At 69.4% G+C, this 114,409-nt stretch carries 101 protein-coding genes and 11 pseudogenes (2 of these 112 only partly in view); 58 read left to right on the forward strand and 54 right to left on the reverse strand.

What is annotated here, in order from left to right; all coding sequences use genetic code 11:
- Both SKC42_RS15800 and ngg read left to right on the forward strand, forming a co-directional pair.
- A protein-coding gene (locus SKC42_RS15800) for an N-acetylglutaminylglutamine amidotransferase (RefSeq protein WP_330965235.1) crosses the window boundary here: on the forward strand, window positions 1-1,287 show its 3' portion. It extends 519 nt beyond the left edge of the window; only the last 1,287 of its 1,806 coding nucleotides appear in the window; the start codon falls outside the window, past its left edge; its stop codon occupies window positions 1,285-1,287.
- Window positions 1,284-3,068, forward strand: a complete 1,785-nt coding sequence (gene ngg / locus SKC42_RS15805) for an N-acetylglutaminylglutamine synthetase (RefSeq protein WP_330965236.1) — start codon at window positions 1,284-1,286, stop codon at window positions 3,066-3,068. Before SKC42_RS15800 ends, ngg begins: the two co-directional genes overlap by 4 nt.
- 7 nt (window positions 3,069-3,075) lie before the next feature.
- Here ngg and SKC42_RS15810 read toward each other — a convergent pair whose 3' ends face one another.
- Together SKC42_RS15810 and SKC42_RS15815 are read right to left on the reverse strand one after the other, a co-directional pair.
- Entirely contained in the window at window positions 3,076-3,738 is a 663-nt protein-coding gene (locus SKC42_RS15810; RefSeq protein WP_330965237.1) for a nitroreductase family protein, read from the reverse strand.
- Window positions 3,739-3,768: 30 nt separating this feature from the next.
- On the reverse strand, window positions 3,769-5,139 hold the full coding sequence (locus SKC42_RS15815; RefSeq protein WP_330965238.1) for an amidase: 1,371 nt from the start codon (window positions 5,137-5,139) through the stop codon (window positions 3,769-3,771).
- 292 nt (window positions 5,140-5,431) lie between these two features.
- Here SKC42_RS15815 and SKC42_RS15820 point away from each other — a divergent pair, with 292 nt between their 5' ends.
- The 3 genes from SKC42_RS15820 (at window position 5,432) to SKC42_RS15830 (ending at window position 11,344) form a co-directional block, all read left to right on the forward strand.
- Window positions 5,432-6,916, forward strand: a complete 1,485-nt coding sequence (locus SKC42_RS15820) for an MFS transporter (protein WP_330965239.1) — start codon at window positions 5,432-5,434, stop codon at window positions 6,914-6,916.
- A gap of 137 nt (window positions 6,917-7,053) precedes the next feature.
- On the forward strand, window positions 7,054-9,231 hold the full coding sequence (locus SKC42_RS15825; protein WP_330965240.1) for a glutamine synthetase III family protein: 2,178 nt from the start codon (window positions 7,054-7,056) through the stop codon (window positions 9,229-9,231).
- A 178-nt stretch (window positions 9,232-9,409) separates the two neighbouring features.
- Window positions 9,410-11,344 (forward strand): serine/threonine-protein kinase, encoded by a 1,935-nt coding sequence (locus SKC42_RS15830; RefSeq protein ID WP_330965241.1) that lies wholly within the window; start codon window positions 9,410-9,412, stop codon window positions 11,342-11,344.
- 108 nt (window positions 11,345-11,452) lie between these two features.
- On the opposite strand, the gene SKC42_RS15835 is transcribed toward SKC42_RS15830, so the two are convergent.
- The 8 genes from SKC42_RS15835 to SKC42_RS15870 all read right to left on the reverse strand — a co-directional run bounded on the left by SKC42_RS15835 (window position 11,453) and on the right by SKC42_RS15870 (window position 20,283).
- Entirely contained in the window at window positions 11,453-13,255 is a 1,803-nt protein-coding gene (locus tag SKC42_RS15835; protein WP_330965242.1) for a serine/threonine protein kinase PknE, read from the reverse strand.
- A 197-nt stretch (window positions 13,256-13,452) separates the two neighbouring features.
- Complete coding sequence (locus SKC42_RS15840; protein ID WP_442932169.1) at window positions 13,453-13,752, reverse strand: hypothetical protein; 300 nt, start codon at window positions 13,750-13,752, stop codon at window positions 13,453-13,455.
- 184 nt (window positions 13,753-13,936) lie between these two features.
- A complete protein-coding gene (locus SKC42_RS15845) occupies window positions 13,937-14,647 on the reverse strand; it encodes a pyrimidine reductase family protein (RefSeq protein WP_330965244.1) in 711 nt (236 codons plus the stop codon).
- 3 nt (window positions 14,648-14,650) lie between these two features.
- The gene (locus SKC42_RS15850) at window positions 14,651-15,091 is read right to left on the reverse strand and encodes a flavin reductase family protein (RefSeq protein WP_442932170.1); all 441 of its coding nucleotides are present in this window, start codon (window positions 15,089-15,091) and stop codon (window positions 14,651-14,653) included.
- Window positions 15,092-15,210: 119 nt separating this feature from the next.
- Complete coding sequence (locus tag SKC42_RS15855) at window positions 15,211-17,379, reverse strand: xanthine dehydrogenase family protein molybdopterin-binding subunit (RefSeq protein WP_330965246.1); 2,169 nt, start codon at window positions 17,377-17,379, stop codon at window positions 15,211-15,213.
- Complete coding sequence (locus SKC42_RS15860; protein ID WP_330965247.1) at window positions 17,376-18,353, reverse strand: FAD binding domain-containing protein; 978 nt, start codon at window positions 18,351-18,353, stop codon at window positions 17,376-17,378. Before SKC42_RS15860 ends, SKC42_RS15855 begins: the two co-directional genes overlap by 4 nt.
- Before the next feature lie 3 nt (window positions 18,354-18,356).
- The gene (locus SKC42_RS15865) at window positions 18,357-18,950 is read right to left on the reverse strand and encodes a (2Fe-2S)-binding protein (protein ID WP_330965248.1); all 594 of its coding nucleotides are present in this window, start codon (window positions 18,948-18,950) and stop codon (window positions 18,357-18,359) included.
- Window positions 18,951-19,023: 73 nt separating this feature from the next.
- On the reverse strand, window positions 19,024-20,283 hold the full coding sequence (locus tag SKC42_RS15870; protein WP_330965249.1) for an APC family permease: 1,260 nt from the start codon (window positions 20,281-20,283) through the stop codon (window positions 19,024-19,026).
- 87 nt (window positions 20,284-20,370) lie between these two features.
- Between SKC42_RS15870 and SKC42_RS15875 the strand changes: the two genes are divergently transcribed.
- The 4 genes from SKC42_RS15875 to SKC42_RS15890 all read left to right on the forward strand — a co-directional run bounded on the left by SKC42_RS15875 (window position 20,371) and on the right by SKC42_RS15890 (window position 26,364).
- The gene (locus SKC42_RS15875) at window positions 20,371-21,120 is read left to right on the forward strand and encodes an arsenate reductase/protein-tyrosine-phosphatase family protein (RefSeq protein ID WP_330965250.1); all 750 of its coding nucleotides are present in this window, start codon (window positions 20,371-20,373) and stop codon (window positions 21,118-21,120) included.
- Window positions 21,117-22,601, forward strand: a complete 1,485-nt coding sequence (locus SKC42_RS15880; RefSeq protein ID WP_442932171.1) for a multicopper oxidase family protein — start codon at window positions 21,117-21,119, stop codon at window positions 22,599-22,601. The genes SKC42_RS15875 and SKC42_RS15880 overlap by 4 nt, the downstream gene beginning before the upstream one ends.
- Before the next feature lie 22 nt (window positions 22,602-22,623).
- A complete protein-coding gene (locus SKC42_RS15885) occupies window positions 22,624-24,429 on the forward strand; it encodes a serine/threonine-protein kinase (RefSeq protein WP_330965251.1) in 1,806 nt (601 codons plus the stop codon).
- Window positions 24,430-24,498: 69 nt separating this feature from the next.
- The gene (locus SKC42_RS15890; protein WP_330965252.1) at window positions 24,499-26,364 is read left to right on the forward strand and encodes a serine/threonine-protein kinase; all 1,866 of its coding nucleotides are present in this window, start codon (window positions 24,499-24,501) and stop codon (window positions 26,362-26,364) included.
- Window positions 26,365-26,369: 5 nt separating this feature from the next.
- On the opposite strand, the gene SKC42_RS15895 is transcribed toward SKC42_RS15890, so the two are convergent.
- On the reverse strand, window positions 26,370-27,350 hold the full coding sequence (locus SKC42_RS15895) for an LLM class F420-dependent oxidoreductase (RefSeq protein ID WP_330965253.1): 981 nt from the start codon (window positions 27,348-27,350) through the stop codon (window positions 26,370-26,372).
- 109 nt (window positions 27,351-27,459) lie between these two features.
- Between SKC42_RS15895 and SKC42_RS15900 the strand changes: the two genes are divergently transcribed.
- Window positions 27,460-28,212 carry a DUF4190 domain-containing protein gene (locus SKC42_RS15900; protein WP_330965254.1) on the forward strand — a complete coding sequence of 251 codons (753 nt, stop codon included), beginning with the start codon at window positions 27,460-27,462 and terminating at the stop codon, window positions 28,210-28,212.
- 53 nt (window positions 28,213-28,265) lie between these two features.
- Here SKC42_RS15900 and SKC42_RS15905 read toward each other — a convergent pair whose 3' ends face one another.
- A complete protein-coding gene (locus SKC42_RS15905) occupies window positions 28,266-29,429 on the reverse strand; it encodes an FAD-dependent oxidoreductase (protein ID WP_330965255.1) in 1,164 nt (387 codons plus the stop codon).
- A gap of 96 nt (window positions 29,430-29,525) precedes the next feature.
- On the opposite strand from SKC42_RS15905, the gene SKC42_RS15910 reads away from it, so the two are divergent.
- Complete coding sequence (locus SKC42_RS15910) at window positions 29,526-30,383, forward strand: hypothetical protein (RefSeq protein WP_330965256.1); 858 nt, start codon at window positions 29,526-29,528, stop codon at window positions 30,381-30,383.
- Here the strand turns inward: SKC42_RS15910 and SKC42_RS15915 are convergent.
- The 6 genes and pseudogenes from SKC42_RS15915 to SKC42_RS15940 form a co-directional block, all read right to left on the reverse strand.
- A pseudogene (locus SKC42_RS15915) lies at window positions 30,382-30,750 on the reverse strand (3-ketosteroid-delta-1-dehydrogenase); the annotation flags it as partial. The gene SKC42_RS15910 and the pseudogene SKC42_RS15915 sit on opposite strands and share 2 nt — an antisense overlap.
- 73 nt (window positions 30,751-30,823) lie before the next feature.
- Window positions 30,824-35,224, reverse strand: coding sequence for a cation-translocating P-type ATPase (locus tag SKC42_RS15920; RefSeq protein ID WP_330965356.1), 4,401 nt, complete (start codon window positions 35,222-35,224; stop codon window positions 30,824-30,826).
- Between the two features lie 299 nt (window positions 35,225-35,523).
- Window positions 35,524-35,841 (reverse strand): annotated as a pseudogene (locus SKC42_RS15925) (flavoprotein); the annotation flags it as partial.
- Window positions 35,842-35,985: 144 nt separating this feature from the next.
- Window positions 35,986-36,811: pseudogene (locus tag SKC42_RS15930) on the reverse strand (alpha/beta fold hydrolase).
- Window positions 36,812-36,915: 104 nt separating this feature from the next.
- Entirely contained in the window at window positions 36,916-38,301 is a 1,386-nt protein-coding gene (locus SKC42_RS15935) for a WS/DGAT/MGAT family O-acyltransferase (RefSeq protein ID WP_330965257.1), read from the reverse strand.
- 182 nt (window positions 38,302-38,483) lie between these two features.
- Window positions 38,484-38,933, reverse strand: a complete 450-nt coding sequence (locus SKC42_RS15940) for a DoxX family membrane protein (protein ID WP_330965258.1) — start codon at window positions 38,931-38,933, stop codon at window positions 38,484-38,486.
- A 161-nt stretch (window positions 38,934-39,094) separates the two neighbouring features.
- Here SKC42_RS15940 and SKC42_RS15945 point away from each other — a divergent pair, with 161 nt between their 5' ends.
- Window positions 39,095-39,913 (forward strand): transglutaminase-like domain-containing protein, encoded by an 819-nt coding sequence (locus SKC42_RS15945; protein ID WP_330965357.1) that lies wholly within the window; start codon window positions 39,095-39,097, stop codon window positions 39,911-39,913.
- Between the two features lie 275 nt (window positions 39,914-40,188).
- Window positions 40,189-40,425, forward strand: coding sequence for a microaggregate-binding protein 1 (gene mbp1, locus SKC42_RS15950; RefSeq protein WP_330965259.1), 237 nt, complete (start codon window positions 40,189-40,191; stop codon window positions 40,423-40,425).
- Window positions 40,426-40,445: 20 nt separating this feature from the next.
- Here mbp1 and SKC42_RS15955 read toward each other — a convergent pair whose 3' ends face one another.
- Window positions 40,446-40,679 carry a hypothetical protein gene (locus tag SKC42_RS15955; protein WP_330965365.1) on the reverse strand — a complete coding sequence of 78 codons (234 nt, stop codon included), beginning with the start codon at window positions 40,677-40,679 and terminating at the stop codon, window positions 40,446-40,448.
- Here SKC42_RS15955 and SKC42_RS15960 point away from each other — a divergent pair.
- From SKC42_RS15960 to SKC42_RS15980, 5 genes and pseudogenes are all read left to right on the forward strand, one after another.
- Window positions 40,572-40,944 (forward strand): annotated as a pseudogene (locus SKC42_RS15960) (TIGR03618 family F420-dependent PPOX class oxidoreductase). The gene SKC42_RS15955 and the pseudogene SKC42_RS15960 sit on opposite strands and share 108 nt — an antisense overlap.
- Before the next feature lie 51 nt (window positions 40,945-40,995).
- A complete protein-coding gene (locus SKC42_RS15965) occupies window positions 40,996-43,230 on the forward strand; it encodes a molybdopterin-dependent oxidoreductase (protein ID WP_330965260.1) in 2,235 nt (744 codons plus the stop codon).
- A 71-nt stretch (window positions 43,231-43,301) separates the two neighbouring features.
- Window positions 43,302-43,667, forward strand: a complete 366-nt coding sequence (locus SKC42_RS15970; RefSeq protein ID WP_330965261.1) for a hypothetical protein — start codon at window positions 43,302-43,304, stop codon at window positions 43,665-43,667.
- A 96-nt stretch (window positions 43,668-43,763) separates the two neighbouring features.
- A complete protein-coding gene (locus tag SKC42_RS15975) occupies window positions 43,764-44,870 on the forward strand; it encodes a type III polyketide synthase (protein ID WP_330965262.1) in 1,107 nt (368 codons plus the stop codon).
- Window positions 44,871-44,877: 7 nt separating this feature from the next.
- Window positions 44,878-45,381, forward strand: coding sequence for an isoprenylcysteine carboxyl methyltransferase family protein (locus SKC42_RS15980; RefSeq protein ID WP_330965263.1), 504 nt, complete (start codon window positions 44,878-44,880; stop codon window positions 45,379-45,381).
- A gap of 7 nt (window positions 45,382-45,388) precedes the next feature.
- Here the strand turns inward: SKC42_RS15980 and SKC42_RS15985 are convergent, their stop codons facing one another.
- Window positions 45,389-46,231, reverse strand: a complete 843-nt coding sequence (locus tag SKC42_RS15985; RefSeq protein ID WP_330965264.1) for an SDR family NAD(P)-dependent oxidoreductase — start codon at window positions 46,229-46,231, stop codon at window positions 45,389-45,391.
- Between the two features lie 315 nt (window positions 46,232-46,546).
- Here SKC42_RS15985 and SKC42_RS15990 point away from each other — a divergent pair.
- A pseudogene (locus tag SKC42_RS15990) lies at window positions 46,547-46,762 on the forward strand (alpha/beta hydrolase); the annotation flags it as partial.
- Between the two features lie 165 nt (window positions 46,763-46,927).
- On the forward strand, window positions 46,928-49,624 hold the full coding sequence (locus SKC42_RS15995; RefSeq protein ID WP_330965358.1) for an FHA domain-containing protein: 2,697 nt from the start codon (window positions 46,928-46,930) through the stop codon (window positions 49,622-49,624).
- Between the two features lie 6 nt (window positions 49,625-49,630).
- On the opposite strand, the gene SKC42_RS16000 is transcribed toward SKC42_RS15995, so the two are convergent.
- Window positions 49,631-49,795: a hypothetical protein gene (locus tag SKC42_RS16000; RefSeq protein ID WP_330965265.1), complete on the reverse strand. Its 165-nt coding sequence runs from the start codon at window positions 49,793-49,795 to the stop codon at window positions 49,631-49,633.
- Window positions 49,796-49,992: 197 nt separating this feature from the next.
- On the opposite strand from SKC42_RS16000, the gene SKC42_RS16005 reads away from it, so the two are divergent.
- Entirely contained in the window at window positions 49,993-51,792 is a 1,800-nt protein-coding gene (locus SKC42_RS16005; protein ID WP_330965266.1) for a tetratricopeptide repeat protein, read from the forward strand.
- Here SKC42_RS16005 and SKC42_RS16010 read toward each other — a convergent pair.
- From SKC42_RS16010 to SKC42_RS16020, 3 genes are all read right to left on the reverse strand, one after another.
- Window positions 51,774-52,760 carry a hypothetical protein gene (locus SKC42_RS16010; protein WP_330965267.1) on the reverse strand — a complete coding sequence of 329 codons (987 nt, stop codon included), beginning with the start codon at window positions 52,758-52,760 and terminating at the stop codon, window positions 51,774-51,776. The two genes, SKC42_RS16005 and SKC42_RS16010, sit on opposite strands and share 19 nt — an antisense overlap.
- Window positions 52,761-53,330, reverse strand: coding sequence for a carboxymuconolactone decarboxylase family protein (locus tag SKC42_RS16015; protein WP_330965268.1), 570 nt, complete (start codon window positions 53,328-53,330; stop codon window positions 52,761-52,763).
- Window positions 53,331-53,452: 122 nt separating this feature from the next.
- Window positions 53,453-54,301 carry a DMT family transporter gene (locus SKC42_RS16020; RefSeq protein ID WP_330965359.1) on the reverse strand — a complete coding sequence of 283 codons (849 nt, stop codon included), beginning with the start codon at window positions 54,299-54,301 and terminating at the stop codon, window positions 53,453-53,455.
- 224 nt (window positions 54,302-54,525) lie between these two features.
- On the opposite strand from SKC42_RS16020, the gene SKC42_RS16025 reads away from it, so the two are divergent.
- The 3 genes from SKC42_RS16025 (at window position 54,526) to SKC42_RS16035 (ending at window position 57,883) form a co-directional block, all read left to right on the forward strand.
- Window positions 54,526-55,623 carry a ferredoxin reductase gene (locus SKC42_RS16025; protein WP_330965269.1) on the forward strand — a complete coding sequence of 366 codons (1,098 nt, stop codon included), beginning with the start codon at window positions 54,526-54,528 and terminating at the stop codon, window positions 55,621-55,623.
- A 16-nt stretch (window positions 55,624-55,639) separates the two neighbouring features.
- On the forward strand, window positions 55,640-57,049 hold the full coding sequence (locus SKC42_RS16030) for a fatty acid desaturase family protein (RefSeq protein WP_330965270.1): 1,410 nt from the start codon (window positions 55,640-55,642) through the stop codon (window positions 57,047-57,049).
- Window positions 57,050-57,142: 93 nt separating this feature from the next.
- Window positions 57,143-57,883, forward strand: a complete 741-nt coding sequence (locus SKC42_RS16035) for an SDR family oxidoreductase (RefSeq protein ID WP_330965271.1) — start codon at window positions 57,143-57,145, stop codon at window positions 57,881-57,883.
- Here SKC42_RS16035 and SKC42_RS16040 read toward each other — a convergent pair.
- Genes SKC42_RS16040 through SKC42_RS16060 form a run of 5 tightly spaced genes read right to left on the reverse strand, consistent with a single transcriptional unit; the run spans window position 57,855 to window position 62,568 of the window.
- Window positions 57,855-58,742 (reverse strand): polysaccharide deacetylase family protein, encoded by an 888-nt coding sequence (locus tag SKC42_RS16040; protein WP_330965272.1) that lies wholly within the window; start codon window positions 58,740-58,742, stop codon window positions 57,855-57,857. The two genes, SKC42_RS16035 and SKC42_RS16040, sit on opposite strands and share 29 nt — an antisense overlap.
- Entirely contained in the window at window positions 58,739-59,692 is a 954-nt protein-coding gene (speB, locus tag SKC42_RS16045) for an agmatinase (protein WP_330965273.1), read from the reverse strand. Before speB ends, SKC42_RS16040 begins: the two co-directional genes overlap by 4 nt.
- Window positions 59,689-60,444, reverse strand: coding sequence for an SDR family NAD(P)-dependent oxidoreductase (locus SKC42_RS16050; protein ID WP_330965274.1), 756 nt, complete (start codon window positions 60,442-60,444; stop codon window positions 59,689-59,691). Before SKC42_RS16050 ends, speB begins: the two co-directional genes overlap by 4 nt.
- 1 nt (window position 60,445) lies before the next feature.
- Complete coding sequence (locus SKC42_RS16055) at window positions 60,446-61,117, reverse strand: SDR family NAD(P)-dependent oxidoreductase (protein ID WP_330965275.1); 672 nt, start codon at window positions 61,115-61,117, stop codon at window positions 60,446-60,448.
- The gene (locus SKC42_RS16060; RefSeq protein ID WP_330965276.1) at window positions 61,114-62,568 is read right to left on the reverse strand and encodes an APC family permease; all 1,455 of its coding nucleotides are present in this window, start codon (window positions 62,566-62,568) and stop codon (window positions 61,114-61,116) included. Before SKC42_RS16060 ends, SKC42_RS16055 begins: the two co-directional genes overlap by 4 nt.
- A 218-nt stretch (window positions 62,569-62,786) precedes the next feature.
- Here SKC42_RS16060 and SKC42_RS16065 point away from each other — a divergent pair, with 218 nt between their 5' ends.
- A complete protein-coding gene (locus tag SKC42_RS16065) occupies window positions 62,787-64,271 on the forward strand; it encodes a PucR family transcriptional regulator (protein WP_330965277.1) in 1,485 nt (494 codons plus the stop codon).
- 253 nt (window positions 64,272-64,524) lie between these two features.
- Here SKC42_RS16065 and SKC42_RS16070 read toward each other — a convergent pair whose 3' ends face one another.
- Complete coding sequence (locus SKC42_RS16070) at window positions 64,525-65,415, reverse strand: alpha/beta fold hydrolase (protein WP_330965278.1); 891 nt, start codon at window positions 65,413-65,415, stop codon at window positions 64,525-64,527.
- A 105-nt stretch (window positions 65,416-65,520) separates the two neighbouring features.
- Window positions 65,521-65,853, reverse strand: coding sequence for an SHOCT domain-containing protein (locus tag SKC42_RS16075; RefSeq protein WP_330965279.1), 333 nt, complete (start codon window positions 65,851-65,853; stop codon window positions 65,521-65,523).
- A gap of 218 nt (window positions 65,854-66,071) precedes the next feature.
- On the opposite strand from SKC42_RS16075, the gene SKC42_RS16080 reads away from it, so the two are divergent.
- Genes SKC42_RS16080 through SKC42_RS16100 form a run of 5 tightly spaced genes read left to right on the forward strand, consistent with a single transcriptional unit; the run spans window position 66,072 to window position 70,955 of the window.
- Window positions 66,072-66,380 carry a hypothetical protein gene (locus SKC42_RS16080; protein WP_330965280.1) on the forward strand — a complete coding sequence of 103 codons (309 nt, stop codon included), beginning with the start codon at window positions 66,072-66,074 and terminating at the stop codon, window positions 66,378-66,380.
- A 57-nt stretch (window positions 66,381-66,437) separates the two neighbouring features.
- On the forward strand, window positions 66,438-68,054 hold the full coding sequence (locus SKC42_RS16085) for a class I adenylate-forming enzyme family protein (protein WP_330965281.1): 1,617 nt from the start codon (window positions 66,438-66,440) through the stop codon (window positions 68,052-68,054).
- A complete protein-coding gene (locus SKC42_RS16090) occupies window positions 68,041-68,814 on the forward strand; it encodes a class II aldolase/adducin family protein (RefSeq protein WP_330965282.1) in 774 nt (257 codons plus the stop codon). Before SKC42_RS16085 ends, SKC42_RS16090 begins: the two co-directional genes overlap by 14 nt.
- A gap of 50 nt (window positions 68,815-68,864) precedes the next feature.
- Window positions 68,865-70,133: an amidohydrolase family protein gene (locus tag SKC42_RS16095; RefSeq protein ID WP_330965283.1), complete on the forward strand. Its 1,269-nt coding sequence runs from the start codon at window positions 68,865-68,867 to the stop codon at window positions 70,131-70,133.
- Between the two features lie 3 nt (window positions 70,134-70,136).
- Window positions 70,137-70,955: a class I SAM-dependent methyltransferase gene (locus SKC42_RS16100; protein ID WP_330965284.1), complete on the forward strand. Its 819-nt coding sequence runs from the start codon at window positions 70,137-70,139 to the stop codon at window positions 70,953-70,955.
- A gap of 8 nt (window positions 70,956-70,963) precedes the next feature.
- On the opposite strand, the gene SKC42_RS16105 is transcribed toward SKC42_RS16100, so the two are convergent.
- A complete protein-coding gene (locus SKC42_RS16105) occupies window positions 70,964-72,070 on the reverse strand; it encodes a helix-turn-helix domain-containing protein (RefSeq protein WP_330965285.1) in 1,107 nt (368 codons plus the stop codon).
- Window positions 72,071-72,480: 410 nt separating this feature from the next.
- On the opposite strand from SKC42_RS16105, the gene SKC42_RS16110 reads away from it, so the two are divergent.
- The gene (locus SKC42_RS16110) at window positions 72,481-72,705 is read left to right on the forward strand and encodes a hypothetical protein (RefSeq protein WP_330965286.1); all 225 of its coding nucleotides are present in this window, start codon (window positions 72,481-72,483) and stop codon (window positions 72,703-72,705) included.
- Between the two features lie 19 nt (window positions 72,706-72,724).
- On the opposite strand, the gene SKC42_RS16115 is transcribed toward SKC42_RS16110, so the two are convergent.
- Entirely contained in the window at window positions 72,725-73,753 is a 1,029-nt protein-coding gene (locus tag SKC42_RS16115) for a nitronate monooxygenase (protein ID WP_330965287.1), read from the reverse strand.
- 118 nt (window positions 73,754-73,871) lie between these two features.
- On the opposite strand from SKC42_RS16115, the gene SKC42_RS16120 reads away from it, so the two are divergent.
- The 4 genes from SKC42_RS16120 to SKC42_RS16135 all read left to right on the forward strand — a co-directional run bounded on the left by SKC42_RS16120 (window position 73,872) and on the right by SKC42_RS16135 (window position 79,661).
- Entirely contained in the window at window positions 73,872-75,503 is a 1,632-nt protein-coding gene (locus tag SKC42_RS16120; protein ID WP_330965288.1) for an arylsulfatase, read from the forward strand.
- Window positions 75,504-75,776: 273 nt separating this feature from the next.
- Entirely contained in the window at window positions 75,777-77,378 is a 1,602-nt protein-coding gene (locus SKC42_RS16125; RefSeq protein ID WP_330965289.1) for a purine-cytosine permease family protein, read from the forward strand.
- A 39-nt stretch (window positions 77,379-77,417) separates the two neighbouring features.
- Window positions 77,418-78,653 carry an FAD-dependent oxidoreductase gene (locus tag SKC42_RS16130; RefSeq protein ID WP_330965290.1) on the forward strand — a complete coding sequence of 412 codons (1,236 nt, stop codon included), beginning with the start codon at window positions 77,418-77,420 and terminating at the stop codon, window positions 78,651-78,653.
- Between the two features lie 36 nt (window positions 78,654-78,689).
- Window positions 78,690-79,661: a Gfo/Idh/MocA family protein gene (locus tag SKC42_RS16135; RefSeq protein WP_330965360.1), complete on the forward strand. Its 972-nt coding sequence runs from the start codon at window positions 78,690-78,692 to the stop codon at window positions 79,659-79,661.
- A gap of 165 nt (window positions 79,662-79,826) precedes the next feature.
- Here SKC42_RS16135 and SKC42_RS16140 read toward each other — a convergent pair whose 3' ends face one another.
- Window positions 79,827-80,003 carry a hypothetical protein gene (locus SKC42_RS16140; RefSeq protein WP_330965366.1) on the reverse strand — a complete coding sequence of 59 codons (177 nt, stop codon included), beginning with the start codon at window positions 80,001-80,003 and terminating at the stop codon, window positions 79,827-79,829.
- A 243-nt stretch (window positions 80,004-80,246) separates the two neighbouring features.
- Here SKC42_RS16140 and SKC42_RS16150 point away from each other — a divergent pair.
- A pseudogene (locus SKC42_RS16150) lies at window positions 80,247-80,923 on the forward strand (SDR family NAD(P)-dependent oxidoreductase).
- A 25-nt stretch (window positions 80,924-80,948) separates the two neighbouring features.
- Here the strand turns inward: SKC42_RS16150 and SKC42_RS16155 are convergent.
- From SKC42_RS16155 to SKC42_RS16165, 3 genes and pseudogenes are all read right to left on the reverse strand, one after another.
- A pseudogene (locus tag SKC42_RS16155) lies at window positions 80,949-82,328 on the reverse strand (HNH endonuclease signature motif containing protein).
- A gap of 75 nt (window positions 82,329-82,403) precedes the next feature.
- The gene (locus SKC42_RS16160) at window positions 82,404-82,817 is read right to left on the reverse strand and encodes a M24 family metallopeptidase (protein ID WP_330965291.1); all 414 of its coding nucleotides are present in this window, start codon (window positions 82,815-82,817) and stop codon (window positions 82,404-82,406) included.
- A gap of 41 nt (window positions 82,818-82,858) precedes the next feature.
- A pseudogene (locus SKC42_RS16165) lies at window positions 82,859-83,800 on the reverse strand (M24 family metallopeptidase); the annotation flags it as partial.
- Window positions 83,801-83,929: 129 nt separating this feature from the next.
- Between SKC42_RS16165 and SKC42_RS16170 the strand changes: the two are divergent.
- Window positions 83,930-84,454 carry a nitroreductase family deazaflavin-dependent oxidoreductase gene (locus tag SKC42_RS16170; protein ID WP_330965292.1) on the forward strand — a complete coding sequence of 175 codons (525 nt, stop codon included), beginning with the start codon at window positions 83,930-83,932 and terminating at the stop codon, window positions 84,452-84,454.
- Here SKC42_RS16170 and SKC42_RS16175 read toward each other — a convergent pair.
- The 5 genes from SKC42_RS16175 to SKC42_RS16195 form a co-directional block, all read right to left on the reverse strand.
- Complete coding sequence (locus tag SKC42_RS16175) at window positions 84,438-85,211, reverse strand: DUF4344 domain-containing metallopeptidase (protein ID WP_442932167.1); 774 nt, start codon at window positions 85,209-85,211, stop codon at window positions 84,438-84,440. The two genes, SKC42_RS16170 and SKC42_RS16175, sit on opposite strands and share 17 nt — an antisense overlap.
- A 241-nt stretch (window positions 85,212-85,452) precedes the next feature.
- Window positions 85,453-85,920 (reverse strand): hypothetical protein, encoded by a 468-nt coding sequence (locus tag SKC42_RS16180; protein ID WP_330965293.1) that lies wholly within the window; start codon window positions 85,918-85,920, stop codon window positions 85,453-85,455.
- Window positions 85,921-86,056: 136 nt separating this feature from the next.
- Window positions 86,057-86,548, reverse strand: a complete 492-nt coding sequence (locus SKC42_RS16185) for a DUF2231 domain-containing protein (RefSeq protein WP_330965294.1) — start codon at window positions 86,546-86,548, stop codon at window positions 86,057-86,059.
- 81 nt (window positions 86,549-86,629) lie between these two features.
- Complete coding sequence (locus SKC42_RS16190; protein WP_330965295.1) at window positions 86,630-87,238, reverse strand: hypothetical protein; 609 nt, start codon at window positions 87,236-87,238, stop codon at window positions 86,630-86,632.
- 153 nt (window positions 87,239-87,391) lie between these two features.
- Window positions 87,392-88,201 carry a SigB/SigF/SigG family RNA polymerase sigma factor gene (locus SKC42_RS16195; protein WP_330965296.1) on the reverse strand — a complete coding sequence of 270 codons (810 nt, stop codon included), beginning with the start codon at window positions 88,199-88,201 and terminating at the stop codon, window positions 87,392-87,394.
- 399 nt (window positions 88,202-88,600) lie between these two features.
- On the opposite strand from SKC42_RS16195, the pseudogene SKC42_RS16200 reads away from it, so the two are divergent.
- The 3 genes and pseudogenes from SKC42_RS16200 to SKC42_RS16210 all read left to right on the forward strand — a co-directional run.
- A pseudogene (locus SKC42_RS16200) lies at window positions 88,601-88,903 on the forward strand (short-chain dehydrogenase); the annotation flags it as partial.
- A gap of 67 nt (window positions 88,904-88,970) precedes the next feature.
- Window positions 88,971-89,756, forward strand: a complete 786-nt coding sequence (locus SKC42_RS16205; protein ID WP_330965297.1) for a heavy metal-binding domain-containing protein — start codon at window positions 88,971-88,973, stop codon at window positions 89,754-89,756.
- On the forward strand, window positions 89,756-90,133 hold the full coding sequence (locus SKC42_RS16210; protein ID WP_330965298.1) for a DUF5073 family protein: 378 nt from the start codon (window positions 89,756-89,758) through the stop codon (window positions 90,131-90,133). The genes SKC42_RS16205 and SKC42_RS16210 overlap by 1 nt, the downstream gene beginning before the upstream one ends.
- A 20-nt stretch (window positions 90,134-90,153) precedes the next feature.
- Here SKC42_RS16210 and SKC42_RS16215 read toward each other — a convergent pair whose 3' ends face one another.
- The 3 genes from SKC42_RS16215 to SKC42_RS16230 form a co-directional block, all read right to left on the reverse strand.
- Window positions 90,154-90,798, reverse strand: a complete 645-nt coding sequence (locus SKC42_RS16215; protein ID WP_330965361.1) for a cutinase family protein — start codon at window positions 90,796-90,798, stop codon at window positions 90,154-90,156.
- A gap of 48 nt (window positions 90,799-90,846) precedes the next feature.
- Window positions 90,847-91,278, reverse strand: a complete 432-nt coding sequence (locus tag SKC42_RS16220) for a hypothetical protein (RefSeq protein ID WP_330965362.1) — start codon at window positions 91,276-91,278, stop codon at window positions 90,847-90,849.
- 410 nt (window positions 91,279-91,688) lie between these two features.
- Window positions 91,689-92,306 carry a TetR/AcrR family transcriptional regulator gene (locus SKC42_RS16230; RefSeq protein WP_330965299.1) on the reverse strand — a complete coding sequence of 206 codons (618 nt, stop codon included), beginning with the start codon at window positions 92,304-92,306 and terminating at the stop codon, window positions 91,689-91,691.
- Window positions 92,307-92,366: 60 nt separating this feature from the next.
- Here SKC42_RS16230 and SKC42_RS16235 point away from each other — a divergent pair, with 60 nt between their 5' ends.
- The 8 genes and pseudogenes from SKC42_RS16235 to SKC42_RS16275 all read left to right on the forward strand — a co-directional run bounded on the left by SKC42_RS16235 (window position 92,367) and on the right by SKC42_RS16275 (window position 97,832).
- Complete coding sequence (locus tag SKC42_RS16235; RefSeq protein ID WP_330965300.1) at window positions 92,367-92,918, forward strand: SAM-dependent methyltransferase; 552 nt, start codon at window positions 92,367-92,369, stop codon at window positions 92,916-92,918.
- A 127-nt stretch (window positions 92,919-93,045) separates the two neighbouring features.
- A pseudogene (locus SKC42_RS16240) lies at window positions 93,046-93,879 on the forward strand (enoyl-CoA hydratase-related protein).
- A 413-nt stretch (window positions 93,880-94,292) separates the two neighbouring features.
- Window positions 94,293-94,526 (forward strand): annotated as a pseudogene (locus SKC42_RS16250) (CoA transferase); the annotation flags it as partial.
- 114 nt (window positions 94,527-94,640) lie between these two features.
- Window positions 94,641-94,910, forward strand: coding sequence for a metal-sensitive transcriptional regulator (locus SKC42_RS16255; protein ID WP_330965363.1), 270 nt, complete (start codon window positions 94,641-94,643; stop codon window positions 94,908-94,910).
- 37 nt (window positions 94,911-94,947) lie between these two features.
- A complete protein-coding gene (locus SKC42_RS16260) occupies window positions 94,948-95,370 on the forward strand; it encodes a DUF302 domain-containing protein (protein WP_330965301.1) in 423 nt (140 codons plus the stop codon).
- An 18-nt stretch (window positions 95,371-95,388) separates the two neighbouring features.
- A complete protein-coding gene (locus SKC42_RS16265) occupies window positions 95,389-95,754 on the forward strand; it encodes a carboxymuconolactone decarboxylase family protein (protein ID WP_330965302.1) in 366 nt (121 codons plus the stop codon).
- A 127-nt stretch (window positions 95,755-95,881) separates the two neighbouring features.
- Entirely contained in the window at window positions 95,882-97,246 is a 1,365-nt protein-coding gene (locus SKC42_RS16270) for a wax ester/triacylglycerol synthase domain-containing protein (protein WP_330965303.1), read from the forward strand.
- 295 nt (window positions 97,247-97,541) lie between these two features.
- Window positions 97,542-97,832, forward strand: coding sequence for an ANTAR domain-containing protein (locus SKC42_RS16275; protein WP_330965304.1), 291 nt, complete (start codon window positions 97,542-97,544; stop codon window positions 97,830-97,832).
- 66 nt (window positions 97,833-97,898) lie between these two features.
- On the opposite strand, the gene SKC42_RS16280 is transcribed toward SKC42_RS16275, so the two are convergent.
- Entirely contained in the window at window positions 97,899-98,501 is a 603-nt protein-coding gene (locus tag SKC42_RS16280) for a MarR family winged helix-turn-helix transcriptional regulator (protein ID WP_330965305.1), read from the reverse strand.
- A gap of 194 nt (window positions 98,502-98,695) precedes the next feature.
- Between SKC42_RS16280 and SKC42_RS16285 the strand changes: the two genes are divergently transcribed.
- The 5 genes from SKC42_RS16285 to SKC42_RS16305 are packed head-to-tail and all read left to right on the forward strand — an operon-like array spanning window position 98,696 to window position 102,114.
- Window positions 98,696-100,183, forward strand: coding sequence for an aromatic/alkene/methane monooxygenase hydroxylase/oxygenase subunit alpha (locus SKC42_RS16285; RefSeq protein ID WP_330965306.1), 1,488 nt, complete (start codon window positions 98,696-98,698; stop codon window positions 100,181-100,183).
- Window positions 100,184-100,194: 11 nt separating this feature from the next.
- Entirely contained in the window at window positions 100,195-100,443 is a 249-nt protein-coding gene (locus SKC42_RS16290; protein ID WP_330965307.1) for a toluene-4-monooxygenase system B family protein, read from the forward strand.
- Window positions 100,436-100,801, forward strand: a complete 366-nt coding sequence (locus SKC42_RS16295) for a Rieske 2Fe-2S domain-containing protein (protein WP_330965308.1) — start codon at window positions 100,436-100,438, stop codon at window positions 100,799-100,801. Before SKC42_RS16290 ends, SKC42_RS16295 begins: the two co-directional genes overlap by 8 nt.
- Complete coding sequence (locus SKC42_RS16300) at window positions 100,782-101,093, forward strand: MmoB/DmpM family protein (protein WP_330965309.1); 312 nt, start codon at window positions 100,782-100,784, stop codon at window positions 101,091-101,093. The genes SKC42_RS16295 and SKC42_RS16300 overlap by 20 nt, the downstream gene beginning before the upstream one ends.
- A gap of 4 nt (window positions 101,094-101,097) precedes the next feature.
- On the forward strand, window positions 101,098-102,114 hold the full coding sequence (locus SKC42_RS16305; RefSeq protein ID WP_330965310.1) for an aromatic/alkene monooxygenase hydroxylase subunit beta: 1,017 nt from the start codon (window positions 101,098-101,100) through the stop codon (window positions 102,112-102,114).
- On the opposite strand, the gene SKC42_RS16310 is transcribed toward SKC42_RS16305, so the two are convergent.
- The gene (locus tag SKC42_RS16310; protein WP_330965311.1) at window positions 102,111-102,848 is read right to left on the reverse strand and encodes an IclR family transcriptional regulator; all 738 of its coding nucleotides are present in this window, start codon (window positions 102,846-102,848) and stop codon (window positions 102,111-102,113) included. The two genes, SKC42_RS16305 and SKC42_RS16310, sit on opposite strands and share 4 nt — an antisense overlap.
- A 73-nt stretch (window positions 102,849-102,921) precedes the next feature.
- On the opposite strand from SKC42_RS16310, the gene SKC42_RS16315 reads away from it, so the two are divergent.
- Window positions 102,922-104,262, forward strand: a complete 1,341-nt coding sequence (locus SKC42_RS16315; protein WP_330965312.1) for an FAD-binding oxidoreductase — start codon at window positions 102,922-102,924, stop codon at window positions 104,260-104,262.
- Entirely contained in the window at window positions 104,262-105,056 is a 795-nt protein-coding gene (locus SKC42_RS16320; RefSeq protein WP_330965313.1) for a DAPG hydrolase family protein, read from the forward strand. The genes SKC42_RS16315 and SKC42_RS16320 overlap by 1 nt, the downstream gene beginning before the upstream one ends.
- 34 nt (window positions 105,057-105,090) lie before the next feature.
- Here SKC42_RS16320 and SKC42_RS16325 read toward each other — a convergent pair whose 3' ends face one another.
- The 3 genes from SKC42_RS16325 to SKC42_RS16335 form a co-directional block, all read right to left on the reverse strand.
- Window positions 105,091-105,540 carry a DUF6941 family protein gene (locus tag SKC42_RS16325; protein ID WP_330965314.1) on the reverse strand — a complete coding sequence of 150 codons (450 nt, stop codon included), beginning with the start codon at window positions 105,538-105,540 and terminating at the stop codon, window positions 105,091-105,093.
- 159 nt (window positions 105,541-105,699) lie between these two features.
- Window positions 105,700-106,041 (reverse strand): DUF732 domain-containing protein, encoded by a 342-nt coding sequence (locus tag SKC42_RS16330; protein ID WP_330965315.1) that lies wholly within the window; start codon window positions 106,039-106,041, stop codon window positions 105,700-105,702.
- Between the two features lie 97 nt (window positions 106,042-106,138).
- Window positions 106,139-107,932 (reverse strand): DUF4407 domain-containing protein, encoded by a 1,794-nt coding sequence (locus SKC42_RS16335; protein ID WP_330965316.1) that lies wholly within the window; start codon window positions 107,930-107,932, stop codon window positions 106,139-106,141.
- A gap of 219 nt (window positions 107,933-108,151) precedes the next feature.
- Here SKC42_RS16335 and SKC42_RS16340 point away from each other — a divergent pair, with 219 nt between their 5' ends.
- Window positions 108,152-108,709, forward strand: a complete 558-nt coding sequence (locus SKC42_RS16340; RefSeq protein ID WP_330965317.1) for a hypothetical protein — start codon at window positions 108,152-108,154, stop codon at window positions 108,707-108,709.
- 107 nt (window positions 108,710-108,816) lie between these two features.
- Window positions 108,817-109,245 (forward strand): type II toxin-antitoxin system Rv0910 family toxin, encoded by a 429-nt coding sequence (locus tag SKC42_RS16345; RefSeq protein WP_330965318.1) that lies wholly within the window; start codon window positions 108,817-108,819, stop codon window positions 109,243-109,245.
- Window positions 109,246-109,269: 24 nt separating this feature from the next.
- On the opposite strand, the gene SKC42_RS16350 is transcribed toward SKC42_RS16345, so the two are convergent.
- From SKC42_RS16350 to malQ, 4 genes are all read right to left on the reverse strand, one after another.
- Window positions 109,270-109,545: a LapA family protein gene (locus SKC42_RS16350; RefSeq protein ID WP_442932168.1), complete on the reverse strand. Its 276-nt coding sequence runs from the start codon at window positions 109,543-109,545 to the stop codon at window positions 109,270-109,272.
- Between the two features lie 90 nt (window positions 109,546-109,635).
- The gene (locus SKC42_RS16355; RefSeq protein WP_330965319.1) at window positions 109,636-110,106 is read right to left on the reverse strand and encodes a nuclear transport factor 2 family protein; all 471 of its coding nucleotides are present in this window, start codon (window positions 110,104-110,106) and stop codon (window positions 109,636-109,638) included.
- Window positions 110,103-110,993, reverse strand: a complete 891-nt coding sequence (locus SKC42_RS16360; protein WP_330965320.1) for an LLM class F420-dependent oxidoreductase — start codon at window positions 110,991-110,993, stop codon at window positions 110,103-110,105. The genes SKC42_RS16355 and SKC42_RS16360 overlap by 4 nt, the downstream gene beginning before the upstream one ends.
- Window positions 110,994-111,029: 36 nt before the next feature.
- Window positions 111,030-113,213, reverse strand: coding sequence for a 4-alpha-glucanotransferase (gene malQ / locus SKC42_RS16365; RefSeq protein WP_330965321.1), 2,184 nt, complete (start codon window positions 113,211-113,213; stop codon window positions 111,030-111,032).
- Window positions 113,214-113,624: 411 nt separating this feature from the next.
- On the opposite strand from malQ, the gene eccB reads away from it, so the two are divergent.
- Window positions 113,625-114,409: the 5' portion of a type VII secretion protein EccB gene (gene eccB, locus SKC42_RS16370; RefSeq protein ID WP_330965322.1), read on the forward strand. Its footprint extends 730 nt past the window's final position; the window shows 785 of its 1,515 coding nt (coding positions 1-785); its start codon is at window positions 113,625-113,627; its stop codon lies off the right edge, out of view.

Raw genomic sequence — 114,409 nt, forward strand, 5'->3', positions numbered from 1 at the left:
CGGATCGACCCGGTGGCGCTACACCACTACATGACGTTTCACTCCGTCGTCCCGGCCCCGTTGACGATCCTGCGGGGGGTCCGCAAGGTGCCGCCCGGCTCGTTGCTCGCCATCGAGCCCGACGGCCGGCGGACCAGCCGCTCCTATTGGGCGCCCGACTTTACCCGCGACGACGACCGCGCCGACTGGACGGAGGCCGACTGGGAAGACGCGGTACTTGACGCCCTTCGGGTCGCGGTCAAGCGGCGGCTGGTCGCCGACGTTCCCGTCGGATGCCTGCTGTCCGGCGGGGTCGATTCCAGCCTGATCGTCGGCCTGCTGGCCGAGGCGGGCCAGCACGGCCTGATGACCTTCTCGATCGGGTTCGAGTCCGCCGGCGGCGTCGAGGGCGACGAATTCCGCTGGTCGGACATCATCGCCGAGCGCTTCGGCACGGACCACCATCAGATCCGCATCGGCACCGACCGGATGCTGCCCGCCCTCGACGGCGCGATCGGCGCGATGAGCGAGCCGATGGTGAGCCACGACTGCGTGGCCTTCTACCTGCTCAGCGAGGAAGTTTCGCGGCACGTAAAGGTGGTTCAGTCCGGCCAGGGCGCCGACGAGGTGTTCGCCGGCTACCACTGGTATCCCCCGATGGGATCGCCGTCCGCCGCGACACTGGACGGCGCCGTGGCCCAGTATCGAGCCGCGTTCTTCGACCGCGGCTCGGCCGCCGTCGCGGCGATGCTCGCCCCAGGCGAAGTCGCGCCCGGAGATCCCAGCGAGCGCTTCGTGACCGAACACTTCGCCCGGGCCGGCGCCGAGACCGGCATCGACCGCGCGCTGCGCCTCGATACGACGGTGATGTTGGTTGACGATCCCGTGAAGCGGGTAGACAACATGACCATGGCCTGGGGATTGGAGGGCCGGGTGCCGTTCCTCGACCACGAGCTGGTCGAGCTGGCAGCCACGTGCCCGCCGGAGCTGAAAATCGCGCACGAGGGCAAGGGCGTCCTCAAGCAGGCTGCGCGGCGGGTGATTCCATCCGAGGTCATCGACCGGCCGAAGGGCTACTTCCCGGTTCCGGCGCTGACCCACCTCGAGGGGCCCTACCTCGACCTCGTCCGCGATGCCCTCTACGCGCCAGTTGCCAAGGAGCGCGGCCTATTCCAGAGCGACGCGGTCGACGCCCTACTGGCCGACCCCAACGGCAAGCTCACGCCGCTGCGCGGGAACGAGCTCTGGCAGATCGCCCTGCTGGAGCTCTGGTTACAACGGCACGGTGTCACGGGGCCGGCGGCATGACCTCCGCCGACCCTGGGGAGGATCACACCGAAGCCATCACCCTGGGTCTGCACGACGCCTCGCCGCCGCACCTCGTCGACGCGATGGCCAAGGACGTCGAGCTCGAAATGGGCTGGGGCCGGCTGATATTCGGCCAGACCTTTGCGGACGCGCACAAGCTCGCCGAGACAATGCGGAGGGAGGCGCCCGGCCGGCGCGACATCTGCATCTACGCGCGCGAGTCGCACGTGGTCGTCGCCGGTTCGCCCACTGAGCTTTTCATCGATCCCAGCCACACGTATCGGCTGCGGTTCAGCGACGACGATCAGGCCCAACCGGCGCCCTCACCGCCCGGCGTGACGGTGCGCACCCTGCGCGACCCGGCCGACGCCGACGCCATGAACCGCGTCTTCGTGCGGTGCGGCATGGTGCCCGCGCCGGTGGAGACGATCTGGAACAACCACCTACACCAGCGGGCGGTGACGTATCTGCTCGCGGTGCGCGACGACGACGGCGCAGTGGTGGGCACGGTGACCGGGGTGGACCACGAGTTGCTGTTCTCCGATCCGGAGCGGGGGTCGAGCCTGTGGACGCTGGCCGTCGATCCAGCGGCCGGCATCCCCGGCATCGGCGAGGCGCTCACCCGTGCGACAGCCGAACACTTCCGCAACGCGGGCCGCTCCTACCTGGATCTGTCCGTGGCGCACGACAATGCGGCCGCCATCCGACTGTACGAGAAGCTCGGCTTTCGGCGCGTCCCGGTGCTGGCGATCAAGCGGAAGAACGCGATCAACGAACCCCTGTTCAGCCCGACCCCGGAGACGGTCGACGACCTCAACCCCTACGCGCGGATCATCGCCGACGAGGCACTGCGCCGCGGCATCTGGGTGGAGGTCCTCGACGCCGAAACCGGTGAGATGCGGCTCACCCATGGCGGTCGCAGCGTGATTACCCGAGAGTCGTTGTCCGAGTTCACTTCCGCGGTCGCGATGTGCCGATGCGACGACAAGCGGCTGACCCGGCGCCTGGTCGCCGACGCCGGCATCAAAGTGCCCCGCGCCCGGCTGGCGACCTTCGACGACGAGGACTTCGCCTTCCTCCGGGAAGTCGGGGAAGTGGTCGTCAAACCCACCCGTGGCGAACAAGGCAAGGGCATCACCGTGGGGGTCACCGCCGAGCACGGGCCGGACGATCTCAACGCCGCGCTGGCGCGGGCCCGCGAGCAGTTCCGTGAGGTGCTGATCGAGGAGCGGGTGACCGGTGACGATCTCCGCCTGGTCGTCATCGACGGCCGGGTTGTGGCCGCGGCGCTGCGGCTGCCGCCGGAGGTGATCGGCACCGGCGAGCACACCGTGCGGGACTTGATCGTCGCCAAGAGCCGACGGCGTTCGGCGGCCACCGGCGGCGAGTCGCGCATTCCGCTCGACGAGGTCACCGAGGCGACGGTCGTCGAGGCCGGTTGGCAGCTGGACGACGTGCTCCCGCAGGGCACCCGGCTGTGTGTCCGCCGCACCGCCAACCTGCATCAGGGCGGCACCATCCACGACGTGACCGCGCAGGTCAACTCCGAACTCTGCCGGGTGGCGGTGACGGCGGCCGAGGCGATCGGCATTCCCGTGACCGGTATCGACCTGCTCGTACCCGACGTCACCGGCACCGAATACGCCTTCATCGAAGCCAACGAGCGCCCCGGACTGGCCAATCACGAACCACAGCCGACGGCCGCCGCGTTCGTCGACTTCCTGTTCCCCGGGCAGCCCGGCCAGCCGCTGGCCTGGACGCCCGAGGAGTCGCGCTCCTAAGCGGGTATCACCAGGTGTTCCAGTGCAGGAACTGCTCGGCCGGCAGCCGCTTGGCCGGCCGGAACGTCGTTCCCTTGGTGTAAGCGATGGGAAACAGCCCCCCTTGGCTGTACTCGTCATAGGGGATGCCGAGGATCTCGGCGGCGCGCCGCTCGCTGTCCGGCCAGATGATGTGGAACGTGGTCCACGCCGACCCCAGCCCTCGAGATCGCAACGCCAGCATGAAGTTCCACACGGCCGGCAGCAACGAGCCCCAGAAATTCGCGGTGACTCCGGCGGTTTGATTGTCGGGGCGTCCCTTCAGGCACGGCACCATGAGCACGGGGACCTCGTGCAGGTGGTCGGCGAGGTATCGGGCCGACTCGGCCACCGCGTCGAGCTGCGCGTCGCGGATGTCGCCGTAATTCGGTTCCGGCAGGTTGCTGAGGTAGGGATCGGCGAATTCGCGGTAGAGCCGGGCCAACTCGTTCTTCTTCTCGTCGTCTTCGACGAAAACCCATTGCCACGATTGGCTGTTGGAGGCCGTCGGCGCCTGAAGCGCGATCCGCAGACAGTCGACCAGCAGCTCGCGGGGCACCGGCTTGTCCAAGTCCAGCCGTTTGCGCACGCAGCGGGTGGTGGTCAGAAGTTCCTCGGCGGAAAGGGTCGGGATCCCTGCCGTGGCGGTCATATCGACGTGTTGCTCCTCGTGGTGGTCGGGTCAGGACAGCGCTTGCCGCGCGGTGCGCGGCCAAGGCGCGAGCTCCTCGAGCTGTGCCGCCACCGTCAAGAGTAGGGATTCCCCGCCCGGCGGGGCGACGATCTGCACGCCGATGGGCAGACCCGATTCGTGCCGTCCTGCCGGAATGGACATGGTGGGGAAGCCCGCCAGGTCCCACGGCCCGAGGTAGTCGGTGAGGCGGATGGACGGAATCGCGTTGGCAAGCCAGCCCCTGGTTCGCCAGCAGATGGCCGGGGGCGGCATTGTGGCGAGCATGGGCGTGACCAGCACGTCGTACGTCCCGAAGAACTCCAGGGCCCGCGCGACCCATCTCCGTCGACCGCCGTTACGCACCAGGCCCAGCCGGCGCACCATCGCGGCGGCGGCCAGGTGCCGGGCGGTGCGCACCTCGACGTGGCGCCAGTCGAGTTCCGGGTCCATCTCCCCAGGACCCGCGAGCCACCGCGTGAAAAGCGCGGCCCCCAGGTTGCCATACCGGGGGCGCGCGTCGTCGACTCGGTGTCCCGTCGAGGCCAGCAGCTGAGCGGTCCGCGTCGCGGCGGCGGTGAACGCTTTCGGGACCGGTCCCACGCCGGTCGGCAGTTTGGTCGATACGGCGATGCGCAGGGGTGTGGGTTCGCGAATATTGGCCAGTTCCGGGTGGCGCGCGAGCACGGACAACATCAGGGCCGCGTCCGCCACCGTGGTGGCGAGCGGGCCGTGCGTGTAAAGCCCGGACCACTGCCACGAATCCGAGGCGGGCACCGTTCCGATTCCCGGGGAGACGCCCACGAGCCCGCAGATCGCGGCGGGGGACCGGATGGATCCGAACGCGTCCGTGCCGTGCGCGATCGGGACGAAGCCCGCGGCTACGGCGGCGGCACTGCCGCCGGACGAGCCGCCCGCCGTGAAGGACGGTGCCCAGGGGTTGCGGACGACGGTGCCCGCCGTGTCGGTCATCGGCCACAGGCAGAGTTCGGGCACCCGGGTGAGGCCGACGATCACCGCGCCCGCGGCGCGCAGGCGTGCGGTGATGTCGCTGTCGGAGCGGAAGGGAAGCGCCGAGGCCTTCCCGGAGCCCCAGACCGGGTGCTCGCCGGCGACCGCCGTCGCATCCTTGACCGCGATCGGCACCCCGGCCAACGCCAGCCTGTCGCGGTGCGGGACCCTCCGCAGCGCGGCCGCCTCAGCGAACGCCTCGAATTCCCGCACGCGGCGAAATGCGCCGAAGGTATTGGCAGCGGACCCGATCCGGCACAACGTCTCCTCGGTCGGTACGACCGGGTCGAGGTCGCCGGCTCGCACCGCGGCCGAGATCTCGGTCGCCGTCATCGCGTCCAGAGCGGCGTCTTCCGGGTATTCCGCTTTCATCTCTTGTGATCCGTTCCGCCGTGCCGGTGGCCGGGCCGGTCGACGCCGGGTAAACCGCGCGTTCCTGCCTGATGACCACCACTGTGGCCCGCGAGTGCCCGGAACGCTTGCCACTGTGCGCACGGTGATTGGCAGGAGGCGCACAGGGCGTGGCCGGCCGGGAGCCGGGCCGGCAACGGGCGCTCCGTTAGCCTGGCAGTCGGCCACGGGGGGCTCGCAGGAGGCAAGCGCCGTGCGGCCGCTTGCGATATGCCCCGACGGGGTAACAGCCTGTGCAGCAGAACGGAGCCTGATGAGCGCGAGCGCACAAACCGGAACCATCACCACCCATGTCCCGGCACGGCTGGACCGGCTCCCATGGGCTGGATTTCACTGGCGTGTGGTCATCGGGCTCGGCGGGGTGTGGATTCTCGACGGGCTCGAGGTCACGATGGTCGGCAACGTGTCGTCGCGCCTCACCGAGAAGGGCAGCGGCATCAACCTCGACCCCGCCCAGATCGGGGTGGCGGCGGCGTTCTACATCGCCGGGGCGTGCCTGGGCGCGCTGTTCTTCGGCCACCTGACGGACCGGTTCGGGCGGCGCAACCTGTTCATGCTGACCCTCGCGCTGTACCTGGTCGCCACCGTCGCGACCGCGTTCGCGTTCGCCCCCTGGTACTTCTTCATCGCCCGCTTCTTCACGGGCGCCGGCATCGGCGGCGAATACGCGGCCATCAACTCCGCGATCGACGAGCTGATCCCCGCGCGGGTGCGCGGGCGCGTCGACCTGGTGATCAACGGAACTTATTGGCTGGGCTCGGCGGCGGGAGCGGCCGGCGCGCTGGTGTTGCTAGACACCTCGAACTTCCCGGCCGACATCGGGTGGCGTTTGGCCTTCGGCATCGGCGCCATCTTCGGCATCTTCGTCCTGCTGGTCCGGCGCAACGTCCCCGAAAGCCCGCGGTGGTTGTTCATCCACGGGCGCAACGACGAGGCCGAACAGATCGTGGGGGACATCGAGGGGCAAGTCGAGCGTGAGACCGGCCGGCCGCTGCCCGAGCCGGGCGGGCAGCCGCTCAAGATCCGCCAGCGGCATACGATCTCATTCCGGGAGATCGCCACGGTCGCGTTCACGATGTATCCGCGGCGCGCGGCGCTCGGGCTGGCGCTGTTCATCGGTCAGGCGTTCCTCTACAACGGCGTGACGTTCAACCTCGGCACGCTGCTGACCGGCTTCTACGGCGTGCCCTCGGGCAAGGTGCCGGTGTTCTTCATCGTCTGGGCGCTCAGCAATTTCGTCGGCCCCCTGGCGCTCGGCCACCTGTTCGACACCGTCGGGCGCAAGCCGATGATCACCCTGTCCTACCTCGGCTCGGCGGCCGTGGCCGTGGTGCTAGGCATCATGTTCGTCAATCAGATCGGCGGCGTCTGGGCCTTCATCGGGGTCTTGGCGGTGACGTTCTTCCTGGCCTCCGCCGGCGCGAGCGCGGCGTACCTGACGGTCAGCGAGATCTTCCCGATGGAGACCAGGGCCCTGGCCATCGCGTTCTTCTACGCGGTGGGCACCGCGATCGGCGGCATCACCGGCCCGCTGCTGTTCGGGCAGCTCATCGAATCCGGGCAGCGTGGCCAGGTGGTCTGGTCGTTCCTCATCGGAGCGGCGGTGATGGCCGTCGCCGGCCTGGTCGAGCTCTGGCTCGGCATCGCGGCTGAACAGCGTCCGCTGGAAGACCTCGCGCTGCCGTTGACGGTGGCCGACGCGCACGATGACGCCGCTGACCCTGGCCGCACCGGTTGACCGGCGCGTCTCACATTCGCAACCAACGCGGGCCTATCTTTGACATGGGTGTAACAAGTTCGGCATCGAACCTTCCTACTGTAGGGCGGTCCATCTTCCAGACCGGAAACGCGGACCTCCCAGCGATAGGAACTTCATTGAGCGGCAACGCAGTCCGCCTCCAGGCGATCAACAACGTCGAGGCATACATCCCACCGGCCATCAGTTTCGTACCGGGCGAAGCCCCGGGCGAGGTATTCGGCTCAAACGTGTTCACCAAGGCCGAGATGCAGGCGCGGCTGCCGAAGTCGGTGTTCAAGTCCGTCGTCGCGACCATCGAGAAGGGCGTCAAGCTGGACCCCGCGGTGGCCGATACCGTCGCGGTCGCGATGAAGGACTGGGCGCTGGAGAAGGGCGCGACGCACTACGCGCACGTCTTCTACCCGATGACGGGGCTGACCGCCGAGAAGCACGACAGCTTCCTCGAGCCGGTGTCCGACGGGCAGACGCTGGCCGAGTTCGCCGGCAAGACGCTCATCCAGGGCGAGCCCGACGCGTCCAGCTTCCCGTCGGGCGGGCTGCGCAGCACTTTCGAGGCGCGCGGCTACACCGGGTGGGATGTCACCAGCCCCGCATACATCCTGGACAACCCGAACGGCAAGACGCTGTGCATCCCCACCGTCTTCGTGTCGATGACCGGCGAGGCGCTGGACTACAAGACGCCCCTGCTGCGCAGCCAGCAGGCGATGGGCACACACGCCGAGCGGATCCTGCGGCTGTTCGGCCACACCGACCTGAACAAGGTGGTCTCGTTCTGCGGACCCGAGCAGGAGTACTTCCTGGTCGACCGGCACTTCTTCCTCGCGCGGCCCGACCTCATCAACGCCGGCCGCACGCTGTTCGGCGCGAAGCCACCCAAGGGCCAGGAGTTCGACGACCACTACTTCGGTGCGGTGCCCGAGCGGGTGCTCGGCTTCATGATGGACACCGAGCGGGAGCTGTTCAAGCTGGGCATCCCGGCCAAGACCCGGCACAACGAGGTGGCCCCCGGCCAGTTCGAAGTGGCGCCCATGTTCGAGCGGGCCAACATCGCCTCCGACCACCAGCAGCTGCTGATGACGGTGTTCAAATCGGTGGCCAAAAAGCACGGCATGGAGTGCCTGTTCCACGAGAAGCCGTTCGCCGGCGTCAACGGGTCGGGCAAGCACGTCAACTTCTCCGTGGGCAACTCGGAGCTGGGCTCGCTGCTGGTGCCGGGCGACACGCCGCACGAGAACGCACAGTTCCTGGTGTTCTGCGCCGCCGTGATCCGCGCCGTGCACAAGTTCGCGGGGCTGCTGCGGGTATCGGTGGCGTCGGCCACCAACGACCACCGGCTGGGTGCCAACGAGGCGCCGCCGGCCATCATCTCGATCTTCCTCGGCGAACAGCTCGCCGACGTCTTCGAGCAGATCGCCAAGGGCGCGGCGACCTCGTCAAAGGGCAAGGGCACCATGATCATCGGTGTCGACACGCTGCCGCCGCTGCCGACGGATGCGGGCGACCGCAACCGCACCAGCCCGTTCGCGTTCACCGGCAACCGGTTCGAGTTCCGCGCGCCCGGCTCGGGGCAGACGGTCGCCGTGCCGATGATCATCCTCAACACGATCATGGCGGATTCGTTCGACTACATGGCCACGATGCTCGAGCAGGCGGTGGAGGCCGGTGCGGACTTCGACGCGGCCGTGCAGAAGCTGCTGACCGACGTGATCACCGAACACGGCGCGGTGGTGTTCAACGGCGACGGCTACTCGGACAACTGGCAGATCGAGGCGGCCGAGCGCGGCCTGCCGAACCTCAAGACGAGCCTGGACGCCATCCCCGAGCTGATCAAGCCCGAGGCCGTCGAGCTCTTCGCGAAATACGGCGTGTTCAACGATCGCGAACTGCACAGCCGCTACGAGGTCCGCCTCGAGCAGTACGCGCTGACCATCGGGGTCGAGGCCAGGCTGGCGCTCGAGCTCGGCACGACGGTGATCCTGCCGGCGGCGCTGCGCTACCAGACCGAACTCGCGCAGAACGTCGCGAGCCTCAAGGCCGCGGGCCTGGAGCCTAGCATGACTGCGCTGGAGGCGGTTTCGAGTCCAATCAAGGACCTCGAGGCGGGCCTGTCGGCGCTGAAGGCGGCGCTGTCGGACCACTCCGCGGACTCGGCGTTCGACGAGGCCAAACACGCCCAGGAAGCTCTGCTGCCGGCGATGGCGGCGGTGCGCACCGCCGCGGACACGCTGGAAAGCGTTGTGGCCGACGACCTGTGGCCCCTGCCCACCTACCAGGAGATGCTCTACATCCTCTGAGGTCACCGCCCCCATCGGGGCACCGCAAGAAATCCGCAAGGACTCCGCCAGGATCCGGCAAGCGCCGAGTCGCACGCTGGCGGCGGTGAGGAAGCCCGCGGCGCATTAGCCGCCGCGGGCCTTGCGGAAAGGTCTCGAGGTGCCCGAAATCTCCGACGGCAAGACTTACGATTCGGCCATGTCGCTGGAAGTGGGCCAGCTGTTCGCGGGGTACCGCATTTTGCGCGTGCTCGGCTCGGGCGGCATGGGCCAGGTCTACCTCGCGGCGCACCCGCGGTTGCCGCGCGAGGACGCGGTCAAGGTGTTGCCGGCGGAGCTGACCGGCGACCCGGAATTCCGGGCCAGGTTCCTGCGCGAGGCCGACCTCGTCGCCGGACTGTCGCATCCGGGCATCGTGCGGGTCCACGACCGCGGTGAATTCGACGGCCACCTCTGGATCTCGATGGACTACGTGGCCGGCACCGACGCCGGGCGATTGCTGTGCGAGCACTACCCCGGCGGGATGCCCCTCGACGAGGTGTTGCCGATCGTCGCCGCCGTCGCCTCGGCGCTGGATTACGCGCACCACCGGGGGCTGCTGCACCGCGACGTCAAACCCGCCAACATCTTGTTGACCGAGCCCGACGGGCAGGCGCGCCGCGCCTTCCTGGCCGATTTCGGCATCGCGCGGCGCATCGATGACGCCACCGGCCTCACCGAGACGAACATGACGGTCGGCACCGCCGCCTATGCGGCACCCGAACAGCTCAAGGGCGAACCCCTCGACGGCCGGGCCGACCAATACGCGTTGGCCTGCACAGTCTTTCACCTGCTGACCGGCGCGCAACCCTTCGTCGACTCCAACCCCGCGGTGGTGATCAGCCGGCACGTCAGCGCCACGCCGCCCGCGCCCGGAGCCCGCCGCCCGGAGCTCGCCGCCCTCGATCCCGTCTTCGCGATCGCGATGGCCAAAGACCCCGCCGGCCGGTTCGGCAGCTGCGGGGAGTTCGCGGCCCGCCTCGCCGCCCCGCGGGGCGAGTCGCCCGGCTTCGCCTACGCCGGCGACATTCCCCACGGCGCACGCACCCCGGACGCGCTGGGCACCCGGCCGGGATTCGGAGCGGTCGCGCCCACCGTGTCGCTGCGGCGCAAGCCATCGGCCGCCCGGCGCCCGGGTGTCCGGATCGCCGCGCTGACGTGCGCCGCGACGCTGATCGCCGGCGGTGTGTACGCGGGGGTCAGGCTCACCGAACACCACGGCCCGGTCACGGCCGCAGCGCCCACCGTGCCGCCGAAGCCCAAGACGCCGCCGCCCAACACCGGCCCCTTCACGGGTGTCTTCAAGGCGGACTTCGCCCGGGTCACCAGCGTCGAGGGCGACCCGGCCCCCGGGGTGCCGCCCACCGGCGAGACGTGGGGCGTCCGCTCGGTGTGCGGGCCCGCCAGCTGCGTGGCGACCGCGTCGCGCCTCACCGGCGAGACGATGCAGGTGCCCACGATCGAGTTCGACCAGGTAGGGGAGAACTGGCTGGCCGTCAGCGTCAGCTCCGGAACGTGCAACAACATGGCGGGCGAGGTGTGGGAAGTCATCACCCTGCGGCCGCATCCCGACGGCACCCTGTCCGGTGAAGCGACCCAAACGATGACGAAGGGGTGCGCCAACAAGCGCAGCGTCACGTTCACCCGCCTCTCGGACGTCGACCTGGATAGCCACGCCGACCCGTCGACCCTGCCGCCCCGGGTCGTGTCGCCCGCCGAGGCGGTGCGCGGCCACTACCGGCAGACGGGTTCCCAGCCGAACGGGTACCGCGAGCAGAACGACTTCGTCGTCCACACGGACTGCCTGCGCGGCGGTGATCGTTGCGTGAGCCTGTTCCACAAGCCGCCGGCGTCGGCCATGGTGCTGGTGTTCGGCGACGGTGGTTGGGTCTACGACCGCGAATTCGACTCCCGGTGCGCCAAAGGCGGCGTGGTGTCCCACGTTCACATCACCGCGCAGTTTCCGCTGCCGCAACCGCCCCAGGATCCCGTCGGGCAGCTCAACGGGCACGGGCACGAGGAGGTGACGGGGCCCCCGTCGCCGTGCGGGAAGAGCACCGAGGTGGACATCGCCTTTTCGCGGCTCGGCGATTAGAAGGGCTTGCGCGCGTTGAGATTGCGGTGTGGGTCGCGGTCCGGCGCCGGCCGCGACCGTGCGGGCATCTCGGCGCGAAGGCGGGGTGGGCGCTCCCCAGTTCGGCGCTCAGCCGACCAGCTTGGTGAGCCAGGTCGCGTCCTGGTAGTTCACCGCGGAGGTGCCGTCCCACACGAACGGCGTCGCGTTGGCGTTGAGCCCGGACAGCGTCGTGTATCCGTTGGCGGCCTTGGCCTTGGCGGTGCCGACGTCGTCTCCGGACTTGATGCAGGTGATGGCGCTGGGTCCGACGCCGACGGTCTTGGCCAGCTGGGCCAGCTCGCCGTCGGTGCGGTCCTCCGCTGCGTCCTCCTGCGGCTGGAAGCTGCTCGCGAACAGGCCGGAGTAGAAGCCGGCATACAACTTCGGATCGTTTTGCGCCGCAACGCAATACGAGGCGGCCACCGCCCGCGTCGAATAGGTCTTGCTGTGCGACTTGTCGTCGAGGAAATTCAGCAGGTGATAGCGGACGGCGAGCTTCTTGTTGTTCACCGCCGTGTCGATGTCCGCGGAGTTCGACCGGATGAAACTGCCGCACGGCGGGCAGATCGGTTCGTTGAAGATGTCGATCGTGGTGGATGCCGCCGAGCTGCCGACATACACACCGTCATCGAGGACCCGCAGCGCGACGGCGTCGGGTGCCGGCGGCGGCGCGGGCGTCGTCTCGGTGGAGTCCGATTGCCACGGACGCACCAGGCTCAGGACGAGTCCCACGATGGCCACCATCACGGTGGCGGCGATCCCCACCCACAGCCAGGGGCTGCGGCGGCGCGGCGGTGGCGGTCCCCACGGAGGCGGCCCGGCGGTTCCCGCGTCGCTGGTCGCCCAGCCGGTGGGGCCACCCCAACCGGTGGGCTGCTGCGCCGGCCCGCCGGAACCCAAGGGCGGGGCGGGCCAGCCCTGCGCCGCGGGCGGGGCGTGGGCGGCGAGCGCGGGCGGTTCGGCCGCAAACCCGCCGGGCGGCTGGCCCGCGAATGCGGCTGGCACCGCGGCGACCTGGCTGCGCTGCAGGATGTCGGTGGCGCGGTCCTGGTCGGGGCTGGCCAGTGCGGCGTACGCGGCCGCCGACAGGTCGCCGCAGGTGGCGTACCGGTCGGCGGGGTCCTTGGCCATGCCGCGCGCGATCACCCCATCGAAGGCGGCGGGGATGCTCGGGCGCGCGGCGCTGGGCCGCGGGACCGGCTCGTTGAGGTGCCCGCCCATCACGCTGAACTGATCACCGCTGTAGGGCGGCGACCCGGTCAGGCATTCGTAGAGCACGCAGGCGAGCGCGTAGATGTCGGCCCGGTGGCTGACCTCGGCCTCCCGGAACCGTTCCGGGGCCATGTACTTGACCGTGCCCACGGTCGTCCCGAATTGGGTGAGCTTCTCGTCCGAAGTGGCGCTGGCGATCCCGAAGTCGACGAGGTAGGCGAAGTCGTCTTTGCTCACCAGGATGTTCTCGGGCTTGACGTCCCTGTGCAGCACCCCGGCCGCATGAGCAGCGTCGAGCGCGGAGCCGATCTGCCGGACTATGGCCACCGCCCGCGGCGGCGACAGCGGCCCGTAACGCTTGAGCGTGCCGGCCAGGTCCTTGCCGTCGATCAGCCGCATGTCCACGAACAGCTGGCCGTCGATTTCGCCGAAGTCGTGGATCGGTACGACGTGCGGTTCGTGCAGCTTCCCCGCGGTGCGGGCCTCGCGCTGCATCCTCGAGCGGAAGACCGGGTCGTCGGACAGGGTCGGCGACATCAGCTTCAGCGCGACGATGCGCTCCCGCACCGTGTCCTCGGCTTCGTAGACGTCGCCCATGCCGCCGCGACCCACCAGCCGCCGCAGCAGGTACGGCCCGAACTGCGAGCCCTCCCGCGGACCCGCGGTCGTGTCACCCATCGCCCGACTCCTCACTCCGCCGGCCGCGCGCCGCAAACCGATCGGAAGCGTCCTCGCCCTACCGGCCGGTGCGGCGCCGGACGCGAGTACGTGGTGGCATGCCAGGCCTAAGGCTAATGGTTTCGGCGACCGGCGGGCATGGTGAATCGCGAAAGCCAGCTAATTCGACGAGTGGGGGAGACGGCGGGGCCGGCCGCTCAGCGGCGTTCCTCGTCGCCGCTGCGACGTTCGCCAAGACCCTCGCGCGACAGCGCCCTCACGAAGCCGTACGCCTGCATGCCGGCGGGGCCGGGGTTCTTGACTATCCAGTCGTTGATCTGCGTCAGGGCCTTGGCCAGGTCGTCGCGCCTGACCCGGATCAGGTAGGTCTTCCGGTCGTCCCGGGGATCGTCGAGCGATTCGGCAACGGCCACCGGGTTCTTGAAGGCGTACGCGATTCCGTGCACGGCATCGTTATTCAAGGCCCAGTTCAGCTCGCCGGGTCGCAACTTGTTCACGGCCAGGTTGCGGTATTCATCCTCGTCGGTCGGATCGCTCACGTGGCCGTTGGTCCTCCTGTGTGTGCGACAAGGGTGCGACGACAGACGGAAGGCACGGACTCGCAGGCAATTCGATTAGGCGTCGACCCAAGCTCTCATCATAGGAAGCGGCCGGACTCGGTGCATGCCGAGCGGCGCGCGCTCAGCGCCGATACCGCAGGAACACATAGTCGTCGTGGGAAAGGGCGTGCTCGAGCCGCATCGCCCGCGGGGTGGGCAGCCGCGCGACATCCGACCGGTGCCCGACGGGCTGGCTGGCGGCCAGCTTGGGGGCCAGCGTCACGCAGATCTCGGCCACGGCGTCGGCCTCGACCAACTCGTCGAGGAGGGTGGGGCCGCCCTCGCACAGGATGCGGCGCATGCCTTGCGCACGCAGGGCCGTTACGGCGGCCGCCACGTCGACCGATGCCTCGCCGGCGACGAGGACCCGTCGGCCGTCGCCGAACCGGGGCCGCTCGGCCGCCGCGGCACAGGTCACGAGGATTGGTGGTTGGTCGGGGTCGCTGAAGAGCTGGGCGGGAAGCTCACCGGTCCGGGTGACCACGGCGATCGACGGCGGCGCAGGAAGCCCGTCGTCATGCCGCCGGGCGCGCTGGGCTTCGGTGAGCCGCACCGGCCCGTAGTTCTCGGCGCGCGCGGTGCCGGCGCCGACCAGGACGACGTCGGCGAATCCGCGCAGCGTCCGCAGCAGCCGCTGGTCGGTGGGGTCGGACAGTGGGCCGGCGCGGCCCCCGAACGCGGCGGCCCCGTCGGCGCTGAAGATCATGTTGGCCCGCACCCCGTCGGGCGCGTCGGCGTAGAACGACTCCAGTTCGGCGATGCCCCCGACGGCACCGACCCGGGCCGGTGGCACCGGTCAGGCCTCGTGCCCGGGTTGCAGATGATGGACGTCGCCGAAGGACACCCATTCCCGCAGCTTCTCCGGCGGCTTGCCGTCGGTCGGCGCGAGCAGGTGCCCGAGATGGTCTCCGAGGGTGAAGCGGTCGACGATCCTGCCGGTGAACCACGCGGCCGCGTCGTCCAGGATGGGCATGTCCTCGGGACCGGCATGCCAGGAGCAACGGTCGAATTTGTCGATCTTGTCGCTGGTCTGGCTGCCGAACAGCTCCACGACGTCGAGGTGGTCGCGATCGAACACGTGCACCGCGAGGTGATCGGCGTCGGCCGCGACGCGAAACGTGTGGTTGCGCTTGGACAAGCCCACCAGGAAGCGGGGTGGGTGGATGCTGGTCTGGCTGGCGAAGCCGACCAGGCAGCCCGCCGGGACGCCGCGCGACTGCGTGGTCACGACGAACATCGGGTAATTCAGCAGCGCCACCAGCTCTTCGAACGGCTCAATATCTGGCTCCGCCACGCAATCCGGCCTTCCCCTTCGGCTGAATCCGAATCGTATCGCGGCGATCCGGGGTGGCGCGGCTACAGCAGCTTCTCGATCGTGATCGGGAGGTCCGTCACGCGTTTGCCGGCCGCGTTGAACACCGCGTTGGCGATCGCGGCGGGCACCCCGACGATCACCAGTTCGCCAAGCCCCTTGACCCCGATCGGGTCGGCGATCGTGTCTTCGCCCGCCAGGAAGGCCGCGTCGAGCGTGGGGACATCGGCGTTGACCGGGACCAGGTAATCCGACATGTTGGCGTTGACGATCCGGCCGTCCCGGTGGTCCAGCTGCGTCGCTTCCAAGAGGGCCATCCCGATGCCGCCCACCATGCCACCGATCGCCTGGCTGTGCGCGAGCCGGGGATTGATCACCCGGCCCGCGTCGTAGCATGCGTAGATGCGGCGGATCCGCACCGTCGCGAGCAACGCGTCGACGGTGACCTCGGCGAACACGGCGCCGTAGGCGTACATGGAGTACCGCTTGTCGGCGTCGTCGGGAGTCCAGGTCTGCCGGAAGTCCAGGTCGCGCCAGCCGCGGCGGCTCAACAGGTCTCGGTAGGACTCGCCGCGCTGCGGCGCGGTCGTCGCGAACATGCGGCCGTCGGCCACCGCGACGTCCTGCGGGGGCACCCCGTTGAGGGGCGAGCCCGGGTCGGTTACGGCCGCGCGGATCAGCCTGTCGCGCAACATGTTCGCCGCCGTCGACACCGCCGAGCCGACGCTGGCCATGGTGCGTGAGCCCGAATGCGGCGGCGCGGGCGGATAGCGGCTGTCGCCGAGGGCGAACCGCACGCGGCTCAGCGGTATCCCGAGGGCGTCCGCGGCGACCTGTGTCATCGACGTGTATGTGCCGGGCCCCATGTCGCTGGTCGCGCTTTGCACCTCGACGCTGCCGTCGGCCAAAATTCTTGCCAGGGCGCCGCATTCGCTGCGCGAGGTGTGGTAGGCCGCAGCGGCCGCGCCCAGGCCGACCAGCTGGTCCCCGTCGCGCGTCGCGCCGGGCACCGGATTACGCCGATTCCAGCCGAAAGTCTCCGCACCCTGGCGCAGGCAGTCGGCGAGTCGCCGCGTGGAAAACGGCGTGCCGCTGGTCTGGTCGAGCGCGGGTTCGTTGCGCAACCGCAGCTCGACCGGGTCCATGCCCAGCCGGTGTGCGAGGTCGTCCATGGCGCACTCGAGCGCGAACATCCCGGTGACCGCTCCAGGGCCCCGCATGTACGTCGGCAGGTTCACGTCGAGCGGGACCACCCGATAGGCCGACCGCATGTTGGGGACGCGGTACAGGAACCGCGGATTGGCGACCAGCCCGTCCTCGTAGATGCCGTATCGCGCGGTCTCGGTGCGCCCCTCGTGGATCATGGCGCCGAGCTGGCCGGAGCGGTCGGCGCCGATGGCCATGCGCTGGCGGCTGGTGGGCCGGTACCCGATCCCGCTGTACATCTGCGCACGGGTCAGCACCAGCTTGACCGGCCGTTGCGTCCGCCGGGCGGCGAACGCCGCGAGCAGCTGATGCGGCCAGGTCTGCCCGGCGCTGCCGAACGCGCCACCGACGAACGGGGAGATCACGCGGACGTGGTCGGCGGGCACGCCCATCGCCTCGGCATACGCGCGCTGCGCCGAATTGATGCTCTGCACCTTGTCCCACACCGTGAGCCGGTCACCGTCCCACTTGGCGACGGTCGCGGGCAATTCCATCGCGTTGTGGTTGTTGCGCGCGATGCTGAACTGCAGGTCGCTCACCACCGCGGCGTCGCGCATCGCGCGGTCAGCGTCGCCACGCGCGTAGTCGCGGGTGTTGCGACCCGGGCGCGGAACCGCCTGTGGCGCAGCGACGTCAGTGAGCGACGGATCGACCGAATAGTGGACGTCCACCAGCGTCGCCGCGTGCAGGGCCGCTTCGAGGGTGGCGGCGACCACCACGGCGACCGGTTGCCCGAAGAAGGCGACGCCGCGGGGGTCGAACGGCAGCTTCACGCCGGTGAAGTCGGACAGCACCCGCAGCACGTCGGGCCGGCGCAGCGCCGCGCCCGACGACACCCGATCCACGCGGCCGCGCCCCACCGTGCTGCACACCAGGGCGGCGTAGACGAGCCCCGGAAGCCGGTTGTCGGCCGCGTAGGCGGCCTTTCCGGTGACCTTGATTTCCCCGTCAACCCGGGTGATCGGTTCACCGGAGACGATCCGCGCGGCGGGCAATGGGCGCGTCACGGCAGGGCCGCCACCGTAACCAGTTGCCTCTCGACCGTGCGCTTGACCAGCTCTACTTTGAAACCGTTCTCGCTCAACGGCTGTGCGCCGTCGGCGGCGAGGGCGGCGGCAGCGCGGAAGACGTCGTCGGTCGCCGGTTGGCCGGTGAGCGCATCCTCGACCGCCGGCAGGCGCCACGGCACGGTGCCCACCCCGCCGACGGCGACGCGGGCGGCGCGGACGACGCCTCCGCCGATGTCGAGCGCCACGGCCGCGGAGGTCAAGGCGAACTCGTAGGATTCGCGGTCGCGCACCTTGAGGTAACCCGACCGGCGGCACTCGGGTCCGACCGGGACCTCGACCGCGGTGATCAACTCTGCGGTGCGCAGATTGTGCTCGCGGTCCGGGGCGTCGCCCGGCTGCCGGAACAGCTCGGCGACCCCGAATCGCCGTTCCCCGAACTCGTTTCGCGTGACGATGGCGGCGTCCAACGCAACGAGGGCGACCGCGAGGTCCGACGGGTGCGTCGCCACGCACCGCGGGCTGGTGCCGAGGATCGCGTGCCCGCGGTTGCGGCCCCCGATCGCCGAGCAGCCCGTGCCCGGGGCGCGCCGATTGCAGACCGCCGACACGTCGCGGAAATACAGGCACCTGGTGCGCTGCAGCAGGTTTCCCCCGATGGAGGCCATGTTGCGCAGCTGCGCGGAGGCGCTGAGCTCGAGCGCCTGGCTGAGCATGGGAACCTGCCGGCGCACGGCGGGATGCGCGGCGAGGTCGGACATCCGCACCAGTGATCCTACGGAGATGCCGCCCGGCCACGTGTCGATCGACCAGTACGGCAGGGCGTTGATGTCCACCAGCGAATCGGGGCGTTCAACGGTCTCACGCATCAGGTCCACCAGCGTGGTCCCGCCGGCGATGTACCGGGCGCCGGCCGCGGCGGCCGTCAGCGCGGACTGCTCGTCGGTGGCCTTGGTGTAGCGGAAGGGAAACACGCGCTAGGCGTTCCGGGCCGCGGCCGTGACTGCGGTGACGATGTTGGTATACGCGCCGCAGCGGCAGATGTTGCCGCTCATCCACTCTCGGATCTCCGCCGGCGAGCCGGCGTGCCCCTCGGCGATGCACCCGATACCGGACATGATCTGGCCCGCCGTGCAATACCCGCACTGCAACGCGTCCTCCTCGATGAACGCCCGCTGCAGCGGATGCAGCCTGCCGCTCCTCGCGTCGTCCAGGCCCTCGATGGTGGTGATCTCCGCACCGTCGTGCATCACCGCCAGTGTCAGGCAGGAGTTGATCCGGCGACTGTTCACGAGGACCGTGCAGGCGCCGCAGGCGCCCTGGTCACACCCCTTCTTGGTGCCGGGCAGCCCGGCACGCTCGCGCAGCATGTCGAGCAACGACGTGCGGTTGTCGACGGCGATCTCGCGCTGCTCGCCATTGATGCGAGCGCGCACGACGGCCGCCCGTTCCTGGCCGGGGTCGGCGCGTTCGGACCCTGCGACGGTGGTGGCGGCGGCCACGGCGCCACCCAACGCGACCGAGCCCCCCACGAAGGTCCTGCGATTGAGCTGATGGTGGTGAATGTCCACTGCATCCAGCGTAGGACGAACCACGGGACAGAACCTTGGACTCCGCTATGCATCCCGGTGACAACGCAAGAAGTCAAGGTCTCCGGGCGCCGAGCCGCCGAATCGCATATGCCGCGACGCCGATTCCCAGCACCAAAGTGCCAGAAACCACGGCGGACGCCGGCATCGCTAACGCCAGGACAACGCAGCCGATCAGCCCCGTCACCGGGATTCCGCGGTGGGGCCGCCCCTCGTCGCGTCCTAGGCGGAGCGCCGACGCGTTGGCTATCGCGTAATAGATCAGCACCGCGAACGACGAGAAGCTGATCGCGCCGCGCAGGTCGACGCTCGCGGCCAGCACCGCAACGACGGCGCCGACGGCGAGCTCGGCGCGGTGCGGCACCCCGAAGCGCGGATGCACGGCGGCCAGCCGGCGGGGGAGGTGGTGGTCGCGGGCCATCGCGAAGGTGGTGCGTGAAACGCCGAGCACCAACGCCAACAGCGAACCCAACGCCGCGACGGCGGCACCCACCTGCACGACCGGCACCAGCCAGGCGGTCCCGGCGGCCCGCACCGCCTCGGACAGCGGCGCGGACGCCGCGGCCAGGCGCCGCGGCCCCAACGCCGCCAACGCCGCCACCGCCACCAGCGCATAGACGGCCAGGGTGATGCCGAGCCCGAGGGAGATGGCCCGCGGCACGGTGCGGGCCGGGTCGCGAACCTCTTCGCCCAGCGTGGCGATGCGCGCGTATCCGGCGAAGGCGAAGAACAGCAGCCCCGCGGCTTGGATCACGCCGGCCGGGTGCGCGCCCGCGGGGCGCAGCGCCTCCGCGGAGGCGGTCCCGGAGGCGAAGACGGCGGTCACCACGGCGGCCAGCACGGCGAGCACCACCGCGACGATCAGCCGCGTCACCCACGCGGACTTGTGCACGCCGGCGTAGTTCACCGCGGTCAGCCCCACGACGGCGGCGACGGCCGCGGGGTGCGCGTGCCCCGGAAAGGCGTAGGCGCCGAAGGTCAGGGCCATCGCCGCACACGACGCCGTCTTGCCGACGACGAACCCCCAGCCGGCCAGATAGCCCCAGAAATCGCCGAGCCGTTCCCGCCCGTAGACGTAGGTGCCACCGGAGGCGGGATAACGGGCCGCCAGGCGCGCGGACGAGGTGGCATTGCAGTAGGCCACGACCGCCGCCAGCGCCAGGCCCCAGAGCAGGCCCGCACCCGCGGCACCCGCGGCGGGCCCGAGTGCTGCGAAGATCCCGGCGCCGATCATCGACCCGAGCCCGATCATCACCGCGTCGAAGAGTCCCAGGCTGCGGCGCAGATCCCCGCCCGGGTGCTTGCTGTCTGACACTCGGACTCCTCGGATCGCCGATCACACAACTGATGTCACGCCGTGCCCGATCAACCTATCAAATGGATTTGATGTATCGTCTCGAGCATGGTCACCACCGGCCGCTCGGCGGTTCCGCCGCTGATGCAGATGGCGTCGCACCCGCTGCGCTGGGCCCTGCTCACCGAACTCGCGGTCGGCGACCGGCGGGTGCGGGAATTGGCCACCGCCGTCGACGAGCCGCAGAACCTGGTGTCCTACCACCTGCGCCTGTTACGCGCGGCGGGCCTGGTCGCGGCCCGGCGCAGCAGCTTCGACGGCCGCGACACCTACTACCATCTCGAGCTGCCCCGGTGCGCCGGGGCGTTCGCCGAGGCGGCGGCCGCGCTGCATCCGGCACTCGGCACGGCGGCGGTGTCGGACGCCGAGCCACCCGCGCGGTCGGTGTTGTTCCTGTGTACGGGCAACAGCGCGCGCTCGCCCATGGCCGAGGCGCTGCTGCGCACGCGCGGCCAGGGGCGCGTCCGGGTGGCGAGTGCCGGCAGCCACCCCAAGCAGCAGCTGCATCCGGGCGCGGTGCGAATCATGCGCGACGAGTATGGGATCGATCTTCGTGGCATCCGGCCGCAGGGCCTGTCCGCGGTTGCCCCTCGGCGCTTCGATCGCGTGATCACCCTGTGCGACAAGGTTCGCGAATTCGCGGCCGGCCAGAACCTGCCCACGGCGGCGCACTGGAGCCTGCCCGACCCCGCGGCCGACGGCGGCGGCCACCGCCAATTCCGGGAATTGGCATGCGAATTGGACAGCCGAATCGGGTTTCTGCTGCCCGCGCTCGCCGCATCGCCGGAAGGATCCTGATCGTGGTCGCCCGACGGGACTTCCTGAGGGGTGGTGCGCTGGCGCTGGTTGCTGCCGGCGGCGGTGTCGGCGCCATGGCGGGATGTTCGAAGACCTCGCCTGCAGGCCCGCCCGGCGGCAAGGCCGACCACACGCTGCGGATCGGGACCGGCACCGTGGAACTCGCGCCCGACATGGTGGTGTCGACCCTCACCTACAACGGCCAGTTCCCGGGCCCGCTGTTGCGGCTGAAGGAGGGCCAGCGAACCTGGGTGGACATCGTCAACGACACCGACGCACCGGAGCAGCTGCACTGGCACGGCCAGCATGTGGGTGTCGACCTCGACGGCTCCGCCGAGGAGGGCACCCCGTACATCCCCGCCCACGGCACGCGACGCATCTCGTTCCTGCCCGGCCCCGCGGGTTTCCGGTTCTACCACTCGCATGTGGTTCCGCGCGACGATCTGTCCCGCGGTCAGTACGCCGGCCTGGTCGGCCCCGTCTACATCGAACCGAAGCAGAGTCCCGGGGCGTACGACCAGGAGATCTTCCTGACGCTCAAGGAATTTCAGCCGGTCTTCAGCCGGGGCGGCGACATGGCCAAGGACTTCCTGGCCGGCGAACCGGACGCCGACCTCAGGGAGAAGGGCGAGGCGGCGATGCGGGCCTCGCTCGCCCGCGGCGAGCCGCACGGCTTCGAGGTGAGTTACGGGGCGTTCGCCATCAACGGGCGCATGCTCGGCCATGGCGATCCCATCCGCGTTCGGCAAGGCGATCGGGTGCTCCTGCATGTGCTCAACGGCAGCGCCACCGAAACCCGCAGCCTGGCGTTGCCGGGCCACTCGTTCAGAGTGGTGGCGCTCGACGGCAACCCGGTGCCCAACACCGCGACGGTCCCGGTGTTGTGGCTGGGGGCGGCGGAACGGGTTTCGGCGGTGGTCACGATGGACAACCCCGGGGTTTGGCTGCTTGGCGATCTCGACGACGACGACCGGGCGCACGGCATGGGTATCGTCGTCGAATACGCCGGGCGTGGCGGGGACCCGCAGTGGGTGCCGCCGGCGCCGTTCACCTGGGACTACCGGCTGTTCGCGGCGCCCAGTACCGCACCCGGCCCGCCGCCCGAACGCATCTTCGAGCTGCTGATCGAGAAGCGCAACGCGGCCGACAACGGCTTCAACATCTGGACGATGAACGGCACCTCGTTCTCGATGAGCGCCAATCAGCCGGTGCTCGACGTGCGGCGAAACGGGCGCCACCGCTTGCGGTTCCGCAACGCCACCGACGATTTGCACCCGATGCACCTGCACCGGCACACCTTCGAGATCACCCACGTCGCCGGCACGCCAACCGCCGGGGTGCGCAAGGACGTCGCGATGCTGGGCGGCTACCAGAGCATGGAGGTCGACTTCGTCGCCGACCAGCCCGGGCTGTCGCTGCTGCACTGCCACCAGCAGATTCACATGGACTACGGCCTCATGTTGTTGATCAACAGCGGGTGATCAGCGAACTAGCATGTGGGCCATGCCGCTTGCAGCCGGTCAGGTGTTCGCCGGATACACGATCCTGCGGCCGCTGGGTTCGGGCGGGATGGGCCAGGTGTATCTGGCGGCACATCCGCGGCTGCCGCGAGAGGACGCGGTCAAGGTGTTGCCCGCCGACGTGACGGCGGACCCCCGCTATCGGGAGCGGTTCGCACGGGAGGCGGAGCTGGCGGCCGGCCTGTCGCACCCCCACGTGGTGGGGATCCACGACCGCGGTGAATGCGAGGGCCGGTTCTGGATTTCGATGGACTACGTGGCCGGCACCGATGCGACCCGGCTGCTGCGGGAACGGTACCCGCGGGGAATGCCCGCCGGCGATGCGTGCGCGATCATCACCGCGGTCGCGTCCGCGCTCGACTACGCGCATCACCGGGGGTTGCTGCACCGTGACGTCAAGCCGGCCAACATCCTGCTGAGCGAATCCGAGGGGGAGGCGCCGCGGGTCTTCCTGGCCGACTTCGGCATCGCGCGACGCGTCGACGACGCCGCGACACTCACCGAAACCACGGCGGTGGGCACGGCGGCCTACGCCGCGCCCGAGCAATTGCTGGCCGAGCCGGTGGACGGGCGGGCCGACCAGTATGCGTTGGCCTGCACCGCGTTTCAGCTGCTGGCCGGCGTCCCGCCGTACAGCGGACCCAGCCTCGCGGTGGTGATCGGCCAACACGTCGGCGCGCCACCACCTTCCCTCGCCGCCCACCGACCCGAGTTGGCCGGACTGGACCCGGTTTTCCGCATCGCGCTCGCCAAACGGCCCTCCGACCGGTTCGCCAGCTGCGGTGAGTTCGCTGAGCAGCTGCGGCGGCACCTGACGGCGCCCGGGCCTCCGGCGTTGCCGGTGCCGGCACCCGCCAAGGCGCCGAGGAGATGGCGTCAGCGCCCTGCCGTCGTGCTCGGGGTGCTGGCGGGCGCCGCGCTGCTCGCCGCGGGCGGTGTCCTCGGGAGCCTCAAGCTCGCAAACCGCCCGCCGCCCCCCGCGGGTCCGCTGACCGGCACCTACCGCGCCGATTTCGGCCCGATGATCGGGATCGACGACGCCCCGGACGCCGGCGCCCCGCCCGCGTTGACGAGCACGTACGGCCTTCGCTCCGTGTGCCGTTCCGATGGCTGCGTAGCGACGGCGGCTCGCCTTGGCGGTGCACCCGTGGGCGTCCCGACGATCGTGCTGGACCGGGTCGGCGTGGGCTGGGTGGCCGTGGCGCTCGCCCCGGACAAGTGCCGCGACGCCGACGCCGAATTCTGGGAGGTGTTCACGCTGACGCCCCGAACAGACGGCACCCTCGCCGGTGAATACACCTCGGCCACGTCAAACGCGTGCGCGGACAAGCGAACAGTGACGTTCACCCGCACCGGTGACGTCGATGCCGGCCGGGTTCCCGACCCGGCGTCCGAGGCGCCGCGGGTCGCCTCACCCGCACGCGGGTTGCACGGGCACTACCGCGTCGCAAGGACCTTCACCACCGGGGTGGCGCAGCAGCAGTTGAACGCCGCCGTCAGCACCGAATGCCTACGGACGGGGGACCGGTGCATGAGCTATTTCCACGAACCGTCGGGCGACCTGCCCCTGGTGTTCGGCAATGGAGCCTGGACGTGGAACATCGACGTCGACATCCGGTGTCTGGCCTCCGGCGAAATGGCGCACATGAAAAGCACCGGCCGGTATCCGCTGCCGCAGCCGGCACACGATCCCATCGTGCGGTTGACCGGGCGAGGGCATCAGGAACAGACCCCGCCGTGCGCCATCAACACCGACTTCGACGAGACCTTCACCCGCACGGGGGATTAGCATCCGCCCGGTCGAGGCGTTCGCCGGTTTGCCCGTGACTCCGCGTCGGCAGCATCTACCATCGTGGCCATGTCGCTTGAAGTCGGCGAAGTGTTTGCCGGGTACGCCGTCTTGCGGACACTCGGTGCGGGCGGCATGGGGCGGGTCTACCTGGTGGCGCATCCACGGCTACCCCGCGAAGACGCGCTGAAGGTATTGCCGGTGAACCTCGGAGCCGATCCGGAGTTCCGGGCCCGCTTCCTGCGCGAGGCGGAACTCGCCGCCAGACTGTCCCACCCCCACATCGTGGGCATCCACGACCGCGGGGAATGCGAAGGCCACCTGTGGATTTCGATGGATTACGTCGCGGGGACCGACGCCGGCCGGCTGCTGCGCGAGGATCACACGGGCGGGATGCCGCCCGGCGAGGTGGTGCCGATCATCACCGCGGTCGCCTCGGCGCTGGACTACGCGCACCAACGCGGGCTGCTGCATCGCGACGTCAAGCCGGCCAACATCCTGTTGACCGATCCGGACGGTCAGGCGCGCCGGATCTTCCTGGCCGACTTCGGCCTTGCGCGGCAGATCGACGACCCCGTCGGGCTCACCGCGACAGACATGACGGTGGGCACCGTGGCGTATGTGTCGCCCGAGCAGCTGAAGGGCGAGCCGGTCGACGGCCGCGCTGATCAATACGCGTTGGCCTGCACCGCCTTCCATCTCTTGACCGGGACGCAACCGTACTCCGGCTCCAACCCCGCGGTGGTGATCGGCCAACACATCGGCGCGTCGCCGCCCTCGATCGGCGCCCGCCGGCCCGATCTGGCGGTGCTGGACCCGGTGTTTGCTATCGCGATGGCCAAGGACCCGTCGTACCGGTTCGCCACCTGCGGGCAGTTCGCCGACCGACTCGCGCGGCAACTGGGTTTCGGTGCTCCTCAACACGACACCGATGCGGCGCTCACCGCGCAGGCGCTGCCGTCCGCCACCGGGCGCCGGAGGCGGCGCCACGGATTCGTCATCGGCGCCGTGGCGGCCGTCGCACTGCTGGGCGGCACATCGGCCGTCGTCCACTTCAGCCGGCGACACGCCGCCGAGCCGGGTGGCGGCGCTCCGGTCACCGCGGCCACCCCCGCGGCGAACACCGGCCCTTTCACCGGCGTGTACCGCGCCGAGTTCGGTCGCGCCACCAATCTCGACGACGTCCCCGTGCCGGGCGCGGGGCCGTCCAGCGGTACCTACGCCGTCCGCTCGGTCTGTCGCCCCGGCGGCTGCGTGGCGACCGCCGCACGCTTGAGCGGCGAGTTCAAGCTCGCGTCGACCTCGGTGTTCGACCAGGTCGGGGGCCGCTGGGTGGCCGTGTCCCTCGCCGCCGACAAGTGCCGGGACGCGCGCGCGGAAATGTGGGAGGTGTTCAGCCTGCAACCGCGCCCGGACGGCACCCTCATCGGCGATTACCGCGGCGCGGCAGCCAACGCGTGTGATCAGAAGCGAACCGTCACCTTCACCCGCACCGGCGACGTGGACGTCAACAGCCTGCCCGACCCGGCCGCTCTGCCGCCGCGTGTGGCATCACCGGCCGAATCGCTGCGCGGTCGCTACCACGTGACACGGAACTTCCAGCAGGGCATGCCCCAACAGCAGTTGGACCTGGCGGTCGTCACCGATTGCCTGCGCGGCGGCGATCGGTGCATGAGCTACTTCCACTCGAAGACCATCGACGAACCACTCGTGTTCGGCGGCGGGGCATGGGCTTTGGACATCGAACACAACGAGAACGCCTCCGCCTGCGGAGGCACCGTCTTCGTGAAGGCGACCGGCCGGTATCCGCTTCCGGAACCTGCGCAGGATCCGATCGCCACGCTCACGGGCCACAACCTGTTGGAACAAGCCGGGCAACCAGCCTGCACGATGCGGGTCCGCTACGACGAAACCCTGCGACGCACAGGGGATTAGACCGCCTACATCGACGCGATCCGCGGCAGCACGCCGGTGGCGAACAACTCGAAATTGCCCGCCAGCGTCCGCATCCTCGCCGGCGCACGCACGTAGATCCGCGAGATGCCCAGTTCCGCGTACGGCGCCAACTGGTCGACGATCTGCGCCGGCGTGCCGGACAGCGTGGTCCCGTCGAAGGTTTGGGCGCCATAGTGTTCGGAATTGATCCGGGCCACGGCGCTGTCGCCGGTGTCCCCGACCCCGACGAGGGCCGTCATGGAAAATATCAACTCGGCTGGATCCCGACCGATTTCGCGCGCCGCGGCGCGCACCCGGGCGACCTGTCCCGCGATGTCGTCACGTTTGAGCTCGCCGCGGTGGTGTTCGAGCGGCGCGCGGCGGCGGCTCGTCTGCAGATTGAACTCGTCGGCGAACCGGGCCGCGAGGGCGGGTGTGCGCCGACTTCCGGTGCCGCCCAGGATGATCGGCGGGCTCGGGTCCTGCCAGGGCTTGGGCAGGGCCGGGGCGTCGAGCAGCTCGAAATGCTTGCCGCCGAACGAATAGCGCCGCCCGGCGGGAGTGCGCCAGAGCCCCGTGATGAGCTCCAGCGCCTCGGCCAACCGGTCGAACCGCTCCCCGACAGGCGGGAAGGGGATGCCGAGCGCGGCGTGCTCTGGCTCGAAATAGCCCGCACCCAAGCCGAATTCGATTCGGCCCCGGCTCATCGCATCCACCTGCGCCACGACGATCGCCAACGGCCCGGGGTGGCGGAAGGTGACGGCCGTCACCAGCGAACCGAGACGGATGCGCGACGTATCGCGCGCCAGTCCGGCCAGCGTCGTCCACACGTCCGTGGGACCGGGCAGACCCTCACCGGCGAAGGGGAGGTAGTGGTCGGAGAGGAAGAATCCGGCGAAGCCGAATTCCTCTGCCATGCTAGCGGATTCCTGCAGGTCATCGTAGGTGGCACCGTTGCTCGGGTCGGTGAAGATCCTGCAATCCACGCGTTGACTCCTGCCCGGGCCCCGCCGCGGGCCCCGTCTCCAACGTAGCGGCCGCCCGGCGAAACGCGGATTCGTCCATCCGGTGCGCGAGAGGGTCCTACAGTGAGGCATGTCGTACACACCGGGACCCGACGCGCCGCCCCCGCAACCCCCGGCCGGCGGCTACCCGCCGCCGCCCTCATACCCAGGCGGCCCGCCGCCTTCATACCAGAGCGGTCCGCCGCCTTCATACCAGAGCGGTCCGCCGCCTTCATACCAAAGTCCTTATCCGCCGCCCTATTACATACCGCCGACGCCGCAACCGCCGACGACGAGCGGGTTCGCCGTCGCATCCCTGGTGTTCGGCCTCCTAGGTGGCGTCCTGTTCAGTGTGATCTTCGGGATCATCGCCGTCGGGCGGACCAAGCCCGGCGGGCAGCGCGGGCGTGGCATGGCGGTTGCGGGATTAGTGCTGTCCGCGGTGTGGGTGGCGGTCATCGGGGGCGCCATCGCCGTCGCGGTTCTGTCGCCGACCAACACGGTGAGCGCCCGAAACGTGAAGGCGGGGGATTGCCTGGCGGACATCCCCACCGGCAACCGGGTCAAGTTCGTGAATACGATCGGCTGCGACCACCCGCACCTGGGCGAGATCGTCGCGGTCCTGGCGATGCCGGACGGGCCGTTTCCCGACGAGGCCGCGTTCAGCGACTACGACCAGCGGTGCCGGGACTCGCTGGCATCGTATTCGTCGACGGCGGTGCAAGATCCAAACGTCGACCTGGCCGTGATGCCGCCCTCGCGCGATTCCTGGCGGCAGGGCGACCGCGACATCGCCTGCATCGCGACGTTCAAGTCCAAGAGGAGCGGGTCCATCAAGAGCTGAACGGATCTCGCGGAAAGATCAGCAGTCTCGCGACGTCGACGTCGGGGTGCTCCTCACTCACCCTTCGTCGGCGTCGCCGTTGACCGGCCGGCATACCCGAACGGGTCGTTGTCACGCACCCCGCGATACATGCCCCATCGGACGACCCAAGGCATGACCACCCGTTCGACGGACCATGCCGGGAACCGGAACGCGTGGCCGGTGGGCAGGAAGACTTCCAGACCGTTGCGCTGAGCGCCGAGCAACGAGCCCCACCGTCGCACCGGCGCGCGGTAGGCGCGCATCGTTCGGCCGGCGAACCCCGCGCGGACGTTGCGCGCGACGAGCGCGTCGCCGCCGTTGCGGGCGGAGCTGCGTTGCGGGTCGGTGGCCGCGACGTCACCGACCGCGAACACGCCGCGCTGGCCGGGCACCTGCAACTCCGGCGTGACGCGCACGAATCCCCGCTCGTCCAGCAGGTCCGGCGGCAGCCACTCGGTGTTGGGCCGAACACGGCCGAGCGCCCACAGCACGGCCCCGGCGCGCGCCGGTTCCTGCCCGGTGCTCCAATGGACCGGCGCGCGGGTCACCTCGTCGCACGGGAAGCCGTCGGGCAGCGCCGCGCGGTGGCCGGGGTGGAGTCCGACGCCCAGGTCGGTTAGCCGGCGCCGGATGCGCTCCCAGGTGCGCGGGTGATAGCCGACGAGGGCGGCCGGCCCCGGAAAGTAGAGGTCGATCCGTTTGCCGGGCCAGGTATTCGCCATGTTGAAGGCGCTGCTGACCGCCGCCGCGCCGCCGCCGACGACGATCACCGAATCGGCGACGGCGAGGCGCCGGTGCGCCGCGTCGAGGTCGGCGCCGATCTCGGCGGCCGACTGCAGCGTGGGCCGGCGCCAGAAGCCGTTGCTGACCCCGGTGCAGACCACCAGCGCGTCGTAGGGCTCGGCGATGGTTGCCCCGTCGGCCGCCCGGCCGAACACCGTCCGGGCGGCCAGATCTACTCCCGTGAGCGCGGCCTGCACGGTTCGGACGCCGTCCAGCCGGCGGAACCGGTCGAAGGGGACCCAGTAGTCGCGGGCCCAGTCGTGCGGGCGGGCGAGCCGCAGGCCGAGTTCCTGGCCGCTCACGAGGGCGGGCTTGGCGGAGATCCCGACGACGTCGGCGTGCCGGGACAGGCGGATGGCGGTCAGGACTCCCACGTCGCCCAATCCGGCAATGACGACGCGTTTGCGGTTCATGGCCCTATCCTGCGTTGAGGCCGCGCGCGACGCGCGGGCGAGTTCGCAAAAGGTTGCCGGCGGCGTCGCCGGCACAGGTATGGTCGCACGGAGCTCATGGTCGATTTCCAGACGTCGATGAACCCACGTTGGCACGCCGCGTTGCGCGCCGCGGTGCGGGCCTCGGCCCCTCGTCCTGCCGCGGCGAGGCGGGCCGCCAAGGACTTTCAGCGACCGCTGGTGCCGGCCGTGCGTGCGGAAATTCGCTGGGCGTTCACCCCGCCGCGGACATGGCTCATGGGGGTGATCGCCAACATCGTCTTTGCCGCGGCGTGGTTGCTGGTGCAGCCGCTGGCCCCGCTCGGCCCCCACCACAACGACTGGGTGGTCCTGGTGGGCACCTATTTCTCCTCCTGGGTGCTCGCCGATGTGACCACGACGAACTTCCTGGGCGCCGACCATTACCGCGTCCGGCAGGCGATGTCCGACGGCGTGCCGTTCTGGCGGGTGCTCCTCATCAAGAACATTGCCCTGCTGGTGATCGTGGGGCTGCCCACCCTGGCGGCGGCGATGGCGCTGACGCTGTGGCTGGAAAGCCCCGCGCGGCTCGCGATCACCGTCCCGACCGTCGCGGTGCCCATCATCTCCTGGGTCGGCGTCGGCAATTTCATCTCCGTGCTGCACCCGGTGGGCGTCGAGCCGTTGATCCGCCGCTGGCGTCAGCGCCGCGACCAGCGTCGCACCGTCGGGTGGCTGCTCGCCCTCAGCCTGCCCTACGCGCTGTACTACGTCGCCGACCCGATGAACGGGGTCGAGCACCGGGTGTTGTGGAACCAGGTGCCGGCGATGATCTGGCCGGTGTTCGGGCGCGACACCAAGAGTTTCGTGCACCTCGCGATCGCGGCGGGGGTGTGGCTGGCCGGGACCGTGGCGGCGCTGTGGTGGGTCCGCCGGCGGGGCCTGGAAATCCAGTGAGGCTCGGGGCCGGTGTGCCGACGGTCGGGTCGCCGTAGTAGCGGTCGTAGCCGCTGCGGTCCCGCTCGGAAATCGGGATCCTGTCCGGCGCAGGCGATTTCGTTGATCCGCGTCATGGTGGCGACGAATCCCGGCACCGGCACGCCGATGGCGGCGGCGAGCCCAGCGAAGCTGTCGGCCCGCTCCAGCTCGAGCAGCCGCCGGCCCAAGGACATGTAGTCCGTTGGCGAACCGGCGGCCGGTCTGGCCGAACGGTCGGGCAGCCGGGCGGCGACCGTTCGGCCAGCATGACCGCGGACGCCTCGCCGGGGAGCGTCGCGACGGCGGTAAACCACCACGCCTGGTCCATCAGATCGGTGCCGGCTCCCTAGTTCTGCGCGGCGCGGGTGCCCGCGGTCGTAACGGCACCGCGAAATTCGCCGGGATGTTTCGCCGCGGCGTTACGCCCGCGATCCCGCCCGGTGCTGGTGCTGGCCGACCAGCTTCAATGCGCGCGCGGCCTTCGCCGGGGCCGTCAGGACGGCGGTGTGCGGCGCCTGGGGCCGTTTGCGGTCCGTCGGTTCCGCGGCGGGGCCGGTCGGCTGCCCGTCGGGCTCGGGTTCTCCGCCCACGGGGGTTGACTCCACGTCCCGGCCACTCGAGCGCAGCCGATTGGTGGCCGCCACCGCGAGAATCGCCAGCCCGGCGGTGCTCAGGCCCTGGGCCCAGCCGACGGGTCCGACGGGCGTGCACCCCAGCAGTTGGCTGACCCCCGGTGTGCTGACCATCGCGGTGAAAGCGGCGAACGACCCGGCCGCGGTGAACACCACCAGGGGCGAGTGCGAGTCGATGAGGGTCTGGCCCAGCTCGACCGAGACCAGCGAGATCAGCGCGACGGTCGAGGCGCGCTGCGGCAGCCCGGTGACCGAGCCCATCACCCAGGCCGCCGTCGCCGCGGCGGCGGTGATTCCGCCCCGGGCCACCACGGCCCGCCGCAACGCGCGTTCGTCGATGCCTCGCCCGACGCGTTCCACGGGCCCTGCGGGCGTGCTGACCGCGACGGCGGTGGCGGGCAGCGCGTCGGTCAGCATGTTCAGCAGCAGCAGCTGGCGGGTGTTGAGCGGGGAGACGCCGGTGAGCGCGGTGCCGATGACGGAGAAGAACACCTCGCCCGCGTTGGCACCGAGCAGGCCGGCCACGGCCGCCTGCACTCCGCGCCACAGGCGGCGTCCCTCGTCGATGGCGTCGATCAGCAACTCGATGCGGCCGTCGGTCAGCACCAGGTCGGCGGTGGTGTGGGCGGAATCGCTGCCACGCGCGACGACGCCGACGCCGACGCTCGCGGCGCGGATCGCGGCGGCGTCGTTGGCGCCGTCACCCACCATGGCGCAGACCCGCCCGGCCCGCTCGAGCGTCTGGACCACCTGCACCTTGTTCTCCGGTGACATCCGGGCAAAGATCACTCGGTCCAGGACCGCGGCTTCCTGGTCGGCCCGGGGCAGTGCGTTCCACTCGGCGCCGGTGATCACCTGGCCCTCGGTCACGGGCACACCCAGCTCACGGGCGATGGCGGCGGCGGTCACGGGATGGTCGCCGGTGATGAGCCGGATGGCCACCCCACGGTCCGTCAGCTGGGCGAGCAGCCGTGGCGCCTGCCGGCGTGGGGTGTCCGAGAGCCCCAGGAATCCGGTCAGTGTCAAGCCCTTGCCGCACAGGTCGGCGATGCCGTCGGGGTCCTGCCGTATCGACCTCGCCTGCTGGGTGGTGAGGCGACGCTCGGCCACGGCGATCACCCGAAGCCCCGCGGTGGTCAGGGCGGTGACGGCCTCGTCCGCATCCGGGCCGACCTGGCGGCACGCCGCCAGCACGACTTCGGGTGCACCCTTGACGGTCAGCCGGGTACCGGTCAGCGACGCCGAGAACGCCCTGCCCGACCGGAACGGCAGGTGGGCGTCGGGTTCGGATCGCGCGCCGGAACCCGCCGCTTCCGCGGCCTTGATGATGGCCTCGTCGGTGGCGTGCACGTGCGGGTTGCCGTCGTCGGCCGGTGCGGCCAGGGCTGCGCAGCGCAGGACGTTGTCGCCGGCGTGCTCCGCCACGGGGAGGACCTGGGTGACCCGAAGCCGGTTTTCGCTGAGCGTCCCGGTCTTGTCGAAACAGACGACCTCGACCCGGCCGAGCGCCTCGGCGGCCCGCGGAACCCGCACCAACGCACCGGCGTCGCCCAGGCGCTGCGCCGACGCGGCCTGCGCGAGGGTCGCCATCAGCGGCATGCCCTCCGGGATGGCCGCCACGGCGACGGCGATCGCGCTGCCCAGCGCCTGGCGCAGGACGCCGCCGCGCAACAGGCTCAGCGCGCCGACGGCGACGCCCCCGCCCGCGCTGAACGGGAACGCGCGTCTCATCAACCGGCTGAGCTGGTGATGGAGGCCCACGGTCGGCAGGTCACCTGAGGCGAGTTCGGCCGCGCGGCGCGTCTGGGTGTCGGCCCCGACGGCGGTCACCAGCGCGAGCGCGGTGCCGGCCACCACGGTGGTTCCGGCGTAGATCATGCAGCGACGCTCGGCCAGTTCGGCACCCGGTGTGGCCTCGACCTGCTTTTGCACCGACAGGGACTCACCGGTCAGTGACGATTCGTCGACCTCGAGATCATGTGCGTCGATCACCCGGGCGTCGGCGGGCACCACCTCGTCGCTGCGCACCTCGATCACATCGCCGGGCCGCAGTTGCTCGACGACGACGTCGCGGTAGCCGCGCTTACCGTCCGCCCCGGCCGTGACCAGCCGCGCCGGCGGCGTCTGCTGAGCCAGCAGCCGGTTGAGGCGATTCTCGGCCTGAAGTTGCTGGGCGGTCGACAGCATCGCGTTGCCGGTCAGCACCGTGCCGACCAGCAGGGCGTCGGTCGGCGACCCCAGCACCGCGGTGGCCGTCGAACACAACGCGAGCACCGGGGTCAACGGGTCGCCGGTCAACTCGGCGACGGCGGCCTTGGCGAACTGCCACACCCCGGCGGGCACCAACGTGCTACCCGACTCGGCCGGGTCGGCGGGGGGCTCGTCGGGCTCGCGCAGCGTCGCCAGCACCTCGCGGGCCCGTTCGGCCGACATCGCGTGCCACTCGTATGCCGGCGCGGGGCGCGGCACCTGGGTACGAAGCGCGCCGAGCGCCAGGAGGTACCCCGACAGCAGCCCCGCGGCGGAGCCGATCGTGACCGGCCCGGGTCCGCGGAACCTGCGGACGCCCGGCACCATGAACAGCGCGCCCAGCGCCGACGCGCCCACCGATATCGCGATGCCTTGCCAGCTCGCCTTCCTCGCTGCGGGTAGCGCGTGCAGCACCCGCCAGGCCCCGGCCAGGTCGTCCAGCATGAGATCGGAATGCCAGGGCGGCGCGCCGTCGGCACCCGGCCTGATGCCCAATCCCACGTCCGCGCCCGAAAGGGCTTGTGCGCCAGACGAGGACAGCACAGCGACGGTGTGTCCGTCGCGTTGCAGCTCGGACACGGCGCCGGCCAGCGCGTCGTCGAGCCCGCGGTCGCCGATCGGGCGGACGACATCGAACGCCGGTCGCAGGTCGCCCAGCAGGTCGGTGTCGGCCGACACCAGGCGCGCGCCGGAATCGCGCGCCTGGGTGATCACCGCCGACGCCAGCGGGTGCGGGGCCGGGGCCACGAGCGCCTCGACCGCGCCGTTGCCATCAGGTGCCACGCCTATGGGGTGCCAACCCGCGGCGGGGCCTTCGTCGAGCAGCGCCTGGGCGGCGGTCCAGGCCTCCGGCAATTCGCCATCGCCGGCGCCGCGTACGCTCACGACCCGCATGTCGGCGGAGCACAGCACGCGAGGATCGATCACCAGCGCGTCGACGGTGCTCAGGCGGCGCAGGCTTTCCGGCCGCAGCGGCAGCACCGCGTGCCGATCCGCCAAGCCCCGACCGAGCGTGGTGGCGAACGCCTCGTGGGTGGTGCGCATCGCCTTCGGTGACGACGCCAACGCCGCTGTCGACGCCATGGTGACGTTGCGGGTGAGCGCCCCGGTCAGACCGATGCCGCCAAGCTGTACCCACGCCATGCGGCGGGCGTGGCGTTCGATTGGCCCGGTCGGCGGTGCGACCGGCCGGGGCGAGAGGTGCAGGTCCGATTCGTCGGCATGACGGGCCAGCTCGGGCTCGTAGCGGGCCCACGCCCGCGCCGCGGCCCGGGACTCGGCGGCCTTGAACGCCTGCATCGTCAGGTCCACCGACAACTTCACCGGCGACAACGTCACGACGTGCGCGGCGGCCGCGGTCACCGAGAGCGCCGTCTCCGTCGCGCCGGCGCCGATGCTGCCCTCGAGCGCACGGCGCACCCACGGTTGATGATTCGCGATCGCCGACACCGCTTCGACGGCGACGGGTGCCGCGGGGAGCCGCAACGCCCGACCAGCGACCGCCACCGCGAACCCCGCGGCATTGAGGGCCACCATCGCGCCCCGGGCGGCCAACAGCAGGCCGTCGCCGGGCAGGCTGTCCGAGCGAGCGGAATCGGCGGTGTTCCAGTGCTTTTCGATATCGTCAAGCACCGAGCAGAGCTCGTCCAACGATCCCTCGCCGTCGATCTCGACGACCGCGCGCGACAGCGGACGGTTCAGGCTGACGCCCGTGACACCGGGATGTGCCCGCAGCGCATCGACGACAGCGCGACCCCGCTCCGCGCCGTCGAAGCCGTCGATCCCGCGCACCTCGACCCACAGGCGCCCGTCGCCGCGCCCGCATCGCCGGGCCAGCGTAGAGCGGGAAACCTCGCCCGACAGCACCTTTGCGCCGATCCGGACCGGCAGGGTCGCGACATCGATGAGTCCCGCGGCGGCCTCGAGTCCCATGGACATCACCCGCAGCGGCGAAAGCTGTGGCACGCGCAACCCCCTTCAGTCGCGGAACGAATGGTGCTTCGCGGGCACTCACGAGGGGCGCCGCCCCGGCCGACGCCCGATCCTTGCCGCAAACCCGACTAACCTAACCCGGGGTCGAGCAACCAGCAACTTGACAGGGATTCGAGTAAACAGCACGTAAATAGTCATCGGGCCTGCTGGGGACCGTCGGTCGCAATGTTCGGGCTCCCTGAATTGAAGTTTGAGCAAACCCTTACGGACCGTTGCGGTTACACGCGCGGCCAAGTCCGCCAGGATTAACACCGCGTCGCCGACCCGCCGGCGGGTCGGCCGTAGAAGCTGCCGTCCCCAAGGGACATGCCGCTGGCGCAGCCCCACGCGGCCAGCCCGGCGGTGCAGCGGCCGGCGGCGAAGAAGCCGGGGCGTGGGTTCGCCGCTGACGTGTAGCACCTTGGCCGCCCAGCGCGGTGGCCAGGCCGCCCAGGGTGAAACCGCCGGTGTTCTCCCGTCGATGGCGCCGGCAGGAGGGCCGATGGGCTCGAGCCATTGCGGCTTCTTTGCCGCAGCGGATCCTCGCCGCGGGCGGCGCCCGCGTTGTAGGCGGCGACGGTTGAGTGGATGTTGGCGCGGATTGCCGCCATTCGCCGAAATCGACGTGGGCGTGGCGGCGTCTGGCACCCTTCCGCGGTGGCGTCGATTTCGATATTCGCGAGCGCCACTGGCCCGGCTCGACCGGAAGCCTCGCCGAAAGCTCCCCCCTAGCCGCGCGACAGGAAAGCAAGCACGACGTTCTCGAAGGCCTCCTTGGCCTCGATCATCGCCCAGTGCCCGGAGTTGGGGAACACATGCAGTTCCGCGTTGGGGATGGTGCGCATCGGGATCAGCGCCATGTCGGGCGGGCTCACCCTGTCATCGCGGCCCCATGTCAGCAGGGTGGGTGCCGCCAGCTTGTGCATCACCGCCCATGGCAGCGGCCGGTCGGACGCGTTCATCGCGGCGAACGCCGCCTTGCCGTATATGCGGCGCGCGACGGCCAGCGTGTCCGGATCGCTCGCCGACCGCCACCGCTCTTCGACGAGTTCGTTGGTGACCAACGCCTGTTCGTACACCATCGATGAGCCAGTCGATCAGGCGTTGCCGCGTCGGGTCCTCGACGAATTCCTGCAGTAGCCGGATGCCCTCACTGGGGCTGGGGCTGAGTATGTTGGTCCCGATGCCGCCGATGGTGACCAGGCGGGCGATGCGGTCGGGATTGCAGATGCCGAAGTTGATGCCGACGCCGCCGCCCATCGAGTTGCCGACGATGTGCGCCTTTGCAACCCCCAGGGCGTCGAGCAGCGGCGTCACGGCGCCGAACGCGTCGACCATCGGATGACCGCCGAAGTCGTCGCTGACGCCGAAGCCGGGGAATTCCAGGATCAGGCAGCGGTGTCGCTCCGCGAATGCGGGGAGTATCCCGCGAAAGTTGCGCCACCCGGTCACCCCCTGGGCCGATCCGCAGTCGTAGTAGCGCAAAGCGCCCTTGGGAGTCGCGATTTCACGCAGGTCTGACTCGACGGCGGGAGTGTGTGCCACGCATGTCACCCTGCCACCATGCCGTGCGGCGGGCGGGAGTGCCGGTCCGCACGATGACGCGGCCACTTACCAGCCGACGTCGAGACGCGTTGCGCAACAGAATGTTCGGCGGCCTACCGCCTCTCGGGCGCGTCGCAGTTGAGCAGCTCCTTGAGTGCCTTGGGGAACGCGTCGGCCAGATCCCACAGCTCTCCCACCAGGTCCGGGCACGAGACGATGCCGACACCCAGCCGGCCATTGAGCGACATGACCGTGATGTTGAGCCCGGCGCCGGCGATGATCGGCCCGAGGGGGTACATGGCATCGATCCGGCAGCCCAGGAAGTACAGCTGTTCTTGGGGGCCGGGGACATTCGACAACACCAGGTTGTGCGGTGGCTTGTCCGGCAGGGGAATTCGGGGCAGCAGCCTCATCGCGGCGCCGAACATGGTCTGCCCGGCGACCTCGGTCCAGTCCTGCAGCAGGGTCGGCCCCATCGCGCCGGCGTGGTCCTTTGCCGCGGCGTTTCCGTCGGCGATGCGGCGCAGCCGCTCGACGGTGTCCTCGATGTGGGTCTCGAGCCGGCACAGCATCCAGGTGGTCTGGTTGCGGCCCGGCCGATCGGACCTGCCCCGCACCGACACCGGCACGCTGGCGACCACGGGTCTGTCGGGTAGTTCGCCGCGGTCGGAGAAGAACTGCCGCAAGGCCGCCGCGCAAAGGGCGGTCACCACGTCGTTGACTGTGACCGCGAACTTCTTCTTGACGGCTTTGACCTCATCGAGGTCCAGCGTGGCCAGCGCGACGTTGCGGTGCCGGGTGAACGGGCCGTTGAACGCGGTCGGCGGCGCCGCGAACGGGGCGGCCATCGTGTGCCCGCCGCGCGCGCGAAGGACCGTCTCCGCGAGTGTCAGCGCGGTCGCCGGCACTACCCTGGCCAGGCGCCAGGGCCGCAGCATCGCGCCGATCAGCCCGGACGCGGCGATCTGGAGCGGATGCGCCGAGCCTGCGCGGGCGGCCGGTTTCGGTGGCGGCGCGTCGGGCGCGGCGCTGGACAATTGCGCCAGCAGGTTGGCCCCGCCCACGCCGTCGATCACCGCGTGGTGCGCCTTAAGGATGACGGATAGCGCGGCATTGGCGTGGAGGCCTTCGACCACCCACATCTCCCACAGCGGACGATCGCGATCGAGCGCCAGTCCGGCGACGTGGCCGCAGATCTCGGCTAACTCGCGGGGGCCGCCCGGGGCAGGCAGGGCCACCCGGTGGAGATGGCGGGCGAGATCGAATCGTTCGTCGTCCACCCAGACCGGATGGTCGAGGTTCAGCTGGCTGTCGGCCAGCTTGAGGCGGAATTCGGGCACCGCGTCCACCCGTTCCGCTAGGGCCGCGCGGAACCGGTCGAACGAGTAGCCGTCCGGTGCTGCGCCGGGGTCGAGCTCGAGGACGCAGCAAACATTCAACGGCTGCGTCGGCGATTCCAGGTACAAAAAGAACGCGTCTAATCCACTGAGTCGTTGCATATCCGCTCGTCTCGCTTGTGCGGCCATGACCGCTGGTCACTCGCCCGACGGTCGATCCCAAGCCGCGGAGGCGGACACGAGCAGGGTCAACCGCAATCCCAACGTCTAATTTCTATCTGTAGCCGCTGGGACGGCGGCGGCAAACATCTCGCAGGCACATTCAGCGAAATTGCCTCCGCCGTTCACCTTTCGCGAGCTCCCCACGAGCGCCGCGCGGCGAGCAGCCGGTCCACCGAATAGTCGTTGTGGCCGCGAAACGCGATCACACCGCAGAGCGAGATCGCATGCAGGAGCTGTTCGCCGATGACATTGAAGTGCTCGATCGACGTCGCGCCGAGCACTAGCACGATCATCACCAGGGCGCCGGCGACGGCGGCCGCGCGCGTCAGGGCGCCGGCCAGCAACAGCAGGCCGGTGAGCAGTTCGGCGAACGGCAGCACGTACCCGCACCCCGAGACCAGCAAGGCGGGCAGCACCGACACCTTGAACTCGCCCATCAATTGCGTGTGAAAGGCTCCGAGCTTCGGCAGCCGGACCAGGCCGTGCCCGAAAAGGCTGGCGCCCACGGTCAGCCGTAGCAGCAGGTAGGCGAGGGCGCGGTCGGTGCGCTCGGATGCCGCGGGTGCATGCAATGTCGGTCCTCCTGGTTGGGGCCCCCGGGTTGGGGCTCGACCACGCTGAGTACGACGAGACGGGCCGTCTATCGGCTCGCCCTGCGTGGCTGGGATTTGTCGTGTTGGATGAGAAGGTATGTCAGGGCCGGCGGCGCCCGACCGGACGTAAGGGGGCGGGTATCAGCACTGGGCGGTTCGCACGTGAGATCGGCGCTGAGATCGAGGTCGACATCGATGCACCGACGACGCTGGACTTCCAGGTCACCGTGGCCCGTCAGGCGGGCATCGATCTCCGGGAATCGTTGGCAATCCGCTTGAACGGCAAGGACATCGAGGCGCGGGAGATTCTGGGCGAGCACGGGACGCGGATCCACACGCTGCAGGCCGACGAGGGCACCGTGACCCTGTCGTATGCGGCGACCGTAGTGGGGGAGGCCGAACCAGCACCGGTGAGTGACATCGATCTGATCACCTACCTGCGCCCGAGCCGGTACGCGGAAGCCGACAAGTTCTTCGGCTTCGCCGCGACGGAATTCCAGGAGTACGGCGCGTCCAGAACGCTGTTGGAAAAGGTGCCGTCGTGGGTGGGCACCCGGCTGAATTACGTTCCGGGGTCCAGTGATCCGATCGACGGCGCCACGGACACACTGCTGGCCGGTTCCGGCGTCTGCCGGGATTACGCCCACCTGGTGATCGCCCTGCTCCGCGCGCTCAATGTCCCCGCGCGGCTGGTGGCGGTCTACGCGCCCGGATGCCAGCCCATGGACTTCCACGCGGTGGCGGAGGCGTTCGTCGACGACTCGTGGCGGGTCGTCGACGCCACCTGCCTCGCGCCGCGGCAATCCATGGTTCGCATCGCCACCGGACGCGACGCGGCCGACACCGCGTTCCTCGACAACCATAAGGGCGCCATCACGCTGAAGAACATGACGGTCACGGCGGTCGTGGACGGTGAGCTGCCGCGAGACTCGGTCGACCAGCTGGTGAGCCTGCGCTAGTGTCGTGAGTCGTTGGTTCGGGTGCAGCCTTCGCTCCTGTTTCCGAGCGTGGGCCCTATGGAGGAAAAGTGTTGGAAAATGTGTACTTTTCCCCCACGTTCGACGTGTTCACAGCGGGATGCACGGCCGAAGATGCTGGTGCACCATTAACGACTCACGACGCTAGCCGCCCGCGACTGTGGCGCAGGCCACGGGCCGACGGCGTTTCGCCGGTGCGTGCCGCGGGGAATGTCGGGGACAACACCTACCGACACCCACCGATGCGGAGGAGAGGGATGTCCGAGAAGAGCGGTCCCCAGGAAGCGGTCGAAGGCCTCGTCGAGGGCGCGAAGGGCAAGGTCAAGGAGGTCGCCGGGGCGGTGACCGGCAACGAGGACCTGCTGCGCGAGGCGCAGGCCCAGCAGGACAAGGCCGACGCGCAACGCGAGGCTGGCCAGAAAGAGGCCGAGGCCGAGGCCGCTCGCAAAGCGGCCGACGCGAACGAGGCACGCCAGAAGGCCGAACAGGGTTAGTTTCCCGCCAGGTGGCCCGGTCACGCCAGTGAGCGGGCCACCGTCGTGTCGCGGCCGGGAATGAAACGCCACGCCGCACTGTCGAAGACGTCATGAAGCTGAACGACGCAGCCCGGGATTTCATCGGGAAGGGTGCCGACGCTACCCTGGTCACGCTCAACCCCGACGGCAGCCCGCAGGTGAGCCTGGTCTGGGTAGCGCTGCAATCGACGCCCGACGGGGACGAGCTCGTCACCGCGCACCTCGCCGAGCACAAGAAGGTGCGCAACGTGCGCAACGATCCGAGGGTGGCCGTCACAGATCGTGGCGCTCGACGCCGTCGGCGAGGCGATGCGGCCGTACCTGTCCGTCACGGGCACCGCGCGCATCGTCGAGGGCGGCGCACCCGAGCTCTTGGCGGAGCTGGCGGAGACCCTGGCGGCGCCCGGCACCCCCTTCCCTCCGGATGACGCGCCCCCCGGGTACCTGACCCGCATCCGCATCGACAAGGTCGGCGGCGTCGGTCCCTGGGCCTCCTGACGCGCGACATTCACCCTTCCGATACCCGGAGTAGCGGAATACAGTGGGTGGGTGACGACCGGCGAAGACGGCAGGCACCTGCGCACCTGCCCACTGTGTGAAGCCATGTGCGGCTTGGAGATTCAGGTCGACGGCGGCCGCGTGACAGGAATTCGGGGCAACCCCGACGACGCCTGGAGTCACGGGCACCTGTGCCCGAAAGGCGTGTCCCTGGCCGCGCTGCACGACGATCCGGACCGCATCCGCCGTCCCATGATCAAGGTCGACGGCCAATGGCGGGAGGTCAGCTGGGACGCCGCGTTTCGCCGCTGCACCGAACTGCTGACGCCGGTCATCGAGAAGTACGGGATCGGCGCGGTCACCGCCTACACGGGAAACCCGCTGGCGCATTCGTTTTCACTGGCGCGGTACGCGGGGGTGCTGCTGGGCATGTCCGGGATGCCGGTCACGTACTCGCCGGGAACGGTCGACCAGTGGCCCAAGAATCTGTCCTCCCACCTGATGTACGGCCTGTGGTGGAACTTCCCGGTGCCCGATGTCGAACGCACGGACCTGCTGGTGATCATGGGAGCCAACCCCGCCGCCTCGCAGGGTTCGCTGCTGGCCGCGCCCGACGTGATGGGGTTGATCCGCAAGATCAGCGACCGCGGCAAGGTGATCGTGATCGACCCGGTGCGCACGCAGACGGCGGCCCGCGCCGACGAGTGGCTATCGATCGTGCCGGGTACCGACGCGGCGCTGCTCTTGGCGGTCGCGCACACGCTCTTCGACGAGGACCTGGCCAACCCCGGCCCGCACGTGGACGGCGTCGACACGATGCGCCGGATCGCGGCCGACTGGCCGCCGGAACGTGTCAGCGCCGCCACCGGCATCGGAGAAGACCGCATCCGGCGGCTTGCCCGTGAGCTCGCCGGCACACCCAGGTCCGTGGTCTACGGGCGAATTGGCTTGTGCAACCAGGAGTTCGGCAGCCTCGCCAGCTGGCTGGTCGACGTGATCAACATCCTCACCGGTCATTTCGACACCCCCGGTGGCGCCATGTTCCCCAGGCCCGCCGCGTGGTCGATCACCACGCAGCCCCTGCCGGGGCTGGAGGGCGGCGCCGCCGAATTCGGCCGTTGGCACACCCGCGTTCGCGGCGCCAAGGAGGTCCTCGGTCAGGCCCCCGTGTCCTGCCTGGCCGAGGAGATCGCCACCCCCGGCGACGGACAGCTCAAGGCCCTGATCACGGTCGCGGGCAACCCGGTGCTGTCCACGCCCGGCGGCGACAAGCTCGACGAGGCGCTGCCGATGCTGGAAGCCATGATCTCCGTTGACCTTTGGCTCAACGAGACGACCCGGCACGCCGACGTCATCTTGCCGGGCCTGTCGCCGCTCGAGCAGCCGCATCACGACGACCTCATCCTGCTGTTCGCGATCCGCAGCATCGCCAATTACTCCCCGCCGGTGTTCGATCCGGGCGACCGCCCCCACGAGTGGGAGATCCTCATCCGGTTGACCGGCCTGTGCACCGGGACGCCGGCCGAGGACGTCGACGTGACCGCGATCGATGACGGGTTCTTCGACTACCTCGCCTTCACCCAGGGCCTCGACGGGGCGGAGCTGCGCAAGGGCTACACGCACGGCGGCCCGGAGCGCACGCTCGACCTCACCCTGCGTACCGGACCGTTCGGGGACCGGTACGGCGCAAACCCCGGCGGCCTCACGCTCGACATGCTCAAGGCCAATCCGAACGGGATCGACTTCGGGCCCATGGTGCCGCAACTGCCCGACCTGCTCGCCACGCCGGACAAGAAGATCCGGCTGGCGCCACAATACCTGCTCGACGACCTGCCGAGGCTGGCGGCGCGGCTGAAGCGGCCGCCCGAGTCGCTGGTCCTGGTGAGCCGCAGGCACCTGCGGTCGAACAACACGTGGCTGCACAACGTGCCCGCGCTGATGAAGGGGAGGGACCGGTGCACGCTGCTGATCCATCCCGATGACGCCGCCCGCTGCGGTGTCGACGACGGAGACGTCGTCACCGTGAAATCGGCGGCGGGAGAGATCAGGGTGCCCGTCGAGATCACCGAGGCGATCAGGCCGGGCGTGGTGTCGATGCCGCATGGCTGGGGACACGGCAAACCCGGCACCCGTCTGGCGGTGGCCAACGCCTCGCCCGGCGTCAACACCAACGTGCTCTCGCCGCCGACGTTCCTCGACGAGCCCTCCGGTAACGGGGCGCTCAACGGCATTCCGGTGACAGTCATCGACGACCGCGCCCGATTCCGGGCAGCGCCCACCGCCTGAGGGCGGCGATTCACAGCGGATCGATAACCGCCGTCGAGCCTCCTGCTAACCGCGGAGTGCACAACTGATCGATGGCGACAATCATCCCCGTGAATCACAGACATCCGCAAAGACACTTTGCCAAAGGCATTTTCGCGGTGTTGGCAACCGTCGCGACCCTCGGGCTCGCGGCGCACGCGCACCACTGCGACGCGAGAAGCGCCGCGGCACCGGTGCACCTGGCCGGCTTCTCGCAAACACCGTTCGGCGGCAGCGGTTTTCCCGCCGATGGCGACGACGACGAGGCCCAGCTACAGCTGCAGCAGATGCAGCAGATGCAGCAGGCCGAGCAAGAGGCTGAGCAGCAACAGGAGTTGGCCACTCAGGAGGCGCAACAGGCCGAGCAGCAGGGCCTGCTGACCGAACAGCAGGCCACCCTGTCGGTTCCGGGCAGCTGACCGCGTCTTGTTTCGCCCCCGATCGGCATTGTGCGTCCGCTCACCTTGGGACGCCCGGACTGAACCGTTGCCGGGGCCCGCCTCGTCGGCAGGGGCATGACTGCAACACAGCAATCCACATCGACGGCGCGGGCGGCCCATCACGGCCGCGGCGCGCCCCGCATCACCGGGGCGGCGGTCGCCTTCACGCCGCACCGGTACGACCAGGAGCAAGTGGCCCGAGAACTGACGGATTTCGTCGAACCGGCATTCATGCGCTTCGCCCGCACCACGGGAGTCGACCACCGCAGCCTCGCGCTGCCGCTGTCGCGCTACCCCGGGCTGTCGGGATTCACCGAGGCGAACGACGCCTACCTGGAGGTCGCCGTCGACCTCGGTGAGCAGGCGATACTTTCGGCGCTCGCGGCCGCGGGCGTCGAACCTCACGAGGTGGACACCATCGTCATGGTCTCGAGCACCGGGATAGCCGTGCCCACCATCGATGCGCGGCTCATGTCGCGGGTCGGCCTGCGGCCCAACGTCAAACGGGTCCCGCTCTTCGGGCTCGGATGCGTCGCGGGCGCCGCGGGGATGGCGCGCGTCCACGACTACCTGCACGGCTACCCGGGGGATGTAGCCGTGCTGTTGAGTGTGGAGCTGTGCTCGCTGACGCTGCAGCGCACCGACACGTCCATCCCCGCCCTCATCGGGGTGTCGCTGTTCGGGGACGGCGCCGCCGCCGTCGTCGTGGCGGGCGCGGATCGAACCGAATTGCACGCCAACGGCGTTCAAGGTCCGAGCGTGTTGGCCACGCGCAGCAGGGTGGTCCCCGAGACCGTCGACGTGATGGGCTGGAACGTCGGCTCCAGCGGCTTCCAGCTCGTGATGTCCCGCGACGTCCCGAAGATGGCCGACGACTATCTGCGGGCCGAGGTCGACAGCTTCCTCGCCGACCACGGCTTGTCGATCGGCGACATCTGGGCGTGGGTGTGCCATCCCGGCGGTCCGAAGGTGCTCGATGCAATCGAGAACGCGCTGGAGCTGTCGCCGGGGGCGCTGGCCCACAGCCGGAACTCGATGCGGGACAACGGCAACGTCTCGTCGGCGTCGGTCCTGGACGTGCTGCGCCGAACCGTCGCCGACCCGCCGCCCGAGGGCTCGCTCGGGGTGATGCTGGCGATGGGGCCGGGCTTCAGCTTCGAACTTCTGCTCCTGCAGTGGTGAGGTGACCATGTACTACAACCTTTTAATCCTCGCAATCGCGGCCGAACGCCTCGTCGAGCTGGTGGTCGCCCAACGGAACGCCAAGTGGTCGATGGCCCGCGGGGGCCAGGAATTCGGTCGCGATCACTACCCGGTGATGGTGAGCATGCATGCGCTGCTGCTGGTTTCATGCGTCGTGGAGGTGTGGGCCCTGCACCGGCCGTTCGTGCCCTGGTTAGGGTGGCCGATGCTTGCCGTCGTAGCGGCGAGCACCGCCGTCCGCTGGCGGTGCGTGAGCGTGCTCGGCAGGCACTGGAACCCGCGGCTCATCGTGATCCCGGGCGCGCCGTTGGTGCGCGACGGGCTGTACCGCTTTGTCCGTCACCCCAACTACACCGCGGTCGCGGCGGAGGTGGCGGCGCTGCCGTTGGTGCACTCCGCCTGGCTCACGGCGGTGGCATTCAGCCTGGCCAACGCGTCGGTGCTCTGGATCCGGATCCGCACGGAGAACGCCGCCCTGGGCTACGCGTGACGCCCCGTCAGGGCGCGATCGGTCGATTCGTCCATTCCCGGTCGGGCCGGCGCGACGAGCGGAACCAGCCGCCCGCCGCGCCGGTTCCGCCGTCGGTGGGGATGGTGTGGCCGGTGACGAATCCCGAGAGGTCGGAGGCCAGGAAGAGGATGACGCGGGCCTGATCTTCGGGGACGCCCATCCGCCCGACGGGAACCCACTGCGGCCACTGCGCCTGCTCGTCGGGCGACAGCCACCGCGAGTACGGCACCTGTAGGGACTCGGTCACGTCGGGGCCGATCGCGTTGACGCGCACGCCGTCGCGGCCCACCTGGACCGCCAGGCTGCGGGTGAAGTGGATGACCGCCGCCTTGAAGGCGGCATAGACCGGGTCCTCCGGGTAGCCGCGCAATCCTTCGACCGACGCGACGTTCACTATCGCCCCGGCCCGCCGGTCGACCATGGCGGGCAGGAACGCGCGAGTCACCAGGAAAACGTGGTGCAGGTTGATGCGGTAGAGCTCGTCCCACAGCCCCGGGTCGGTATCGGCGAAGCGCCCCGGGTGCCGTAGCCAGTGACCCACGTTGTTGACCAGCACGTCGACCCGCCCGTTGTGATCCAGCACCGATCGCGCCAGCGCCGCCACCTGTTCGGCGTCCCGGACATCCGTGGCCAGTGCCGAGGCCGACCCGCCGGCCGCCGTGATGTCGCCGGCCGTTCGCTCCGCCAGCTCGCGGTCGATGTCCGCGATCACCACGCGGGCGCCGTGCTGGGCGAACAGCCGCGCGGTCGCCGCGCCAATGCCGCCGCCACCACCGGTCACCACCGCGACCCGGTCGTCGAGCAGAGCAAAGGTCCCCGGCCCTTCCATGCCTCACATCTTGGGCCACTGTTCGGACGCCGGCGCGGCGTACCCAATTTTTCGGACCCCAAAACGTGACGTGGCCGGCGATCGCGCGGTATTCATCGGCCGTCTTTGCGACGGCGGAACGGGTATTCGCCTCGCACTTAGGAGCTGATGCCAATGATGACAACGGACCCAACGCGGTTATTGCCAAGTTAGGCAATGAACCGGCGAATTCACCATCGTCATAGCCCGCAATCTGTCGCGGTGGCGCTGGCCAGCCGGTTGATCGTCAAGAACGCGGTACGCGCGTGGGCGTTGCAGCCCGATATGCATGGGTATTTGCTGCCCGACGCCGAGCTCACGGCGCAACGGCTGGAAGCCAGCGGGGTGCGCTGCGCGCTTCACCTCTGGGACAAGCAGATTCACGACTTTCCCTTGGCCGCGGACGTCTTGCCCGAGGGTCGGCGCGCCATCCGGCACATCGGAGACTTCCTCAAACGGGCGACCGCCGCGGCCGCGCAGGCGCCCCGGCAACTCGCCGCCGCGGCGGGGTAGCTTGCCGACACCTCACCGCCTGCGCGAGCAGACGCAAAGGCACACTAGATCGCGGCGTGTCGCGGGCTTTTGCGTCTGCTCGCGGGGTGTCGGGGGCCGCAGGTTACCCGTGGCCGGCCATGCCACGCGCCCGAGCGACATGCCCCCCATATTCCGGTACGGCCGATACAGTTACTCCTCGTGAGCCGACCAGCCCCCCCTGTGCTGACCGTCCGGTACGAGGGATCCGAGAGGACTTTCGCTGCAGGCAACGACGTCGTCATCGGGCGTGATCTCCGCGCGGACGTTCGGGTCGCGCACCCGCTGATCTCCCGGACGCACCTCATCGTGCGGTTCGACCAGGGGCGATGGATCGCGATCGACAACGGCAGCCTCAACGGGCTGTACGTGAACAACCGGCGCGTGCCGGTCGTGGAGATCCAGGACGGGCTGCGGGTCAACATCGGCAACCCCGACGGCCCCGCGGTGACGTTCGAGGTCGGCCGGCACCAGGGCGTGGCGGGGCGGCCGCCCTTGACAACGTCGATCCCGATCCTCAATCCGGCCAACGGGCCGAGCGCGCCGGTGCCGCACGGGCAGCCCCAGCCCCCCGCGCACTGGCCGGGCCAACCGCCGCAGCCGTCGACGGCGTCCTTCCGCCAGGCGCCGCACCCCGGCGCCCCGCACGCCGGTCATCCGCCGAGCGGGCCGCAGGTGAGCCAGCCGCCGACGGGCCATGCGCCCGCCCAACCCTCCGGGCCACAACCACGCCCCCCGACCGGAACGCACCCGACGGGCGTGCCCAGCGGACCGCAGCACGCGCCGCAGATCTACCGGGCCGCCCCGGCGCACGTGCCGCCGAGCGCGCGCGAGCCGGAGACGGGCCGCGTCGCCGGTGACTCGGCGAACATCGCCACGTCGATGATGAAGATCCTGCGATCGGGCAAGGCGGCGGAGTCCGCACCGGGCGCGATCAAGATCGGCCGGGCCAACGACAACGACATCGTGATCCCGGAAGTGCTGGCGTCACGCCACCACGCCACGCTGGTGCCGACGCCGCACGGCACGGAGATCCACGACAACCGCAGCATCAACGGCACCTTCGTCAACGGCCAGCGCGTCGAGTCGGCCGTGCTGCACGACGGCGACGTCGTCACCATCGGCAACATCGACCTAATCTTCGCCGGCGGCACGCTGGCACGGCGCGACGAGAGCGCGACGGCGACCCGCACCGGCGGCCTCGACGTGCGCGGGGTGACGTGGACCATCGAGAACAACAAGGTCCTGCTCGACGACATCTCGCTCGGCGCGCAACCGGGCACGCTGACCGCGGTTATCGGCCCGTCCGGCGCCGGGAAGTCGACGTTCGCGCGGCTGGTCGCCGGGTACACGCACCCGACCAAAGGCACGGTGTCCTTCGAGGGCCACAACGTGCACGCCGAATATGCGTCGCTGCGCAGCAGGATCGGGATGGTGCCGCAGGACGACGTGGTGCACGGCCAGCTGACGGTACAGCAGGCGCTGATGTACGCCGCCGAACTGCGGCTGCCGCCCGACACCACCCGTGAGGACCGCGAGCAGGTGGTGGCCCGGGTGCTCGAGGAACTCGAGATGACCCAGCACCTGAACACCCGGGTGGACAAGCTGTCGGGCGGCCAGCGCAAGCGGGCGTCGGTGGCCCTCGAGCTGCTGACCGGGCCCTCGCTGCTGATCCTCGACGAGCCGACCTCGGGGCTGGACCCGGCGCTGGACCGGCAGGTCATGACCATGCTCCGGCAGCTGGCCGACGCCGGCCGCGTGGTGCTCGTGGTGACCCACTCGCTGACCTACCTGGACGTCTGCGACCAGGTGCTGCTGCTGGCGCCGGGCGGCAAGACCGCGTTCTGCGGGCCGCCGAGCCAGATCGGCCCGGCGATGGGCACGACCAACTGGGCCGACATCTTCAGCACGGTGGCCAACGATCCCGACGGGGCGAAGGCGCGGTATCTGGCGCGCACCGGCCCGCCCCCGCCACCACCGCCGGCGGAAGCGCCCGCCGACCTGGGCGACCCGTCGCACACCAGCCTGCTGCGGCAGTTCTCCACGATCGCGCGCCGGCAGGTGCGGCTGATCGTCTCGGACCGCGGCTACTTCGTCTTCCTAGCGGTGCTTCCGTTCATCATGGGCTCGCTGTCGATGTCGGTGCCCGGCGACGCCGGGTTCGGCATCCCCAACCCCCTGGGGCAGGCGCCGAACGAGCCCGGGCAGATCCTCGTGCTGCTCAATGTCGGTGCCGTCTTCATGGGCACGGCGTTGACCATCCGCGACCTGATCGGGGAGCGGCCCATCTTCCTGCGCGAACAGGCGGTCGGCCTGTCCACATCGGCGTACCTGCTGGCCAAGGTGTGCGTCTACACGATCTTCGCGGTCGTCCAGTCGGCGATCGTGACCGTGATCGCGGTGCTTGGCAAGGGCGCGCCCACCCAGGGCGCCGTGGCATTGGGCAGCCCCGCGCTGGAGCTGTTCGCCGACGTCGCGCTCACGTGCGTCACCTCGGCGATGCTGGGTTTGGTGCTGTCGGCCATCGCCCGGTCGAACGAACAGATCATGCCGCTGCTCGTCGTAGCGGTCATGTCGCAGCTGGTGTTCTCCGGCGGGATGATCCCTGTCACCAACCGGCTCGGGCTCGACCAGATGTCGTGGGCCACCCCGGCGCGGTGGGGTTTCGCAGCATCGGCGTCCACCGCCGATCTCACGATGTTGGTGCCGGGACCGGTGAACCCGAAGGACTCACACTGGCGCCATACCGCCGGCGCCTGGTGGTTCGACGTCGGGATGCTGCTGGTGCTCAGCGCCGTCTATCTCGGCTTCGTGCGTTGGAAGATTCGCCTCAAGGGCGGTTGACCCCCGTCAGGCTCCCTTGCGCATCGCCTCGTCGGCGGCGGCGCGCATGCGGTCCGACAATTGGAGCAGACCATGTTCGCCCACCCCGTTGGGCATGGTGTATGCCAGCTGCCGTAGTTCGACGGCGCAGTCGCGCAGGTGCTGGCGTAGGCGTGTCTCGTTGGTTGCCATGACGTCTCCCGATGCTCGTGGCTGAACACGACGTCCGGCCTCTCGGCCAGTCGATGGCAAAATTTTCGCAGTCCGCCAAGCGGTTGGCGACGGCCCCGAGGCGATTTAACGGGAGTTTGACAGCGTATTTACAGTTCGCGCGGCCGGGCGCCGGGGGTGAGTTGCTTTGTGCGCCGCGCTGGCCTTTCATCGGGGGCATGGCCTCGGACGTGGCGCTGCGCGAACGGATGACCGAACGCCGGGAGGCCGGCGACCTGGCCGGCGCGCTGGCCATCGCCGAAGAACTCCTCGCCGAGAACTCCCAGACGCTGGGGCCGCGCCATCCGGACAGCCTGGCGCTGGCCCTCGCGGTTGCCAACTGGCGCCGTCACCTCGGTGACGCGGCCTCCGCGGCCGACGAACTGTCCGGGCTGGTCCCGCTTTTGGAGACCGAGCTGGGACCCGAAAATCCCGACACGGTGACCGCACGCCACCTGGCGGCCAGCTTGCCCGGCAACGAGGCGGATCCCGCCGCGACCGCGGCAAACTGGTTTCGGCTGTTCGCCGACGAGCAGCGGACGCTGGGCCCCGACCATGCGCTGACGCTGGCCGCCCGCCACAACCTGGCGATCTGCCGGCGGCAGACGGGCGACGTCGTCGGTGCCATCGACGAGATGGAGGAGGCCGCCGCTGCGCGCGGGCGGCTCCTGGGGCAACACCATCCGGACACCCTCGCGAGCCGGTTGGTCCTGGCGGCGTGGCGCGGAGAATCCGGTGACACCCAGGAGGCCGCCGACGCCGCGGCTTCGCTGATCCCGTTGTTACGCCGGGCCTTCGGACCCGACCACGAGCAGACCCTCACGGCGCGGCACCTCTGCGCGCTCTGGGCACCGGTGCCGGACGGCCGCCAGCTGGAGTCGGTCTGGGATTGGGCGGTCCTGGTCGACGACGAGTCGCGCGCGCTGGGGGCCGACCACCCGCTGACCGTGGCGGGTCGGGCCGTGCTGGCGGTCCGGCGCGCCGGCTGGGAGGGCACGCTCGACGAGCTTCAAGGGGCCGCCGCGGGCTTGGACGAGGACATGGAAACCGATCGCGGCGGCGAGCCCGACGCCACCTTCCCGGCGATGACCGTCGGCCAGCTGAACACGATCAGGGACCACGCGGCCCGGGCGCTCGCCGAAAACGGGGTCGAGGCCGCGCTGACCGCCGACGGCACCGCATTCGTGCGCCCCGACGGGATGGGCTTCCCGCTGAGCGAGGTGGCCGCCCAGTGCGCCGACAAACCACCCGAGCAATGGGGATCCGTGGTCGCCGAGATCGTCAGGAAGTTCCAGGGTTTCGCGAAGTCCGCATCCGCGGTCGAGAGCATGGGCTGGGCGGAGCTGGCCACGCGGCTGCGGTCCAGGGTGGTGTCCAGCGCCGAAGTCGCCGAGGCGGGCGACTCGCTGTCCTACGCGTGGCCGCTGGCGGCCGGCCTGCACGAGGTGCTGTGCCTGGATTTCCCGGACGTGGTCACTTACCTGAACACCGGCCAGGTCCGCGCGCACGACATCGATCGGTTGCGGGAGGTGGCGCGCCGCAACACGATCGGGGAGCCCCTCGAGGGTGTGCAACGGCTGAATGACGAGGGCGCCGACGTTCTCCTGCTCTACGGCAAGTCCTCATTCGTCGCGTCGAAGGTCCTCGACCCGACGGCCCTGGCACCTCACTACATCGGCGACACATCCCGGGGCGTCGTCGTCGGAGTGCCGGCGCGCAACTATCTCCTCGTCCACCCCGTCACCACGGCGGCCAAACTGCTCGCTTCGCTGAACGTGATGTCGGGGGCGTGCCCCCTGCTGCGCAACCAGTATCCCGGGCCGATCAGCGCGGGCCTTGTACTTCTGGAAAGGCAGCGCGCTGCAGTGCATCTCGCGTACCGTCCCGGAGACCGGCCAGGTGTGCGTCGAATTCACCGGCGCGTTGGCCGCGGCCGTCGAGGAGCTGGCCGAGTAGGCGGCTATGCGCCGATCCCGTGATCGAGCTCGACGCGCAACACCGTCGCGGGGCGGACCACTCCGTCCGGCGACGCGGTGGTGCCGCCGTCTGTGGTGACGTAGGCGACGCGGCCGGGGTCGGTGCTCCCGCACCCCCAAGCGGCGCTGGACGGACCGACCAGCGTTTCGTCGAATGGGTCGCCGGCGATGTGGCGGACCTCGCTCCCGTGCCGCGGCGCCAAGGGCACGCGGTCGATCGTGTTGGCGCGGTGCCTTGTCACGTAGGCGAACCCGGCGCCTTCATCGAGGCAGAAGTCGTCGGCGTTGTCGATCGCCGCGACGAACTGCGGGGGCCCCGCCGGATCGAGCGTCTTCGCATCGACGGGGACGCGCATGAAGCACCGCTGCGCCGTGGAGGTGTAGTACAGGTGGCCGGTGTGCGCGCCGTAGCGCACGCCGTTGACGCCCGGTTGCGGTGGGGGAGGGACGCCGCTGTCGGGGTCGTCGGCCATGGTGTCGTCCGCAAGCCATACCCGAGCCGCGGCACTGCGGGTGTCGTCGGCGAGGTCGACACGCCAGACGAGGCCGGCAAAGCAGTCGGCGATCGCCAGCACGTTCGGTCCGAGCAGGCAACTGCCGTTGAGGGCGCGGACTCCGTCTCCAAACGTGTAGATGATCTCGGGCGATACCGGGTCGCCGGGGGCCCAGTTATCCAAATCCAGCCGGGCCAAATGAGATTCATGAGTGGTGTAGCCCTCGGTGAGGTTCAGGATGAACACGTCGGGTGCGATTTCGACGATGCCGGTGACCGGATGGTCGAACGTGTGCACCAGGACCGGTTCGACGACCGTGCCGCGCTCCGAGGGCGGAACCCACCATAGTTCCTTGTGTATGACGTCGGTGACCAGAATCGACTCATCGGCGCGCACGGCCAGGTTCTCCGGGAAATGCCACTCCGGGAAGACGGCGACCGGCGTCAGCGTGACGGCGGGCAGCGGAGGCATCGCCATCTACTGCTCCAGCCCCTTGGCGTCGGCCGGGACGTCGAAGGCGTTCAGCGTCATGCAGACCATCGTGAACCACCCGAGCAACACCGCGACGTCGACGACTCCGGCGTCGCCCAGCAACTCCCTGGCACGCCGGTACAGACCCATCGGAACGATTCGGGCGTCGACCAATGCCGAGGCCAGCTCGTAGACCACCTGTTGCCGTGGGTCGTCGAAAGACGTTGGCAGGCCGGCGATCAACGCCTGGAGTTGGCGGGGGTCCAGGTGCCCGTACCGCTCGCCGATGATCTCGTGCTCGTAATTGGCGTAGGGGCTGCGCCACCGCCCGTTGACGACGCAAGTCGCGATCTCGATTTCGGCCTTCGTCAAGGTCGACTCGCGCTGGAAGTACGCGCCCGTCGGCACGATGGTCTTGGCCAGCGCGGGGTTGGCGAGCCAGATCTTATGCGGGCCCGGTACCAAACCCCGCAGTTCGCGGGTCAACTCGTAGGCCTCGCGCATCGCCGGCGGCATTGCGTCGACCGGCGTTTCGACGAATCGGCCGAATGTGCCGAAATCGGATGCGTCATTCACGGTCTGTCGAATCCACGATGTGTCTCCCGCGGTCGGTGGGGACGCCACGTCAGCTCAGCAAGCAACACCGTCGTTTGTACCCGCCCACGGTTAACACGGTGAGAGCGCCGCCCAGTCGCGGTTCAGACCTCTTGAGGGGCCTCGCCAAACCGCGCCAGCACCAAGGTCGCCGACACCGCCACGACGAACCCGAGCACCACGAGCCAGCCGAGGCCGTCGCGCGCGCGATCCCCGAGCCACACCACCCCCACGAACGCGGGCGCGATCGTCTCGCCGACGACCATGCCGGCGACGGCCGTGGTCACCGACCCGCGATGCAGGGCCGAGGTGAGCAACAGGAAGCCCGCGACCCCGCCCGCGGCCGACGCATACAGCGCGGGGTTTTCGTAGAAGGACCGCTTGGTGGGGTCGATCACCTCGAGCAGTCGCACGCCGATCTCGACCACGCCGAAGCCGCTTCCGGCCGCCAGGCCCAGCGCGAGCGCGCGGGGCCGATCCGGCAGCCGGCCCGCCGCCGCGCCCGCGACGAAGATGACCGCCACCACGCCCACCAGGGCCCAGCCCAGCCTGGTCGGCGCCCGGCGGAAGTGTCCCGGGCCCGCGGCGAGAGCCAGCACGACGAGGCTGACGCAGACCACCCCCACGGCCGTCCACTCGGCCGGTGTGAGCCGGGCGGACAGCAGCCACGCCGCGACGATCCCAGTGACGGCGATCGACGCCGCCAGGGCCGCCGCGACGACATAGATCGGCACCAGGCGCAGCGCGGCCACCTGCAGCAGAAAACCGACGCCGTCCAGGCTGACGCCCACGAGATAGCGCCATTGCCGGGCGGCCCGCATCAGCAGCACCGCGTCGACGCCCGAACCGCTGCCCGCCTCCACCGATCGGGTCGCCGCCGCCTGCAACACGGACGCCGCGCCGTAACACACCGAACAGCCGAGCGCGAGCAAGAAGCCGACCAGCACATTCAGACAATAGGTGGCGCTTCCGGTCCGAACGGAAGTCGGATGTTTGAACCGCCGCCGTGTGGGGCAAGTCACATAGGTGTTTGGCGAGCGCTCAGACCTGTCTCAATGACATTGAGTGAACGGTTATTCATCTTCGAGTACGCCACTCTGCGTAGTTAAATGCCTGCACAATAGGCAGATTCGTTTCGATGTTTAGTATCGGTGTACATCTGTGTACCCTGGCAAACATGGCGGAACGAGGTGCCGAGCCCCAAGTCCCACGCGGACGCCGGTTGTTCCTGCGGGCCATCCGGCGCCTCTTCAGCCCGCTGCAGCCCGACGACTATCTCGAGATGATCAACCCGCTGTGGACCACGAAGGAGCTACGCGGGAAGGTGGAACGCGTCGAGCAGCAGGGCTCAGAAGCCGCCAGCATCCTGATCCGGCCCGGATACGAATGGCCCGGTCACAAGCCCGGACAGTATGTGCGGCTCGGCGTGGTCATCGACGGCGTCTACCACTGGCGGGCGTATTCGCTGACGTCGGACCCGGGCGCCGAAGACGGCCTGATCAGCGTGACGCCCAAGAAGGTCGACGGCGGAGCCGTGTCGCCATACCTGGTGGAGCGGATCCAGCCCGGGGACCTCGTGCGCCTCAGCGACATCGAGGGCCAATTCACGCTGCCCGAGCCGGTGCCGCCGAAGATGCTGTTCATCAGCGCCGGCAGCGGCATCACCCCGATCGTCAGCATGCTGCGCAGCCTGGACCACGGCGACGATATGCGCGACGTCCTGGTCATCCACTCGGCGCGCACGCGCGAGCAGGTCATGTTCCTGGCGGCCCTGGAGGAGCTCGAGGAACGCCACGAGGGGATGCGGCTGGATCTGCGCCTGACGTCCGAGCGGGGCCGGCTCAAGCCCGGCGACCTCGACGACGCGTGCCCGGACTGGCGCGAGCGCGAAGCCTTCTGTTCGGGCCCCGAGGAGATGCTCGACGCGCTGATCGAGCACTGGGAAAGCAACGGGGACAAAGAACGCCTGCACTTCGAACGGTTCCAGCCCAAGATCGGCGGCGATGTCAACGCGGGCGAGGGCGGTGACGTCTGCTTTCTCGACAGCGACAAGACGGTCGAATGTGACGGGGGCACTTCGATTTTGGAGGCCGGCGAAAATGCGGGTCTCAATCTCGCCTACGGCTGCCGGATCGGCATCTGTCACACGTGCGTTGGCACGCTGAAGTCGGGGAGGCTGCGCGACCTGCGGTCCGGCGACGTGACCGAACCCACGGGCCAAGACGTGCGGATCTGCATCAACACCGCCGAAGGCGACGTGGAACTTCAACTGTGATCGAAAGGAGCGGCTCGTGACGACTGCCGTGCAGCGGGGGGTGGAGAACCCACTGAACCGCCTGGGGCAACAAGAGCTCGAAAAACTCGCGAAGGAATTCGACGCGATCCACGACGAGGTGTTTGCCGACCTCGGTGACCGCGACCGGCGCTACATCAAGACGGTCATCTCTGTGCAACGGCAGATCGTCGTCGCCGGCCGGGTGCTGTTGCTGGCATCGCGGTCGAGGACGGCTTGGGTGCTGGGCACCGCCTGCCTCGGCATGGCCAAGATCTTGGAGAACATGGAGATCGGCCATAACGTCATGCACGGCCAGTGGGACTGGATGAACGACCCGGACATCCACTCGTCCGTGTGGGATTGGGACACCGCGTCGACCGCCGAATCCTGGAAGCACTCCCACAACTACATCCATCACACCTTCACCAACATCCTCGGCAAGGACAAGGATCTCGGCTACGAGATCATGCGGATCGACCCGAACCAGAAATGGGCCCCGCGCTACCTCTTTCAGCCGCTGTACAACCTCCTGCTCACCGTGCTCTTCGAATGGGGCGTGGCCGTCCACGACATGGACATCGAGGCCATCCGCAAGCGCGAGAAGCCCTGGTCGGAAGTGCGAAAGGACCTCAGAGGTATCCGCGGCAAGGCCCGGGAGCAGGTGATCAAGGACTACGTGGGGTGGCCGCTGATCAGCGCCGGCGCGTTCGCGATCGCACAGCTGGCGTTGGGCGGCCGTCTCGAGCAGCCGTCGCAGTCGCGGCTCGGCCGCCGGCTCCGCCGGGTGTCGAACCGCGGCCGGGTCGGCGCCGCCGCGAACTTCCTCGACAAGGTCGCACCGGGCGTCGAGAGCACCTACCTGCGCACGCTCGGGGCCGACGCGCTGGCGAACGTGATCCGCAACGTGTGGGCGCACGCCATCATCTTCTGCGGACACTTCCCCGACCAGACCTACACGTTCACGCAGGAGGAGACGGAGAACGAGACGCGCGGCGGGTGGTACGTCCGCCAGCTGGTCGGCGCCGCGAACATCGAGGGCAGCCCGTTGTTCCACGTGATCAGCGGCAACCTCGGATACCAGGTGGAGCACCACCTCTACCCGGACATGCCGAGCAGCCGGTACTCGGAGATCGCGCCGCAGGTCAAGGACATCTGCGAGCGCTACGACCTGCCCTACAACTCGGGCCGGTTCGGCAAGCAGTGGTTCATGGTGCACCGCAGCATCTTTCGCCTGGCGTTCCCCGGTGGGAAGCCGCGGCCGAAGCCCGGACCGTACCGCAGCAACGTGCGCCGTCCGGAGCCCGAGCAGCGGCCCAGCGAGGGCGACCGGTTCCGCGACCGCGTGCCGGCCGAGCACCCGGCGGCCGGACCCGAGCACGAGTCGGGCGGGGTTTCCGTCCAGCCGCCCCCGCGCGGCGAGGACTGATCCGGTTCCCGTGCGCCGGGGTGAGTTCGACTAGCTTTTCCTACTTGGGGCCCCGTTCGGTACGGGCCGCCCGGCTCGGAGCGGGGGAGGGCAATGGCGGGGATCGAGGGTCAGGTCGTCGCGGTCACGGGAGCGAGCAGCGGCATCGGCGAGGCGACCGCGCGCCTGCTCGCCGAGCGCGGCGCCCGAATGGTTCTGGGGGCTCGCCGCACCGACCGACTCGATGCTGTCGCCGGTGATATCGGTGCCGGCGGCGGCATAGCCGTCACCTGCGCGACAGACGTCACCCGGCGCCGGGATCTCGAACGGCTGGTGGGCACCGCCGTCGACCGGTTCGGCCGCCTCGACGTGCTGGTGAGCAACGCCGGCATCAGCAAGATCGGTCCGATGTCCGACCTGGACGTCGACGGCTGGTCGGCCATGATCGACGTCAACGTGCGGGGCGTGCTGCATGGCATCGCCGCGGCGCTGCCGGTTTTCCGGCGGCAGGGGCGGGGCCACTTCGTGACCACGGTGTCCACGGCCGGCCTGAAGATCGTGCCGAACATGACCGTGTACGCGGCCACCAAGAACGCCGTCCGCACGATCATGGAGGGGCTGCGCCAGGAGTCCACCGACGGGGTGGTCCGGACGACGTCGATCTCGCCCGGATTCGTCGACACCGAGTTGGACCGGTCCGTCGACGACCCGGCGGCGCGCGAGCGGATACGCCAGAGCATGACCGAGTTCGGATTACCGCCGGCGGCGGTCGCGCGCGCCGTCGCGTTCGCGATCGAGCAGCCCCACGACGTCGAGATCGGCGATCTCACCGTCCGGCCGACGGTCCAGGGCTGAAGTCGGCCGGGTTGGGCCGCTCGACAGACCGTGGTGTCAGCCCGAGGCTTCGGACGTGACTGGCGATCTCGTGCAGGCTCGCCACCCACACGTCGTCCTGCGCGCACACGTGCTCGATCAGGCCGTCCAGCGCGTGCGCCCTCGACGGCCTGCCGGACAGGAACGGGTGGTTGGTCAGCACGAAGCAGCCGCCCTCGGCGCGGGTGGCCTCGAACTCCAGCCGCCACATCTCGACCACCTTCGTCGGGCTTTCGATCAATCCGGACCCGCTGAATTCTGGGACGTAGCAGTACTGCTCCCAGTCGTCGAGCGCCCACTGGATCGGGATCTCCACCAGCGAGCCGTCGCCGACGGTCAGCTCGTAGGGGTGATCGGCGTCCATCAGGCTGCTGTCGTAGAGAAATCCTCTGTCGCGCAGCAACTTCGGCGAATGCCAGTTCAATTCCCACATCGGCGCCCGGTATCCCGTCGGGCGCAGGCCGATCACCGACTCCAGCACTTCGAGGCCACGGTCGATGATCCTGGCCTCCTGCTCCTCGGTCAGGCCGCGCATCGCCTCGTGTAGATACCCGTGATGTGCGACCTCGTGGCCGTGGTCGACGATCGAGCGGATCACGTCGGGATAGCGCAGCGCCGTGTAGCCCGGCACGAAGAACGTAGACCTGATGCCGTTCCTGGCAAGGATTTTCAGCAGCCTCGGTACGCCGGTGAGCGGGCCGTAGGCCTGATGGCTGATCGCCGACATCCGGTCGGCGTGCGAGGGGTCGGCGGCCAGCATCACCGACTCCGCGTCCACGTCGAACGTGAACGATGCCGCGCAGCGCGCACCACCCGGCCACACAACCGGCGGAATCGTCATACTCGGCACCGCGCCTTTGCCAGCAGCGAGATGAATTCGTAGGCCAGGTACGCCGCCGCGATACCCGTCAACTCCGCGTGGTCGTAGGCGGGCGCCACTTCGACGATGTCCGCTCCGACCAGGTTGAGGCCGTCGAATCCCCGTACCAGCTCCAGCAATTCGCGGCTAGTGAGTCCACCGATCTCGGGTGTGCCCGTCCCCGGCGCGTGGGCTGGGTCGAGCACGTCGATATCGATCGACACGTAGAGCGGAAGGTCGCCGATGCTGTCGCGCAACTGGCCGACCACGTCGTCGACGCTGCGTTTCTGGAACTCCCTGCAATGCACCACCGTGAAACCGAGTCCCGCATCCGACGTCAAGTCGTCAGGTGAGTAGTGCGATCCACGAATCCCGACATGCGCGCTGTGGCCCGGCACGAACAGGCCCTCTTCGGCCGCACGGCGAAACGGCGTGCCATGTGTCAACGGCGCGTCGAAGTAGGTGTCCCAGGTATCCAGGTGCGCGTCGAAGTGCACCAGCGCTACCGGCCCGTACCGCTCGCGATGCACCCGCAGCAGCGGATAGGCGATGGTGTGGTCGCCGCCGAGCGTGATCAGTTGCGCGCCGTTGGCGATCAGCGCCGTCGCATGTTCTTCGATCTGACGTGACGCCGCCGCGATGTCGTATGGCGTGCAGGGGATATCGCCGGCGTCGACCACCTGCTGGTTGGCGAACGGCGACACCCGCATCTGCGGATTGTAGGGCCGCAGCACGCGTGAGCACTGCCGTATGTGGCCCGGCCCGAAGCGCGCGCCGGGCCGGTAGCTCACCCCCGCGTCGAACGGAATGCCCACCACCGCGACGTCGTAGCCGGGTACGTCGTCGATGCGCGGCAACCGCGCGAACGTCGAGAAGCCCGCGTACCGCGGCACCACTGTGCCATCGACGGGCTGCACGGGTTCATGGTTCATGTCCGACAACGTGTCGTCCCTCCGTTGATCTGAATCGTCTGCCCGACAAAGGCACCCATGTCGGCGCGCGCCAGCAGCGACACCATGGCTGCGATCTCGGTGGCTTTACCGATGCGCCCCAACGGAATATCGCGTGCGTACCGCTTGCGCATCTGCTCTAGGCTGATGCCTGCGTCGTCCGCGTCGACTTGCAGTTGCGGGGTGTCGATGACGCCGGGTGCGATCGCGTTGACCGTGATGCCCTCCGGCGCCAACTCTCGGCCCAGCGACTTGGCCAGCGCGATCAGACCCGCCTTCGACGCCGCATACGCCGTCGCATTGGGCCAACCGACGACGCCCCACTCCGACGCGATGACCACGATGTTGCCGCCACCCTTCCTGCGCATGCCTGCGAGCACCGCCTGGACCAGACACACCGTGCCCGCCAGGTTCGTGTCGACGATCTTCCACCAGTCGTCGTCGGCGTGCTCGAGGAAGGGCGCCATCGTCATGTACGCGGCGTTGCACACTAAAATGTCCACCGGACCGCGCGTGCGCTCGATCTCGGCGACCATCGCGTCGACGGCGTCGCAGTCCGAAATGTCGGCCGCAGCCGGGAAACCGCCTGTCGCCGCGACCACGGAATCCATAGCAGCCGTGCGCTCACGGCCGTTGACCCCCACTGTCGCACCGTCTTTCGCCAGGCGCTCGGCGACCGCGGCGCCGATGCCCTGCGTCGCGCCGGTGACCAGAGCGAGCCGACCCGTATGCATCTCAGATCACCGCCCCGCCGTTGGGCGACAGCACTTCGCCGGTGCAGAATCCGGCGTCGGGGCCGACGAGATACCGCACGACTTTCGCGATCTCCGTCGACCGCGCCAGCCGTCGGGCCGGCAGCTCCGCGAGATAATCCGCAGCACGCCAGGGAGAGTCAGCCGCCAAGAGCGGCGTATCGGTTGGACCTGGCGCCACCGCGTTGACTCTGACGCCGTATTGGGCGACCTCAACGGCCAGGCTCCGCACCAGCCCGATGATGGCGCCCTTGGCGGCCGCGTAGTGCGCGTCGGCGTCACCACCGCCGATGGCCAGTTCCGAGGTGATTGCGACGATGGCTCCCGTGCGCCGCTCGACCATCGATGGGAGCACCGCCTTCACCACGTTGCGCAGCCCGCCCAGATGCACCCGAAGCATCCGGCGCAACTGTTCGCGGGTGATCTCGGCGATCGGGATCGACTCGTAGTGCCCGGCCGCGCTGACCACCGCATCGACACTGCCGAGGCGGCCTATCGCCTCGGCGACGGCGGCCTCGTCGGAGACGTCGACGACGTAGCGTGACGAGTCGTTGAGGTCAAGTCCCACAACGTCGTAACCCCCGTCCGACAGGGCGCTCGAAACTGCTGCGCCGATGCCGGACGACGCGCCGGTGACGACTGCGACGGGGCTCACTTCGCGGTGTCACCGAAGCGTACGGCGATCGGCGCTTGGATGCCGCGGCGCACCGACAGGTAGATCGCCACGCCGATGACGCCCAGCACCGCGGTGGTCAGCACGCTGGCCCAGTTGATGTACCAGGGCTGGCCCGGTTGGGTCCGCGGCCACGCCACGTTGACCGTCTCGAAGACGATCCACAGCGAGGCGAGGTAGGTGATCGGCGCGCCCCATCGGCCGAGGGTGAACGGACCGGGTTTCCACTTGCCGGTCAGTCGCGCGAGGGCAGCGCCGATCACCGGCACGCCGAACGCGATGTAGAAGCCGATGATGTTGAAGTTGACGAGGATGTTGTAGAACTGCGTGCCGGCGAGCAGGACGAAGACGACCGCCACCACGGTGGTGAGCCCGATTGCGTTGACCGGCAGCCGCTCCGGGCCCGCCAGTCCACCGAGCACCTTGGAACCGGGCAGACTGTGGTCGCGCGCCGCGCCCCAGATGCAGCGTGACACCGCGGCCTGCACCGCGAGGAAGCTCGACACGAATCCGATGACGAACATGGCCAGCAGTGGTTTGGTCACCCGGTTGCCGAGATGCTTGGCAAGCGTGTCGGCGACCACGTCGCCGGACTGGGCGGCGACGACGCCGGGCAGGTCGGGTATCGAAAGGATCAGGGCCGCAGCGGAGAACATCACCACCAGTCCGACGAGCAGCAGCCCCAGGAAGATCGCCTTGGGCACGTTACGCTCGGGTTCGTCGACCTCCTCGGCGACCGATCCGGCCGCCTCGAAGCCGAGGAACGACCAGCCGACGTAGGCGATCGCGAGCAGCATCGGGCCCGATGTCCACGACGCCGCGTCGGGCATGCCTGCGCTGGAAAACAGGGCGGAGAACGGGTTCTCGCGGTAGAAGAACAGCAACACGATGCCGAGCCCGAGCGAGCCGACGACCTCGCACGTGATGCTGATGGCGACCATCACCTTGAGCACCTGGCGGCCGACCATGTTGACGCCCGTGCCGACGAGGATGATCGCGACTGCGACAGAGGCGATCTGCCACCGGTTCGGCTCGCTGACGCCGAAGATGTTGAGCAGGAAGCCGGCCGCGGCATATGACAGCGTGCCGAGTGCGATCGTCAGGCCCCACATGTAGGCCCATGCCGCGGCCCAGCCCCATGTGGTGCCCTGCACGTGCCGCGACCACTGATAGACGCTGCCCGCGTACGGCCAGCGCGACGCGAGTTCGCCGAACACCGCGGCGACCACCAGCTGGCCGATCAACACGATCGGGAACGCCCAGAAGAACTTCGGCCCCGCGGCGAACAGCCCGAGCGTGAAGATTGCGTACACCGCCGCGATCGGTGACACGTCGGCGAATGCCAACGACAGCGCCGACCGGAAACTGAAGCCCCGCTGCAACCGTTCAGGAGCACCCGCCTCGACGACAGTCGTGTCGACAGATTCGGCCAACTCGGCTCCCCTCGCTGGATGTGTCGCCGCCCGCCACTGTGAACGTGCTTTCCCTGACACGGAATGCGTCGGCGGTCTGAAGTCGGGCCGAGTGTTCGTACGATCGTCTAAGCTCGGGTATGCATTGTCGCCGCCGGCAGGCCCCGCCCACGGGCGCAGTGGGCTTGAACAGGCGTTTCGCGGTGCCCACGATCGCATGTCGGCGCGGTAACTAGTTCATGTCGTGCCGCGTTCGCGATCTGCTGGACACCCCGCACCTCAGGCTGACGCTGCAAGGCGGCAGCGACGGCCTGGACAAACCGGTGACGTGGGCGCAGACCTCCGACCTCGAGGAGCCCTGGTTGTATCTGGCGGGCGGCGAGTTGCTGATGAAGAACGGGCAGACGCTGACCGAGTCCGCGCGTGGCCAGACGGCCCTGATCCGCGGCGTCGCCGAGAAAGGCATGTGCGGCATGGTCATCGGCTTGGATGCCGCCACGCCCGAGCTGACCCCCGCCGCCGTCGCGCTCGCCGACGATCTTGGCTTTCCGATCATGACGGTCCCGTACTCGGTCGGCTTCGCGTCGATCGGGCGCGCCGTCGCCGACGCGGCGGGCAGTGGACGGGTCGCGGTCACCGAGCGCGTCTACAACGTGATTCGGCAATCGGTGTCCAATCCCGCGCCCGCCAACGTGCTTTCACAGCTGGAGCGCGACCTGTCGTGCCGGATCGCGGTGCTCGACGCCGCCACCGGAAGCGTGGCGCTGGAGGCCTCCGCCGCACCACCGGACGACGTGCGTGAGGCGGTGGTTGCCGAGATCGGCGGCAGGCGGGGCGCGATTCCCGGTGTGCTGCATGTGTCGACCGGATCGCAGCGCGCGCTCGTCGTCGAGGTGCCCGACAAAGAGCCGACCGCACTGGTGACCTATGCCTTTCGCGGCCCGACCACCGACATGGTGCATTTGCAACACCTGGCGTCGGCGGTGGCGGTGCTGCTGGCTCAGCAGAACGCGCGCCGCGAACACGAAAGACGGATCGGTGCCGAAGTGATGGGTCAGCTGTGTGACGGCCGCATGAGCGACCGCGACGGCGAGCGGGAGCTGGCCGAGCGTGGACTGGACGCGAGTTGTTGCATCGTCGCCGCCGAAAGTGTTTCGCCGGACAGCGAGCGTCGGTTGCACCTCGGCCTCGGCAGGCGGTCGATCCCGCATCTACTGCTGCGCCGCGCAGCCCTGCTCTACGCGCTGATGCCGGTCACCGATCGCACCCTCGAGGTGCTGGACCAGCGTCTCGGTGGTGAGGCGATCTTCGGTGTCAGCGATCCGCTGCTGCTGCCGTCCCGTGCTCCTGCCGCGGTACGCGAGGCGACATGGGCGGTGCGGGTGGCCGTGACAACCTCGAGCAGCGTTACGCGCTTCGCCGACGCGACAATCTTCCCGGTGCTGCGCGATCCGGACGAGGCGCGCGTCGTGGTCGACCGGGTGCTTGGCCGCCTGCTCGCCTACGACAGCGCACACGCCAGTGACATGGTCTTCACGCTCGACACGTATCTGCATCGGGAACGGTCGTTGGTGCAGACCGCGAAAGAGCTCGGCATCCACCGCCAGACCGTCGTCTACCGGATACAGCGGATCGAGGAACTCACCGGACGACGCGTCGGCGACACCGCGGCCATCGCCGAGTTCTGGCTGGCGCTACGCGCGCGAGACCTCTTGGCGAGTTGAGATCCTCTTGCTAGGAAGGTGTGAGGCCGCGGCGCACCTCCAGCACCGCACCGATACCGAACGGGACAACCTCCCTGGGCAGCACAGCTAGTGTCGTGAGTCGTTAAGAGTGCACCAGCATCTTCGGCCGTGCATCCCGCTGTGAACACGTCGAACGTGGGGGAAAAGTACACATTTCCAAACACTTTTCCTCCATAGGGCCCACGCTCGGAAACAGGAGCGAAGGCAGCACCAGAACCAATGACTCATGACACTAGCCGTCCGAGTGACCGCCGGTCGCGAGGCGATGGACCGCCGCGGCGATCTCCGCGGGGCAGTCTTCCTGCAGAAAGTGTTTGGCGGGCAACAGGATCGGGTCCCGAACCCCCGCCGCGCGCTGCGCCTGGACGCCATAGCGGCGCCATGGCAACATCGTGTCCCGGGCGCCCCACACGACCTGCACGGGGTACGGCGTGTCGCGGACCGCGCCCACATAGCGTCGCTGCTTGGCGGCCGTGAGTTCGAAGCCGCGCATGATCTTCAGAAACGCCCGCCCGCCGTCGTCGCCGAACAGGAGCGGCGGCCAGCACGCGAGCTCGGCGGCCGGTACGCGGCCGCTGACCCCGACCAGCCGCATGATCGAGGCGAACGTGCCCGGCACGTGCATCGACGCCAGCCACGCCTCGCCAACGCCCCGATGCGCGAACGGCTCCATGGGCCACGGCCGGTGGAAGGACTCGACCTCGATGATGGTGTTCAGCAAGGTCAGCGACAGCACCCGCTCGGGTGCCGCGGCCGCGACCTCCAGTCCGACGGGCCCGCCGATGTCGTGCACCACGAGGTGAAAACGGTCGAGATCCAGAGCGTTGACCGCCGAGAGCAGCCACCGGCCCAGGCCCGTCCAGGTGTAGTCGCCGTCGGCGGGCCGTTCGGCGAGCCCGAGTCCGGGCAGGTCGGCCGCGACGCCGCGCAGGCCTCGGGCGGCCAATTCCGGTACCACCTTGCGGTACAGGTAGGCGGAGGCGGGGACGCCGTGCACACACACAACGGCGGGGGAGTCGCGCTCGCCTTCGTCGAGCACGAACGACCCAATCCCGTCGGCGCTGAACGGCCGCCCCGACGATCGGTGACGTTCCAACAGCCGGGTGACTTCCGCGCCGCTCATCGCCCACACCCCTTCGATTTCAGCCCGGAACTCATTCTCGGTCGCAACCGCGTTAGGGGCGAGTCCCCGCGGGGGCCGGCCTGCCGCCCACGACGCGGATTGACGTCACATCCCGGCGATGATGCGCAGGCGCCGCGCGCTGTACTCGGCGTCGGAGAGCAGGCCTTTGGCGTGTAGGTCGTCGAGCTCCCGCAGGCGCTCGGACGGTGCGGGCGCGGCCGCCGGCGAGTCGTCGGCCGTGCGACCGGGGCCGGGGCCCCACCCGGCGCCGAGGTTGACCAGCCGCAGCGCGAACAACACGCCCGACGCCGTGATCGGCAGCCCGAGGTAGAGCATCCATCCCACCGGCAGGCCCGAGCCTCTCAGCGCGACATAGCGCGCCAGCAACAGGAGAGCGACCATCCCGCCGGCCAACAGCACGACGACCTTGGTTTTCATTCACGCACCTTTCCCAGTTTGAGTCCCAGTTCGAGTCCCAGTTCGAGTGATCGCGGTCGTCAGGCAAGTTGAAGGGGCTCGCCTCGCTACCGATCCCAAAAACCGCGGTCATCGGCACGTATCTGTGTCTGGCACCGGCCTTGGAGGATTCTTTGTAAGTTCTTGGAGTCGCGCGAGGCGTCCACCGCGGGCCCGTCGGGCCAACTAAAGTGGGAACCATGACGCACCGGGTACTCAGGACGGCGGCCGCGCTGTGTGGTGGCGCGACGCTCCTTCTGTCGGTCGGTGCCCCGCCCGCCGGCGCCACCGCATCGTTGTCCGCCGACGGGTCATCGCACGTGACGCCCGCGCCCCCGTCGCAGCCGGGTGGGGCCCTGCCCGTGCAGCCCGTCGGTGGCGGTGGTTGCGTAATCGGGCTCAACTGCGGATGCATCCGCAACGTCACCTGCCCCGGCTCTCGGCCCCATCCCCACCCGGGCAACGTCAACAACCAGCCGCACCCCGCCCCCGGGTCGGGCAACCCGTAGGCGATTAGCCGGCGCGTGCCCCTGACCGGGCCGGGCGCGGTTCCCTATCATTTGGTGATGGGCGCCCATGCGCTGGACATCGAGGGCTCGCCGGCATTCACCGACGAGGACGCGGCCGGCTTTCGCGCCCGGGGCTGGTGGTCCGATTCGACGCTGTCGGACGCCGTGCGCCGCAACGCCGAACGATCCCCGGACCGCCTGGCCTACGTCGACCACCCCGGCGCCGGGCTGACCTGGTCCCAGTTCGACGGCGCTGCGACCCGGCTGGCGGGGCAGCTCGCCGGCGCGGGCGTGCGGCGCGGTGACCGAATCGCCGTGTGGCACGGCGATGCCGCCGCCATCCACGTGCTGTTCGTGGCCATCGAGCGATGCGGCGTCGTCGTCGTCGGCATCGGCGCGCGGGCGGGCGTCCGGGAGGTCACCGCGATACTGCGCGGTGCGCAACCCGCGATGCTCGTCAGCGACGAACCGCGCGCCGCCGCCGCCGCGCAGGCCCTGGCGGGCACGCCCGTGGCGGCGCTGGTCCTGGGCCCCGGCCCGGCCGGCCCGAGCCTGAACACCGGCCCAGCGCCGCGCCCACCGGCGGGCGGATCCCGGCTCGGCCCCGACGACGTCTTTCTCATCAACTCCACCTCCGGCACGACCGGGCTGCCCAAGTGCGTCGTGCACACGCAGAACCGTTGGCACTACTTCCATCAGAAGGCAGTCGCCAACGGGGCGCTCACCCCCGACGACGTCTTCCTGCCGGTGATCCCCACGCCGTTCGGCTTCGGCATCTGGACCAGCCACACCACGCCCATCCACCTCGGCGCCACCGCGGTGATCCTGGAGCGGTTCAGCGCGAAGGCGGCCTGCGAGGCGATAGCCCGGCACCGGGTCAGCGTGTTGTGCTGCGTCAGCACGCAACTGACCATGTTGATGGCGGACCCCGCCAGTCGCGAGTACGACCTGAGTTCGCTGCGCGTGGTCTTCGCCGGCGGCGAGGCGTTGCCGTATCGACCGGCCGCCGAGTTCGAGGACCTCACGGGCGCGACGATCCTGCAGTTCTACGGGTCCAACGAGACCGGAATGCTCAGCGCGACCACGCTCGCCGACACCCGCGAACGTCGCCTGCGCACCGGCGGCCGGATCGTTCCCGAAATGGCCGTCCGGCTCTTCGACGGCGACCGGGACGTCACCGAGACGGGCCGTGGCCAGCCCGCCTGCCGCGGGCCGGCCACCAGCCTCGGCTACCTCGGCGGGACGGATCACGACAAGCTGTTCACCCAAGACGGATGGATGCGCATGGGCGACGTCTGCGAGATCGACGCCGAGGGTTACCTCACGGTCACCGGCCGAACCTCCGATTTCGTCCTGCGCGGCGGCAAGAACATCAGCGCGAGCCAGGTCGAAGACGCCGTCATGACCCACCCCGCGATCGCGCTGGCGGCGGCGGTCGCCATGCCCGACCCGGTGTTCGGCGAAAAGGTCTGCGTGTACGCCGAACTCGCCGAGGCCCACACCGTCGACCTGCCCGGACTCGTCGAACACCTGCTGGCTCTGGGCGTTTCCAAGGAACTGCTGCCCGAACGGCTGATCGTCGTCGACGAGATCCCGCGGTCGTCGGGCGGCAAGGTCGCCAAAGGCAAACTCCGCGAGGACATCACAGTGAGGACCGGGCATGAACTCCCCTGACGCGCGCCGCGGCGGACTCGAGGTCTGGGCGCCGTCGGTGGTCCCCCCGATCGGGGTCGAACTGTCCCATCAGCAGGCGCTCGCCATCGCCTTCCGCCACCTGGCCGCCACCGGATTCTCCGAAAACATGGCCGGACACATCACCTGGCAACCCGAGGGGCAGACGGACATGTTCGTCAACCCCTGGGGCCTGTGGTGGCAGGAGATCACCGCATCGGACATCTGCGTGGTGGACAGTGCCGCCCGGGTGGTCCGCGGCCGCTGGGACGTTACCCCGGCGATCCACATCCACACCGAGTTGCACCGGGTCCGCGACGACGCCCGCGTCGTCATCCACAACCACCCGTATCACGTGTGCGTGCTCGCCGCGCTGGGGCGGCTGCCGGAGCTCCTGCACCAAACCGGCTCGCTGTTCCTCGACGACCTCTGCCTCGTCGGCAGCTACGAAGGCGAGGTCGACAGCGCGGCCCGCGCGGCGGAACTGGCGGGGCGCATCGGCGGCGCGAACCTGACGATCCTCGCCAACCACGGCGTCATCGCGACCGGCCGCACCCTCCCCGAGGCCGTCTACCGCGCGGCGTCGATCGAGCGGGTATGCAAGCTGGCCTACGACGTCATGCTGACCGGACGAGAACCGGTCGCCATGAATTGGGCGGACATGGCGGGCATGCAGCGGTCGCTCCTCGAACGCGCCGCCGACGTCTACTGGGCGGGGGCGGCCCGGATGACCATCAAGGCAGGCCCCGATGTGCTCAACTGAACTTCGCCCGGAGCGCCCTCGACGACCCTGACAGGCAAGGAGTTTGGCCGATGAAATCGATCGACGAACTGGCGGCGAACCTGGACTTCACCACCGCCAGGACCGGCTCAGACCGTTCGGTCACCTTCCTGCCCGACCCGCCCCGCGCGCCGCGCCGCTACACCGTGATCTCGGTCGACGATCACATCGTCGAGCCGCCGGACACCTTCACCGGGCGGCTGCCGCGCCGCTTCGCCGACCGCGCACCCAAGGTCGTCGACACCGACGGCGGGGGACAGACCTGGGTCTACGACGGGCGGGAACTGCCCAACGTCGGGTTCAACGCCGTGGTGGGGCGCCCGGTATCGGAGTACGGGTTCGAACCGGTCCGGTTCGACGAGATGCGCCGCGGCGCTTGGGACATCCACGATCGCGTCAAGGACATGGACCTCAACGGCGTCTACGCGTCGCTGAATTTCCCCTCCTTCCTTCCGGGATTCGCGGGCCAGCGGCTGCAGCAGGTGACCACCGATCGCGACCTGGCGTTGGCCTCGGTCCGCGCCTGGAACGATTGGCACCTCGAGGTCTGGGCCGGGTCGTACCCGCAGCGCATCATCCCGTGCCAGCTGCCGTGGCTGCTGGACGCCGAGCTCGCCGCCGCGATGATCCGCGAGAACGCCGAACGCGGCTTCCACGCCGTCACTTTCAGCGAGAACCCGGCGCTGTTGGGCCTGCCTAGCATCCACTCCGGGCACTGGGACCCGATGATGGCCGCCTGCGCCGAGACCGGCACCGTCGTCAACCTGCACATCGGGTCGTCGGGGTCGTCGCCGTCCACCACCGAGGACGCACCGCCGGACGTGCAGGGCGTGCTCTTCTTCGCCTATGCCATATCCGCGGCGGTCGACTGGCTGTATTCCGGTCTGCCCAGCAGGTTCCCCGACCTCAAGATCTGCCTCTCCGAGGGCGGAATCGGCTGGGTCGCAGGGCTGCTCGACCGCCTCGACCACATGCTCAGCTACCACGAGATGTACGGCACCTGGCAGGCGTTCGGCGAAACCCTCACGCCGGCTGAGGTGTTCACCCGTAACTTCTGGTTCTGTGCCGTGGAGGACAAGTCGTCGTTCGTCCAGCGCGAACGCATCGGCATCGACAACATCATGCTCGAGGCCGACTACCCGCACTGCGATTCGACGTGGCCGCACACGCAGGAAACGATCCACCAGCAGATCGGCGACCTGCCGCCGGACGCGATCCGAAAGTTCACCTGGGAGAACGCCTCTCGCCTCTACCGCCACCCGGTGCCGGTGGACGTGCAGCGGGATCCGGAGGCGTTCTGACCGATGACGGCGGCCAAGGTTGACTTCAGTTCGGTCCGCTGGGGTTCGGTGGAGTGGACCAACCTCGTCACGCTCTACCTGCGTGCGTACGAGAGCCGCTCGCCACACCCGATCCTGGGCGACCATGCGGCGGCCGAGGCGGTGGACCGGATCGACTATGACTTCAACCGAATTCGGCGGAGCTCCCTGCCGTGGTCGAACCAGTACCTGGTCGCGTTGCGGGCCCGGCAGCTCGACGACTGGTGTGCGGACTTCCTGCGTCGGCATCCCGATGCCGTGGTGCTGCACCTCGGGTGCGGGCTGGACGGCCGCGCGTTCCGCCTCGAGGTGCCGCCGTCGGTGCTGTGGTTCGACGTCGACCAGCCCGCCGTCGTCGAGCTGCGCCGACGGCTCTACCAGGACACCGAGCAATACCGGATGATCGGCTCGTCGGTGACCGAGCCCGGATGGCTCGAGGAGGTTCCCACCGTGCGCCCGACCCTCCTCGCCGCCGAAGGCCTGGTCATGTACCTGACGGAAGGCGAGGTCCGACAGCTGTTCCAGCGCGTCACCGACAGGTTCGATTGTGGCGAAATGCAATTCGACACCCTCACGGCGCTGGCGCCGCTGATGTCCAAGCTGTTCACGCGGGGCATCATCAAGTGGGGCATCCGCGACGCCCGCGAGATCCAAGCGTGGAACGCGAGGCTGCGTCTGGCCGAGCAGACACCGACCCTGGCCGGCTACCAGCGGATCCCCAGCACCGCGGTGCGCTGGATCTACCGGCTGATGTGGGTCACCCCGTCGCGCAGCTACGACGTGCTCAATCGCTTCGAGTTCTGAGCCGGCCCTCAGCGACGGGTCAGCGAACTCAGCGCGGCCGACAACGCGGCCACAGTCTCGGCATCGAGCGGCACCTCGGCCTCGGCTGCGGTGATCACGTCGACCGGCACGCCCGCCGCGTTGGCCAGTTCTTCGGCGGTCAGCTCGGCGCGGTACCGGGCGGCGTACAGCCGCTGGCCCAGGGTCGCGCCGGGGGCTCGCGCCGCTCGCAGCATCAGGTCTTTGTAACTGCGCCGAACGGCGCTGAGCACCAAGGCGACCTCGGGTGCGCCCTTGGCGGTGCGCGCCGCCCCTGCGGCGACGCCCTCGAGCCTGCGCAAGTCGGCGAGGATCGCGCCGGCGCGCTGGCTGAAGGCCGGGTCGGTGGTGTCGGGCAACGACTCGATCGCCGTGGCGATCGTCGTCAGCGCGACCTCGACGGCCTCGGCGAGCAGGGGGGCGCGCACCGTGTTGGTCATGACGACGGTGTCCTCGCCGCTGGCGTCGGCCTGTTCGCGGCGGATCCGGGCGATGGTGCCGTGCGGCCACTGCAACGCATCCTCGAGCCTGGCGAGCGTCGCCTTGCGGGGCCAGCGCCGGCCCTTCTCAAAGTCGATCAGCGCGCCGGCGTTCACGATCCCGCTGCGCGCCAGGTAGCGCTGGGTGAGCTTGAGTTCCTCGCGTCGCGCGGCCACCGCGGCGCCGGCGCGGGCGATGCCGACGTCGACGGTGTCGAGCGTGCGTTCGCTGTCCTCGTCGTCGGCGCCTCCCGCGCGGCCGTCGGTCCCGTGCTCGGGCGCCGCCGAAGCGGCGAACGAGAAGCCGACCGGGATGCCCCGGGGGTTGCCCAGATGAATCGTCATGTTGTCCCGAATCGGAATCATGGACTGTCGAATGCCGTCGACGAAGACACCGTTCCTACTCTGGTCGACGGCGACCCAACCGCTCGGTGCGCTGTCCACGCGGACATGGGTGCGGGAGATGCGGTCGTCGTTGATGCGCACCTGCGCCGGAAATTCGCGGCCGATGGTGATCGGCGCGTCGCTATCCTGTGCGGTGTAGGCCTGGTCGCCGACCCGAATGGTCAGCGGCGGCCGCCCGTAGGCGGGTGCTGCCGTGCCGCCCGTGGTCACCATCGATCACACTCCCGCGTCGCGAACCCCAAAAGCACCGAAATGCTACGTCACGCTAGCATGCGCATCCCAGGTTTCCGTGGCACCGCGCTCCGCCTTACCGCCGCCGACCGGTACCGACCACCATTACCGCATGCCGCTGAGCAGTATCGATGTGGTCGTCGCGGGCGGCGTTCGCCGCCTCGTCCCGGGCGCCGCCACACTTCGGCCCCGTCGGTTTCCGTAGCACCGGCGGGTCCAACCGCTGCTCAACCACCCACCTCGAAGACCCGGATGTGGCGACCGGGATGTTATGTGAGTGCAAACGTTCTCCGCGTTTCGCTGCGGGACTCACCGCCGCTCGCTAGCGTCGAGCAGCCAGCAACGTGCCGGCGGGTAGCCCACACGGGCCGCCAGGAACTGGAGGGGTCGACGTGAGAAAGATTATTGCCGCTGGTGCGCTGGCGTTTTGCGGGCTCGTGACCACCGGGGTGGGCGTCAGCAACGCCGACGAGATTCTGGTCGAGGGCAACTATTCGACTGAGGCAGCTTGCGTGGTGGACGGCCCGCACGTCGAGGTGGACCACCCGGGGACCTGGACCCATTTCTCCTGCGTTCAGCACCCCGACGGCCTCTGGTATCTCTACCTGAGCAACTGACCCCGCGCCCGGCCGCCGATCAGAGGTCGGCGGCCAGCCGCCGCAGGATGTCGGCCGCCGGCTCGGCCGTCGCCTGCCGGTAACCGGTGCCCGCCCACAGATGCACGTACTCGGGCCTGCCGGCCGCCGCGGCCGCCTTGCGCAGGGGGCTGGTCAGGTGGTGGATCGCCGGGTACCCCAGCGGCGCCTGCGACTCGTGCGCGACGATGAACGCGTTCCGCAGCCCGCGGGCCGGACGGCCGGTGAACGAGTGGGTGATCACCGTTTCGGTAAACGCGGGATCGGCGAGCGCCGACCGGTGGGTGGCCGACGCGCCGCTCTCGTCAGCGCGCAACAGGACCGTCCCCACGACCGCGGCCGCGGCCCCGGCCCCGATCACGTCGGCCACCGCGCGGGGAGTGGCGAGTCCGCCGGCGGCCAGGATGGGCAGCGGAACCGCGGCGGCGACCCGCCTGACGAGGTCGACGACGGGCACCGGCGCCGGAAACTCCCACGACGTGCGCGGAGCCAGCGTTCCCGAATGCCCGCCGGCGGCGGCTGCCTGCACGGCCAGCATGTCGACACCGGCGGCGTGGGCCAGCGCCGCCTCGTCGGCGTTCGTCACCGTCTGCACGACGACGCTGTCGGCCCGCTGCAGCGCTGCGATGACATCGCGCGGAGGTATGCCGAACGTGAACGACACCATCGGCACCGGGTCATCGAGCAGCAGCGCGATCTTCTCGTCGAACTTGTCGGTGTCCTCGACCGGCTCGGCCGGCAGCGCCAGGCCGAACTGGTCGGCTTCCTTCTGGATGGTGGCAGCGTACACGCGGTAGGCGTCCCGGTCCACGGGAAGGGGATTGGGCGCGAACAGGTTGATGCCGAACGGGTTACCTTGCGCGCGAACGGTTTTGATCTCCGCCTCGACGGCCTCCACGGTCTTGTAACCCGCGGCGAGCATGCCGAGGGCGCCCGCTTGTGTCGCGGCCGAGACCATGGCCGGGGTGGTGGGTCCGCCCGACATCGGGGCGGCGATCAACGGAACGGACATCCCGAACTGTGCCAGCATTCGTGGTCCCCTTCGGCGTCGCGAGCCGCAATGGCGCTCGATGGGCGGATGCCTCGACACTATCGGTGCCGGCTCCCGCCGGGCGGCCGCCCCCGCCGACCTGACAGGATGCATCAGCGTGAAGCGGCCTAACTTCTTGGTGATAGTGGCGGACGATCTCGGGTTCTCCGATCTCGGCGCCTTCGGCGGCGAAATCCACACGCCCAATCTCGACCGGCTGGCGTACGCGGGGATCCGGCTGACCGACTTCCATTCCGCGCCCGCCTGCTCACCCACCCGGGCGATGCTGCTGACCGGCACGGATCACCACGTGGCCGGCATCGGCACCATGCTCGAGGTCGCTGTCCCCGGGTTCCGGGGAGCGCCCGGGTACGAGGGGTACCTCAACGACCGGGTGGTGGCGCTACCCGAGCTGCTGCGCGACGCCGGCTACCTGACGCTGATGTCGGGCAAGTGGCACCTGGGCGCCACGATCGAAACATCGCCGTGGGCAAGGGGATTCGAGCGTTCGTTCGCCCTGCTGCCGGCCGGCGCCAGCCACTATGGCACCGAAGAGGGTGGCGGATTTTCGCCCGTTCCGACGCTGTACACCGAGGACGACCGGTTCGTCACGGTCGGCGCCGACTTCTACTCGTCGGACTCCTACACCGACACGCTGCTGCGCTACTTCCGCGAGCGGGCCGACGGCGACGACCGGCCGTTCTTCGCGTATCTGCCCTTCCAGGCCCCGCACTGGCCGCTGCAGGCGCCGGCGGAGACCATCGCCACCTACCGGGGCCGCTACGACGCCGGACCGGACGCCCTGCGCGAGGAGCGGTTGGCGGCGCTCGCGAGGATGGGCCTGTGCCCGCCCGGCGTCACCGCGCATCCCGTGGTCGCCGACGGCGCGCCGGAGTGGGCCGACATGAGCGCCGACGAACGGGCGTGGTCCGCCCGCACCATGGAGGTCTACGCCGCGATGGTGGACAGGATGGACCACAACGTCGGGCGGGTGCTCGACTACCTCACCGAGACGGGGGAACTCGACGACACGGTGGTGATCTTCCTTTCCGACAACGGTGCGGAGGGCGCGATCGTCGAGGCGATGCCGTTGCGCGGCCCCGAGATCGCCAAGCGGATCGAAGAGAACTGCGACAACAGCCTCGACAACCTCGGTGGGCCCACGTCGTTCTGCTGGTACGGGCCGCGCTGGGCGCAGGCCGCCACCGCGCCGTCACGCTTGCACAAGGCATTCACCACCGAGGGCGGCATCCGGGTGACCGGATTCATCACGTGGCCGGGATTCGCCCGGCAGGGCGCTATCGGCACGGCCTTCACCACCGTCATGGACGTCGCCCCAACGCTCCTCGAGCTCGCCGGGGTCGCGCACCCCGGCACGTCCTACCGGGACCGCGAGATTGAGCCCATGCGTGGCCGTTCGCTGGTGCCCTATCTGTCCGGGGACCGCGCGGCCGTGCACGACGCCGAAACCGGCACCGGCTGGGAGTTGTTCGGCCGTCGCGCGATTCGCCAGGGCGATTGGAAGGCGCTGCACCTGCCCGCGCCCTACGGGGCGGGCACGTGGCAGCTCTACGACCTGTCCCGCGACCCCGGCGAGATCGAGGACCAAGCCGCCAGGAACCCGGAGAAGCTCGCCGAGTTGCTCGCGTTGTGGGACCGCTACGTCGAGGAGAACGGCGTGCTCACCCAGCCCGTGTCAGTCTTCGACGCCGACCTGGAGGCGTTCGCCCGCGACCCGCGGCGGCCCTAGCTTATCAATCCGATCGCGCCCGTCTCGGGAATCGTGTGCGATCTCGGCGGCGAACCGGCGTCGGGACGCCGCCGCAAGCCGTCCGAAACCCGGCGTCACCGGCCCGCAACCCCGATCGGCTATCTTCGGCTGGTGCCGCCAGGGGGAGTTCCCTGGATTTCGCCGCAGGGGGTTGATGTGACGCCGGAAACCGAGACGGGTAATCAGGATTCGGCTCAGGGTTCGCCTCGGGCTTCGGCGGCCTCCTCGATAGGAGAAGCCGATCTCGACACGATGACTGCCACCAGGGAGACGCTCGAGGACTACACGCTGCGCTTCGCGCCCCGCAGCTACCGGCGATGGTCCACGGCAGTGGTGGGCATCTCCGCCCTCGGCGGCATCGCCTACCTTGCCGACTTCGCGATCGGCGCGAACGTCGGCATCTCCTACGGTACGGGGAATGCCTTGTGCGGCATCGGGATCTTCGCCGCCGTCATCTTTCTGACCGGGTTGCCGCTGGCGTACTACGCGGCGCGCTACAACGTCGACCTGGACCTGATCACCCGCGGCAGCGGGTTCGGTTACTACGGCTCGGTGGTCACCAACGTCATCTTCGCGACGTTCACGTTCATCTTCTTCGCGCTCGAGGGCTCGATCATGGCGCAGGGCCTCAAACTGGGGCTGCACGTCCCGCTCTGGCTGGGCTACGCCGCATCCACGCTGCTCATCTTCCCGCTAGTGATCTACGGCATGAAAGTGCTTTCCCAGCTGCAACTTTGGACCACACCGCTATGGCTGGTGCTGATGGTGTTGCCCTTCGCCTACCTCCTCGTGAGCCACCCACACTCGATCGGGCGGTTCTTCGCCTATGGCGGCCAGGCGGGTAACAGCGAAATGAACATCGGGCCAACACTATTGGCGGCCGGAGTTTGCCTGTCCCTCATCGCCCAAATCGCCGAGCAGATCGATTACCTGCGCTTCATGCCGCCGCGGACTCCCGCCAACTCCCGGAGCTGGTGGACCTGGATGTTGCTGGCCGGCCCCGGCTGGGTGGTGTTCGGGGCCGCCAAACAGATCATCGGGCTGTTTCTGGCCGTGTACCTCATCTCGGAGGTCGCAGGCTCCACGGCGATCGCCAACCAGCCCGTGCACCAGTTCCTCCTGGTGTACCGCAACTTCATGCCCGGGTGGCTCGCGCTGACGCTGGCGGTCATCCTCGTGGTGCTGAGCCAGCTAAAGATCAACGTCACCAACGCCTATTCCGGTTCGCTGGCGTGGACGAACTCGTTCACCCGCGTCACTAAGCGTTACCCCGGCCGCGTCGTGTTCCTCGGCGTCAACCTGGCGATCGCGCTGATCATGATGGAGGCCGACATGTTCGACGTCCTCAACACGATCCTGGGTTTCTACGCGAACTGTGGGATGGCCTGGGTGGTGGCTGTCGCGTCGGACATCGTGATCAACAAGTACCTGCTCAAGCTGTCGCCGAAGCGGCCCGAGTTCCGCCGCGGCATGCTTTATGCCGTCAATCCGGTCGGGTTCGGCTCGCTGATCCTGGCGGCGGGCTTGTCGATCGTCGCGTTCTTCGGCGGCCTGGGCCCCGCGCTGCGTCCCTACTCGCCGTTGGTGGCGATCGTCGTCGCGCTGGTGATGCCGCCGGTGATCGCCGTCGCGACGAAGGGGAAGTACTACCTGCGCCGCACCGACGACGGCATCGACCTGCCGATGTTCGACGAGTACGGCAACCCGTCCGCGAGCCCGTTGAAATGCCATGTCTGCCATCACGACTACGAGCGCCCCGACGTGCTGGCCTGCGAAACCCACGGCGCCCACGTCTGCTCGCTGTGCCTGTCCACCGACCGGCTCGCCGACCATGTCCTCCCGGCGCGCGGCTGACCGACCCGCACGAAGCTGGCCGCCCTATGCTGAGCGCTGATGGGTGAGACGACCACATGCGCGATCGTCGGGGGCGGCCCGGCCGGGATGGTGCTCGGGTTGCTGCTGGCGCGCGCCGGCGTGGAGGTCACGCTGCTGGAGAAGCACGGCGACTTCCTGCGCGACTTTCGCGGGGACACGGTGCATCCCACCACCATGCGGCTGCTCGACGAGCTGGGTCTGTGGGAGCGGTTCGCGGCGCTGCCGCACACCGAGGTGCACACGGCGACGCTCGAGGCCGACGGGCGCTCGGTGACCTACGTCGACTTCGGCCGGCTGCGCCAGCCGCACCCCTTCGTCGCGATGGTCCCGCAGTGGGACCTGTTGAAGCTGCTCGCCGACGCCGCCCAGGCCGAGCCGAACTTCACGCTGCGAATGAACGCCGAGGTGACGGGGTTACTACGCGAGGGCGACCGGGTGACCGGGGTGCGCTATCGCGGACCCGGCGGCCCCGGCGAGTTGCGGGCAGCGCTGACCGTGGCCTGCGACGGGCGCTGGTCGGTGGTTCGGCGCGAGGCCGGCCTGAAGACGCGCGAGTTCCCGGTGAAGTTCGACGTGTGGTGGTTCAGGCTGCCGCACAAGGAGGACACGGAATACTCCTTCCTGCCGCGCGTCGGCCCGGGCAAGGCGCTGGGCGTCATCCCGCGCGAAGGGTATTACCAGATCGCGTATATCGGCCCCAAGGGCACGGACGGGGAACTGCGCGCGCGGGGCATCGAGGCGTTCCGGCGCGATGTCGGGGAACTGCTCCCGGACATGACGGCGTCGGTGGCGGCGCTGGCGTCCATGGACGAGGTCAAACACCTCGACGTCCGGGTGGATCGGCTGCGTCGCTGGCACACCGACGGCCTGCTGTGCATCGGCGACGCGGCCCACGCGATGTCCCCGCTGGGCGGCGTCGGCATCAACCTCGCCGTCCAGGACGCCGTCGCCGCCGCGACCCTGCTGGCCGGCCCGCTGCGCCGGCGCCGTGTCACGGGACGCGACCTGGCGCGGGTGCGTCGCCGCCGTTTGTTCCCCGCCGCCCTGACGCAGGCGGTGCAGCGAGTCCTGCACCGGGGGTTGCTCGGCCCGCTGCTGCGCGGTGAGGACCCCACCCCGCCCGCAGCCCTGCTCGGCGTGGTGCAGCGGTTGCCTTGGCTGTCGGTCGTGCCGGCGTACTTCATCGGGGTTGGTGTCTTGCCGGAGCACGCGCCGCGATTCGCGCGTCGCGACCCCGCCGGGGGCGCCGCCTGAGGTGCTAGCGTCGGCTCCGTGTCTGGGCAACTGCGGATGGGCATCCTGGGCGCGGCCCGCATCGCACCCTTGGCGCTCGTCAATCCGGCAAAGGACAACAACGAGGTGACCGTGGCGGCGGTGGCCGCACGCGACGCGTCGCGCGCCCGGGCGTTCGCCGGCAAGCACGGCATCGACCGGGTGCACGACAGCTACGAGGCGCTGATCGCCGATCCCGGCATCGACGCGATCTACAACCCGTTGCCCAACGGCTTGCACGGCCGGTGGACCCGCGCCGCGATCGCCGCCGGCAAGCACGTGCTGTGCGAAAAGCCCTTCACCGCGAACGCAGCCGAGGCCCGCGAAATCGCCGGCCTAGCCGAGGATTCCGATCGGGTCGTGATGGAGGCCTTCCACTATCGCTACCACCCGCTGACTCTGCGCGCCGAGGAGATCATCGCCTCCGGTGAGCTGGGCAGGCTCCTGCGCGTGGAGGCCGCCATGTGCTTCCCGCTGCCAAAGTTCTCCGACATCCGGTATAACTACTCGCTCGCCGGTGGTGCCACGATGGACGCGGGCTGTTACGCGGTCCACATGGTTCGCACGTTCGGCGGTTCGACGCCGGAGGTGATCTGGGCGCGGGCGAAGACGCGGAACCCCCGGGTCGACCGCGCGATGACGGCTGAGGTCGTGTTCGACGGGGGGCACACCGGCCGCATCCGCTGCTCGATGTGGTCGTCGCGGCTGCTGCAGATCAGCGCCCGCGTGGTGGGCGAACACGGGGAGCTCCGGGTCCTCAACCCCGTGTTGCCGTCCCTGATCAACCGGCTGTCGGTCCATTCCCCGGACGGCCGGCGCGTGGAGCACTTCGCCCGCCGCGCGTCCTACGCCTATCAGCTCGACGCCTTCGCCGCGGCGGTGCTCCGGGGCGGGCCGGTGAAGACGACCCCCACGGACGCGATCGAGAACATGACCGTCATCGACGCGATCTATCGCGCCGCCGGCCTACCGCGGCGCTACCCCAGCTGAGCCTCCGACAGCAGCCGGCGCGCGATAGGGCTCACCCCGGCCAGCGCGAGCGATCGCCTGGGTACTTCGATCTCGATGACGACGTCGCGGGGGACCATCCGCTCAGGTCGATGGCCGAAAGCTCCGCGGCGCCGGAACCGGAGCGCGCGAGGTGCATGGTGTCGATCAGCGATCGGAAGTCCGGCGCGCTACATGCTCGCGGGCCGCCAGTGCGGTGGGCAGGTCACCGACGGTGAGCCCGGGCACGGGCTCCACGAACGTCTCGATGCCCAGGTGACCGGCCAGTTCGGCCAGGGCCGCGAACTCGTCGAAGGTGCGCCCAGGATCCGGGTCCGGGCTCACGACAATTCGTCGACGTATCGGCTCGCACACCGCCTGCGGGAGGCCGGCGTGTCGGCGGCCAAAAGCGCCACGGCGATCGGCGTGGTCGGCGACCAGCCACTCTGGGACCGCGGGGTGTACCGCTTCGTCACCGATCACCGCGAAGGCCAGCGCTCGGTGTTGGGGCCCTCGTGGCGGGAGGACCGCAAACCGGCGGTGTTCGAGCGTGGCGCACCAGACCTGAGCGAGGACACCGGGTACGCGATGCGCGAGATACTGGGCCCAAGAGGGGGGACGCTCGAACACACCGTAGCTATGATCACCGGCGCCAGCAGCGGCATCGGGGGCGCGACGGCCAAAGCGCTTGCCGCGCACGGCGCAGCCGTGGCCCTGCTTGCCCGACGGGCCGACCGGCTCGCCGGCCTCAAGGCGGACGTCGAATCCGCCGGGGGCGCCGCGCTCGTCGTCGCGGCAGACGTCACCGATGCCGAACAGGTCGCCGCCTCGGTGGAGCGCACGGTTGCCGAACTCGGGCGCCTCGACACGGTGGTCAACAACGCCGGACTGATGCAATCCGGGCCGGCGGCCGAGGCACGCCTGCAGGACTGAGACGACATGGTGTCCGTCAACGTGTGGCGCGTTCTCTACGTCACGCCGTCTACTCGCTGACGAAATTCGGGATCAACGCGTTCAGCGAGGGTGTTCGCCAGGAGGTGCTGGGCAAACGCGTCCGCGTCCGCGTGGTCGGACCCGGGACCGTGGACACCGAGATCTTCTCCCATCTCTCGGCGCCGTCGCGCGAGGCCGTCGAACGGCAATCCGCGGGCGTGACGATGTTGCGCCCCGAGGACATCGCCGACGCGGTGCCGTACATGGTGACGCGCGACCGGAGGGTGGCGGTCAACCAGATGCTGGTGCGCGCCGCCGAACAAACCTGGTGAGGGAGCGTGGGCTAGCTGGCTTCACCTAGGGCTCATCGTCATCGCCATCGTCGGTGTGCAGCAACTTTTCGGGATGGTGAAAAGTGTTGGTGCGTGGCTGCCCGCGATCTAGGTGCGGTGGAGGAATCCACTCGGTATCGTCCTTGGCGTTCTTGCGGGTGCACCAGCCGCCGGGTCGCAGCAGCCGGTGGTGTGGGCCGCAGGCGAAGGTGAGGTTATCGACGTCTGTGGTGCGGCATTTCGCGTAGTCGGTGATGTGGTGCACTTCGCTGTAGTAGCCGGGCACGGTGCAGCCGGGCGCCGAGCATCCACGATCCCTGCCGTACAACACGATTCGCTGACCTGGAGATGCCAGCCGTTTCGTGTGGTATAGCGCGAGGGCTTTGCCGTTGTCGAAGATGGCGAGGTAGTGATGGGCATGGCGGGCCAGGCGGATCACGTCGCTCATCGGCAGAAGCGTGCCGCCGCCGGTCAGGCCGCGCCCGGCCGCCGCTTCGAGTTCGGCCAGGGTGGTGGTGACGATGATCGAGGCCGGCAGCCCGTTGTGCTGTCCCAGCTCGCCGGAAGCCAACACGCCGCGCAGCGCGGCGTTGAGCGCATCGTGATGGCGCTGTGCAGCCGACCGCGCGTCCGCATCGATCGCTTACTGGGCGGGTGTGCCGTCGAGGCAAGGCGTCTCATCGAGGGGATTGCACATACCCGGCGCGGCCAGTCTGGCCCACACGGCCTCGATGGTGGCGCGCAGTTCGGGGCTGATCAGTCCCCGCAATTCGCTCATGCCGTCGGCCTGCTGATGGCCGAGAGTCAAACCCCGCCGCCGTGCACGGTCGTTGTCGGTGTAATTGCCGTCGGGGTTGAGGCAATCGGCCAGGGTTTCGGCAAGCCCGGCAAGTTGCTCGGGGCGATATTGCGTGCCGTTCGTGGCCAAGTCGACCTCGGCCCGTTCACGAGTGGCTTGGTCAACCCAACCGGGGAGTCGGTGGTAGAACTTGCGGATCACGGCGATCTGCCCGGCGCCCAGCGTGCCCGCGCGTTGCGCGGCGGCGGCCGCGGCCAGGATCGGCGGTAACGGTTCGCCGGTGAGCCCGCGGCGGGGTCCCAGATCGCCGGCCTCTTTGATCCGCCGGGCCGCCTCGCTGCGGCTGATCAGCGTCCTCTCCGCGATGGCATGAGATAGCCTGCCGCCCAACTCTTCGGCGGTGGCCTGGCGGCTCAGATTGTTGATCAGCTGGTGCTCCGGCACCGGCAGCCGACGGCGAACCCCCTCGCAACGCTCCAAGAACGCCAGCCATTCCGGCGTGGTCAAGGTGTCGAAGTCGAGTTCCACCACACGGTCCATCGCGGCGTCCAGCGCGTCGAACGCCGCCGTGATCACCTTACGGTCGGCGGCGCCATCGGAACTCATACCGCGAAGCTATCGGAGGGTACCGACAGAAACCGGTACGGTGAGACCACTGAAGCCACAGTGACACAAGTGGTTTCAGGTCGGCCAACGGGCGGTGTCAGTCAACACATCCGCGCCGCCGTCGGTGACATGCACGGTGTTACGGTGCATCACCGCGCCGACTCCGTCTTCCCACACGTATGCGGTGACCGCCAAAACCATTCCGGCTTCGAGCATGTCGTCTTCGCCGGCGGCGCGAAGAGACGCCGATACGACGGGCGGGTCGAATCCGAGTCCGAGCCCGTACGCCACCGGCATCGGCGGCAACGGTTCTCCGGCCGCCCGGTAGGGGTTCCGCGCCAGCCCGTACAGGTGGTCGCGGTCGATCTCCTCCGGCACCCCCTCGTCGTCGGTGCTGTTGAGGTAGATGTCCCGGGTGGCGCGCACGACGACGCAGGCCGGCCCGAACGGGCGCGTCCCGGCGATCCAGAGTTGCGGGGCGCCGGTCACCTATCGGACGTTGGCCTGCCGGCCGAGCACCAGGACCACACCGGCGCGAGGACGACGTTGTCGTCGAACTCCTCGCCGAGGTCGGTGCCGATCATCGGCGCCTCGGCCGGGTAGGTGCCGATCCCGTGCCCGAGGTAGAAGTGCGGCAGCCAGGGCTCGCGGCCGCCGTTCGCGGCGATCGCGGCGCGCGCCAGGTCACCGCACGTCGCGCCGGCCTTGGTCACCGCGAGCACCGCATCCAGGATCGTCCGCCACCGATGGAACTGGTCCTGCTGGCAGGGCGACGGACGATCACCGACCAGTCACGGCGGCCCGAAGTCCGAGCAGTAGCCCGCGTAGGTGATGCTGATGTCGGTCCACAGCACGTCACCGGCCGCCAGTTCCAGCCCGGAGGTGAGCAGCGGCAGGCGCCAGATCGCCCCCAGCGGTGATACGGCAGGCGCGGCGCAGACAGGAGAGCTCGTCGCGCGTCTTGACCAGCTGCGCGGCGCCGACCACGGTCGTCGCATCCAAGGGCGGCCCACCGGGAAAGAGGGAGGCCGCGGACCGCCCCATCGCACCGGTCAGGTCGTCCACCGCGATGGCCGCGCCGGCCGGGATCAGGCCGGACAGGGTGCTGGCGAAGTGTGCTACGCCCGAACCGAATTCGAGGTATACCGGCCCATGCAGGTGGCCTTCGGGAACCGGCGGATCCCCGGCGGCAGCGCCGCGGAAGGGCATGAACAGGTGTGGGTGTGGTCGTCGGCCAGCACGACGGTCACCGGGCGCTCGACGTGCGAGAGGCCCGCATCCAGCAGCGGCCAGGTGACACCGGTCGCGTACCCGACGTGGCCGTTCATCAGCAGGATCAGCGCGCCGTCGCCGTGCTCGCCCATCGCGGGGCGCAACCGGGCGCCGGTCTCGGCGCGCATGCGAGGCCAATCCGGCTCATCCGGAATCTCGACGGGCGAGCCGCACGCGATCAAGGTGGTGCCGGACTTCATCGTCACCTCACCATGCCACGGGAAGCCCCCGAAACACACCGGGTCCGGGTGAATCGACCGATTCATTTCAAGTCCGACTCGTCACGGTGATTTCATCGACCGGACGCCCGCGGACCATAGGGTCGGACCATGAATCCGCTGCAGCGGGTCGCCCGGAATCCGACGGCCTATCGCTTGTTGGTCCTGAACGGGCACCGGGTCGCCGAGCGCCTCGAGGCGATGCTCCGGTTTGTCAGCAACGGGCGACTCGGTGTCTTGGACCTGTTTGGCCTCCCGAACGTCCAGATCACGACGTCGGGCCGCAAGACGGGCCTGGCCCGCACGGCGACCGTGCAATACGTGCCCACCGTGGACGGCCTTCTGGTGGTCGGGGCGAACTGGGGGCTGGAAAGGCACCCGTCCTGGTCGGCGAACCTCATGGCCTGCGAACGTGTGGTCATTCGCCGGCGGGGTCAACGCATCGTCGCCAAAGTCCGGTCGCTCACCGGTGAGGAGCGCGACGAGGCCTGGGCCACCGCCCTGGCGCATTGGCCGAACTTCCGGCTCGCCCAGGCCCGGGCCGGCGGTCGCCGATTCCGGCTGTTCCTTCTCGTGCCGATCGATCCCGGCGACACGGGCCAGCCGGCGTACGAGTGGGCTAGCTCGGCTTCCTGAGGTGCGGGCCCAGCAATTGCTGCCAGCCTCGGGACATTTTGTCAAACTCTTCTTCGCAGTCACCGGCGCGGCCCTCGGGTAGGTCGCCGGATGTGACGATGCTGGCGTTGGCGGACGGGTCCGAGCCGTAGATCCAGCACTCCCAGTTGTACATCCGGGTGATGTCCATCGAGTGCCCGTCCCAGAACGGCAGGTCGTTGGCGTCGCCGGATTCTTTCGAACTCAGCTTCCACTCCTGGGCGGTGTTGGTCGCGATGCGGACCCCGTTCGGGTATGGCTTTCCGTCGGCGCCGGGCGCTAGCAGCATGAATGCGGAGAGCTGGTCGGCAACGTCCTCTTCGCGCCCGGTGAAGGCGAGGTCGTAGATCGCGAGCGTGGCGTGACCCAGCTCGTGGTAGGCCGCGGAGACCGCTTCGTCGACCGCGGGGGTAACCGGGTCCGGCACGCCGTTCGCCATGGCGAGTTGTTCGGCGTGCTCCCGGGCCTCGTAGCAGAGCTCTATCTCGTTGCTCGGCGGATCGTAGAAGTCGTTGTCGGTGTTGCACTGCTTGCCGACGACGCCCATGTCCAACGGCAGCACCAGGGTGTCCTCGATGTGCTGGGCGAGTCCCTCCAAAACCTTTGCGTCCTCTAGGATTTGGCGGCCGCGCTGCGCTTCCGGCGTCTGGGCGTCCTCGTAGCGGATCTTGACGGTGCCCGCGGTCGGCGGTGGCGCTTCCGGGACTTCCTGCGTCGAGGCGTGCGATGACTGCGCCACCTGCGGTGACGTTCGAGACCCAGGCGCGGCCTGGCGGCCGCCCGGCCCCCCGCAGCCGGCAGTCATGAGGAGCCCGGCACACAGCGCGGCTACCATGCCGGCTCTCCCCATCGCGCTGCCTCTCGTCGCCGTCCCTCGCCGCCAAACCTGCCAGAACGGTACGACATCTCGATCGATCGCAGGACGAAGTGCGAGGTGTTCGAAGGGGCCCGAGGCGCCCCGCCGGGATCGCGGGCCGGCGTCAGGCGGCGCGGTGCAGGTGCCGGGTGGCCCTGGGCGCCCGGGATTTCGCGCCGGCCGGGGCGGGGACCCAGCCCACGCAGGTGAGATAAACGCCCAGCGCCCCGACCGCGACCATGCCCCCTTGCCACCAGCCGCCGGCGCCGATCCCGGAGTTGGCGACCGAGACGTAGGTCTGCGGGATGGCCATCAGCAACAGCCCTTTCAGGGCGGTCAGCCAGCCGAGCACCGAGACCACGATCGCCGCGGCGCCCCGCCAATGTCGATGCAACACGACGACCATCAGCCCCATCGGCAGGACAAAGGCGCCAGTCAGCCAGGGCCACACGGGGTTCGCCGCGAACTCGGACAGCAGCGATCGCATTTGCGCCGCGTGCGCGAGAGCCGTTGCGGTGACGATGATCAGGTACGGTCCGATGACGCGGGCGAACACGCGTGTCCGGTCCGCGGGTTGTGGTGCGGCAGTCATGGCTGGGCCTCCGTCTCGCCCGATCTCTTGGCAGGCATCGCGAAGATGCCCCTCGGGCCCATCCGACACCCGTTCACCATGCGGCACTAGGGACCGAAGTCCTGCCGGCTCGGGGCTTTCGTCGGCTTGTGGGCAGCTAGCCGCCGTTGGCCTTTTTCAACCGGGCTATCTCGCCGCCCCAGACGGATTGCGCGCCGGCATCACCGATCCGGTAGATCTGGATCATCGATGCGACCCCGACGAGCAGGGCCACCACGCCAACGACGACATTGACTGCGACGCGGCGCTTTTCGAATCGATGTTCGGTCAGGCGCAGGACCACCAGGCCGATGGCAACCACCAGCAGCGCGGCGGAGAAATAGACCATCGCGGCGCCACGGTCGGCGTGTTCATTGAGGATCGGGCTGGGCTTGGCCCGTAGGTCGTACAGCCATTGCCCGGCGTCGATCGTGATCGGCGTCAAAACCATGGTGATGACCGCCAATATCAGTGTCAGCCACAGCAGCTGGCCGCGGCGTGCCGGCGTCCAGAATGCGCACACAATCTCGAGGGCGGCGGTCAGCGGCGCGAGAACCACCACGAAGTGCAATAACAGGGCGTGGGCCGGCAGGCCGCTGATGACATCCATGGAACTCCTGGGCTGATGGTCAGGGGGCTGTGTGCGGCTGGGCGCTTCGGTCCGTCGCGGCTAACTCTCCCGGCTAACGGCTCAACCGCCGAGGCCCTTCTTGATGGCCGCGTCCTGCTTCTGCCCGACATCGGTCACGAAGTCCGGCGGCGCCAGCATGTCCCGCGGACCATCGAACTCCAGCGAGACCAAGGCCCTGCCCTCGGTGAACAGCAACAACGTCACCCCCTTGGAGTTGTCCGGGGAATTGCCCAGCAGTGTCGTTCCGCCGGTGCCGACGCTCGAAGGCTGGGTGGTCGGGTCCTTGATGACGTTGCCTTGCCCGCCCTTGGCGGCGTTCAGCGCGTTCGTGGCCGCCGCCGGGTCCGCGAGCACCTGGATCGTGTCCTTGATGACGCGACTGTTGTCATCGGTGCTGAATGTGGTGGCAACACCGGGCTGGCCGTTCGGGTTGGACGTCGGAGGGCTGCCGGTGAACGGAATCGGAGCGTCGATATCGGACGCCTGAATCAACAGCTTGCTGTAGTCGGCCGTCGGCTGCGCCGACGCCGACGATGACGGGGCCGCCGAGCTGGGGCTGCTGCTGGTCGGGGTGCCCGACCCGGTGGTGGACCCCGGCGCCGACGACTTGCTGCTACAACCCGCGACCGACACCGTCAACGCCGTCGCCGCCACGATGGCCGTGACCACCGTCCGAGAAAATTCTGCCGTCTGAAACCCCATCGCACCGTGCTCCCGTCCAGTCAGCGACACTGTGAAGTCCGTCCGAATCGAAGTCCGTCCGAATCGCACAGTACATCGCTCTGCGACCGACGCGGGTCACGGTCCGATGCGAGGCGCGGGCTACTCGAGCTGGTCCCGTAGTGAGCGCAGGGTGCTGGCCAGGATCCTTGAGACCTGCATCTGCGACACGCCGATCCGCTCGGCAATCTGACTCTGCGTCATCGATTCGAAAAATCGCATCCGCAGCACGTCGCGCTCACGTTGGGGGAGTCCGTCCACCAGGAGACGCACGGCCTCCCGGTTAGTGATGTGTTCGATCTGAGGATCGATGCCACCGACCGAATCGGCGACCAGCCGGGGAGTGCCCGAGCTGTCGGCGCCGACGGGCGCGTCAAGCGAATCCAGTCGATAGGCGTCACCGGCAACCAGGCATTCGACGATCTCCTCGCGGGGGACCTCCAAGACCTGGGACAGCTCGCCGGCGGTCGGCGCGCGGCCCAGCTTTTGCGACAAATCGGCTGTCGTGCGGCTGATTTGAACGTGCAGCTCACGCAGCCGGCGTGGCACGCGCATACCCCAGCTGTAATCCCGGAAATAGCGCCGGACCTCGCCCATCATCGTGGGAACAGCGAACCCGATGAAGCTGGGCCCCTTATCGGGGTCGAAGCGGTTCACCGCATTCATCAAGCCCAGGCGTGCCACCTGGATCAGGTCGTCGAGGCCTTCCCCGCGGCGGGCGAAATGGCTGGCCACATGGTCGGCCAGCGGCAGGCAGCGGGTAACGATGCGTTCACGCTGCCGGCTGTACTCGTGCGATTCGGCAGGCATTTGACGGAGCGCCAGGAACATCTCGACGACGTCGTCGTAGGAATCGTCGGAATGGTTGCTGGCGGGCCGGGGGGAAACCGGCCGGGTTATCAAGTCAGTCATCGGGCGAAGCGCCTCCTAGGGGCCCGACGGCAACGCGGGAGCGGGGGCGCGCATGAACAGAAATACATTGCTGGCACACATCCTTCGATTCGTGTGCAGCGGAACGGCGCAACTGTGCGCAGTCGCCTCTCTGCACCCGTGTCAGAGCCGGGACGGGTGTTGCAGCGCACGCGTCAGCCAGGGAGGTGACTTCGGATTCGTATCGCCGGAGCCATTCCAAGCCCAGCAGCCGTGCGGCTGGCTGGCCGCTTTGAGCTAAACGGCGACAAGTCCTCAACGGACTTCAGATTTGACTATACGCCTCCGCACCTGACATCGCGATTGGTCACCGCAAGATCGGCCGGCGGCGGCCACACCGGCCCGCGAGGGCGCACGGTAGCTGCCAGAACGCGGCTATAGACCGGTCCGGCCTATGAAAGCCACATCGAGGATCTCCACCGCCGCGGACTCCTCGACGAGCTGACGATGCGCGCGTCCCTCGACACCGCCCCGGACCCGTTTGTCGCACCGCTCTACGCCTATCTTGGGAGTGACTTGGCGTGCGACGTGACGCGCCGGATGTTCGTCGCCGCAGGCGGATTCGTCGGCAGTTTCGACCGGCCGGCACCGCGGATGCTGGCCTACCGCGATCACCGTCACGCTGCTCCGTGCTCGATCCGCGAGCTGCACGAGAAGATCGGCGGCGCCCCGCCGGGGCCGTGAACGGCGGAAAGGGTGTGAGCGGCGGTCCCACGGCCTACGCTGACCCGAGAACCGCAGGAAGGTGACCATGCAGCCGAACCCGCTCGACCCCGTTGCCAGCGAACGCCTATCCCACGCCGGCAAGGTGTTCACGTCCGACCTGTCGATCAACGAATTCGCCCTGCTGCATGGTGCCGGGTTCGAACCCATCGAGCTGGTGATGGGCGTTTCCGTCTACCACGTGGGGTACCAATTTACCGGGATCCGGCAGCAATCCGAGCTGCCGGTGCTCACGGAGGCTACCTACCGTGCCCGCTGGAACGCGATGTCGCGGATGCAGGCCGAGGCCGACTCGCTCGGTGCGGACGGCGTCGTGGGCGTCCGCCTCGAGTGGCGCCATCAGGGCGAGGGCGAACACCTCGAGTTCATCGCCGTCGGCACCGCGGTGCGGTTCGCCCAGAAGCCGGGGGCTTACCGCCGGACCAACGGCCAAGCCTTCACCAGCCACCTGTCCGGACAGGACATGACGACGCTGTTGCGGTCCGGTTTCGCCCCGGTCGCGTTCGTGATGGGCAACTGCGTGTTTCACGTTGCGGTGCAAGGGTTCCTGCGCACACTCAGCCAGGTTGGGCGCAACGCCGAGATGCCGCAGTGGACGCAGGGCAACTACCAAGCCCGGGAGCTGGCGATGTCGCGCATGCAGAGCGAAGCCGAGCGGGACGGCGGAAACGGCGTCGTGGGTGTCCATTTCGCGATCTCGAACTACGCGTGGGGGCACCACACCGTCGAGTTCTACGTCGCGGGGACGGCCGTGCGCCGCGCCGGCGAGGGCCAGACGCTGACGCCGTCGTTCGTCCTGCCGATGAGCGATTGATGACGAGCTTCGACCACGACCGGGTCAGCGGTGTTATCGGCGCCGCGCTGGGCGGTGCCGGCGGGATCGGCATGGTGGTCAGGGTGTTCTGCGGCGTCCCGGGCGTCCTGCTGACGCCGGCGCGGCGAGGCTTCCTCCGATCGCAACCGGAGCAGATCCAGATCGGCGACTGGCGGTACGAGGTCACGCCGGACGGCCGCCTGCGCGCGGCCCACGTGGTGGGCGGCGTCGTGCTCGCCGAGGAGGTGCTCGCCGCCGGCGCGGTCGGTCCGCACATTGCGCGTGCACTCGGTCAGCTGTTGAGCAGTTACGGTCCGCCGATCATCCCCAACATCGATGCGGCCCTCGAGGTGCTGGAAGCCGCCCCGCGCTTCTAGAGCGGGGCTTCTGGAGCGGGTTAGAGGCGGCTGGCGGCGAAATCGGCGGCCTGGTCGACCATGCCCGCCTCCACGTACCGGCGGTGCGCCGTCACGTCGCCGCCGCCGGTGCAGATCGGGTCACCGGGCACGCACAACTCGATGGTCTTGGGCGCGTAAAGCGGTCCGACCGTCACGGGCGGCTCATTGATGATGCTCATGAACTGGCTGGACGGCTTGCCGAAGAGCGTGACGGCGGCGACGTGGTTGGCGACGTCGGCCGGCATGGGCTGCAGCGCCGCCACCAGGTGTGCCCCTTCCGGCACCGCGCTGGAGGTGACGAAGCCCATCACGGCAGCGCCCTGGGAGTAGCCCCCGAGGACCAACTTGGTGCGGGGGCACATCGCCGCCATCTGTTCGACATGAGTCCCGGCGTCGCTGATGCCGTCGACGGCCGTCGGGAAGTCGGTCGTTGCCGGATAGTTCACCGGGTAGACGCTGACGGACCTGGCACCGACGTGCGAGCGCAACGTGTCGACGAAACTTTGTCCCACGCGGCCAACACCCGGGGGCTCGGTGGTGCCGCGGGCGAACACCACCTCGACGTCGGGGCACGGGTCGGCGGAAGCGGACGGGACGGGACTGGTCGGCAGCACCGCGAGAGACGCCACCGCGGCACCCAACAGACCGGCGAGGGGACGTGGGATCACGCCCGAAATTTTGTCACAGGAGGGTTACGGTCGCTCGCCGAGAGATTCGGCCCGGAGGCCCCGGCTTTGCCGGCGCACGAGCGAACTAGCGGAGCGCAGGACACCGCGGAACGCGTACGCGGCGGCCACGATCGAAAGCAGAATCAGCACGACGAACATCGGCAGCCAGTTGCTGCGGCTGTGATTGACGTCCCACCAGATGATGGTGAACAACAGCACACAGAGGAACAGGACCGCGTCGCGCCAGTTCCCCCGGTAGGACAGTGCGGCCTTCCGGAGCGCACGGCTCCGGTCGGCGGCGTCGACCAGGTCGTCGATGCGCTCGTCGATCGTGCGTTGCAGGTCGGCGCGTCGTTGGGTGGCCTCGGGGGGCAGCCGGTCGAGCAGGTCCATGTCCTGTTTGATCACGCCACGGTAGTCGGGCCCCTTGAATTGACCGGCCGCGATGGCCAGCATCGCGCCACCGAAGACGGGGGCGCTGTTCAGCGCGAGTTGTCCCAGACCCACCACGTTCGCTCCTACGGTCGTCGTCAACGCCGGCCCGTTGAGGATCGCCCAACAGCCCGACGTGATCAACCATCTAGGACAGGGACTGCGATCCGTGTGGTCAGGACGCTTTCGACGGGCGGCGGCACGCCGGTGTGGGCCCCGGGGCCCGGAGCGGGTCGATCGCGCGCTCGATCTCCGGGTGGACGATCGCTGGGCCGATCCAGCGCAACAGGTAACGCCGTAGGTCGGCACCGACACCCGTTGCGAGCCCGGCCTTTCCGAATCGTTACGGCACGGCGTGACCACGGTGCCGCTGACATCACGTTCGCTTACCGCGGTCCATCGGTTGGTCGAGACCGACTGCGGCGTGGCGCGATTCACATCGCCGATTCGAGCCCGGATGCCCGCAGAATCAGGCTGACAGCCTCGTCGAGCTGTCCGGCGATCTCGGGAAACGTGACGAACCGTGCCGTCATCAGCGCGCCCGCGAACGTCATCCGCAGGGTCGATCTCACCGCGCGGGGCCAGCCGGGGCCGAGCGCGGCGGCGATCCGCCTGGCCACCTCCTCGGCAATCTCTTCCCGGATCGGTTTGACCGCCGGGTCGTCCGCCATCATCGCGGCCCCGCAGGCGGCCGTCAGTTCCGGCTCGTCGGCGACCATGACCGCCATGTCGTGCAGCGTCGCGCTGACGCGCGCCTCGGTGGTCTCGTTGACATCGGTGCGCAGCGGCAGGTCACGCAGGAAGCGCAGGTAGACCGCCGCCACCAGCGCGCTCTTCGATGGGAAGTAGGTGTATGCGCTGGCCGGTGACACCCCGGCGCGCGTGGCGACCGCGCGCATCGTCAGCTTCGCGTACGACGATTCGCGCAGCTCGTCTAGGCCGGCGTCGAGGACCTTCCGGATGGTCTGCCCCGGCCGCCGATCCGCCCGGCGGCCCCCAAGCGCGGGACTTGCGGCGGCACTGGCCACGGACACTTCGGATACTTCGGACACCGACCCAGTGTAAAGAGGCGCCACGGGCGCGCCGCGGGGTTCGGCCATAGGGTGGCGCCCATGGCGGAGGACGACCGGCGGCGCTGGGACCAGCGGTACACCGCGCAGGGGCCGCCGGCGCTCGGCGCGGTTGGCCCACCCCGGGCACTCGCACGGCATGCGGACGTCTTTCCGACCGTGGGAAGCGCCCTGGACGTGGCGTGCGGACAGGGACTGGCCGCGGTGTGGCTCGCCCGGCGGGGGCTCCAGGTACGGGGGCTCGACATCTCCCCGGTCGCCGTGCGCCAGGCGCGCGAACTGGCCCGCCGCGCCGGCGTCGACGAACGGTGCCGGTTCGACGTCGTCGATCTCGACGACGGGTTGCCGGCTGGGCCACGCGCCGACGTCATCGTGTGCCACCGGTTCCGGGACCATCGCCTCGACCGGGCGGTCCGCGAGCGGCTGGCGCCCGGCGGCCTGCTCGCGATCGCCGCGCTCAGCGAAGTGGGCGCGGACCCGGGGCCGTTTCGCGCCGCGCCGGGCGAGCTGGCCGCCGCGTTCGCCGATCTCGAGGCGATCGACTCCGGCGAGGGACAGGGGCAGGCGTGGCTGCTGGCCCGCGCGTCAAGGTGAAATCCGAACTCCAAGGATTCCGCTCTTGGCGCGCCCAGATCACCGGCGGTGCAATGGAAGTCAGCGAGTCTGTCGCCCGTTGCGGCAAATACCCACCCGGGAACCCCATCCGGGTACTGCCCGGAACATGGAGCGTCGCATGCTGGAAGCGATCATCTACGAACGCGAACCGCCGATCGCGCGGATCATCCTGAATCGGGTTGATAAAGCCAACACCAAGGATGCCGTGTTGGTTACGGAGGTCGACGGCTGCCCGCGCGAGGCCGACAGGGACAACGAGATCAAGGTCGTCATTAAGGCTAACGGCAAGGTTTTCTGCGGCGGCCACCTCGCGCGCTGAGGACCAGACTAAAACCCCCACCCGGACTTCGGAAACACATTCGAGGACTTGTACAAAGGCACCGCGGACCTCTTGCTGTGGCCCACGCTGTACCTCTGGGAGTTTCCGAAGCCCACGATCTCGCAGATTCACGGCTATTGCATGGGCGGCGGCATCTACCTCGGGCTGCTGACCGACTTCTGCGTGGCGTCCGGCGACGCGTATTTCCAGATGCCGCTTGCCCAGAGCCTCGGCGAGCCGGGCGGGCACACCATGATCGAGCCGTGGTTGATGATGAACTGGCACCGCACCATGGACTGGCTACTGCTCGCGCCCACGCTGTCCGCGCAGCAGGCGCTCGACTGGGGCCTGCTCAACAGGGTGGTGCCGCGCGAGGACCTCGAGGACACCGTCGAGGACATGGCCCGCTGGATCGCGCAGATCCCGCTCACCACGCTGATGGCGGTGAAGAACAATGTGACGCGGGCCTGGGAGTTGATGGGCATGCGGGTCCACCTACAGGTCAGCCACATCCTGACCAACATGGTCGGCGCCGCCTCCGACGTCCAGGCGCGGCGGGTCGAGCTCAAGCAGTCCGGCATGAAACCGCGCGACTTCGTCGAGCGCGACGAGACCTCCTAGCGCGAGCAGACGCAAAAGCGTGCGCCGCACGGCGTGTCGGCATGCTTTTGTGTCTGCTCGCGGAGCTATCGGCCGCGCTTGCCGGCGATGCTCGCTCCGGCGCCCGGGTGCGTGCGGCCCATCACCGTCGCGGTGGCGTAAAGACCCTCGATCACTAAGGTCCTGCTCATCGGGCACCTCGCGCGCTGGGGGGTGACGACGCCTTGGCGGCGAATCGGTTCAACCGCGCGATGGTTCGCACCAGCTCGTCGGCCGGCAGCTCGATGCGGTCGGCGAGCTCGGCGATGGTGCGGCCGGTATCTTGACCGCCCCGGTCTCGATCAGGCCGGGTGGTAGCCCCTGATTGCGTTTCAGCGGGGTAGCTGGACCCGGACTTCGGGCGTGGCCATGCAGCGGGGCTATCAATATCCCTTTCGCGCGAGACCCTCAACGATCCGCAGGTCGGACCCAACGGGTATGTGGTGACCAACGTCGACGACTATGGCAAGAAATACCGAATCTTCGCCGCGCCGGTGCGGTTCAACGAGACCCCGCCGGGGCCGGCACGGGCCCCGGAGCACGGTCAGCACACCGAGAAAATCCCGCTCGAGGTCGACGTCGACTGGGACGACATCGCCCGGGCGAAGGACGCCGGCGCGGTCCGGTAGCGCCCCCGCCGCCGGCGGGAGTGACAAACGATACCCGCAGGGGTATATTCGCGACTGCGGCCCGGATACCCCCCTGGGTACTATGGGGGTAACTCGACACGGATGGAGGACGCAGTGATTGGTGATCAGGACAGCATCGACGCGGTGCTGAACCGGTTGCGCCGGGCGCAGGGACAGCTTGCCGGCGTGATCTCGATGATTGAACAGGGCCGCAACTGCAAGGAGGTCGTGACGCAACTCGCCGCGGTCTCGCGCGCGCTGGACCGGGCCGGCTTCAAGATCGTCGCCACCGGCCTCAAGGAATGCGTCACGGGCAGCACGGCCGACGGCGGGGCCCCGCTGAGCGAAGCAGAACTGGAGAAATTGTTCCTGGCGCTCGCCTGAGGCGGCCGCCGGAGAACCGGACGGAAAGAGGAGTGTCATGGACCTGGGAATCTCGACGTCGCTGACCACCACGTTCGACGACGCCGTCGCGCGGACGCGGGCAGCCCTCGCCGAGCAGGGTTTCGGCGTGCTGACCGAGATCGACGTCAAGGCCACGCTGAAGGCCAAACTCGGCCGCGATATGGAGGATTACCTGATCCTCGGGGCCTGCAACCCGCCGCTGGCGCACCGCGCGATCGAGGCGAACCGCCAGATCGGGCTGCTACTGCCGTGCAACGTCGTTGTGCGCACGGACCCCGACCACGCGGGCACCGTGCTCGTCGAAGCGATGAATCCGGCCATGTTGGTGGAGGTCACCGGCGAGCCGGGCCTGCGGCCGGTCTCCGAGGAGGTCACGGCCAAGCTGCAGGCGGCCATCGACTCGCTGCGCCGCGACGCCCCCGTCGCGGCCGGCGAATAAGCGGGGGAGGCTCCCGACGTGTCGGACCACCAACACCACCATGAGGTCCTCGACGACCTGTTGCCCCAGCATCGCGCGCTGCGCAAGCAGATACCCGAGGTCTACAAAGGATTCGCCGCCCTGAGTGGCGCGGCCCTCGCCGACGGTGCGCTCAGCCGCAAGATGAAAGAGCTCATCGCCATGGCGATCGGGGTCGTCGAGGGATGCGACGGGTGCATCGCATCGCACGCCCAGGCCGCGGCGCGGGCCGGGGCCACCCCCGCGGAGGCCGCCGAGGCCATCGGCGTCACGTTCCTCATGCACGGCGGCCCCGCCACCATCTACGGCGCCCGGGCGTACACGGCCTTCTGCGAATTCGCCGAGACGGCCACACCGCAGCCCTAGCCGCCGCCCCGGAGGCCTCCGCGCAGTCGACGAACGTCATGACTTGCCGGGACCAAAGTCATTGCGTGCCAAGAATCTGCTGACCTCCGCCGCCGCGAGCCGTAGGTTGCTGTGCGAGGAGCACACCATGACTGCATTCATGCGCGCGAGCGACGCCTTCACCTGGGCCATGGAAAGCGACCCGCGGCTGCGGTCCACGGTGGTCAGCGTGGTGCTGCTCGAACGGTCCCCGGACTGGGACGAGGTCCGCGAGCGGTTCGACCTGATCAGCCGCAAGTTGCCGATGTTCCGGCAGCGGGTGGTGGGTTCACCCGCCCCGGCCCCGCCGCGATGGGAGTATTACCGCGACTTCGACCTCGACTACCACCTGCGGCGAGCCGCCGCGCCCGCGCCCGGGACGCTCGACGGCGTGCTCGAAGTGGCCCGCGTGGCCGAGATGCAGTCGTTCGACCGGGCCCGGGCGCTCTGGGAGATCACGCTGATCGACGGCGTGCAGGACGGCGGTGCCGCCATGATCTGCAAGTTCCACCACGCCCTCACCGACGGAATCGGCGGCGTTCAGATCGCGATGAACCTGTTCAACCTGTCCGAAGACACCTACGAGCACGAGGCCCTGCCGCCGGAACCGACGGTGCACGACCCGTCGCCGCTGAGCGGCTACCGCGACTCGTGGCGCTATGACGCCGGCATGCTGGGCGGTGCCGTCGTGGGGGCGGTCAGGGCGACGCCGCGCATGGTGTACGCCAGCGTGCGGCGACCCGTCGCCAGCCTCCGCTCGGCGGCGGCCACCGCGGCGTCCGTGTACAGAACCGTCCGGCCGATCAGCCGGCCCGGCTCGCCGATGGTGACCGAGCGGGGCCTGATCCGGCGGCTGGGCGTGCACCAGGTGCCGATGCCGCTCCTGCGGGAGGCGGCGCACCGGTGCGGCGGGGCGCTGAACGACGCTTTCGTCGCCGGCGTGGCGGGCGGGCTGCGCCGATACCACGAAAAGCACGGCATCACGGTGGGCGACCTGCACCTCACGATGCCGGTCAGCCTGCGGACCAAGGCCGACGACATCGGCGGCAACCGGATCACCCTCATGCGGTTCGACGTGCCCGTGGGCGAACCGGACCCGGCCGCCCGGATCAGGGCCGTCAACCAGCGGACCGGCGCGGTGCGCGGGGAGGAATCGCTGCCCTACACCCAGCTGATCGCCGGCGCGCTCAACCTGATGCCGCGCTGGTACATCGGGTCGATCCTGCGCCACGTCGATTTCCTGGCCAGCGACGTGCCCGGCGTGCCGGTGCCCGTCTTCCTGGGCGGCGCACCCGTCCGCGCGCAATACGCCTTCGGCCCCACCATCGGCGCGTCGGTCAACGTCACGCTGCTCACCTATGTCGACACCTGCTCCCTGGGCATCAACGTGGACTCCGCCGCCATTCCCGACTTCGACGTCTTCCACGACGCGCTGGTCGCGGGCTTCGACGAAATACTCTCGCTGGCAACCTGATTGGCTCCGTCGCCGCGGGCGCGGCCTGGCCCCGCGACACGGAAACCGTCTGCGACGACACGCCGAAACGCGGAGCAGCCGTTTATATCTGGTGGGGCCCGCCGGCGCCGGGCGATCGATCGCGAAACGGTAACAGGGGCGTACCGATATGGGCCCGCGGTCTGGCACAACGCGGAAGTTCCACAAATCATGGGACGAGCGCCTTTTGAGGATCCGGGGCCGCGACGACGCGCAAGTACGGATCCCTAGTCCGGGTAGCGGATTTCGTTACGGCGCAACAGGAGGTAACCACGGCATGATGGCGAACTGGATTCCCGCCCAAACTTCGTTCGGCCCGCATTCGGGCCGGATACTCGACACCGCCCGCGGCATTCTCATCGGTCTTCGCCGGTGCCCCTCGGACGCCGCGTTCGACGAACTGCACAGTGCCGCACTTCGTCACAAGGTCCCGGTGTTCGCCATGGCCTGGGCACTGGTGCACCTGGCCGGCGAGGGCGAGAAGACCCCCAGCTTCACCGATGCCCAACGCGCCGCTCGTCGCGAGTGGGGTTCGCTGTTCGGCAGGCCGGCCGCAGTGAGCTGCTGAGTTGGCACGGCCGGGGTCCTGGGGGGTACCGCGGCCGGCCAACTCGGCCAAAAGCGTTGGGGCCGACTACCCGACATCCGCGGGAACGTGGTCCACGCAGTCCACCCGAAGCTCGTCGACCGGCAGCGCGCTGTCGTAGAACTTGCACCAATAGCTGCGGGGCCCCAACACCCCTAACTGGGTGCACGTGCTGCAGGCCCGGCTGACGGAGACCAGCCCTGCACCATGCAGTTTCCCGATCAGTGTCACCAATCCGTCGAGGAGCGCTTCCGCTTCGGCGCGGTCCAGCCGTGACGCCGCGACTTCCGCCGGGGCGGTCCACCGCGAAGCGCTCGCGGCGATCCGGCGCCCAGACGCCGTGAGGACCAGCTGCCGGCTCCGGCCGTCGTCGGGGTCACGGCGGCTCGTCACGAGCTTCTTGCGGAGCAGTGCGGCGACGGCGTCGCTGACGGTGGCGTCCGAGACATTGAGCTCCTGAGCCAGCGCGCTGCTGCGCGCCTGCGGCGGCGGCCCCACATACAACCACACCAGCACCCGCATCTGGGTGCTGGACAGCTCGTGACGATCCGCAACCCGCCGCGCGAGCACATGCAGCGCGTCACCGACCTCGTCCAGCGCGGCAATAACCTTCGAATCCAGGCTGGGGTGGCGCTCGCCGATGTGCTTCACGGCGTGCTCCCGAGCGGGCGCAATCGCTCACGCATACGGCACGCTCCTCGACTTCAGTGATTCGTCTCGACGATGCTCGCGGGCAGGCCGTCGGCCGTCACCAGCGAAAATCAGGATGATCGAATATGTAGGACTCCTTGGTATCACCGCTAGCATAGTGCGAGAACGTCCGCCGATGACACGAGGACCCGCAGATGCCGAAACTATCGCGCAGCGACTGGTACGACCTGGCCCGCGACACCAACTGGACCTTCCGCTATGTCAGCGAAGACGACGTCTTCCCCGAAGACCTCTCCGGCACGAAGCGGGTCCCCACCGAGGCCTGGCTCAAGTGGGACGAGCCCTACAAGATCGGTTATCGGGAGTACGTGCACAACCAAGTCACCAAGGACACCACGACGTACTCGCTGAAGAACACGATCCGGCGCTCGACGCTATTCGACAAACTCGATCCCGGCTGGAAATCGGTGATCGTCGCGCACTACGGCGCCATCACGATGCCCGAATACCTGGCGTCGATCGGGGAAGCGCGGATGGGGCGGTTCGGGCGCGTCGCCGCCTGGCGTAACACCGCCACCTTCGGCACCCTCGACGAGGTCCGGCACGGCCAGATTCAGGCGTTCTTCCCCTACGGCCTCCTCGACAAAGAACCGCGCGGCGACTGGGCGCTGAAAGCCTTTCACACCAACGAGTGGATCGTCCTGGCGGTGCGCTACCTGTTCGACGACATGTTCGTGGCCAACGACGCCGCGTCCATCGCGCTCCAGCTGACCTTCACGCTCGAAACCGGCTTCACCAACCTGCAATTCCTGGGCATGGCCGCCGACGCGATCGACGTCGGCGACTTGGAATTCGGCGCCCTGATCTCGTCGATCCAGACCGACGAGGCACGCCACGCCCAACAGGGCGAGCCGACGATCAAGGTGCTCATCGACAACGGCCAGAAGGACTGGGGTCAATTCCTGATCGACCACATGTTCTGGCGGTCGTGGCGGGTCTTCGCGCTGTTGACCGGGCTGTCGATGGACTACTACACGCCACTGGAAAGCCGCCGGATGTCGTTCAAGGAGTTCATCGAGGACTGGGTGGTCAAACAGTTCGCCGACCAATTCCGTGACTTCGGTCTCGAACACCCCTGGTACTGGGACGAATTCATCAACGAACTGACCTGGTATCACCACGCCATTCATCTGGGGGTGTGGTACTACCGGCCCACCGTGTGGTGGAATCCCGACGCCGGTGTCTCGGCGGCGGAACGGCTCTGGCTGGAAGAGAAGTACCCCGGTTGGAACCGGGACTTCGGGCGGCATTGGGACGTCATCACCGAGAACGTCCGCGCGGGCGACATCGCGGCGACGCTTCCCGAAACCCTGCCGATCACGTGCAACCTGTGCCAACTGCCGATCGTGCGGGCGGCGGGGGTCATCGTGGGTGCGCACACCGACCCGGCGCCGTTGAGCCACATCCACAACGGCCGCAGATACCTGTTCTGCTCCGAACCGTGCCGCTGGATCTTCACCCAGCGCCCCGAGCGATTCGCCGGGCACCAGTCGCTGATCGACCGCGTGCTCTCCGGCGAAATCAGCCCACCCGACCTCGGCACCGTGCTGCAATACTTCGGCCTCTCCCCGGACGAGCAGGGCCAGGACGCCGACAATTACGCCTGGGCGCGGGAAAGCTGAGGGGGACGACCGTGGCGCTGCTTCCGCTGACCGCGCTGTTTCGCGGCGACGTTCTCGAGTTGCTCATTCCCGTCGACGACGCCGACACCGTCGAGCAGGTGGGCCGGCAGGTCGCCCATCACGTCGTCGGCCACCGCGTGGCGCGCCGGGACGCGCCGCTCCTGGTCCGCCATGCCGGTCGAATCCTGGCGCCGGAGGCCATCATCGGGGCCTCGGGCGTGCAGCCGCTGGATCACATCGAGGTGGCGTACGGTGACTGACCGGTACGACCCGGCTCCCGATTGGAGGGTCGTGGCCACCATGGACGAGCTGTGGGAGGGCGACGTCGGTGAGTTCTATGTCGGCGATGTTCCGATCCTGTTGGTGCACTTGCGAACTGGTGAGCTTCGGGCGTTCGCCGGCACGTGCCCGCACGCCGGCTTCCCGCTGGCCGACGGTGACGTCAACGGCAACGTGCTGACCTGTTCGGCCCACAGTTGGGAATTCGACCTCGACACCGGCGCCGGGCTCAACCCGGACAACTGTCGGCTGCAGCCCTATCAGGTTCGCCGCGACGGTGACCGCATCGTCGTGGCGATACCGCAGAATGGAGAGGCTCGTGACGTCGTCAACCGATGAACGCAAGCTGGTCGGACCGATCGTCCGCGGCTTCGACCCCGACATCGTGAGCGCCCTGACCGAGGCGATCCAGGCCGACAACCCCGACGCCGAAATCCTCGTCGAAGATCACTCGGGCTACGTCCGTATCCACGCGCCGTCGTTCCTGAAGGTGACCCGGGTCAGCCTGGAATTGGCCGCGGGCCAGCGACTCCCGTTGTCTGCACTCGAGCCCGCGATCGCCGGATTCGCCGGCCGGATGCGCTATGTCGGCGACGACGAACTGCATTGGTATCTGGACAGGAAGGATTGAGCCGATGACCACTGCGTCACCGCGCCGACTCAAGACGTGGAGCATCTCCGGTGACACCCGGCGCAAACCCACCGAGTACGAAATCGTCACCGGTCAATTCCACTACCACTTCAACCGCAAGCCGGCACCGTTCGACCTCGATCCCGACAGCCCGATCAACCGCTGGTACCTCGATCACCGCGAGGGGTCACCGCTGCGCGCCGACGATTGGGAGGGTTTCCGCGACCCGGCGGCGCTGAACTATCGGCGGTACATCGCCCTGCAGCACGAGCGCGAGATCTACGCCGAGGGGGTGGTCGACCACTACGAGGCGCTCGACCACGACGAGCATCTCGATGCCGAATGGGTCGAGATCCTGGGCCGCATCTACGTTCCCGCGCGGTTCGTCTTCCACATTCTGCAGATCACCGGTCTCTACGTGGGCCAGCTGGCGCCCAGCGCCTACATCACGAATGCGGCATTCTTCCAGGCCGCCGACGAGCTCCGCGCGTTGCAGTGGATCGCCTACCGCGCCAAGTCCCTGTCGCTGACTCATGGCGCGGCGCTGGCGGATTCCGAAGCGACACGCGCGATCTGGGAGAACGACGACGCCTGGCAACCCGCACGGGAAGCCCTGGAGCGGCTGTTGGTTGCCTACGACTGGGGTGAGGCCTTTACGGCGCTGAACCTTGTCGTCAAGCCGACCCTCGATGCGCTGTTCAAGGAGGTCCTGCCCGAGCTGGCGACCGCGCACGGCGACGGGCTGACCGCCGTTCTGCTTCGGGAATCGGGGGTGGACACCGCCCGCAGCCAGGACTGGAGCGCCGCGCTGGTCCGCTACGCCGTCGCGGCGAATCCCGCCAATGGCGACGTCATCGCGGACTGGCGCAGCGCATGGCAGCCGTTGGCCGACCGCGCGGTCGCCGGGTTGGCGACCGTACTCGCGACCGCTCCGCGGTCGGCCGATCCGGCGGCGGTCCGCCGCCAGGTAGACGCGTCGGTGGCCCGTTTCGGTACCACCTTCGACACCGGGGGCGGCTAGCGCGTCCAGGCGGCAGATTCGGCGGCCTTGCGCAACGCCTCGGTGATGCGACGCTCCTTCTCGGCGAAACGCTCCGTCGGCGCCGGCACCGAGATGGCGACCACGCCGTCGCCCGCGGTGCGCCGCGCGATGGCCGCCGCCGAGATTCCGGGCGTGTGCTCGTCACGGTCGAAAGCGATTCCGGTCCGGCGGATCTCGTCGATTTCGTCGTGCAACCGTACGGCGGCTTCGGGCGCGAGCCGGGAAATCAGGGTTCGGGCGTCCCCGTCGTCGAGCGCCGCCAAGGCGGCCTTGCCGTTCGCGGTCGACTCCAGCGGGAAGCGGACGCCGACCGCGGAGACCGCCCGCAGGCGGTGCGACGACTCGATCTGGTCGATGAACCACATGCGCTGGCCGCGCAGGACCGACAGGTCGACCGTCTCGCCCTCGGTCGCGCGGGCCACCCGCTCGATCGTGGGCCGAAAGAACGCCGCGATGTGGGCCCCGTCGGCCCGCCCGTAGCCCAGCAGCCGCTCGCCGAGGGCAAACCGGCCCTGGGAATCGACGCTGGCCAAGCCCACCTCGACGAGGCCGACCAGCAGGCGGCGAACCGTCGACTTGGCCAGCCCCAGCCGCTCACCGAGGTCGACCAGGCGCAGCCGTCCCGGCTCCGCGGCGATCTCGTCAAGCGCGGCGGCGGCGCGCCGTAACACCTGGATGCCCTCGTCGCGACCAGTTGGCAAACTTTCCCCCATCGGTTGCACCACTCCACTATAGTGTTCCGCATCACGGATCATGAAGACCGAAATGCGGATCAAAGGAGTTCCCATGGGCGCGCTACCGGCCGGGCGGCACTTTTTCCGGACCGACGACGGGTATGAGGCCGCCCGACGCGGCACGGTATGGCACCAGCGGGTGCCCGAGCGCTACCCGGAGGTGATCGTCCAGGCGGTCGACTCCGCCGACATCGTCGCTGGCCTCCGGTACGCCAAGGCCAACGGGCACAAGGTCAGCATCGTCTCGGGCGGTCACAGCTTCGCGGCCAGCCACCTGCGCGACGGCGCGGTGCTGCTCGATGTCAGCCGCCTCGATCACGCCACCATCGATGCCGAGAAGAGGACGGCCGTCGTCGGCCCGGGCAAGGGCGGCAGCCTGCTCATGGCCGACCTGGAGGCGCATGGTCTGTTCTTTCCCGGTGGCCACTGCAAGGGCGTCTGCGTCGGCGGGTACCTGCTGCAGGGCGGATACGGCTGGAACAGCCGGGTCTTCGGCCCCGCATGCGAGAGCGTCATCGGCCTCGACGTCATCACCGCCGACGGGGAACGGGTCCATTGCGACGCCGAGACCCACCCCGACCTGTTCTGGGCCGCCCGCGGCGCCGGGCCGGGCTTCTTCGGTGTGGTGACCTCCTTCCACCTGAAGCTCTATCCCCGGCCCGCCGCCTGCGGCACCAGCGTGTACGTCTATCCGTGGGACGTGGCCGACGAGGTCTACACGTGGGCGCGTGGTATCAGCGCCGAGGTCGACCGTCGGGTGGAGATGCAGGCCATCGCCACCCGCAGCCTCCCGGAGATGGGCGTCGACCGTCCCGGCATCGCTTTCGCGTCGCCGGCCTTCGCCGACTCCGAGGAGGAGGCCGAGCAGGCCCTCGCCATCTTCGGCAGCTGCCCGGTCGTGGACAAGGCGCTGGTCAAGGTTCCGTACATGCCGACGGACCTGCCCACCTGGTACACCGCCGTGATGACCCACTACCTCGCCGACTATCGCTACACGGCGGACAACATGTGGACGTCGGCGTCGGCCCAGGACCTGCTGCCGGGCATCCGGACGATCCTGGAAACCATGCCGCCCGCCCCGTCGCACTTCCTCTGGCTGAACTGGGGCCCGTCCCCCCAGCGCCAGGACATGGCCTACAGCGTCGAAGACGAGGTCTACCTGGCGCTCTACGGGTCATGGAAGGACCCGGCCGACGACCAGAAGTACGGTGACTGGGCCGGCTCCCGGATGGCGGCCATGTCGCACCTGGCCACCGGCATCCAGCTGGCCGACGAGAACCTGGGCAACCGGCCGGCGAGGTTCGCCACCGACGAGGCGATGGCGCGGCTGGACAAGACGCGGGCCGCCTACGATCCGGACGGCCTGTTCAACAGCTGGATGGGACGCCTCTGATGAGCGCCGGCTTGTACCTCGGCTACCGCAACGACGACGCCAACACCCCGTTCGGCAAGTTCTTCAACCCGCAGATGGCCCCGCTGCCGGGCCACGTGGTCGAGGCCCTCCATCACGGCCCGCAGGGCGGCATGGCCCTGGTGGCGTTCGACGACGCCGCGAGCGTCGCGGAGCCGGGATACCAGGAGACGGAAAACGGCTACGGCGTCCTCACCGACGGCAGCTTCGCGGTGGCGGCGCGCACCGACATGCCCGGGGTCACGCCCGCGATGTGGGCGTGGTGGTTCGGCTGGCACGGCTGCGACACCCGCCGCTACAAGCTCTGGCACCCGCGCGCGCACCTGTCGGCCGAGTGGAAGGACGGGGAACGGGGACGGGAGTACATCGGCCGCTGGTCGATGATCAGCGAGTACATCGGCTCGACCCTGCTCAACGGCGCGATTCAATTCGTCGAACCGGCGGCCCTCGGCCTACCGCCGGACGGCGAGGACGCGGTAGCGATCTGCGCCCGGCTAGGCTCCGGCGACGCCCCGGTCGACGTCGGATGGTTCGTCCACCACGTCCGCGCCACCCCGACCGGCGCCGAGATGCGCTCGCGGTTCTGGATGGGCGGGCCGCACATCGCCGTCCGCAACGCCCCCGGCATGGCCTCGCGCGCCGTGCGCCCCATCGCGTCGCGCATCCTGGGCTCGGCCGAGGCCACGGCCCGCAACCTGCTGGTGCACTGCGCGCAGGAGATGAATCACCTCGCGGGATTCCTGCCCGAGTTGCACGGGATGTTCGGCGCCGAGTAGCGCGAAAATCGCGGCGGCGGAAGGCCCGCCGCGCTCAGGGCGAAGGCTTCGCCGCCTGCGGCAGGCGCACCACCACGAACGCCTCGACGGCCGTCGCCTGTTCGAAGCCCTCGACCTCCACGCGCCATTCGTAGAGCCCGGGCTCCAGCGGTATGCCGGCCGGGATGTTCAACGCGAGCGGCATGCGCACCGATGTTCCGTGGATCGCCCCGGGGGGACGACCGGCCTCCGCGGAGGCCTCGAACGAAATACGTTGCGGTCCTTGAGTTCCCACTACCGTCACCGGCTCACCGTCGGTGGTCAGCAGCTGACAGGTCAACTTGTGCGGTTTGTTGGTCTCGTCCCAGTCGATGTCCAGGAACAGCACCAACGCGAAAGGGGGAGTGGGCGTTTGGCATTGCCGCCAGCCCAGCCCGAGGGCGTGGACCTTCCCCGATTGGGCGTCGGCCTGGGCCGCGTCCGCGAGAAACAGGGTGATCTTCATGCGCCGGCCGGAGCCACAATCGATCGTTCGGTCCTCACCGCGACATCTACCCCTCCCGTGGCCGCATCCTCACGAGATCGTAGCCTGCCCGCGTCGATCGGACGCGCCTGGTGCCGGGCTGACCACCGGGGACCTCGGCGTCCCTCGGTGGCGGGGGTGTCAGGTGTTGTCGTTCTTCGGTGCGGGGGCGTCGCCGCTGGTCAGCTTCTCGGGGCAGTAGGCCTGTGCCGCGAGCGCGGTGAACTTCGCGGCTCCGTCACCCTGGAACCCCGGGTTCTTCTCCTGCAGGTTCTTGACGATCTCGGCCCCGTCCATGCCGTTGTCGGCCAACGTGCACACCGACTTGCCCGCGGTTACGGCACGGTCCGGGCTCATGTAGACCAGCCCGGCCTGGCTGAGCGTGTTGAGGAACGCCTGATCCTTGCTCGTCAGGTCCGCGTGGGCCGGGGCGGCAGCGCCGATCGCCACGGCGATGCCGGCCAGTAGCAATGCCTTCTTCATAGTTTCGTGATTGTTCCAAAGCGACGGGCGGATCGGGCCAACGGAAACTTAACGGAACCTGGACGGTGCCTGCCCGCCAGATGAAATGGCGGCGGGCCTATTCGGCGGGCGGCAGTTGCCGCGGCCCTTCGGGCGCGCCGAGCCGGCGCGGCCCCTCTCGCTCGACCAGCTCCACTCGGGGCTCGCGCTCCGCGGACCCGAGCGTTCGGCCGCCCGCGCCCTCCGCCGGCGTGCCCGCCAGGGCCGCGTAGTCCGTTTCGCGCACACGGGACGAGGCGACGCGGCCGGCCGGGGGCGCGGACTCGGCGGGCTCGGTGGCCCGCGATTCTTGCGGCGGCGGGGCCTCGGCGCTGTCGGAGTCGACCGTCACCTTGCGCGTGCGCCTGAACGCGAAGGTGATCTCCTCGACCTCTTCGAACACCTGCCGCGCGGTGCGCAGCGGCGCGGTCGTGTTGTCGATCACCCGCGCGACCAAGGGCGGCACCAGGGGCCGAACCCAGCGGGCCGCAGCCCTCGTGGCGTCCGGCAGCGACGGGATCAGTGGGGCCGCCCGATCCTCGTGCCGTTCGATGTCCGCCGCGCTCTCGAGCGGCGCCGGCAGGTCTTCCGGGGTGCGCACCTGGTTGCCCTCGCCGGCGGGGAGCGCGGCGACGGCGCGGCTGGCGGCGGCCTCCGCCTCGGCGGCGATCGGCAGATAGATGTCCTCGGCCGCCGGCCCCACGCCAAGCACGGACGGTGCGGGCGCCGGCCGTTCGAGGGCCTCCTGGACCCGCCGGCGCTGCCGCTCACGATCGATCTCGATCTGCGCCTCGACGGCGAGCCGGGCCTGCGTGAGTTGGTGTTCAGCCCAAAGGATCTCGGCCTCGCGACGCACCTCGGCCCGCTTGACGGCGATCGCGGTGTCCGCCTCCAGTTCGGCGCGTTCGCGCTCCGCGCGCGCCCTCGCCCGGCGATCGTAGGTGGTCTGGCCGCGCCACAGCCCGAGGATCAGGGGCAGCAGGTAGAGCAGCGCGCAGGCCGCGTCGGTCGCCAGCCGCAGGGACAACGCCCCGGCATCGGCTGCCGTGAGTCGGTTCATGGCGACCCAGCGGGCGCCCAGGCCGCGTCCGGCACCGGCGACCTGGGCCCGGCGCGCATCGTCGACGGCCCGCTGCGCGTTCGAGAGCCGGGCATCCAGTTCGGGCGACTGGCGGTCCCGGGCCGCCACCGCGTCGCTCAGCTGCCGCTGCGCGCCGGCGAGAAGGTCGTTGGCCGTGCGTGTTTCGGGCCCGGAGCCCGGCACGCCGGTGATCTGCGTCTGCGGGCAGGCCGGGGTGGGGTGGTACTCGCAGCGCGCCACGACGAGGGCCCGGTCCTCGTGCTCGCGGGCGTCGTCGACGGCCCGGTCCAGGGCGCCGCGCGCGTCCCTGGCCTGCTGCAGGGCGGCCGACGCCTGCGCGACCGCCGGCGCCGACTCGGCGGCGCGCAGGGCCGCTTCGTCCAGGCGGTGATCGATGGCACCGGAGAACACCGCGAGCGCGGCGAGCTCGCCGACCACGACTCCGACCAACGCCGCGACCGCCGCGCGCCCAACGAGCGCCCCGCGCCCGCGGCCGGGGCCACCGGCCGTGGCCCGGGTGATCGCGCCGACCAGCACGCCGAACGCCAGGGCCGGCGCGAGCACGGCCGGCGCGGGCCAGCCCGTCGACTCGCCCAGGGCCAGGCCGGCCACCGCCCAAGCGATCGCAGCGCCGACGAGGACGATCGCGCCGGCGACGGCGTGGGCGGACCTTTCGTGGTCCTCGCCGAGCTCGCGCCGGTGTCCGCCGCCGAGCCAGGTGAGCAGGGCCCCGGCCCCGGACAGGGCCCGCGGCGCAGCCGGGCCGGGCTCAGTGTTTTCGTGGGCGCCCATCAAACTCCAACACCTCCAAACCATCAGGGTCCCAGGACGCCGGCCGACACACCGAATCGAACGGCCCGGCTGTGGCGGGCTTCACACACGGGGACGGCGCGCGGGCCGCGTGGCCGTGGTAGGTGGCCACCGACCCACGGGCGGCTGGGGGGCCAAATTTCCTGCGACGCGAGCGGATCAGCGACCGATCGGTCGGGCGACGTGAGACGGTATAAGCCTATGCAAAACCATGATTATGTCACCTACGAGGAATTCGGCCGGAGATTCTTCGAGGTCGCGGTCACGCCCGAGCGCGTAGCCGCCGCGTTCGCCGATATCGCGGGCAACGAGTTCGCGATGGAGCCGATCGCGCAGGGGCCGGGCAAGATCGCCAAGGTCAGCGCGAACGTGAAGATCGAGGACCCGCGAGTCACCCGCCGGCTCGGCGACACCATCACCTTCGTCATCCACATCCCACTGTCCATCGACCTGCTGCTCGACCTGCGGCTCGACAAGCAACGCTTCAAGGTGTCCGGCGACATCGCCCTGCGCGCCACCGCCCGCGCCGCCGAGCCGCTGCTGCTGATCGTCGACGTCTCCAAGCCGCGGCCCTCCGACATCACCGTCAACGTCTCGTCGAAGTCCATCCGGGGCGAGGTGCTGCGCATCCTCGCCGGCGTCGACGGCGAGATCCGGCGCTTCATCGCGCAGTACGTCGCCGAGGAGATCGACGCGCCGCACTCGCAGGCCGCGCAGGTGATCGACGTCGCCCACCAGCTGCAGGAGGCCTGGCCCTAGGGCGCCCGGCGTTTCCGGTTCGCCCCGCCCGGGTACCAACGGGTTGAGGCCCGCACCGTGGATCGCAGCATCGAGCCGGGCTCCCAAGTTTCAGGAGGACTGAGAAGTTGGCACGCGTAGACGTTTCCATGTCGTCGGGTCTGGACCCGGGGGCCGCCTGGAAGCTGGCCTCCGATCTGCGCCGATTCGACGAGTGGATGACGATTTTCGCCGGCTGGCGCGGGGAGGTCCCGTCCGCGATCGAAGAGGGCACGTGCGTCTCGTCCTGCGTCAAGGTCAAGGGCTTCCGCAACGTCATTCACTGGCGGGTCACCCGATACGACGAACCGAAAGAGATTGAGCTGCAAGGCCGCGGACGCGGGGGAGTTCGCATCGGGGTCGCCATGAGGGTCGTCGGCAACTCCGACGGCTCGGAGCTGCACCTCACCGCCGACATCCGGGGCGGGGTGCTCAGCGGACCGGTCGGCGGCCTGGTCGCCCGGGTGCTGCGCAGCGACGTCCGCCAATCCGTGAACAACCTCGCCGCGCTGCAGTGACGATCGCGGGGTAGCGGCGCAGCGTCACCGCGCCGGGTGGCTGACCACCCAGTCCCGTTCGGCCTGCCGAATCCGCCTGCGGTCCATGGACAGCCAAGCCAGGCCGGCGCCGAAGCCGAGTAGTGCGAGAGTGCCCGAGGTGACACCCGCCCCGGCATGACCGAGCGCGAAATTCGCCACGCACACAACGAAAGCCAGCACCGCGCCCGCGACGAGCAGCAGTCCCGGCGTCTGCGGGGAGTCCGGCATCGGCTTGTGGGCTCCCTCGACATCGACAGGGCTGCGCGCGTTGTGCCCCATGAGCGCCTCCTCTGCGGTCGCTTCCGGTCGACCATCGCTTGAATTACCCGGAACGCCGCCGGCACAAACGACCTCGGGACCGTGGCGGCGCTAGGGAGGGGCGTGCGGGCGCAGCCGGCGCACCCGACCGGTTTCGATGGCGTTGATCGTCAAGGCTCGCCGGCTGATCCGCCAACCCACATCGGTCAGCGCATACTCGTCGTCGTAACGCAGATGCCAGGCCACGTTGACCAATTCGTCGCCGCGCCGGTCCCAATGGTGGGCGATGCAGGCTACCCGCCCGGTGGCGGTGCCCGGCCGCGCGGCGCCGTCGTAGACCTCGCCGACAATCGCGTGCTCGGTGCGCTCGACCGCCGCCGCGGCGGCTACAGCGGCCGCGATGGCATCCGGTCCCCGGTGCCGCCGGACCGGCCCGAGTTCGCCAGGCGGATCCGGCACCGCCAGCTCCGCCTCGTCGGTGAAAAGCGCTGCAGCGGCGCTGAATTCGCGATCATCGACGTTGGCCGCGTAGCGGTGCACGAGGTCGCTGAGGGCGTCGCGCACGTCGGTGGACAGGATCATCGCGGTCCGGGCGACAGCGACAGCCGTTGCGCGCAGGCCGACAGCATGTCCTTGGCCTGCTCAAGGTCGGCGGTCGGCGGCATGCTCAGCACGATCCGGTCGGCCCCCTGCTCGACCAGGCCGCCCGCGCGGTCGCCGTCGATCTTGGTGACCAGGTGGCCCAGGGACACCTCCAGCGCCTCCGGGTCGCGGCCCGCCGCGACCGCTTCCTCACGCATCAGTGCGATCAGCGACGCCAGCTCGGGGCCGGCCACGCCGAGCGGCTGGAAGCCGTCCCCAAGCCGTCCGGCGCGGCGGGCCGCAGCCCGGCTGTGCCCCCCGATATGGACAGGAAGACGTTCGGCGGCAACGGGTTTCGGAAATGACGTCACGTTGTCGAAGTTGAAGAACTCGCCGTGGTGCGACGCACCCTCTGGTCGGCCCGCCCAGAGCGCCCGCAGGACCGCCAGCTGCTCGTCGGAGCGCCGGCCGCGGCTGTCGAAGGCGGCGCCGCAGGCCTCGACCTCCTCCCTGAGCCACCCGACGCCCACGCACAACCGCAGCCGGCCGCCCGACAGCACGTCCACGGTCGCCGCGCGCTTGGCGAGCATCACGGGATGGTGGTTGGGCAGCACGAGCACCCCGGTCGCCAACCCGAGCCGGCTGGTCTGGCCCGCCAGGAATGCCAGCATCTCCAAGGGATCGGGGATGGGACAGTCGGCCGGCATCCCGACCCGCCCCGACCTGTCGTACGGGTACACGCTGTCGTACTGGGTGGCCAGAACAGTGTGCTCCACCACGACGATCGATTCGAAGCCACACAACTCGAGGTGGCGCGCGAAGCCCACCATCCATTCGGGGTCCGCGGTGACGCCGTCGGTCACCGGGGCGACGACCGAAACCTTCATGGCCGTGAACCTACCGGGCAGGCAGGGCGAGACCGCTCAACCGGCGGGGAGATCGCCACCCGCGCCCCGACCCCGGACTTCGGCGGCGGGCGGGGCGATGCCGGCGCGGACGGCCTCGGCCAGCGCTGCCGCCCGGCGGTCGGTGAAGACGTCCTCGAGCAACATCGGGCGGCCGTCCGGGCCCGTCAGCGGCACCCGCCAGTTCGGATACTGGTCGACCGTGCCGGGTTGGTTCTGGGTCCGGCGGTCGCCCACCGCGTCGGTCAGCGCCGCCGCCACCAGTCGCGACGGCGTCCTGCACACGTACCGGTGCAGCGCCAGGATGATCGCTTCGGGGTCGTCGTCGCCTTCGCCGAGCAGACCGACCCGGCGCAGCTCGGCGAGCCAGGAGGCCAGCTCAGCGCGGCTGGATTCCAGCTCTTCGGTGGCGGGGCGGGTCAGCAGGCCGAGGGAGTCGCGCAGCCGCACATGGTCACCGGCCAGGTAGCCGGTGGTCGGCGGCAGGTCATGGGTGGTGACCGAGGACAGGCAGTACTCCCGCCAGCGTTCGGCCGGTAACGGACCGCCGGTGCCGTCGCGGTCCAGCTCGAACCACAGGATCGAGGTGCCGAGCACCCCCCTCAGTAATAGGTAGTCGCGCACCCACGGTTCGACGGTGCCGAGATCCTCGCCCACCACGACCGCGCCGGCGCGGTGCGCTTCCAGGGCGACGATGCCGATCATCGCCTCGTGGTTGTAGCGCACGTAGGTGCCCTCGCGGGGCTTGGCGCCATCGGGGATCCACCACAGCCGGAACAGCCCGATGATGTGGTCGATCCGCACCCCGCCGGCATGCCGCAGCACCGACCGGATCAGCGCCCGGAAGGGCTGGTATTCCCGCTCTTCGAGCCGGTCGGGCCGCCATGGCGGCTGCGACCAGTCCTGGCCGAGCTGATTGAACTCGTCGGGCGGCGCGCCCGCGGTCACGCCCAGCGCCAGCACGTCCTGCATGGCCCAGGCGTCGGCGCCGGCGGGGTGTACCCCGACTGCCAGGTCGTGCACGATGCCCAGTGCCATCCCCGCGCGCACCGCCTGCGACTGGGCCGCGGCCAGCTGCTCGTCGAGCTGCCACTGCAGCCACCGATGAAAGTCGACGGCGTCCGCGTGTTTCCGGACGAACTTGGCGACCCCCTTGCCGGCCGGGTGCCGCAGCGACTCCGGCCAGTCACGCCAGTCGCTGCCATACTCCTCGGCCAGCGCGCACCACGTGGCGAAGTCGTCGAGGGCGCGGCCCTCCCGCTCGCGGAACGCCGCGTAGGCCAGTTCCCGGCCCGCTGACCGGCGCACCCGGTGGACCATCTCGAGGGCTTCCCGTTTGGCAGCCCACGCGCCGTCCCGGTCGATGCCGTCGACCCGCGCGGCCCTGCGCTGGACATCGGACCGCAACCGGCGCACCCGGCTCCGTTTGAGCAGGTCGGCGAACTCGGGGACGGCTTCGACGCGCAGGTAGAGGGGATTGAAGAAGCGCCGGGAGGTGGGCAGGTAAGGCGACGGCTCCATCGGCGCCACCGGGCTCGCCGCATGCAGGGGATTGACCAGCAAGAAATCGGCGGCGTGGCACGACGCCGACCACACCGCCAGGTCGCTCAGATCGGTCAGGTCGCCGACTCCCCACGATCCGCGCGACCGCACGCTGTAGAGCTGGACGGCCAGCCCCCATGCGCGACGGGCGCCCAGCCGCTCCGGCAGGCCGAGCCAGTCCGGCGTCATGATCAGCGCCGCGCTGGCCCGGGCGCCGCCGGACCGCAGGTGCACCCGGTGATAGCCGACCGGCAGGTCTGCGGGCAGCACGAAGCTGGCCTCGCCGACGAGACGGCCGTCCAGGTTGAACGGGGGAGTGAAGTTGTCGACCTGTTGTGCGCACGCGCGCACCGTGCCGTCCTCGAGCGCCAACCACACCTCGGCGGGGTCGCCGTGCGTCACGTGCACCCAGAACTTCGTCGGGGCGCCGGTGCGCCCGACGATCGTCGGCGGCAGCTCGCGGGCCCAGTACGCGCGCAGCTCTGTCACCAGGGCCTCGTTGCGGTCCCGCTCGCTGCCGGCGGCGACGCCGAGGGCCGCGAGCACGGCCGTCAGGGTGGTCTCGGGGACCGGGACCCTGCGGCCGGTCCAGTCCTCGTACTCCGTGGCGATGCCATACCTGCGGGCGAGTTCCACCAGCGAGGGCGCGAGCTCCGTCATACCGGTCATCGTGGCAGGGTTCGGTCGCCGCGACTCGGTACGCGGGCGATTCGTTTCCCGGCGCGCTGTCCCCGGGGCACCGGACGTTTCGCCGAAAGCAGTGATTCGGCGGGACGGGGCGGGCGTTCGCGGCTAGCATGAGACCGGCGGATCCGGTTGGGGGGTCAGTGGTGCACACGGAAACTGCAGTTCAGCGGCGCAAGCCGCGGACGGCCTCGCCGGTGACCGGCGACCTGACGAAGCGGCGGGATTCGTGCGAACAACAAGATGAAATAGCTGGCGGGAGCGGCGCCGCGTGGCGAGGGTCCCACGGGTGCCTTACGGTTGTCACGGTTGTGGGAAGTAAGTCGCGCTTGACTGGTCCACAGGGACCTTATCCAGGCGTTCTAGCAGACCGGATGGTGAAATAACGTGGCGGAAGAGAGTCGCGGGCAGCGCGGGTCGGGGTACGGCCTCGGGCTGTCGACGCGGACGCAGGTTACGGGCTATCAGTTCCTTGCCCGCCGGACCGCGATGGCGCTGACCCGGTGGCGCGTCCGCATGGAGATCGAGCCCGGACGGCGGCAGACCCTGGCCGTGGTGGCGTCGATCTCCGCGGCGCTGGTGATCTGCCTCGGCGCGCTGCTGTGGTCGTTCATCAGCCCTTCCGGCCAGATCAACGAGTCGCCGATCATCGCCGACAAGGACTCAGGTGCGTTGTACGTCCGGGTGGGCGACAAGCTGTACCCGGCCCTGAACCTGGCGTCGGCGCGGCTGATCACCGGCCGCCCCGACAATCCCCACCCGGTGCGGTCGAGCCAGATCGCCAGCATGCCGCACGGGCCGCTCGTCGGAATCCCCGGCGCGCCCAACCACTTTGCGCCCAAGAGCCCCACGACGTCGTCGTGGTTGGTGTGCGACACCGTCGGCTCGACCGGGGTCGGCGTGCCGTCCGGCGTGACGGTGACCGTCATCGACGGCACCCCAGACCTGAGCAACCACCGCCGGGTCCTGAACGGTTCGGACGCCGTCGTGCTGAACTACGGCGGCGACCCCTGGGTCATCCGGGAGGGCCGCCGGTCGCGGATCGACGCGACCAACCGGTCGGTGCTGCTGCCGCTCGGGCTGACGCCGGAACAGGTCAGCATGGCCAAGCCGATGAGCCGGGCCCTGTTCGACGCGCTGCCGGTGGGCCCCGAACTGACGGTGCCGGAGAT

The sequence above is a fragment of the Mycobacterium sp. 050134 genome, assembly GCF_036409085.1.
Taxonomy (GTDB): Bacteria; Actinomycetota; Actinomycetes; order Mycobacteriales; family Mycobacteriaceae; genus Mycobacterium.

Coding starts and splice junctions, on each gene's coding strand:
- ngg (WP_330965236.1), top strand. CDS start 1,284: ATGACCTCCGCCGACCCTGGGGAGGATCACACCGAAGCCATCACCCTG.
- SKC42_RS15810 (WP_330965237.1), bottom strand. CDS start 3,738: ATGACCGCCACGGCAGGGATCCCGACCCTTTCCGCCGAGGAACTTCTG.
- SKC42_RS15815 (WP_330965238.1), bottom strand. CDS start 5,139: ATGAAAGCGGAATACCCGGAAGACGCCGCTCTGGACGCGATGACGGCG.
- SKC42_RS15820 (WP_330965239.1), top strand. CDS start 5,432: ATGAGCGCGAGCGCACAAACCGGAACCATCACCACCCATGTCCCGGCA.
- SKC42_RS15830 (WP_330965241.1), top strand. CDS start 9,410: ATGTCGCTGGAAGTGGGCCAGCTGTTCGCGGGGTACCGCATTTTGCGC.
- SKC42_RS15835 (WP_330965242.1), bottom strand. CDS start 13,255: ATGGGTGACACGACCGCGGGTCCGCGGGAGGGCTCGCAGTTCGGGCCG.
- SKC42_RS15850 (WP_442932170.1), bottom strand. CDS start 15,091: ATGTTCGTCGTGACCACGCAGTCGCGCGGCGTCCCGGCGGGCTGCCTG.
- SKC42_RS15875 (WP_330965250.1), top strand. CDS start 20,371: ATGGTCACCACCGGCCGCTCGGCGGTTCCGCCGCTGATGCAGATGGCG.
- SKC42_RS15885 (WP_330965251.1), top strand. CDS start 22,624: ATGCCGCTTGCAGCCGGTCAGGTGTTCGCCGGATACACGATCCTGCGG.
- SKC42_RS15890 (WP_330965252.1), top strand. CDS start 24,499: ATGTCGCTTGAAGTCGGCGAAGTGTTTGCCGGGTACGCCGTCTTGCGG.
- SKC42_RS15900 (WP_330965254.1), top strand. CDS start 27,460: ATGTCGTACACACCGGGACCCGACGCGCCGCCCCCGCAACCCCCGGCC.
- SKC42_RS15905 (WP_330965255.1), bottom strand. CDS start 29,429: ATGAACCGCAAACGCGTCGTCATTGCCGGATTGGGCGACGTGGGAGTC.
- SKC42_RS15910 (WP_330965256.1), top strand. CDS start 29,526: ATGGTCGATTTCCAGACGTCGATGAACCCACGTTGGCACGCCGCGTTG.
- SKC42_RS15920 (WP_330965356.1), bottom strand. CDS start 35,224: ATGTCCATGGGACTCGAGGCCGCCGCGGGACTCATCGATGTCGCGACC.
- SKC42_RS15935 (WP_330965257.1), bottom strand. CDS start 38,301: ATGCAACGACTCAGTGGATTAGACGCGTTCTTTTTGTACCTGGAATCG.
- mbp1 (WP_330965259.1), top strand. CDS start 40,189: ATGTCCGAGAAGAGCGGTCCCCAGGAAGCGGTCGAAGGCCTCGTCGAG.
- SKC42_RS15970 (WP_330965261.1), top strand. CDS start 43,302: ATGGCGACAATCATCCCCGTGAATCACAGACATCCGCAAAGACACTTT.
- SKC42_RS15975 (WP_330965262.1), top strand. CDS start 43,764: ATGACTGCAACACAGCAATCCACATCGACGGCGCGGGCGGCCCATCAC.
- SKC42_RS15980 (WP_330965263.1), top strand. CDS start 44,878: ATGTACTACAACCTTTTAATCCTCGCAATCGCGGCCGAACGCCTCGTC.
- SKC42_RS15985 (WP_330965264.1), bottom strand. CDS start 46,231: ATGGAAGGGCCGGGGACCTTTGCTCTGCTCGACGACCGGGTCGCGGTG.
- SKC42_RS16000 (WP_330965265.1), bottom strand. CDS start 49,795: ATGGCAACCAACGAGACACGCCTACGCCAGCACCTGCGCGACTGCGCC.
- SKC42_RS16005 (WP_330965266.1), top strand. CDS start 49,993: ATGGCCTCGGACGTGGCGCTGCGCGAACGGATGACCGAACGCCGGGAG.
- SKC42_RS16010 (WP_330965267.1), bottom strand. CDS start 52,760: ATGGCGATGCCTCCGCTGCCCGCCGTCACGCTGACGCCGGTCGCCGTC.
- SKC42_RS16025 (WP_330965269.1), top strand. CDS start 54,526: ATGGCGGAACGAGGTGCCGAGCCCCAAGTCCCACGCGGACGCCGGTTG.
- SKC42_RS16035 (WP_330965271.1), top strand. CDS start 57,143: ATGGCGGGGATCGAGGGTCAGGTCGTCGCGGTCACGGGAGCGAGCAGC.
- SKC42_RS16040 (WP_330965272.1), bottom strand. CDS start 58,742: ATGACGATTCCGCCGGTTGTGTGGCCGGGTGGTGCGCGCTGCGCGGCA.
- speB (WP_330965273.1), bottom strand. CDS start 59,692: ATGAACCATGAACCCGTGCAGCCCGTCGATGGCACAGTGGTGCCGCGG.
- SKC42_RS16050 (WP_330965274.1), bottom strand. CDS start 60,444: ATGCATACGGGTCGGCTCGCTCTGGTCACCGGCGCGACGCAGGGCATC.
- SKC42_RS16065 (WP_330965277.1), top strand. CDS start 62,787: ATGTCGTGCCGCGTTCGCGATCTGCTGGACACCCCGCACCTCAGGCTG.
- SKC42_RS16070 (WP_330965278.1), bottom strand. CDS start 65,415: ATGAGCGGCGCGGAAGTCACCCGGCTGTTGGAACGTCACCGATCGTCG.
- SKC42_RS16075 (WP_330965279.1), bottom strand. CDS start 65,853: ATGAAAACCAAGGTCGTCGTGCTGTTGGCCGGCGGGATGGTCGCTCTC.
- SKC42_RS16080 (WP_330965280.1), top strand. CDS start 66,072: ATGACGCACCGGGTACTCAGGACGGCGGCCGCGCTGTGTGGTGGCGCG.
- SKC42_RS16085 (WP_330965281.1), top strand. CDS start 66,438: ATGGGCGCCCATGCGCTGGACATCGAGGGCTCGCCGGCATTCACCGAC.
- SKC42_RS16090 (WP_330965282.1), top strand. CDS start 68,041: ATGAACTCCCCTGACGCGCGCCGCGGCGGACTCGAGGTCTGGGCGCCG.
- SKC42_RS16095 (WP_330965283.1), top strand. CDS start 68,865: ATGAAATCGATCGACGAACTGGCGGCGAACCTGGACTTCACCACCGCC.
- SKC42_RS16100 (WP_330965284.1), top strand. CDS start 70,137: ATGACGGCGGCCAAGGTTGACTTCAGTTCGGTCCGCTGGGGTTCGGTG.
- SKC42_RS16105 (WP_330965285.1), bottom strand. CDS start 72,070: ATGGTGACCACGGGCGGCACGGCAGCACCCGCCTACGGGCGGCCGCCG.
- SKC42_RS16115 (WP_330965287.1), bottom strand. CDS start 73,753: ATGCTGGCACAGTTCGGGATGTCCGTTCCGTTGATCGCCGCCCCGATG.
- SKC42_RS16125 (WP_330965289.1), top strand. CDS start 75,777: ATGACTGCCACCAGGGAGACGCTCGAGGACTACACGCTGCGCTTCGCG.
- SKC42_RS16130 (WP_330965290.1), top strand. CDS start 77,418: ATGGGTGAGACGACCACATGCGCGATCGTCGGGGGCGGCCCGGCCGGG.
- SKC42_RS16135 (WP_330965360.1), top strand. CDS start 78,690: ATGGGCATCCTGGGCGCGGCCCGCATCGCACCCTTGGCGCTCGTCAAT.
- SKC42_RS16170 (WP_330965292.1), top strand. CDS start 83,930: ATGAATCCGCTGCAGCGGGTCGCCCGGAATCCGACGGCCTATCGCTTG.
- SKC42_RS16180 (WP_330965293.1), bottom strand. CDS start 85,920: ATGACTGCCGCACCACAACCCGCGGACCGGACACGCGTGTTCGCCCGC.
- SKC42_RS16185 (WP_330965294.1), bottom strand. CDS start 86,548: ATGGATGTCATCAGCGGCCTGCCGGCCCACGCCCTGTTATTGCACTTC.
- SKC42_RS16195 (WP_330965296.1), bottom strand. CDS start 88,201: ATGACTGACTTGATAACCCGGCCGGTTTCCCCCCGGCCCGCCAGCAAC.
- SKC42_RS16205 (WP_330965297.1), top strand. CDS start 88,971: ATGCAGCCGAACCCGCTCGACCCCGTTGCCAGCGAACGCCTATCCCAC.
- SKC42_RS16210 (WP_330965298.1), top strand. CDS start 89,756: ATGACGAGCTTCGACCACGACCGGGTCAGCGGTGTTATCGGCGCCGCG.
- SKC42_RS16220 (WP_330965362.1), bottom strand. CDS start 91,278: ATGCTGGCCATCGCGGCCGGTCAATTCAAGGGGCCCGACTACCGTGGC.
- SKC42_RS16235 (WP_330965300.1), top strand. CDS start 92,367: ATGGCGGAGGACGACCGGCGGCGCTGGGACCAGCGGTACACCGCGCAG.
- SKC42_RS16260 (WP_330965301.1), top strand. CDS start 94,948: ATGGACCTGGGAATCTCGACGTCGCTGACCACCACGTTCGACGACGCC.
- SKC42_RS16270 (WP_330965303.1), top strand. CDS start 95,882: ATGACTGCATTCATGCGCGCGAGCGACGCCTTCACCTGGGCCATGGAA.
- SKC42_RS16275 (WP_330965304.1), top strand. CDS start 97,542: ATGATGGCGAACTGGATTCCCGCCCAAACTTCGTTCGGCCCGCATTCG.
- SKC42_RS16285 (WP_330965306.1), top strand. CDS start 98,696: ATGCCGAAACTATCGCGCAGCGACTGGTACGACCTGGCCCGCGACACC.
- SKC42_RS16305 (WP_330965310.1), top strand. CDS start 101,098: ATGACCACTGCGTCACCGCGCCGACTCAAGACGTGGAGCATCTCCGGT.
- SKC42_RS16310 (WP_330965311.1), bottom strand. CDS start 102,848: ATGGGGGAAAGTTTGCCAACTGGTCGCGACGAGGGCATCCAGGTGTTA.
- SKC42_RS16315 (WP_330965312.1), top strand. CDS start 102,922: ATGGGCGCGCTACCGGCCGGGCGGCACTTTTTCCGGACCGACGACGGG.
- SKC42_RS16320 (WP_330965313.1), top strand. CDS start 104,262: ATGAGCGCCGGCTTGTACCTCGGCTACCGCAACGACGACGCCAACACC.
- SKC42_RS16325 (WP_330965314.1), bottom strand. CDS start 105,540: ATGAAGATCACCCTGTTTCTCGCGGACGCGGCCCAGGCCGACGCCCAA.
- SKC42_RS16330 (WP_330965315.1), bottom strand. CDS start 106,041: ATGAAGAAGGCATTGCTACTGGCCGGCATCGCCGTGGCGATCGGCGCT.
- SKC42_RS16335 (WP_330965316.1), bottom strand. CDS start 107,932: ATGGGCGCCCACGAAAACACTGAGCCCGGCCCGGCTGCGCCGCGGGCC.
- SKC42_RS16340 (WP_330965317.1), top strand. CDS start 108,152: ATGCAAAACCATGATTATGTCACCTACGAGGAATTCGGCCGGAGATTC.
- SKC42_RS16350 (WP_442932168.1), bottom strand. CDS start 109,545: ATGGGGCACAACGCGCGCAGCCCTGTCGATGTCGAGGGAGCCCACAAG.
- SKC42_RS16355 (WP_330965319.1), bottom strand. CDS start 110,106: ATGATCCTGTCCACCGACGTGCGCGACGCCCTCAGCGACCTCGTGCAC.
- SKC42_RS16360 (WP_330965320.1), bottom strand. CDS start 110,993: ATGAAGGTTTCGGTCGTCGCCCCGGTGACCGACGGCGTCACCGCGGAC.
- malQ (WP_330965321.1), bottom strand. CDS start 113,213: ATGACGGAGCTCGCGCCCTCGCTGGTGGAACTCGCCCGCAGGTATGGC.